This is a genomic window from Pseudomonas kulmbachensis, assembly GCF_963681935.1.
Lineage (GTDB): Bacteria > Pseudomonadota > Gammaproteobacteria > Pseudomonadales > Pseudomonadaceae > Aquipseudomonas > Aquipseudomonas kulmbachensis.
Genome location: NZ_OY817088.1, coordinates 222,756 through 335,737 on the forward strand (window position 1 = coordinate 222,756; position 112,982 = coordinate 335,737).

Below are 112,982 nucleotides of genomic sequence, written 5' to 3' on the forward strand. Positions count from 1 at the left end.
TGGACATACGCTGCCTGATAACCCGCTTCGTCATGCTCGGTCGCTGCCGCGCTGTACACCACATAGTCGATCTGACCCGTTGGCCATTGCTGCGGGCAGTGCTCGCTGAACAAGTCGCCCTCTACCCCGATGACGCCTGCAGGCAACCGGTCGATGGAGCGCCGCAGGCCATGCACTTGCCAGTTTTTATCGAGCAACTGAACAGCCAGGCGGCTCCCGATATCGCCGCATCCGACGATCAAAACAGAGGCTTGGGACATCGCAGAATTCCTAATGAAAAGTTACAAAGTGACGTAAATGGACACGACCTAAGTCGTGACTTTCGAAAAAAACAGATGCTATTGCTTTTGTTAACAAGAATTACTTGCAATAATAACCCATCATTTTGCCCTTGGTCTTACACCGCGTTGTAGGGCATTACCTCATTACTTTTCTCAGGTCCGGCTAGCATGACACGCAATCATCCCACCGCTTCGCCAACCCAGCCTTTGAGCCCAACACGCGTCTGGCGTGGGGTTGTGGCACTGATGTTCAGCTTGATGCTGGCACCTGTCGCGGCATTTGCCGACGAACCTGCCACCCCAGCCGTGCATGCTGCCACTGAAGCTGCTGCTCCGGCACCTGTTGCAACACCAGGTGCGACAGATCCTACACTGGTTGAAGGTGCAGTTGCCCCTGCCGATAACGCACCGCAAATCAGTGCCGAAGACGACAACAGCCTGGGCATGGCCCATGACCTGTCGCCTTGGGGCATGTACAAAAACGCGGACATCATCGTCAAGATCGTGATGATCGGCTTGGCTATCGCTTCGATCATTACTTGGACGATCTGGATTGCCAAAGGCTTTGAAGTCCTGGGCGCCAAGCGTCGTCTGCGCGTTGAAATCGCCAACCTGAAAAAAGCCCGTACCCTTAAGGAAGCCAGCGAATCTGCGGCCAAAGAAGGCACCCTGGCCCATTTGTTGGTCCAGGACGCGCTCGAAGAAATGCGTCTGTCGGCCAATAGCCGCGAAAAAGAAGGCATCAAGGAGCGTGTGAGCTTCCGTCTTGAGCGTCTGGTGGCGGCTTGCGGTCGCAACATGAGCAGCGGCACGGGCGTGCTCGCCACCATCGGTTCCACTGCGCCGTTCGTCGGCCTGTTCGGTACCGTGTGGGGCATCATGAACAGCTTTATCGGTATCGCTAAAACTCAAACCACCAACCTGGCCGTTGTTGCACCGGGTATTGCCGAAGCCCTGCTGGCCACGGCACTGGGTCTGGTTGCAGCGATCCCTGCGGTAGTGATTTACAACGTCTTCGCCCGCTCCATCACCGGCTACAAGGCTCAGGTGGCTGATGCGTCTGCTGAAGTGTTGCTGTTGGTTAGCCGTGACCTCGATCACTTGCCGCCCGAGCGTAGCTCGCAACCGCACATGGTGAAAGTGGGGTAATCGGCCATGGGCCTGCATTTAAAAGAAGGCGATGACGATCTCGCCGAGAACCATGAAATCAACGTCACCCCCTTTATTGACGTGATGCTGGTACTGCTGATCATCTTCATGGTGGCAGCACCGCTGGCCACTGTAGATATCAAGGTTGACCTGCCAGCGTCGAGTGCCAAACCGGCACCTCGTCCCGAGAAACCGGTATTTCTCAGTGTCAAAGCTGACCAGCGCCTGTATCTGGGTGAAGAGCCGGTTACGGTTCAAGCCCTGGGCCCGACCCTGGATGCCAGGACCCACAACAACAAAGACACGACGATCTTCTTCCAGGCTGACAAAGGCGTGGATTACGGTGACCTGATGAGCGTGATGGATGCTTTGCGCGCAGCCGGTTACTTGAAGGTGGGTCTGGTCGGACTTGAGACGGCAGCCAAGAAATGACCATAGCGCGCCAAAAGATGACGCGTTACGCAACCAGCCTGGCCGTGGTATTGGGTGTACATGCAGTGGCAGTGATTCTTGCCCTGCAATGGTCCAGCCCGCGCGCGATCGAACTTCCGCCACAGGCGATGATGGTTGATCTGGCACCACTGCCCGCACCGCCTCCACCTGCGCCGCCTAAAGTGGTGACACCACCACAACCCCCGGCGCCAGTGGAAGAGTTGCCGATACCCAAGCTGGCCGAAGCGCCTAAACCGAAGATTTCTGTACCCAAGCCGGTCAAACCCAAGCAAAAGCCTCAACCGCCCAAGCCTGTGGAGAAACAGGAACCGGTCAAAGAGAAGCCTTCAGAAGAGAAACCCAGCGACGCGACGCCGACCAAGAACACCAGCGAGAAGTCCGCCGCACCGGCCCCAGGGCCATCGGCTCAACAACTGGCGGCCAAAGCCAGTTGGGAAGGTACTTTGCTGAACCACTTGGGCAAGTACAAAAAGTACCCGCCTGCTGCGCAATCCCGTGGCAAGGAAGGCCTGAACCGTCTGCGCTTCGTGGTGGATGCTGAAGGCAAGGTGCTGTCCTACGAGTTGGTAGGGCGCTCCGGCAATGCTGATCTGGACCGGGCCACCCTGGAAATGATTCGCCGGGCACAACCATTGCCCAAGCCGCCGCCCGAGATGCTGACCAATGGCAGCATCGAGATCGTGGCACCGTTCGTTTATTCCATCGATAAACGTCGGCGATAACATCATAAAGGGCACCTCAGGGTGCCCTTTATGCATCTGCAGTATGGATAAAAAACCAGTCATTCAATGATTGGCTACTGTAGCTCTGAGGGTAATGTCTGATAACGTGCGTCTATCGATTGCAGCCGCTATGCTTGGCCCGCAACCACAGGGACGCCCGCTATGACGCTTACAGAATTACGCTACATCGTTACCCTCGCCCAAGAGCAACACTTCGGCCATGCCGCTGAGCGTTGCCACGTCAGCCAGCCGACCCTGTCGGTAGGTGTGAAAAAACTGGAAGACGAACTCGGTGTGCTGATTTTCGAGCGCAGCAAAAGCGCCGTGCGCGTGACCCCGGTGGGTGAAACCATTGTGGCCCAGGCACAGAAGGTGCTGGAGCAGGCCCAGGGCATTCGCGAGCTGGCCCAAGCTGGCAAGAACCAACTGACCGCCCCGCTCAAAGTGGGCGCGATCTACACCGTGGGCCCGTACCTGTTCCCGCACCTGATTCCACAACTGCATCGGGTCGCTCCGCAGATGCCGTTGTATATCGAAGAAAACTTCACTCACGTCCTGCGCGACAAACTGCGCAACGGTGAGCTGGACGCGATCATCATCGCCCTGCCGTTCCATGAAGCAGACGTGTTGACCTTGCCGCTGTACGACGAGCCGTTTTACGTGCTGATGCCCAGCGAACACCCCTGGACCAAGAAAGACACCATCGACGCCAGCCTGCTCAACGACAAGAGCCTGCTGTTGCTGGGCGAAGGTCACTGCTTCCGTGATCAGGTGCTTGAAGCGTGCCCGACCGTGGCCAAAGGCAATGATGGCGCCATGCACACCACGGTTGAATCCAGTTCGTTGGAAACCATCCGTCATATGGTGGCTTCAGGCCTGGGTATTTCGATCCTGCCGTTGTCGGCCGTCGACAGTCACCACTACGCTCCCGGCATTCTGGCCGTGCGTCCGTTGACCCCGCCGGTACCGTTCCGCACGGTGGCCATTGCCTGGCGCGCGAGTTTTCCGCGGCCCAAGGCGATTGAAATTCTCGCTGACTCGATCCGCCTGTGTTCGGTGGCCAAGCCGCCTGCCGCGAAGTAAGCCTGCCGATGACCGAGTTGTCGAAAGTGTCGGTCACCGCGCTCAAGGGCGTGGGCGAGGCTATGGCCGAGAAATTGGCCAAGGTCGGGCTGGAAAACGTCCAGGACGTGCTGTTCCATTTGCCGTTGCGCTATCAGGACCGTACCCGCGTGGTGCCGATTGGCGCCCTGCGCCCCGGACAGGATGCGGTGGTTGAAGGCCGGGTCATCGGTGCTGATGTGGTCATGGGCAAGCGCCGCAGCTTGCTGGTGCGGATCAACGATGGCACCGGCGGCCTGAGCCTGCGCTTCTATCACTTCAGCAATGCGCAAAAAGACAGCCTCAAGCGCGGCACCGAAGTGCGTTGCTATGGCGAGGCTCGCCCCGGTGCTTCGGGGTTGGAGATTTATCATCCCGAATACCGCGCCATCACGGGCGATGAGCCGCCACCCGTCGATACCACGCTGACACCGATTTATCCCACAACCGAAGGCCTGACCCAGCAACGTCTGCGCCAGCTCAGCCAGCAAAGCCTGGCCATGCTCGGTCCGCGTAGCCTGCCCGACTGGTTGCCACCAGAACTGGCCAAGGACTACCAATTGGCCCCGCTGGACCAAGCCATTCGCTACTTGCATCAGCCGCCCGCCGATGCAGACGTCGAAGAGCTCGCCCTGGGCCATCACTGGGCGCAGCACCGCTTGGCCTTTGAAGAACTGCTGACTCACCAACTGTCCCAGCAGCGTCTGCGTGAGAGCTTGCGTTCCCAGCAGGCGCCCGCCTTGCCCAAGGCGAAAAAGCTGCCGGTGCAGTTTCTCGCCAATTTGGGTTTTCCGCCGACTGGCGCACAGAGCCGGGTCGGCAACGAAATTGCCTACGACCTCAGCCAGCCCGAGCCCATGCTGCGCCTGATTCAGGGCGACGTAGGCTCCGGCAAGACGGTCGTCGCGGCGATGGCGGCCTTGCAGGCGCTTGAAGCGGGCTATCAGGTGGCACTGATGGCCCCCACGGAAATTCTCGCCGAACAGCACTTCATCAACTTCAAGCGCTGGCTGGAGCCTTTGGGGCTTGAAGTTGCCTGGCTGGCCGGCAAGCTCAAGGGCAAGGCCCGTGTGGCGGCGATGGAGCAAATCGCCAGCGGCGTACCTATGGTTGTCGGCACCCACGCCCTGTTTCAGGACCATGTGCAGTTCAAGAACCTCGCGCTGGTGATCATCGACGAACAACATCGCTTCGGCGTACAGCAACGTCTGGCCCTGCGCAACAAGGGCGTGGGCGGCGTCATGTGTCCGCACCAGTTGATCATGACCGCGACCCCGATCCCGCGCACCCTGGCCATGAGTGCCTACGCCGACCTCGATACCTCGATCCTCGACGAACTGCCGCCTGGCCGAACCCCGGTCAACACCGTGCTGGTAGTCGACACGCGGCGCCTCGAAGTGATCGAGCGAGTGCGTGCGGCGTGCGCGGAAGGGCGTCAGGCTTATTGGGTCTGCACCCTGATCGAGGAATCGGAAGAGATGACCTGCCAGGCCGCTGAAACCACCTACGAAGACCTTTCCAGCGCCTTGGGCGAATTGCGCGTCGGCTTGATCCACGGGCGTATGAAAGCTGCGGAAAAGGCCGCGGTCATGGCCGAGTTCAAGGCCGGTGCACTGCAATTGCTGGTGGCGACCACGGTGATTGAAGTAGGCGTCGACGTGCCCAATTCCAGCCTGATGATCATCGAAAACCCCGAGCGTCTGGGGCTGTCCCAGCTTCACCAATTGCGTGGGCGTGTCGGCCGGGGCAGCGCCGCGAGCCACTGCGTGTTGCTGTATCACCCGCCGCTGTCACAAATTGGCCGTCAGCGCCTGGGTATCATGCGCGAGACCAACGACGGTTTCGTGATTGCTGAAAAAGACCTTGAACTGCGCGGCCCCGGCGAGATGCTCGGCACCCGCCAGACCGGCCTTCTGCAGTTCAAGGTCGCCGACCTGATGCGCGATGCCGACCTGCTGCCCGCCGTGCGCGAGGCTGCCCAGGCGTTGATTGAGCGCTGGCCGAGCCACGTCAGCCCCTTGCTGGATCGCTGGCTGCGGCACGGTCAGCAATACGGTCAGGTGTAAATATCATTCAGGAAATGGCTCTGCGGCCGATCAAGTAACGGCTTATCAAATTTGAGTTGTAGAGAACGGATGCAGACCATGACTGAAGTTGCCAGCGCCCCTGCCGTTGCGAGCACGCCATCTGTTATCGGGCGCTTGCTCGGTGACTTGGCCATCGCTTACCGCGAAGTTACCGATCACCCTGGGCTTGACCCGGCGCGCAAGGTGCAGGCCGTACTGCTCGATGATTCGGTGGGCGCCCTGATGGTGCTGTATACGCAGAGCCATTTGCTTGATCTGAACCGGCTGGCCGACTTGATCGGACGCCGCATGACCGCCGTTGCGCCGGATCGCCTGCAACTTCTGCTCGACAAACATGGCCTGAGCCTGCTGCCCGGTTTGCCAGCGCTGACCAACTCACCCTGCCTGTACGAAGAGCAATTGCTGTTGCAGCCTTCGCTGCTCATCAGCGCCGGCGAACCGGGGATAATGCTGGAAATTCCCCGGGAGGACTTCAAACGCCTGCTCAGCAACGCCAGTGCCGGTCGTTTTGGTGTGCCCTTGAGCACGATCGAACTCAACCGGGATCATGCCGGTGACGACGGTGAGGCAATCACCCAGGCGGTCCAGGCATTTACCGCACGGCGTATTCAGCAACGACTTGAAGCTACCATCGAGCTGCCGCCGCTGTCAGAGAGCGTGCGCAAAATCATGCGGTTGCGCTCCGACCCTGAAGTCACCATCGACGAAGTGACCAGCGTTGTCGAAACTGACCCGGCTCTAGCGGCACAAGTCTTGAGCTGGGCGTCATCCTCGTACTACGCGTCACAGAGCAAGATCCGTTCGGTTGAAGACGCCATTGTGCGGGTGCTGGGGGTTGATCTAGTGATCAACCTGGCGCTTAGCCTGTCGTTGGGTAAAACCCTGAGCTTGCCCAAGGATCACCCGCAGTCGAGTACTCCGTACTGGCAGCAGTCGATCTACACCGCTGCGGTGATTGAAGGGCTGACCCGTGCCATGCCTCGTGAGCATCGCCCTGAAGTCGGCCTGACTTACCTGGCGGGGCTGCTGCACAACTTTGGTTATTTGCTGCTGGCCTATGTGTTTCCGCCGCATTTTTCGCTGATTTGCCGTCATCTTGAAGTTAATCCCCACGTCAGTCATAGCGTGATCGAACAGCACTTGCTGGGTATCAGCCGTGAGCAGATGGGCGCTTGGTTGATGGGTTTTTGGGAAATGCCGGACGAATTGGCGATAGCGGTGCGTTTTCAGCACGATCCGGACTACGTCGGCACAGACGCGCAATTTCCGAATCTGGTGTGCGTAGCGCTGGGGTTGCTGCGTAGTCGCGGCATTGGGCAGGGGGCTTGTACGCCATTGCCGGATGCATTGTTTGACCGCTTGGGCGTGCCTCGCGACAAGGCTGAAGCGGTGGTCGGCAAAGTGCTTGAGGCCGAGGTGTTGCTGCGTGAAATGGCGGCGAAGTTCAGCCAGAACTGATGCTTCACGTAGCAGCTGCCGAAGGAACGAGGCTGCGTCCGGCGGCACAGCCGTCGTATAACCAGGTCATGGGTTTTTATAGAAAAACCGTATGTTCAGGATTTACGATCGCTCCGCAATCGAACGCAGCCTCGTTCCTTCGGCAGCTGCTACAAATACCCGTAACGCTTAAACCTTCGGTTTTTTACGCGGCTTGAGGTACTTGGTCAGGCCCTGGAACCAGATTACCAGCGCTGGGTTGCCCTTGATCTGAATCGACTTGTCCTGAATCCCGGTCATAAACGCCAACTGCTTGTTTTTCGCTTGCAGCGTGGCGAAGCCGTAGGCGGCATCTTTGAAGGCGATAGCAAACGCAGGCTCGGGGTACATGCCGCTGTGACTGGTGATGCGCTGGTTTTTAACCTTGAAATGACGGGCCACTTTGCCGTCCAGGGTTTGCAACTGGAACACCAGATCCTTTTCAGCCAATTGTTGCTGAAATGCAGGATTCTTACGGCTGGCTTTGCCCATCAGAAAGCCCAGCATCCAGAGCAAAAAACGAAATTTCATGTACGCGGCCTCGGGGGAATAGATAAATGGCCGGCGCAGTGTAACGACTTGAGCGAAGAACGCCATAAATCTGCAGAGATAGGCGTAGATGGGATGGGTTTTGCCACTTATGGCCGCACAATCGACTCGTTCGTTATCAAGAATGGGCTGCTGGAAGGGCCAGCTTGCCCATTCTTCATCGGGTCGGTGCCTTAAGGATTAACGCTGTCCTTGAGGAACTTGCCCGGCTTGAACGCTACCGTGTTGCTGGCCTTGATGGTGACTGGCTGACCGGTTTGCGGGTTTTGCCCGGTGCGGGCACCGCGATGACGCTGAATAAAGGTGCCGAAGCCGACCAGCGTGACGCTGTCCTTGCGATGCAGGGCCTGGGTGATTTCTTCAAGCACGGCATTGAGTACGCGGTTGGCTTGTTCTTTGGTTAGGTCGGCCTTTTCAGCAATAGCGGCGGCGAGATCTGGTTTACGCATGATGAAGCCTCATTGACGGTTTTTTGTTGTTATGTCCGTGCTGCTCTCTTCGGAGCAGCTCCAAGGCGCCGCAGGCTCTAAACTGCGGCAGACCGGTGTGAGAATGGCACGCGGCCAAGCCCGACGCCAGCCTCTGCACCGGCTTTGTTGAGTCCAGGCAATGCCATATGCGACAGAGTGCGCAGTGTTTACGCCAAAAGAGCAGGCAGCTCTTTGTTCAGTGCGAGTTTTTCACGAACGGCTTCGCCGGTCAGGGCATAACCGAGCAGTCGTCCGTTGGCGTCGCGGCACAGCGCCTTGATATCAGCGCCCTGACCCTCCACGGTCCATACACCCTCATGGCCACGCGGCACGGGTGACACCACCAGTGGGCAAACCGGAGTCTTGACCGTAATCGGCATTGCCCCGTAGCTGACGGTCGTCGGGTTGCCCGCCAGAGTTTGCGCCAGTGCGCGGGCACAACTCATCAGCGGCATTACGTACAGCAGGCTCAAACCATCGACCTCTGCGCAATCGCCCAGCGCGTAGATGTTGTCGTGGGAGGTCTGGAGCTGACGGTTTACTTCGATCCCGCGATTGACCTGAATCCCGGCAGCGGCCGCCATATCAATACGCGGGCGCAAGCCGATGGCAGACACCACCACATCGCACGGGATCACACTGCCATCGGACAAATGCGCATCGAGCCCGGCGTCAGTACGCTGCAGACGGGTCAACACCGGGCCCAGGTGCAAGCGGGCGCCCAGGCTTTCAAGCCCGGCCTGGACCGCCGCCGCGGCAGCAGGATGCAACAGGGTTGGCATCACCTGCTCGCAGGGCGCGACCATATCCACCTCATAACCGCCCGCAATCAAGTCATTGGCAAATTCGCAGCCGATCAACCCGGCACCCAGAATCAGAACGCGGCGCTTGCCTGCCGCTGCTGCCCGAAATCGGGCGTAATCTTCAAGATCATTGATCGGGAAGATCGCGTCCTGCGCGTCACCCTCCACGGGTACCTGCACCGTTTGCGCGCCCCACGCCAGGATCAGGTCGCGGTACGGCACGGCTTCTTCACCGATCCACAACTGCTTGTGGCCCGGGTCGATCCCGCTGACACGGGTGTGAGGACGCACCTGGGCCTTGAGTTGCTCGGCCATCGTCTCAGGCGTTGCCATGCTCAGGCCGTCGGCCTCTTTGTTCTTGCCAAAACCGGTGGACAGCATTGGCTTGGAGTAGGAGCGCCCGTCATCGGCAGTGATCAGCAGCAGCGGGGTTTCGCTGTCCAGCTTGCGAAACTCACGGGCCAGGTTATAGCCAGCCAGCCCAGTGCCAACGATCACGACAGGTGCGTTCATTCCAATCTCCAGAGAGTGAGTCAGGGTTTTAAAAGGGTCGATCAGTTGATTTCAATCATCTCGAAATCCATTTTGCCGACGCCGCAATCCGGGCACAGCCAGTCTTCAGGCACGTCTTGCCACAGTGTGCCGGGGGCGATGCCATCATCCGGCCAGCCGTCGGCTTCGTTATAAATCAGTCCACAAACAATGCATTGCCACTTTTTCATCGGGGTACTTCCTAAAGGTTCAGGCTTGAACGAGCTCACGGACTTTTCGAGACTGCCGTGTTGCTCGTTAAATTCAGGGCGTTTTGTACTGATGACCACAGGCAGATGCAAGCACCAATGCTGCCAAAAGGCCCTCGACCGCTCATTCAAGGACCAGCGTGATAAGCTCGCCGACCTCAATGGCTGCCAATTATGACCCACCGTGCCGCACATAACTTCTCCGCTGATCTCCCCTGTCTGGCTTGAACAAGGCCATCTTGCTGCGCTGCCTGATGCACAGACCCTCGACTGGTTATTTGACGAGGGCTCTCTGACTCGGCGCCTTACTGCAGTTTCAGATAATTCCTTCAGTGTGCTTCCGCTTTTTGAAGGTTGGCAACAATTGCGCCCGGACGAGTGTGCAGCGCTTGACCTGCCCCTGGGCGTTCAGGGCTGGGTGCGCGAAGTGTATTTACGTGGTCACGGGCAGCCGTGGGTGTTCGCTCGTAGCGTGGCGGCCCAAAGCTCACTGGAGGAGGGTGGTCTGAACATGGACGAACTCGGCACCCGTTCACTGGGCGAACTGCTGTTTAGCGATCAGGCATTTGAGCGCGGCGCGCTGCAAGTGTGTCACTACCCGCGCCACTGGTTGCCGCCAGTCGATCAGGCCGACCTGCTGTGGGGCCGCCGTTCGCGCTTTGTGCGCGGGGCACTGAGCGTGCTGGTGGCCGAAGTGTTTTTACCCAAACTGTGGGCCGCCCTCAGTGCCCGGTCGGAGAACAACTGATGTACACGCGTTTGCTCAAATCACTCAATCGCCTGAACCCTCGCGCCTGGGATTTCATTCAACTGACCCGCATGGACAAACCCATCGGCATTTATCTGCTGCTGTGGCCGACCTTGTGGGCGCTGTGGGTTGCGGCCAAGGGCGTGCCCTCGTTGAGCAACCTGCTGATTTTTGTCTTCGGCGTGATCCTGACCCGAGCGGGGGGCTGCGTGATCAACGATTTTGCCGATCGCAAAGTGGATGGCCACGTCAAACGAACAGAGCAGCGGCCTATGGCCAGTGGGAAAATCAGCAGTAAAGAGGCGTTGGTGTTTTTTGCGCTGCTGATGGGAGTCAGTTTTCTGCTGGTACTGTTCACCAATGCGCCAACCATCTGGCTTTCATTCGGTGGGCTGGCACTGGCTGCGACTTACCCGTTCATGAAGCGCTTCACCTACTACCCGCAAGTGGTACTGGGCGCTGCGTTCTCGTGGGGCATACCGATGGCCTTCACCGCTGAAACCGGCAGCCTGCCGGCTGCTGCGTGGTTGCTGTATATCGCCAACCTGCTGTGGACAGTGGCCTACGACACCTACTACGCCATGACCGATCGCGACGACGACCTCAAGATCGGTGTCAAATCCACCGCCATCCTGTTTGGCGATGCCGACCGTGTAATCATCCTGAGCCTGCAAGGCCTGGCCTTGGGCTGTCTGTTGCTGGCGGGAGCGCATTTTGAACTGGGTGGCTGGTTCCGCCTTGGCCTACTGGGCGCTGCAGCGTGCTTTGCGTGGGAATTCTGGTACACCCGTAACCGCGATCCGCAACGCTGCTTCAGAGCCTTTTTGCACAACCACTGGGCAGGTTTGGCGATTTTTGTGGGGATCGTATTGGATTACGCCCTGCGCTAGCACCCTGAAAACCTTTACCTCACCGGCACCAGCCGCAACGTACTGCGCGTATTGAGCTGGATTTCGGCTTCGTCCATGTGCGGTTTGTCGTAATCGCCTTCGATGTAGGATTCGGCCTGGTCGCGGTAGTGCTTGTCGAAGGGCACGCCGCTTTGGCCTACCGGGTTGATGGTCAGCCCGTGGGACGGGTTGGCAAAGTCGATCAGGCGCCGGGTAGATGGGCCGTAGGTCACCGGCCAAGGTGCGTTGCCGAGTTTGGCGCTGAGGTTGTTCGGTACTTCGTGGCTACCGGGGGCGGCGAAGGGGCCGACGTTGAACAGCCAGTCCAGCGGTTTTTGCCTCCCCAGCGGGTGGTCGTGGGTCAGGGTGTGGGCGCGGCCCCAGCGCCATTGGGCAGGGTCGTCACCCAAGGCGGTCTTGAGTTGGGCCATGCTGGCTTGCCAGGCGATCTTGACCGTGTCGGTGCGGGTCTCTTTTTGCGTTGTATTGCGGTTATCCCACCACGGCGAATCCGGGCTGGCGGCCAGGCGCGGCAAAGCCGCATCGATCACGCGGGTGCTCAGCATGGCGTCAAAAAAGGCATCGCCCAATTTGTCGCGCATGGTTGCCTCGGTCAGGCTGAACAAGAACTGGTTGAACAATGTGGCGGCGGTTGAGTCCAGCGGGTAATCGCCCTTCCACTGCGCCAATTGTTCCACCAACTTGCGTTCGGCGGGGTCGCTGACCACTTCGCGCAGCACCGGCAACAACGGTTTGAGCACGCGTTGGCCGTAGTCGGTAGCGGTACCCAGTTGCAGCGCTTGACTGTTCTTCAGGTTCCACTTCACGCTGGTATCGCTGAGCTGGCGATTCAGTTGTTGGCCGCGATCCGCCAGGTTGTAGTAGCCGGGAATCTCGATGCCAGCAGGTGACACCGGTTGAAAGTTGGCCGATACGATATAGCCGCGTGCCGGGTTTTCTTCCTGCGGGTTGGCGCTGAACGGGTAAAAGCCGTCTTTATCGGCCTGGCCCGTGCTGCCATCGAGGATAAACGCCGGATTGACACCGGCTGGACGCTTGGGCAATTGCACCGCTGCCCACCAACCGATGTCACCCTTGGCGTTGGCCCATACCAGATTGAGCCCCGGTGCCTGAATGTAGGTGGCCGCGGTCTTGGCCTTGCTCAGGCTGTCGGCGCGGTTGAGCTGGTAGAAACCTTCGAGAATCGGGTTCTTCGTCTGCAGAAACCCCCACCACATGGCAATTGGCGTGTTGCCCGCGGTCGTGCCCAGCACGTCATTGATAATTGGCCCGTGGGGCGACTGGCGCAGGGTCAGTGTCACCGGCGCCTCGCCCTTGACCGCAATTTGTTGTTCGCTGCTGGTCATGTCGACCCACTGTCCGTGGTACCACACCTGATTCGGGTTGTCGGGGTTGGTCTTCTCGGCGATCAGGTCCAGATCATCGTTCTGGAACATGGTCAGGCTCCAGCCAAAGTCGCGGTTGTTGCCCAGGAAGGCGAACGGCACCAGCGCCTGATGGTAGCCATACAGATCGAAGTCGGGCGCCGAAAGTTGGGCCTCGTACCACACCGAGGGCGCCGAAAAGCGAATATGCGGGTCACCCGCCAGCAGTGGTTTACCACTTTGCGTGCGCTTGCCCGACACCACCCAGGCATTACTGCCTTCAAACTGCGGCAAGCCCACCTGGCTCAAGGCCTGATCGCTGAGCTGGGCCAACGCCCCCAAGGCTTTCCAGTCATTGGCTGCCAGCACCGGGGCCAATACACCTTGAGGTTGCCAATCCAGATCAAATATTTTCAGATAATCGCTGCCCAGCTGATCGCGTATATAAGTCAGCACTGGCTCGGTACGAAAGGCCGCGGCAAAGCTGTAGGCCATGTAACCGGCGACGCTGATGGTGTCTTCGGCGGTAAAGGGCCGTGGCGTGATGCCCAGCAGGTCGAACTCCACAGGTTTGGCGTGGCTGGCCTGGTATTGATTGATCCCGTCCAGATACGCCTGCAAGGCCATGAATGCCGGGGATTGCTGATCCAGTTCAGTCAGGTAGCTGGCGGCCCGTTCGCGAATGCGCAGGCTGCGAAACAGCTTGTCGGTATCGACCAGCTTGGGGCCGAGCACCTCGGCCAGCTCACCCCGCGCCAGGCGGCGCATGATTTCCATCTGAAACAGTCGGTCCTGCGCCTGTACATAGCCGAGAGCGCGGTACATGTCTGCCTGATTGCCCGCCCGTATATGCGGCACCCCGCGCTCGTCATACCGCACCGTGACCGGCCCTTGCAGCGCATCAAGCGCAACTTGCCCCTGACGAGTGGGCAGTTTGCTCTGCACGTACCAGAACCCGCCGCCTGCGATGGCGGCGACGACAAGGGCGATGACGGTAAGGCTGCGTTTCATGGAGCGTCCTTAGGGTAATAACTACAGCGAGTGTAGGGGCTGAGACTTGATTGAGAAAGTCAGTCATTCAATGCGAGCAGGTTATTTCGTACAAAATTCAGGGCTTGGTCTTACATGGTAAGACGTTGTGCAGATTAGGATGCCTGTCTATAAATTAAGTAACGTTATTTATAAGAAGTTTATCGCCTGCCTGCCCGCTTGGATATTTAATCAATTGCATGGACACCCTGCCTTTAGTCAGTTTATTGACAAGGAGTAAGTATGTCATTTGATATAAGTAATAATTCGGTTTTGCAGACCGCCTGTGTTATTGAGGCTCGATCATTTAAATATAAAGCCAAGATAGCCTCGGTGTCACCGCTTGCAAAGCGCAATGATTTTGAACTGTCAGGTAGTTGTTTTCTTGGAATAAGCCTTGAAAATAGCCACTTCTACCCACAGAAGCTGGCTGGAATTCTGGAGTGGATTTCTCGGCGATTTGCGCAGTGTACGGTGCTGGTCGGGGACAGTATTCATCGGTTGACCCTGCAATCAGTGCATAACTTGCAGCCGCCAGTGGCGATGGTTGCAGCACTGGCGTTGGGTGAGCGTTTTATGCGGGAAAACCAGCCGGTATTTGACCGTTTCAGTACGGCCACACGGTTTCGCTTTCTCACCTGTCACGGGGTTCAGGCGCAAGTTGGCTATCAGTATTTTCATCACCAGCTCCTGCAGCTCTATCGTACGGATGCTCGGTTCAATCAATCGGTAAAACGCTTTGCCGAGCACTATTTGCGCAAAAAATTCGATCTGTTGGAGCCATCAGAATGGGCGCGGCAGGTCGCGTTTTCGGCGGATTATTTTCTTGAAGAGTTTGCGATTTTTGCCTGCCTGCAACAACAGGGGCACTCGGTCATGATCTACCCAGGGTCGTTCAGCACTCTGTCGGAGATCGCCCAAGGTTTGCATCCTCTGGCGCCTGAAGAACTCAAGGCGCTGACCATCGTTTCTCTGTGTGTGAAAGGGCGTTGAATATGCGCAGCTTTAGGGCGCCAGCCCCTGCGAATCAGCTCTACAGCACGGTTTACCACAAGCGCGTGGATACCCGGCCCGTAAGCTGTACCGCTGATTTGGTGTGTGCCTGGATGACGGGCCGCCGATTGAGTTTTGCCAGCGACCAGGACCGACACCAAGCCTTTGCCGACGGTGTGTTTCTGCTCAAGATCCCTACTGAACTTGATGTTGGTGCGGCTGACCAGTTTGCTAATCAGTTCTACCGGGGCGATGCCAGTGAATATGGGCATTTCAAGTCCATTACCGCCTTCCAGTTTGGCGACGGTTTGCTGGGTTTTCATGAGCGGGTCGACCAGATTGAACAGTTTTTGCTAGAGCGCAGGTTTTGGGCCAGCCATTACCCGGCCGAGGTTGCTGATACTGGAGAGAAAATGACCGCATTGTCCCGGCAGATTCTTTGCGCAGCACTCGATTACGCAGGTATACCTGCACGGGTCTGGACCCAGGCCACGGGGAGCTGCTCCCATGGTGGTGGCGCTTATCACCTGACCTTCAACCATTATCGTGCGCAATTGGCCAAAGTGGGTTTGAGCTCCCATAAAGATGATGGTTTTTTGACGATTTTGCGTACGACCCAACCTGGGCTTGAGGTTAACCGGTCTGATAGTTGGGAAAGGGTTCCCTGTGCGCCTGATAAATTTGTCATTAACTTTGGCCTGTCAATGGAATGGTTAACCGCCCGCTGCAACTCCCCAGTGGCGGCCATTCTGCACCGTGTTGCACGGCAAACCGAAGATCGCTCCAGCTTCGGCCATTTCAGCTCCAGTAACTTTCTATCTCGAGACAGGGGCATTTTTAATTATTGTCCAATTCGGGGTTTGCAGCGCGTATGTGATGCGCGGGAACTAATCGATAACAATGATCGGGAGATCTATCAAGGCACTTTTTATTCGGGGGATATGCCTGATGATTTATCCTGACGCTCACCTGCATTGCGCCTCGCTTATTAAAGACAAACTTGTATTTGATAAAGATGGAAGTTTGCGCGACGCGATTGCACAGGGTTTGTTTTTATTGAAAGTGCCTGAGTATTTGGATCTTGAACCGGGTATCAAGCTGTGTCGCGAGTTTTATCTGCCCGCTACAGATCACACGAACTATGGAGGGTTCCGCCAGCAAACGGATATCTACTTTGACCGTGAGCACTTTCAAACCGAGCATCTGTTGGTCGACAAGTCTCGATGGGCCGGGCGTTTGCCCTGTGCTGTAGTGCAGATGGCCCAGGTAATGGATGCAGTAGGACAGGTAATTTTTCAGGCAGCGCTATGGGAACTTGGGGTAGCGGAGCATCTGTGGCATCGGATCAGTGGTGGCGCCGTGACGGGTGAGGGCACTCATTGGTTTGCCGCCAGCCATTATCGCCCCGAGCGTCGTTTGCCAGGCTGTGCCGAACATAGGGACACCGGCTTTGTGACGCTGCTCTATACCCGCCAACCGGGCTTCGAAGCCTTTATCGGTGGTCAGTGGCAGTCCATCGCACCTGTGCCAGGGTGTTTTATCGTCAACTTTGGGGCATGCCTTGAAGCGCTCAGTGGTCGTTTGCCGTTGCCTGCCCGGGCGATTGAGCACCGCGTGCGCGAGTGCCCGGCGGTGCCCAAGGGCGAAGACCGTTTTTCCTTTGCAACTTTTCTCAACCCGCCTGCCTGTGGCGATCTGTATGAGTTGCAGCCCCAGGGCGAACTGCTGCGGTTAATGAGCGTTGAAGCCTTTCTTCGCCGGTTCAACCAGTTCACCTGGCAAGACCGGCACACCACATTCGGCATCGAGTCGGTTCCGGCTCCGGATGCGGCCCATGAGTAACCCCAAGGCTCCCTTTGTCGGTGTGATTGCCCATCACCCGGGGCCGTGCCCTGTGCAGGGGCATGGCGATGCGTTCCATCACGCCACGGTGGAACTGGGGTTGCCGGCCACCGAGTACTTTCGATTTAGCGGCATTCGCAGCTGCGCCAAACAGGCGGGCGGCCTCTGCAGTTTCTGGATGGGTGGGCGCTTGGCTCTGTACCAGATCAACAATAGGCCGCTGCTCGATGACGAGTACCTCGCGGCCTCAACCGAGGCCAACCATGAACTGTTTGGCGGCTTTTTGGGCTCGCTGCATATCAGTGATCCGCGGCGAGCCCACAAGCGCCGAGTGGTAGAGCAGGCGTTGGGCAGTCAACGTTTTATCGACGGGTTGAACCCCGAGATTTTTCGATTGGCTGGCGCCTATCTGCGGCCACTTCAGAATCTGCCGTTGTGCATGGAGCAATTGGCCATGCAGTGGGTCAGCCATGTAGACAGCCACTTGCCGGGGGTACTGGATTGCAGGGTAAAAACCCTGGCCCAGTACCTTGAAGATGATCGGTTCAAGGGCGTTGTCAGCGGGTTTTTCGAGCAGGCCTCCAAGGTGATCAGCCATGACGATGCCCAAGGGTTAGAGCAGCAACCGGCGCTGATGCCGTTTGTCAAAGACCTGCTTCTCAGCAATTTTGAGTCCATTGGCGTGGCGCCTTCATCCAACCTGATCCTTGGCCACTTCGCGCTGTGGGGGCTGGCCTTCACCCGCCAGGCTATCGCGCAATTAAGCCAGGATCAGGCGCTGGAAATCGGCACCATCATCATCGCGACCTACGACACCACCGCGCTGAGCCTGCTGTGGTCGATGGCCTATATCGAAACCTCGCCGCGGGTAAAGCGCGAGATCATTTTGGCGGCCACAAACGATAGCGATCACGCCCCGCATGTGATTGATCTGGCGGTGATGGAAGCGCTGCGTCTTGGCGGCTCCAATCCCACGGCGCTGTGGCGGCGCACCATCAAGGCATGCGAGATCGAACATGGAGGGCAGCGCCTGGTGATTCCTGCAGACACCCTGCTGTGGCTCGACCGCTGGCAGGCCAATCGAGACCCGCAGGTGTTCCCTCGCCCTGAGGTTTTCGACCCAGGCAATATTTTGGTTCTGCAAAAAAGTGGTGATCAGCCCCACGCCTTCTGTACGTCGCTGCTGGCGCGCAATCGTTACGACATCAACTCGTTCAGCATGCTCAATACCCGGCGCAACCCACGCAAATGTCCGGGCCGCCTGTTCTCGGTACAAATGCAGGGCTTGTTGTTGCGTGAGCTCTATGGGCATTACGAAGTGAGCAGCACGGGTATCGACCTGAGCCTGAGGCGTTATTGCGCCATGCCCAAGCCTGCCCGGTCGGGGGTAATGACCCTGCGCCTGAAAAAAGGAGGTCACGCCGATGACCAGCACCCGTAGCGCCACCTACCGTGACAGCCTGACCCTGCCTTCGCCGCTGCATCAGGCCCATGCGCAAGCCATGTACCCGCCACTGACGCTGGAGCGTGCACGGTTTTCGGGCAGTCGGCTGGTATTCGATTCAGCCGATGGCTTTGCCCGGGGCATTGAGCAGGGTTTTTTTCTGCTGAAAATTCCTCAGGGCATGGTCTGCGCTGCAGCTGACCAATTTGCCCGGCAGTTTTACCTGCCCGATGACGGTTATCGCGAGATGGAGGTGCCGGGGCTTTATCAGGGCTACTTCGATCGCCCCCACGATCAGTGGGAGAACTTTTATATTGAGCGCGACAACTGGCACTTGCCGCCGCGAGCGGTGGCGATGCTGGGCACGCAACTGGCCTCGCTTGGCTTGAATGTGCTGCGCAACACCTTTGCTTATCTGGAGCTACCTGCGTTCGATTGGCCCCGTATATCGTCAGGCCTGACCGATAACTGTGGCCACCAGATGCTCGCGTTCAACCATTTCCGCTGCGCAAAAAATGCCCGTGGCTGCAAGTTTCACCGCGACTCGGGCTGGGTCACGGTGCTGCGCTCCACCGAGCCCGGCCTGTACGCCTGGATTGATGGGCAGGTACGCGCCATCAACCCTCTGCCCGGCTATTTCATTATCAATTTCGGCAGCTCGTTCGAGGTGCTGACCGAGTGCCTGGCAACCCCGGTCAGGGCCAATATCCACGGGGTGGCACAACTGGAGCCTCGACCGGTGGAGAGTGAGCGAACGTCCTACACACTGTTTCTGGACTCGGCCCTCGACGGCAATCTCTATCAGTACCGCAACGGTCGCGCTGTGGTTGTGCAGAGCGTTGCGCAGTTTGCCGAGCAGGAAGTGGCACGTACTTACGATCAAACCGCCAGGTTGTAGTACCGGGCAAAGTTATCCACAGGAAGATTGAGGTGCAGGTGGCATGAGCAATCAATCGGTTTCGTTGTCTTTGCCCCGTGCGCAGCTCACCGGGCACGGGCTTGAGTTCAGTGACAGCAGCCTTGGACAGGCGCTGGCATTGGGTGCGTTTTTGCTGCAAATCCCGCCTTCACTGGATGTAAACCCGGGGTTTGAGATCTGCCGCAATTTTTACCGACCCAGGCGTGATGCGCAGGATGTGCTGCGCGGTCATCGCGAAGCCCCCCACGAGCGCTCAAAGCTGGGCTATGAAGACCGACCCAATCAGGTCGAGCAGCTGCAAATCGAGAGTCACTTGTGGCGCGAGTATTTCCCGCTGCCGATTACCCGGTTGCTTGGGGCCATCAAGGTTGTGACCTTGCAGGCCTTGCGTCATCTGTTTGAAGCCAGCGGTGTGCATCAGGACCACTGGGCAACCATTACCGGAGGCACGTTGGATGAAACCAGCCTGTGTTACACCACCCTCAATCACTATCGCTCCGGGGTCAGGGGCACCCTGGGGATTGTCGAGCATACCGACAGTGGTTTTATTACGGTGATTGCGGCTGACCAGCCGGGCTTTGAAATCTATCACCAAGGTATGTGGCAAGCGGTTCCCCTTGAACCGGGTTGCTTTATCGTCAACCTGGGCGATGCCTATCAGATATTGACGGCACACCTGCGTCTGCCGGGGCATGCCGTGCTGCATCGCGTCATCGAAACCGTGCCAGTCCGTGACACACCGGATCGCTCGTCATTTACGGTGTATATGGGCCCCAACTTTGACATGAGTCTCTATCAGTACAGCGGCTCGGGCGCGCTTGAGGTGTATCAGTCGTTTCGGGCATTTTCGGTGCTTAAGGCGCAAGGAATGGGTTATGGCTTCCATGACCGAGTGTAAGTACCAGTGGCAGCGGGCCGTGCTGTCTGCGCGTCGACTGCATTTTGACCAGGCTGAGGGGCTGCAACAGGCGCTGCGCGACGGATTTTTCTTTGTGGAGCCCGCACAGGCATTCGACCTGGCACCGGGTGATCGCTTTGCCCGCCAGTTTTATTTGTCGGGTCACGGCACTTACCGAGGTTTTTGCACGCAAACCGAAACGGAACTGGGCAAACATCAGGGCTATTTTTGCCGGGACGCGGACCAGACCGAGCAGTTCTTTCTGCGCAGTAGCGACTGGCACAGGTTATTCCCCGAAGCAGTGCGCATTCAGGCGCAACGCATGAAAACCCTGGCCATCGAGGTGCTGCTGGCGGTGCTGGCATCTCTGGATATTCCCCCGGCACTTTGGCGCAAGGCCACCGGGCATTGCATGGCCAGCCAGGGCACGCATACCTTGACCTTCAACCACTTTCGCCCGCAGGTGAATGCCCGTGGTTTGAATATTCACAAGGACTCGGGTTGGGTCACTGTGCTGCGGTCGCTGGAACCAGGGCTTGAGGTGCTGCGCGATGGTTTTTGGTACCCGATTGATCCCCGCCCCGGCAGTTTTATCGTCAACTTCGGCTGTGCGATGGAGATATTGACCCGGCACACGGCCACACCGGCGGCTGCGGTCGCCCACCGCGTGGTGCAACAGCCTCACGAGCCTGGCAAGGCGGATCGCTTTTCGTACGCGCTATTTCTCGACAGCAGCCTCGACAAGCGTTTCTGCGAGGGCCTCTACAGCTACCGGCCGCAGATTGGGCTTAGGCTTGAGGCCGACTTTGAGCAATTTTTGAAAAGTATCCTTGAGCACACATACGAACCTCATTCGGCAGGGCTGTATTGAGTGGGGAAGCCTATGACTTTTTTCTCTGATCGATCTCACCGGTTGGCGTTGCTGGCATTTTCTGCCGGGATCTTTTGTATTCAGTTGGATGCGTTTGCCTTGAATCTGGCATTGCTGTCGATCGCGCAGGATTATGCCGTGCCGGTTGGCCGGCTCAAGTGGGTGGTCAGCGGCTATTTGCTGTCGGTGGGCATTTTTATGCTGGCCGCCGGGCGCCTGAGCGACGGTTTTGGTCACGGGCGCTTGTTACGCTTGGGGCTGGCGTTATTTGGCAGTGCGTCGTTGTTGTGCGCCGTGGCCCCGTCGCTGCTCTGGCTGGTGGCTGCCAGGGTGCTTCAAGGCATTGGCGCTGCGTGCATCATGCCCTCGGGGTTGGCGCTGTTGAGCCATCTGTATCCGAGTGAGCAGCGCGGGCGGGCGATTGGCCTGGCGTTGGGGCTGGGGGCAATTGCCACGGTGATCGGCCCTTTTCTTGGCGGGGCGCTGACGCAGTGGTTTGGCTGGCGGCTTATCTTCTGGATCAACCTGCCCGTGGTGCTGGTCGCACTTGCGTGCTGCTGGCGAATCGCTGAGCCGCATGTTTGTGGCGCGCGTGCGGCGGTCAACGGACCCGCGCTGTTGTTGGTGAGTCTGGGGCTGGCGGCCTTGGGCTTGCTGCTGGATGAGCTGGGCAGCCCGGCACGGGCAATGCCCCGGGCGGGGCTGGCGCTGGGGATGTTTGTGCTGTGTGCCAGCCTGTTTGTATGGGGTGAAAAGCACGCTGCCGCGCCTTTGATCGACACCAGCCTGTTGCGCAATCCGCCGTACTGGATGCTGACCCTGGCCGGTGCCGTGGTGAATACCGCTACGGTGGTGCATCTGTTTGTGGTGCCACTGTCATTGCAAGGCGTATGGAACCTGAGCCCCTTGCAGGCGGGTATGGCCTTTTTGGCGCCTGCGGCGTTGCTGGCGTGTGGCGGGCCGATTGCCGGGCGTATCCCAAGCTCTGAGGCGGTGTCGGCAATGGCGATATGCCTGGGTTTCAGCGCAATGCTGCTGGCGGGTGCGGCCCTTGCCTATGGCTGGCTGCTTTATCTGCTGCTGGTGACCTTGTGCGGCGCCTCGTTGGGGATTGCCAATGCCCTGACCTTGATTGCAACGCAGGCGGTTGTCGATGAACAGGTCGCGGGGGTGGCCAGCGGGCTGACCAAAACCATCATTACCCTGGCAGCTGGCTTTGGCGTGATACTCGCGGGGCGCAGTAATGGGCCGCTATTAAATGTCCAAGGTGTATTTATCAGCCTCGCAGGCTGCTGCCTTGTGGCCTGTTTCGCGCTGCTGATGGGGCAGCGTTATTGGACGGGAAAACAGACTGTGGATAAGTTGACTGGCCGGTAGCTCAGTGGGTAGAGCGCGCCCTTGATAAGGGTGAGGTGGAAGGTTCGAGCCCTTCCCGGCCAACCATTTAAAGCCTTTTTTCGCTCAGGGTTGCGGTTGCCACGGGCAGTAGCAGCCTACGGCCATGGTGTGGGTGGCCTTGACCGGGCGACCTTCGCTCAGGGCTTGGAGGATCGGCTCGATAAAGCTGTTGCTGGCGTTGCAGGTAGCGCCTTCACTGTAGGGACCGAAGTAGGCCAGTTGGCCGCTGCGGTCCCAGATGGCCACCGCCGGGCTGGCGCTCAGGTGCTCGGCGCCGGGCACGCTGGCCAGGGGTTTGAGCGCGCCCAGGGTGGCAGGCAACTGACCGTGGGTGCCGGGCTTTTGCACTGAATAGAACTCGACGCCTTGCGGTACGTAATGAGCCAGCAATTCACTGAGGTGTTGCTGGTTGCCGACGTTGCACGGGCAGGCCGGGTCCCAGAAGTGCACCACGCGGATGGCGCCCGGGCCGGACAGTTCGGCTGGCAGGCTCAGGACGTCCCCGGCAAACAGCGCGGTCTGATCGCTGAAGGTACGAATGTAACGGCCTTGAAACCAGTCATAAGCGAGCCACAACCCCACCGCGCAGATCAGCGTCAGCAGGCAGGCCAGCAGGGTTTTCAATGTGGGCACCGGCATGCAAAAGCTCCTTGAAGGCCGCGTAGCTTGCCATGCTTGACCTGACAGATGAATATCGATGGTCTATAAAGCCTGTTTTGCGCAGCTGCGCCCTGTCTGGAAGCCCTTATGCCTGCCCCGTTTGCCCCCGATTCCTTGCGCGCCAGCCTGCAGTCGTTGGTCGCGGGCCAGCCGTTATCGAGTGAGGGGCTGGCGTATCAGCATTTTTATGGGCTGGATTTTCCTCATCGCCCGGTTCCACTGAAACGCCAGTTGGGGCGCTTTAGTGCGGCCGGTTATGAACTGGTCAGCCAGGTGTGGTGGCCTGAGTCTGCACCGGTGGCGACGCTGTTTGTGATTCACGGTTTTTACGATCATATGGGGCTGTATCGGCACGTGATCGAGTGGGGCTTGAACCGGGGGTTTGTGGTGATTGCCTGCGACCTGCCGGGGCACGGGCTGTCGAGTGGGGAGCGGGCCAGTATTGATGATTTCGCGCAGTACCAGGCAGTGCTGCAAGGATTGTTTATCGAGGCGCAATCGCTGCAATTGCCGCAGCCTTGGCATCTGTGCGGGCAAAGCACGGGTGGCGCGATTGTGCTCGATCACCTGTTGCACTACGGGCAGCAAAGCCCGGCTCAGGGCCAGGCGATTTTGCTCTCGCCACTGGTTCGGCCACTAGGCTGGCGCTGGTCCAAACTCAGCTATTACCTGCTACGCCCTTTCGTCAAAGCGATCGCCCGCCGCTTTAGCGAGAACTCTAACGACCCGGATTTTTTGCCGTTTCTGCAGGCAGATCCACTGCAGCCGGTACGTCTGCCGACGGCGTGGGTGGGCGCGCTGGCACGCTGGATTCCGCGTATTGAAGGTGCGTCACCGAGTGCGCGTCAGCCGTTGGTGATTCAGGGGCAGGCCGACAAAACGGTGGATTGGCACCATAACCTTGAAGTGTTGAACGCCAGGTTCAATCAGCCACAGGTGCTGTTATTGCCCGAGGCGCGGCATCATCTGGCCAATGAAACAGCCGAGATTCGCGGGCAGTACTTCGCGTTTTTGGATAAGTATTTTTGAGGTTGATACAAGCATGTATAGCCGCTGCAGCAGGCAGCGATCCTGCTGTTGGGCCCTTGTCGCAGCCTGCGGCAGCGGCTACAGAGATACTTCAAGCGTGGGAGCGAGCCTGCTCGCGAAAATCATTCGCGAGCAGGCTCGCTCCCACTGGGGCTTGACCTGGAACAGAGTATCTACAGGCTTTGGCCTACCGCCAACCCGGCGCGGATCGCGGCCAGGGCTGCTTGATAATAGGTTTTGCCTTCAGGTGACTGGGCGAAGGTGACGAATTCTTCCAGCTCCGGGTCAGACAAATCGCGATACACGTAGAGCAAAGTGTTATCCAGCTCGCCCGCGATCTGGTCCATCAACCGCTGGCGCTGGCCATTCAACATGCCTTGCGCCTGGCCGCCGCCCAACAGTCCCGGGATCATCGAACTCAAACTGTCAGCGGCTACCCCGGCAATCGCCAGGCTGACTTCCGCACCTGCTTCACGGGCGGGTAGCGCGCGGGATAAATGATTAATCAGCAACTGGCGGGTGGCGCTGGCCTCCATACGTGGCAAGCCTTGGGCGTGCTTGGCCAGTTGATCGCGACGGGTGGCGAGCAGTTCAGCGGCCACAATTTTGCGGCCCAATGGCGACTGAAAAAAGCTCAGCGCAGGATCAGGATCCGGCAGGTGTTTGCGCATCTGGTCTTTGGCTCGCTGATCCATTGCAGCAGGCGCAAAACGCTGGTTGCTGTTGTTGACCAGGGCCTGATACACGGCAGGCGGCAAATTGCTGCTATAGCGTTGTTGGGCGGCGCTGAGGGCGTCATTGAAATGCGCGCGTTGTTGCGGCCAGCCAGCGACCGTAAACAGATCATCAAGGTTGTCTGCCAATGCGGGTAACGTACAAAACATCATCAACAGTAAAAACAAACGGCGCATGAGGGACTCCTGTCTGCAGGGCGCTATTGTCCGGGTGTGGCGTAGGACTTGTCGAGAATTCGTATCTCTCTAATCGGCTTAAAATGCGCAGGTCAATTATTTCGACGTTGCCAGCCAGACGGAGCTGTCAGATTCTGAGGCGGCTCGATACTATGCGCGCCATGCAAATACCCTCTGATCACCCGCTGTTGCTACGCATCGTCGACGACCTGTACGCGCAGGGATGGTCACAGCAAAATATTTTTCTGCCCGAGGCTTTGACCCTCGAACTGGCGGCTGAGTGCCATAAACGTTCTGCTGAGGGTGAATTGACCCCGGCAGCGGTTGGGCGCGGTCTGACGCAGGAGGTCCGCGAGGGTATCCGCGGGGACCATATCCAATGGCTGGAGCCGGGAGAAGCTCTGGCCTGCGACAGTTATCTGGAGCTAATGGAAAGCCTGCGAATCGCCATGAATCGCAGGCTTTTTTTGGGCCTGGAGGACTTTGAAAGTCACTTTGCACTGTACCCGCCCGGGGCTTTTTACCTGCGGCACCTGGACCGTTTTCGCGACGATGACCGGCGCATGGTGTCGGCCGTGGTGTACCTCAATCAGGGCTGGTTGCCCGAGCACGGCGGACATTTGCGCATGTACCTGGACGGAAATGTCGACTATGACGTGCTGCCGATCGGTGGTTGTCTGGTGGTGTTTCTTTCGGGTGAAATCCCTCACGAAGTGATGCCCGCCACCCGTGACCGTCTGTCGCTGACCGGCTGGTTTCGCCGTCGCGCTACCGAGATTTTTGTATGACCCACAAACTGTTGATCAGCCGCTGCCTGCTGGGCCATCGTGTGCGCTACGACGGCGGCGCCAGCGGTCCGTACGCGCAGTTGGCGCAATGGCAGGCCGAAGGCCGAGTGATAGCCTTGTGCCCGGAGGTTGCGGGCGGCTTGCCCACGCCCCGTGCAGCGGCGGAGATACCCGGCGGCCAAGGCGTTGAAGTGCTCGGCGGTATGGCGTCAGTGATCACCGCAACCGGTGAGGACGTGACCGAGGCGTTTGTGTCAGGAGCCCATCAGGCGCTGGAGCTGGTGCAGCAGCACGGTATCCGGATTGCTATTCTCAAAGCCAACAGCCCGTCTTGTGGTAATCGGCTGACCTATGACGGCAGCTTTAGCGGCGTCAAGGTCGAGGGCCAGGGCGTGACTGCGGCGTTGCTGACCCGTGCCGGCGTTCAGGTGTTCAGTGAGCTGGAGTTGGAAGAGGCGGCCAAAGCGCTGGCAGCGCTGAGTTGCGCAACGAACCCTTAACTTTGAAGGTCCTTCGGCCCTTTTCGCAGCCTTCGGCAGCGGCTACAACGGCTGTGTATTTTCACCCGGAAATGAGTTCAGGTAACATTCGTCTCCACTTTGCCCAGGGATACAACGATGACTGACAAGCCCAAACCACAGCCTTCGGTAGTTGCTGAAAGTGCCGACTCGGCACTGCACCATATCGTTGATGGTTTTTTGCACTTTCATCACGAAATCTTCCCTGAACAAGAAGCCTTTTTCAAAAAACTCGCCACGGCGCAAAACCCGCGTGCGATGTTTATCGCCTGTGCCGATTCGCGCATCGTGCCGGAGTTGATCACCCAGAGTGCACCGGGTGATTTGTTCGTGACGCGTAACGTCGGCAATGTTGTACCGCCTTACGGTCAGATGAACGGTGGCGTTTCGACGGCGATCGAGTACGCGGTGCTGGCACTTGGCGTGCAACACATCATCATTTGCGGGCATTCCGATTGTGGCGCGATGCGTGCGGTGCTTAACCCCGCCAGCCTGAAAAAAATGCCGACGGTCAAAGCCTGGCTGCACCATGTAGAAGTGGCCAAGACCATGGTGCAGGACAACTGCAATTGCGCCAATGAAGCCGAAAGCATGCACGTGCTGACCGAAGAGAACGTGATTGCCCAATTGCAGCACTTGCGCACCCACCCGTCGGTGGCGTCACGCATGGCCAACGGGCATCTGTTTATTCATGGCTGGGTGTACGACATCGAAACCAGCGAGATCAAGGCTTACGACGCCGACAAGGGGGCTTTCCTGCCGCTGGACGGCACCAGCCCGATCCCGAGCGCGACGCCTAAGGCGCGGTTTTAAACAGCATGAACTGTGGGAGCGAGCCTGCTCGCGAATGGCCTTCGCGAGCAGGCTCGCTCCCACAGCTGAAGTCTTCCTGCAACCACTGTTACAGCGCCAGGCCCACGCCCAATTGCTTGGACAGGCACGGCCAGCGCTTCCAGGCAGCGCCCGTCTGCGGGCTGGTCAGGCGCTCGCGATAGGCTTCGACCGACTCCAGGGCAAAGCTTTCGTCGTTGAGCATCTGGTCAACAGCGTGATGCACGGCCGCATCGAGTTGGTTGGCAAACGCTTCGCCGATCAACTGGTGGGCAATCAGGTTGGCCACGGTCATGTCCAGCGGGATCAGCGGCTGCTGGAAGTGTTTGATGTAGAGATCGTTAACCTCTTCAACCAGCCTGTGCGCCAGGTAAGCCTCGTCCAGCAACCCTTCCAGCCCTTCGTGGCCTGCGAGCAGCGGCAGTGGCTGAGCAAAGAACTGCTCGGCGATTTTCAGTATCGGCTTGATTTGCGACTCGATTCCGGCTTCGAGGGCGACCTCATGGGCTGCATCGAGCAAATCGGGCACCTGGTCGATATAGGCGCTGACGAAACGTGTCATCACTACATTACGGTCGACTTCAGGTAACTGAATGGCGGTGTGAAGGTGTGGCAGTTGAGCAGCCAGGTGCTTGGCGAGCAGGCCCGTTTTGGCCTCATGTTCTTGGGCACGCGAGATCTGCACGCGGATGGCGGCGGTGTTCATTGGAACTCCAGGGGAGGGGGGTGCTAAGGAAAGTACTTTAAAAGTAGCCCTCCTCAAGTCAAGGAGAGGTTTTTTTCAGGGTGAGTATTGTTATTCATTTTGTGACCGGGCAGTGAGTGCCATTTGTCGATGGGCCTTATTTCATTGTTTTCACCCCTCGCATTGCGGGGTTGGGCTCGGTGTCTATACTCGTTTTTGTAACCGTTTTTTGATGACGCCCGACTGCTTGAGCAGACGAGGCTCGGCGGTAAGAGTTCGCAGGTTTTAAAACCGCCCCCTTGTAGCGCTGCCCGTTACACAGATGCAGACCGGCGCAATAACAAGAAAAATAAAGGGGAACACCGCGATGCGACATCCACACCTATGGATGGGCCTGCTGTTGTGGTCAGTGTTCAGCCAGGCACAAGCGGCCTGGACCGTGAACATGACGCCGGGTGCGACTGAAGTCAGCCATGCGGTATTCGATCTGCACATGACCATCTTCTGGATCTGTGTGGTAATCGGCATCATCGTCTTCGGTGCCATGTTCTGGTCGATGATCGTTCATCGGCGCTCAACCGGTCAGCAAGCGGCCAAGTTCCACGAGAGCACCACGGTCGAAATTCTCTGGACCGTTATCCCCCTGATTATCCTGATCGCGATGGCCGTGCCTGCGACCAGAACCCTGATCAATATCTACGACAGCAGTGAATCGGATGTGGATATCCAGGTCACCGGCTATCAGTGGAAATGGCATTACAAATACCTGGGCCAGGACGTCGAGTTCTTCAGCAACCTGGCCACTCCCGCCGAGCAAATTCATAACCAGGCCCCCAAGGGCGAGCATTACCTGCTTGAAGTCGATGAGCCGCTGGTATTGCCGATTGGCGCCAAAGTGCGGTTTTTGGTGACCTCGGCCGATGTTATCCACTCCTGGTGGGTGCCGGCCTTTGCAGTAAAGCGTGACGCCATTCCGGGCTTTATCAACGAGGCCTGGACTCGCGTCGAGAAGCCCGGCATTTATCGTGGCCAGTGCGCTGAGCTGTGCGGCAAGGACCACGGGTTTATGCCGATTGTGGTCGATGTCAAAACCCGCGCCGATTACGACGCCTGGCTGACCGAGCGCAAGGCCCAGGCCGCGCAGCTCAAGGAGTTGACCAGCAAGGACTGGACCCTCGACGAACTGGTGGCCCGTGGCGACAAGGTCTACCACACAGCCTGCGTGGCCTGTCACCAGGCCGAAGGCCAGGGCCTGCCGCCGATGTTCCCGGCCCTCAAGGGGTCGCCGATTGCCACCGGCCCTGTCGCTGATCACCTGCACCGTGTGTTCTTCGGTAAACCGGGGACTGCCATGGCTGCTTTCGGCAAGCAATTGTCGGAAGTCGATATCGCCGCCGTTGTCACTTACGAGCGCAATGCCTGGGGCAATAACAAGGGCGACATGGTGACGCCAAAAGACGTACTGGCGCTCAAACAGGCGCAAGGCAAATGAGCCGCTCAGGAATGTGCGCGCACAACGGTCGGGGGCAACGTGCCGCTGGCTTCTTGGTCCAGCTGTTTGCAGGAGTCAGGACATGAGTGCTGTTATCGATGACCACGGGCATGCAGACGGTCAGGCACATGGCCCGGCCAAAGGCCTGATGCGCTGGGTATTGACCACCAACCACAAAGACATCGGCACCTTGTACCTGTGGTTCAGCTTCTGCATGTTCCTGCTCGGCGGCTCGTTCGCCATGGTGATTCGCGCCGAACTGTTCCAGCCCGGCTTGCAGATCGTGGCCCCGGCGTTTTTCAACCAGATGACCACCATGCATGGACTGATCATGGTCTTCGGCGCGGTGATGCCGGCGTTTGTCGGCCTGGCCAACTGGATGATCCCGCTGATGATCGGCGCGCCGGACATGGCCTTGCCGAGGATGAACAACTTCAGTTTTTGGCTGCTACCCGGAGCATTCTTGCTGCTGGTGTCGACCTTGTTCACCGCAGGTGGCGGACCGAACTTCGGCTGGACTTTCTACGCGCCGCTTTCTACGACATATGCACCCGAAAGCGTGACTTACTTTATTTTTGCCATTCATTTGATGGGTATCAGTTCGATCATGGGGGCGATCAACGTGATCGCTACCATTCTCAATTTGCGTGCCCCCGGCATGACTCTGATGAAAATGCCGCTGTTTGTCTGGACCTGGCTGATCACGGCGTTTCTGCTGATCGCGGTGATGCCGGTGCTGGCCGGGGTGGTGACCATGATGTTGATGGATATTCACTTCGGCACCAGCTTTTTCAGTGCGGCGGGGGGCGGTGACCCGGTGCTGTTCCAGCATGTGTTCTGGTTCTTCGGCCACCCCGAGGTGTACATCATGATCCTGCCGGCCTTCGGTGCCGTCAGCGCGATCATTCCGACCTTCTCGCGCAAGCCATTGTTCGGTTACACCTCGATGGTCTACGCCACGGCCAGTATCGCGTTCCTGTCGTTTATCGTGTGGGCGCACCATATGTTTGTGGTCGGGATTCCCTTGGTCGGCGAGTTGTTCTTTATGTACGCCACGCTGCTGATTGCAGTGCCGACCGGGGTCAAGGTGTTCAACTGGGCCAGCACCATGTGGCAAGGCTCGCTGACCTTTGAAACGCCGATGCTGTTCGCCGTGGCCTTTGTGATTCTGTTCACCATTGGCGGGTTCTCCGGGTTGATGCTGGCCATTGCCCCGGCGGACTTCCAGTATCACGACACCTATTTTGTGGTGGCGCATTTCCACTATGTACTGGTGCCGGGGGCGATTTTCGGGATCTTCGCGTCTACCTACTACTGGCTGCCGAAATGGACCGGCCACATGTACGACGAAACCTTGGGCAAGCTGCATTTCTGGCTGTCGTTTGTGGGCATGAACCTGACTTTTTTCCCGATGCACTTTGTGGGTCTTGCGGGCATGCCGCGCCGGATTCCGGACTACAACCTGCAATTTGCCGACTTCAACATGGTGTCGTCGATTGGTGGATTCATGTTTGGCGCTACGCAGTTTTTGTTCCTGTTTATCGTCATCAAATGCATTCGCGGCGGTCCGAAAGCACCGGCAAAACCGTGGGACGGTGCCGAAGGTCTGGAATGGAGCGTGCCCTCGCCCGCGCCGTATCACACCTTCACCACACCGCCGGAAATCAAGTGAACAGCTCACACAAAGCGCCTGTGCCCGCTTCGCGGTCGATCGCAGCCTGCGGCAGCGGCTACAGGTATGGAGGGCGCTTATGAGCAGCTCAACACCCATCAAACGCCTGGTCCTGCGCCTGTTGCTGATGGTGGTGGTGATGTTTGCCTTTGGCTTTGCCCTGGTGCCGATTTACGACGTGATGTGCAGAGCCTTTGGCATCAACGGCAAGACCGCCGGGCAGTACGAAGGAGAACAGGTGGTCGACCCGAGTCGTCAGGTTCGGGTGCAGTTCTTGTCCACCAATGCCATAGACATGGTTTGGGAGTTTTACCCCAAGGGCGATCAATTGGTGGTCAATCCAGGCTCGGTCAACGAGATGATCTTTGTGGCCTACAACCCCACCGATCACCCGATGTCGGCGCAAGCGGTGCCGAGCATTTCACCCGCTGAGGCGGCGCAGTATTTCCACAAGACCGAATGCTTTTGCTTTACCCAACAGGTGCTGCAACCGGGTGAGCGGATCGAAATGCCGATGCGCTTTATCGTCGACCGGGCCATGCCCAAGGATGTGAAACACCTGACCCTGGCTTACACGTTGTTTGATATCACTGCTCGCCATCCTCCCGTTGCCGCTATTACCGGCAAGGACGCTGACCAGCCTTCCCGATAAGGAGAAAGCCCCATGGCAACTCATGATCAGTACTACGTCCCGGCGCAAAGCAAGTGGCCGATCATTGCCTCGGTGGGCCTGCTGGTCACGGTGTATGGCCTGGGGACATGGTTCAACGATCTGAAGGCCGCGCGGCCTGAATCCCATGGTCCGCTGATCTTTTTTATCGGCGCCCTGATCGTGGCGTACATGATGTTTGGCTGGTTTGGCGCGGTGATCAAGGAGAGCCGTGCCGGGCTCTACAGCACGCAACTGGATCGCTCGTTTCGCTGGGGCATGACCTGGTTTATTTTTTCCGAGGTGATGTTCTTTCTCGCGTTTTTTGGTGCGCTGTTTTATGTCCGCCACTTTGCTGGCCCGTGGCTGGGCGGCGAAGGCAGCAAGGCGGTGGCGCACATGCTGTGGCCCGACTTTCAGTTTGCCTGGCCCTTGCTGCACACCCCCGACCCCGCCCTGTATCCACCGCCCAAGGGCACCATCAGCCCGTGGGGTTTGCCGTTGCTCAATACGGTGTTACTGGTCAGTTCCAGCGTCACCCTTACCATCGCCCACCACGCACTGAACAAAGGCCATCGCGGGGCCCTGAAGTTCTGGTTGGGGCTGACGGTGTTGCTGGGTGCAGGCTTTTTAGGGTTTCAGGCCGAGGAATATATCCATGCGTACACGGAGCTGGGGCTGACTCTGGGCTCCGGGATCTACGGCGCTACGTTCTTTATGCTCACCGGTTTTCACGGTGCCCACGTGACCATTGGCGCGCTGATTTTGCTGATCATGCTGATTCGTATCGTGCGCGGGCATTTTACGGCTGAGCACCAGTTCGGGTTTCAGGCCGCGACCTGGTATTGGCACTTTGTAGACGTGGTGTGGCTCGGCCTGTTTTTGTTTGTTTACGTGCTATGACGCGCTTTCGCCCCGGCATGGCGCCTACCCTGGTGGTGTTGGCGTTGCTGCCGTTATTAGTGTTTTTGGGTTTCTGGCAGCTTGGCCGCGGCGAGCAAAAACGTGTACTGCTCCAGAGCTACGCCGAACGGCAGGTGGCCGCGCCGGTGACAGTTGGCCAACTCCTCAACCTTGACGATCCGGCCTTTCGCCGGGTGCAACTGCGCGGGCATTTCGATGGGCAGCACAGCCTGCTGCTGGATAACCGGGTACGTGACGGCCAGGTCGGTGTCGAATTGCTGCAGCCGTTTCAGGATCAGGCCAGCGGCCAGTGGCTTTTGCTCAATCGCGGCTGGCTGCCGTGGCCGAGCCGTCGCACGCCGCCGCAGTTCAGCACCCCCGAACAGATTCTGGATGTTCAGGCCTGGGTCTACGAGTCGCCGGGCGCGCCCTTTCAACTGAGCGCTGATCCATTGGATGCGCCTTGGCCACGGCTGGTGACGGCAGTCATGCCTGCAAAGTTGTGGGTCGAGCTGGGCCGCGAAGGCTTTGCCGATGAGGTACGTATTGCTCCCGGTCCCGCTGCCTATCAGGCCGACTGGCCGCTGATTTCCACGGGCATGGGCCCGGAAAAACACACCGCCTATGCCGTGCAATGGTTCGCCATGGCGCTGGCGTTGCTCGGTCTTTATCTGTACCTCGGTTGGCACACTGCTCAGGAGAAACGCCATGGGAACGGCCATCAATCCGCCTGATACCGCGCGCACCCCGTCCCCGGCTACACGACGGCGCGGGCGGTTGCAGTTGATCCTTATCTTGCTACTCACTGTCGGTCCGATGGTGCTGGCCACGGGCATGTACAAACTCAAGTTCTGGGTGCCCGAGAGTCGCAGCTATCACGGCGAACTCATAGGCAATGGGCAAAGCCTAGCCGCCCTTGGGGTGGCGTCCGACGAGCAGCGCTGGCAACTGCTGGTGACGGCGCCCCAAGGTTGCGCTGCGGATTGCCAGCAGTTGGTGTATCTGGCGCGCCAACTGCAAATCGGCCTGGGCCGCGATGCCTCACGTGCGACCCACGGGTTGGCGGTCGCGCAGCCGGTGGACGCGGCCTATGGAGCCAAACTGCAACTCGAATACCCGCAGTTACAGCGCTACAGCCTGGACTTGCCGACTTATACACAGGGCGCAGAAGGCAACGGTGCGGCGCAACTGTGGATCGTCGACCCCCACGGCAATCTGGTGCTGCGCTACGGCCCAGGGGTTATTGGCAAGGACGTGCTCAACGACCTGCGCCATCTGCTGAAGCTGTCCAATATCGGATAGAGGGCACGGTCATGGCCAAAGCTGGATTTCGCCTCGCGTTGCTTGCCACTTTGCTGGCGTTGGTGGTGGTGCTGCTCGGCGCCTACACCCGCCTGACCCACGCGGGGCTAGGCTGCCCGGATTGGCCTGGCTGCTATGGTTTTATCAGCGTGCCGCAGACCGAGGCGCAACTGGCCCATGCCGAACTGCACTTTCCGGATACTCCGGTAGAGGCCGACAAGGGTTGGAGTGAAATGACCCATCGCTATTTCGCCGGCACCCTGGGCCTGTTGATTGTGTTGCTGGCGGCACGGGCCTGGTCGCAACGGCATCTGCCGGATCAGCCGCTCAAGCTGCCGCTGTTTATCTTGCTGGTGGTGCTGGCCCAGGCGGCTTTTGGCATGTGGACGGTGACGCTCAAACTGTGGCCGCAAGTGGTTACCGGGCATTTGCTCGGCGGTTTTGCGACCTTGAGCCTGCTGTTTTTGCTGACCCTGCGCCTGTCCGGCGTATTGCCTGCGCTGGCCGTGCCGCGGCGCTTGCAGCGTTGGGCTACGGCTGGGCTGGTGCTGGCGATCATGCAAATTGCGCTAGGTGGCTGGGTCAGCTCCAACTATGCCGCGGTGGCGTGTGTCGATGTGCCGACCTGTCACGGGCAATGGTGGCCCGAGGCTGATTTTGCCAATGGCTTTCATCTGACTCAGCACATTGGTCCCAACTACCTGGGCGGGCAACTGGACAGTGAAGCCCGCACCGCAATTCACCTCACCCACCGCCTCGGCGCGATGCTGCTGACCCTGGTATTGCTGGGCCTGGCCTGGCAGCTGCGCAAGGTCGGCATGACCCGCTTGGCCGGGTTGCTGCTGGTGGCCTTGGCGGCCCAAATCAGCCTAGGGCTTAGCAACGTACTGTTTGGCTTGCCGCTGGCGGTGGCGGTGGCACACAACGCCGGGGGCGCTGCGCTGTTGCTGACGCTGGTGCTGGTCAATTACCACGCACGAACGGCGCTGGTCAGGGTCAGGGCCCCGCGCTTTGCCCGCTGGACCTACAGCCTTAAAGGAGAGCAGCCGTGGCGACCGTGATTGGCGAACGCCCGCAGCAGGCGTTGTGGCGCGATTATCTGGAGCTGACCAAACCCAAAGTGCTGGTACTGATGCTAATTACCTCACTGGTGGGCATGTTTTTGGCAACACGCGCCGGAGTGCCCTGGACCGTGCTGATCTTCGGCAATCTGGGCATCGGCCTGTGTGCGGGGGGCGCGGCGGCGGTCAACCATGTGGTGGACCGGCGTATTGACGCGGTCATGGCGCGCACCCAGAAGCGGCCGCTGGCGCAGGGGCGAGTGTCGCCGCTTGCGGCGCTGGCATTCGCCTTGTTGCTGGCATTGGCGGGCATGGGCTTGTTACTGGCGTTTACCAACCCACTGACGGCCTGGCTGACACTGGCGTCGCTGCTCGGCTATGCGGTGATTTACACCGGCTTCCTGAAGCGGGCCACGCCGCAAAACATCGTTATCGGCGGGTTGGCCGGGGCGGCGCCGCCATTGTTGGGCTGGGTGGCGGTGACGGGGCAGGTGACTGCCGAGCCTTTGCTGCTGGTGTTGATTATCTTCGCCTGGACCCCGCCGCATTTTTGGGCGCTGGCCATACATCGCAAGGAGGAATACGCCAAGGCGGATATTCCAATGTTGCCGGTAACCCATGGTGAGCACTACACCAAGGTGCATATCCTGCTGTACACCTTGATATTGCTGGCGGTCAGCCTGCTGCCGTTTGTGATTCACATGAGCGGCTTGCTCTATCTGGCCTGTGCGCTAGGGTTGGGCGCACGCTTTCTGCATTGGGCGTGGGTGCTGTACCGTGGCACCCAGCCGCACGCGGCGATCAACACGTTCAAGTACTCTATCTATTACTTGTTCTTGCTGTTTATCGCGCTGCTTGTCGACCACTATCTAATGTTGAACCTATGACTAGAACTCAAAAAACCGTCTATATCCTCGTTGCGCTGGTGGCTTTGGTCATGGGCCTGACGTTTAACAAAATGATGTCGGGCAAAGGCCAGGGCGTTAACACGTCGCTGATTGATGCAGGAATTATTTTGCTGCCGCAAAGCCGTCAGTTGCCGGACCTGAAGATGACCAATCAGGACGGTCAGCCGGTGGTGATGAACGAGCTGAAAGACAAATGGAGCATGCTGTTTTTTGGCTACACCTTCTGCCCGGACATCTGCCCGACCACCTTGGCGCAACTGCGCCAGATCAAAAGCGAGCTGCCTAAAGAGGTGCAGGACAAACTGCAAATCGTACTGGTCAGCGTCGACCCCAATCGCGACACCCCGCAACAGCTCAAGCAATACCTGGGCTACTTCGATCCGCAGTTTGTGGGTCTGACGCCGGGTTCTATCGATGAGCTGCAAACGTTGGCGAACGCGGTGAGCATCCCGTTTATCCCGGCGGATACCAGTAAACCGAATTACACGGTGGATCACAGCGGCAACCTGGCGTTGATCGGGCCGGACGGTACTCAGCGAGGTTTTATTCGCGCACCGTTTAGCACACCAAAGATGGTTGCCCAGTTGCCGGGGTTGGTTGAGAGGAAGTAAGGGGGCTGGATTTTGTAGCAGTTGCCGAAGGAACGAGGCTGCGTCCGGCGGCGCAGCCGTCGTAAAATCAGTACACGCGATCATTCAATTGAACCACGCACTCTGATTTTACGATCGCTTCGCAATCGAACGCAGCCTCGTTCCTTCGGCAGCTGCTACAGAACAGGCTTAGAACGCCGGAACGATGGCGCCTTTGTACTTCTCAAGAATGAACGCTTTTACTTCCGGGGTGTGCAGCGCTGCAACCAGCTTTTGCATGTCAGCCGAATCTTTATCGTCCGGGCGAGCTACCAGAATGTTCACGTAAGGCGAGTCGCTGCCTTCGATGACCAGTGCGTCTTTTTCCGGGTTCAGCTTGGCTTCCAGCGCATAGTTGGTGTTGATCAGCGCCAGATCAACCTGGGTCAGCACGCGCGGAATAGTGGCTGCTTCCAGCTCGCGGAACTTCAGGTTTTTCGGGTTGGCAGTGATGTCCTTGATCGTGGACAGGATGTTGCTCGAGTCCTTGAGCTTGATCAGGCCTGCCTTGTCCAGCAGCAGCAACGCGCGGCCGCCGTTGGTGGCGTCATTGGGGATCACGACGGTGCTGCCGTCCTTGATCTCATCAAGCTTTTTGTACTTGCTCGAATAAGCGCCCAGCGGCTCCAGGTGAACAGCGGCAACGCTGACCAGGTGGGTGCCCTTGGCCTTGTTGAACTCATCCAGGTACGGCTGGTGCTGGAAGAAGTTGGCGTCCAGACGCTTTTCGGCGACTTGTACGTTGGGCTGGATGTAGTCGGTGAAGACCTTGACCTTGAGGTTGACGCCCTCTTTGGCCAGTGCAGGTTTCACGAACTCCAGAATTTCGGCATGCGGCACCGGGGATGCGGCTACCGACAGATCGCCAGCGTGGGCCGAGAACGCAGCAACAGCTGCGACAGCAGCAAATAACTTCTTCATTCAGCAACTCCTTGTGAATACCTGAGGTCAGGTATCTGCCAGCCGCGGGCTGGCGGTTACGTTTATAAACTCGGGTCGCACTTACTTGCGGGAAAAGTGCACCACCAGCCTGTCGCCAACGGTCTGCAGAATTTGCACCAGAATCAGCAACAGCACCACTGTGACGATCATCACGTCCGGTTGGAAACGCTGGTAGCCGAACCGGATGGCCAAATCGCCCAGGCCGCCAGCGCCGACCACGCCCGCCATTGCGGTGTAGCCCACCAGCGTAATCGCGGTCACCGTAATCGCTGCAAATATGCCGGGGCGCGCTTCTGGCAACAAGGCGTTGGTAATAATTTGACGCGTATTGGCGCCCATTGCCTGGGTGGCTTCGATGATGCCGCGATCCACTTCACGAAAGGCGGTTTCAACAAGGCGTGCAAAGAATGGCGTGGCGCCCACCACCAGCGGCGGGATAGCCCCTGCAACACCCAATGATGTGCCGGTAATCATCACGGTGAAGGGGATCATGACGACCAACAGGATGATGAACGGCAGCGAACGCAGAATGTTCACCACAAACGACAGCGCGGCATACAGATTTTTTTGTTCAAGCAACTGGCGTGGGCTGCACAGAAACAGCAGGATGCCCAGCGGCAGGCCAAGCAACACGGTGAACAGCAGGGAACCGCTGAGCATGACCATGGTGTCGCCGGTGGCCAGCCAGATTTCGTACCAGTCGATATTGGCGAAAAAGCCCAAGAAAGTTTCCATTAGCGCAGCACCTCCATATGAACGTCAGCGGCAATGAAGCGGGCAAACGCCGCTTCCATGTCGCCACCGGTGATGGCGAGGGTCAGTTGCCCATAAGGGGTGTCTTTGATGCGGTCAATGCGACCGGCCAGGATGCTGTAGTCCACACCCGTTTCGCGGGCAATTGTGCCCAGCAAGGGTGCGTAGGTAGCTTCGCCCTGGAAGGTCAGGCGTACGATGCGGCCAGGGACGTGGGCGAAATCGTCGCGCTGCTCGCTCTCGTCGATTTGCTCGTCTTCTTGCACAAAACGCCGGGTGGTCGGGTGCTTGGGGTGCAGGAACACCTCGGCCACCGGGCCTTGCTCGACGATAACGCCAGCATCCATCACCGCCACTACGTCACACACGCGACGGATCACATCCATCTCGTGGGTGATCAGCACAATGGTCAGTTTCAGTTCGCGGTTGATCTCTGCCAGCAACTGCAAAACCGAGGCGGTGGTTTGTGGGTCGAGGGCACTGGTGGCCTCGTCGCACAGCAACACCTTGGGTTTGGTGGCCAGGGCACGGGCAATGCCCACACGTTGTTTTTGGCCGCCCGAGAGTTGCGCCGGGTATTTCTTGGCGTGATCGGACAAACCTACGCGTTCAAGCAGTTCGGCAACGCGCTGGTCGATGGCACTGCGGGACAATTCACCGGCCAGTGTCAGCGGCATCGCTACGTTATCGGCCACGGTTTTGGAGGCCAGCAGGTTGAAATGCTGGAAAATCATGCCGACTTGCTGACGGAAACGGCGCAGGCCGTTGGAATCCATCGCGGTCACGTCTTCGTTGTCGACGATGATCTGGCCGCCGCTCGGGGTTTCGAGGCGGTTGATCAGGCGCAGCAATGTACTTTTACCCGCGCCGGAGTGGCCGATCAGGCCGAACACCTGGCCGCTCTCGATACGCAAGCTGGTGGAGTGCAACGCGGGGATGTCCTTACCGGCAACCCGGTAAGTTTTATGAACGTTATGAAACTCAATCACGTAGCGAACCTTGTGGGCGCGTAAATAGAAGTTCAGCGGTAAGCCGGGCACGCATCTTATCGTGTCGGCATATGCTTGACTTAGCATTTATTAATGGCCAAACCTCTGATTTTGGAATAAGAAATCAGAGGTCAGAAAATGCCAATCGCCGCGTGTGCCAGTGTTGTGCAAGGGCACAAAACTCTGGGTTGGCACAGGCGGCGATTTTTTGTTTCAAGGCTTGCGCGGTGTCAGCACCAATTGCGCAGGCACATGGCGAATGATCTGACGCTCAAGGCTCAGGTCAAACCCGGGGTCGAGCTTTTTAACCCGCTTGCTGATCAGCGTTGCCAGCCAGGGGTAATCAGCCGTACGCGGAACCTGCAAGCTGACGGCACACTGGTAATTGACGATATCTTGTGCGATCAAATCCAGTTGATGGCGAAGTTTTTCAATATCGTCGATGTTCAGCGCTACGGTAGTACTTTCGGCTGCCGGGTCGATGACCTTGGCCGCAGGTCGGGCTTCGGCAGCCTTGAGCGCGGCTTCGGCCTTGTCCAGTTCGGCTTTACGGGCCTGGGTGATGGCGCTGTTGACGCCGCCAGTCAGTGCAGGTGCCTTGGGCATCAGGGCTCGAGCACGGCTCAGGGCAGTGGCTGCGGCGTTGACATCACCTTTTTGCAGAACGATCTGGCTGCGCTGCAAGTAGGCTTCGGCCAGCTGGCGCTGGTACTGCACCAGTTGTGGATCGTCCGGCGTTTGGGCCTGCAAGGCGCTCAGTTGGTCCTCAGCAGTCGCAAGTTCGCTGCTGGCCAGGTTTTTCTCCAGCTGTGCGATGGCCACAGCGCGTGCGTCGGCGGCAGTAGTGTCGGCCGACGGCGTGCTTTGGCAGGCGCCCAGCAGCAAGGAAAATGCGGCCAGGAGCAAGTAACGGGAGTTGAACAGCTTCATTCCTGCGGCTCTCTAAGTGCGCAAAAAACAAGCAAGTCTACACCCCTCGACGGGGCAGAACAAAACTCAGCAAAAACAGTGCGGCGGCACACACCACAATCGATGGTCCCGCTGGCGTGTCCTTGAACCATGACAGTGCAAGGCCACCACATACCGCCAGTACTCCAAGGGCGCTGGCACCCAGTGCCATTTGCTCCGGAGAACGGGCATGACGTTGAGCTGCTGCTGCCGGAATAATCAGCAAGGAAGTGATCAGCAGTACGCCGACGATTTTCATCGCCACGGCAATCACCACTGCAATAAGCAGCATCAGGGTCAAGCGTAATGCTGCGACGGGCAAGCCTTCAACCATCGCCAATTCTTCATGCACAGTGATTGCCAGTAACGGGCGCCACAGCGCAACCAGCAAGGTCAGCACGGCAGCGCTGCCGCCCAGAATCCACATCAGATCGGTTGGGCTGATGGCCAGTAGGTCACCAAACAGATATGCCATCAGATCGATCCTAACTTCATGCATGAAGCTTAGTACGACCAGCCCGAGGGACAAGGTGCTGGGTGCGAGAATTCCGAGCAGTGTGTCGGAAGCAAGCGATTGGCGCTGTTGAAGCGTGACTAGCAGCACCGCTAGCAACAGGCATCCCACGGTCACGGCAATGGTCGGGCTGATATCCAGCAAGAAGCCCATTGCCACGCCCAGCAGGGCCGCGTGTGACAGCGTGTCGCCGAAATAAGCCATGCGCCGCCACACCACGAATGAACCCAGAGGGCCTGCAACAAGTGCCAAAGCCAGGCCTGCCAGCAGGGCGTAAAGCAGAAAATCAGCCATGCTTGCAGCCTTCTCCATGAACGTGGGCGGATGCCGCCGGGGTGCCTTCGCTGACCACCGAGCCATGTAAATCATGGGCGTGGTCGTGATGGTGGTGATAAATCGCCAGGCTTTGCGCGTTTTTGCCAAACAGCTCAACAAAGGCCGGGTCGCCGCTTACCTGCTCCGGATGACCCGAGCAGCAGACGTGGCGGTTGAGGCACACCACCTGATCGGTGGTGCTCATGACCAGATGCAGATCGTGCGAGACCATCAGCACGCCGCAGCCGTGACGGTCGCGCAGGCGGGTGATCAGGGCGTACAACTCTGATTGGCCCGCTACGTCCACGCCTTGTACCGGTTCGTCGAGCACCAGCAGTTCGGGCTTGCGCAACAGGGCACGGGCCAGCAGCACGCGTTGCATTTCACCGCCTGAAACGCTCTGTACCGGACTGTCGATGACCTTTTCGGCCCCAACCTCTTTGAGTGCGGCCAGTGCCTGAGCGCGATCCACCCCCGGCACCAGGCGCAAAAAACGCAGTACGGACAGTGGCAATGTAGGATCGACGTGCAGTTTTTGCGGCATATACCCGACGCGCAGCTTTGGTTTGCGCCAAACACTGCCGCTGGTGGGTTTGAGCAGGCCGAGCACGGCCTTGACCAGCGTGGTTTTACCCGCGCCGTTGGGGCCGATCAGGGTCACGATCTGGCCCGGCTCAACGCTCAGCTCAATGTTGTCGAGTACGTTTTGCCCGGCATAGGTCACGGTCACGTGTTGCAGGCGAATCAGTGCAGCGCTCATCAGGCCTCCCGGCAACCCGAACACAAACCAACCACTTCGACGGTCTGGCCTTCGACAGTAAAGCCGACATCGCGCGCGCTCTGGATAATCGCGTCACTGATGGTTTTTTGTTCAAGTTCAATGGCCGCATGGCAGCTGCGGCAAATCAGGAATTGGCCTTGATGCGGATGTTCGGGGTGGCTGCAGCCGACAAAGGCATTGAGCGACGAAATGCGGTGTACAAGGCCGTTATCTAACAGGAAGTCCAATGCCCGATAAACGGTCGGCGGCGCAGCGCGGCGCCCATCCTGCTCGCTGAGTACCGCCAGGATGTCGTAGGCGCCCAGCGGCTTGTGGCTCTGCCACACCAGCTCCAGCACTCGTCGACGCAATGCGGTCAGGCGCAGGCCCTTTTGTGCGCACAGGACATCTGCCTCAGTAAGCGCACTGTGGACACAATGAGAATGGTCATGTGGACGACTGGCAAGCGGTGTTATAGGCATGGGCGGCGACGATTTTTGAGAGAGACGTTATTATGTTACCTGTTTCAGCCACCATGAGTGCTCATCGTGCCCCGTCTTTTTTCCTTATTTCTTGCTCTAAGTGCCAGTTTGCTTGTGATTAACCCGGCTCAGGCTGAGGTCAATGTGCTGACCAGCATCAAACCGCTACAGCTGATTGCTGCTGCCGTACAGGACGGCGTCGGGCACCCGGAGGTGCTTTTGCCGCCTAACGCCTCGCCGCATAACTATGCGTTGCGCCCATCCGACGTACGGCGTGTGCAGTCGGCTGATCTTTTGTACTGGATCGGCCCGGACATGGAAGGCTTTTTGCCCCGGGTGATCAAGACCCGCACCCTGCCATCGGTAACGGTACAAGCCCTGCCGGGATTGAAGTTGCGTCATTTCACCGAAGATAGCCACTCGCACGAAGAAGATGCGGCTGAACACGATCACGATCATCGTCCCGGTACGCTGGATGCTCACCTGTGGCTGGCCCCGGACAACGCGCGGGTGATCGCTGCCAAAATGGCGGCGGACCTGAGCGAAAAAGATCCGGCCAATGCGGCGAAATATCAGAGCAACCTCAAGGCTTTCAATGAGCGTCTGGATGCATTGAATGCGCGCCTTAAAGCGCGCTTGGCGGGCATTGCCGACAAACCGTTCTTCGTCTTCCATGAAGGCTACGACTACTTTGAAAGCGCCTACGGCCTTAAACACGCGGGTACGTTCAGTGTGGCTTCGGAAGTGCAGCCGGGTGCTCAGCACGTAGCGGCCATGCGCAAGCGCTTGCAGGAAGTGGGCAAGACCTGTGTGTTCAGTGACCCGCCGCTGCGTCCGCGCCTGGCGGATACTCTGACTGCGGGCTTGCCGGTCAAGTTGGCGGAACTGGATGCGTTGGGTGGCTACACCCCGGCGACAGCGCAGGGTTATGAGCAGTTGCTGGAAAAGCTGGGCAATGACCTGGCGGGGTGCCTGGAGAGTTTGTAAGGCTGAGTTGACGCTAAGCACGTAGCAGCTGCCGTAGGAACGAGGCTGCGTTCGATTGCGAAGCAATCGTAAAATCAGGATGCGCGTTTCAACTGAATGATCGCTTGTGCTGATTTTACGACGGCTACGCCGCCGGACGCAGCCTCGTTCCTTCGGCAGCTGCTACGAAAATACTTACAACGCGAATGGCAGATGGAGGGTAACTTTCTGACGCAATGCCAGGCGCGTTTCAAATTCGCCCGGATCGTGAATCAGCACGTCCTGACCGGCAAAAGTCTGGGCGGCGATCAGGCGTGACAACCAGAACCGCACGCAGGCAATACGCAGCATGGTTGGCCACAGCTCGGCCTCACTGGCAGTGAACGGGCGCAGAGCAGCATAGGCGCCAAGCAGTGCGCGCGCGCGCGGGCCATCAATTTGACCTTCTTCGTCAGCGCACCAGTCATTCAGGGCAATCGCCACGTCGTACAGCATCGGCCCAGAGCAGGCGTTGTAAAAGTCGATCAGCCCCGTCAGATGCGTGCCTTCGAACATCGCGTTATCGCGAAACAAATCGCCGTGCAGATTGGCCCGGGGAAGCGCCAGAATCTGTGCCTTGTGCTCAGTGATTTCCTGGAGCGCCTTTTGCAGCAGTTCAGCCGAGTCAGGCGTCAGGTCGGCCATCAACGCTGGCCCTTCAGCCAGCATCCAGTCCAGACCGCGGTCAGTCTTGCGCTCCAGCACATTGTTGCGGGTGGCGGTATGCAAGTGGCCGAGCAACTCCCCGACTTGAGCGCAGTGCTGGGCGTTGGCTTCACGAATGTGCTTGCCCGCGAGGCGCGGCTGCAGCAGCGCCGGCTTGCCCTTGAGTTCACGCAGGGCTTGCCCGTCAACGGTGCGCAGGGCGAAAGGCACCGGCAAATCGGCCTCATGCAGCACATCCAGCAACTCGATAAAGAACGGCATCTCTTTGACCGGACCGCGCTCAACCAGGGTCAGGACAAACTCACCCTGCTCCAGGCTGATGAAGTAGTTGGTATTTTCGCTACCCGCGGCAATCCCCTGGAAATCGAGCAGGCGGCCGAGTTCGTAAGGCGCAAGGAAGGTTTCCAACTCGCTGCGAGTCAGTGGGGTGAATACAGACATGATTTAAATTGCCAGTACGGGCGCCGTGCGAGGCGGCGCCAATTAAAGTTAAGACGCTACTTCCATTCGAAGATTTTCCACGAAGGAATCAGCATATCCGGCTGGTCGGAACGGATGTAATTGGCATCAGTACCATCAGCGCGTACCAAAAAGTACGGTTTGCCCCCTTTTGGGGTGACCTTGATGGCGTACAGAAAACCGTTTTGACGGTATTCCTGAATGGTTTTATCGCCTTCCGTGCGAATGGTTACATCTGGATCGGCGGTGACTGCTTCATCTGCTGCGAAGGTTACCAGCGGAGTGAATGCAAACAAACCGGTCAGCAACAGGCGATTGAGTGTGCGCATGATAACCTTGTCCCTTTGTCGTCATTGGTCCGGACATTCTAGCGCCGGACTCGCCGAAAAGGTTGATCCTGCTCATGAGCCAAGCTCCCCTCGTCCTGGTGGACGGTTCTTCATATCTGTACCGCGCTTTTCACGCGCTGCCGCCGCTGACTACGTCCAAGGGCCTGCCCACCGGCGCCGTAAAGGGCGTGTTGAACATGCTCAAAAGCCTGCGCAAGCAGTATCCGGACAGTCCGTTTGCGGTGGTTTTTGATGCCAAGGGCGGGACATTTCGCGATGACATGTACGCCGAATACAAGGCCAATCGCCCGAGCATGCCCGATGACATGCGGGTGCAAATCGAGCCATTGCACGCCAGCGTGATCGCGCTGGGTTTCCCTTTACTGTGCGTTGAAGGCGTTGAGGCGGACGATGTAATCGGTACTCTGGCCCGCAGCAGCGCCGCGGCAGACCGACCGGTGGTCATCTCGACCGGCGACAAGGACATGGCGCAACTGGTCGATGGGCACATCACCCTGGTCAACACCATGACCGGCAGCGTGATGGACATTGAGGGCGTTAAAGAGAAGTTTGGCGTCTCGCCCGAGCAGATCATCGACTATCTCGCGCTGATGGGCGATTCGTCCGACAACATTCCTGGGGTGCCGGGTATTGGTCCAAAAACCGCTTCTGGTTTGCTGGTAGGCGTAGGCGGGGGGCTGGTCGACCTGTACGAAAAACTCGATATCGTGCCGACCCTGCCCATCCGTGGCGCGAAAAATCTGCCCGCCAAGCTTGAAGAGCACCGGGAAATGGCATTTTTGTCGTACCAGTTGGCCACGATCAAGATCGATGTGCCGCTGGACGTCGGCCTGGAAGACTTGCATCTCAAGGCCCCCGACTGCGAAAAACTGATTGAGCTATACACCGAACTGGAATTCAAAAGCTGGATTGCCGAGGTTGAGCGCGAGGCCAAGCGTGCCGGCCAGGTTATTGTTCATGAAGCGCCTGAAGCCCCGGCCGAAGCGCAACAGCAGTACGAAACCATCCTTGATCAGGTTCGTTTCGATGTGTGGCTGAAAAAGCTCAACGACGCCAAGTTGATTGCCTTTGATACCGAAACCACTGGCCTTGATGCGCAGAAGGCGCAGCTGGTGGGGCTGTCGTTCGCGGTCAAACCCGGCGAAGCGGCCTACATTCCGTTGACCCACTCCTATATGGGCGTGCCCGAGCAGCTGGATCGCGACACTGTTTTGCGTGCTCTCAAGCCGTTGCTGGAAGACCCGAGTAAAGCCAAGGTCGGACAACACGCCAAGTACGACATGAATATTCTGGCCAACTGCGCCATCGGTGGCGATCAGGCGTGCGGGATCATGGTGCAGGGCGTTGCCTTTGACACCATGCTTGAGTCCTATGTACTCGACTCCACGGGCAGCCGTCACGACATGGACAGCCTGGCCCTCAAGTACCTGGGGCACACCACCACCAGCTTCCAGGACATCGCAGGCAAAGGCGCCAAGCAACTGACCTTTGACCAGATTTCGCTGGAACAGGCCGGGCCGTACGCAGCTGAAGACGCCGACGTGACCCTGCGTTTGCACCATGTACTGCACGAAAAGCTGGCTGCAATTCCAAGCCTGAACACCGTGTTGACTGATATTGAAATGCCGCTGGTGCCGGTACTGGCGCGTATTGAGCGTCAGGGTGCACTGGTGGATGCCAATCTGCTGGGCATTCAGAGCGTTGAGCTGGGTGACAAGCTGGTTGCGCTTGAGCGTGAGGCTTTCGCTATCGCGGGTGAGGAATTCAATCTGAGTTCGCCTAAGCAATTGGGTGTGATTCTGTATGAAAAACTCGGTCTGCCGATTATCAGCAAAACTGCCAAAGGCCAGCCTTCGACCGCCGAAGCGGTGTTGGCCGAACTGGCTGAGCAGGACTTTCCGCTGCCCAAGGTACTGATGCAGTACCGCTCGATGAGCAAGCTGAAAAGCACTTACACCGATCGCCTACCTGAGCAAATCAATCCGCGTACGGGGCGAATTCATACGTCCTACCACCAGGCGGTCACGGCCACCGGTCGTTTGTCCTCCAGTGATCCAAACCTGCAGAACATTCCGATTCGTACCGCAGAAGGTCGGCGGATTCGTCAGGCGTTTGTAGCCCCTAAAGGCTACAAACTGCTGGCGGCGGACTACTCGCAAATCGAATTGCGGATCATGGCGCACCTGGCCAAGGACGAAGGCCTGCTGCACGCCTTCCGCAACAATCTGGACGTGCACAGCGCCACGGCCGCCGAGGTATTCGGGGTTGAGTTGGCTGATGTGACCACCGACCAGCGTCGCAGCGCCAAGGCGATCAACTTCGGTCTGATCTACGGCATGAGTGCCTTTGGCCTGGCCAAGCAGATCGGTGTCGACCGCAAACAGTCTCAGGCCTATATCGACCGCTATTTTGCGCGCTACCCGGGGGTGCTGGACTACATGGAGCGGACTCGCACCCAGGCCGCCGAGCAAGGCTATGTCGAGACCATTTTCGGTCGACGCCTGTACCTGCCGGAAATCAACGCGAAAAACCCGGCACTGCGCAAAGGTGCCGAGCGCACGGCAATCAACGCCCCGATGCAGGGCACTGCGGCCGATATCATCAAGAAAGCCATGGTGGCTGTGGATAACTGGCTGAGTGCGTCTGGCCTGGATGCCCGCGTCATCCTGCAGGTACACGATGAATTGGTGCTCGAAGTACGCGAAGACCTGGTGGATCAGGTGCGCGATGAAGTACGTGTACACATGAGTGATGCAGCCAAGCTCGATGTGCCGCTGGTGGTCGAAGTGGGTGTGGGCAACAACTGGGATGAGGCGCACTAAAGGGGCTGCACGCAGTTTCTTTCTGTGGGCGCGGGCTTGCTCGCGATGGTATCGCCGCGGTTTATCAGATACACCGCGGCGCTTGCATCGCGAGCAAGCCCGCTCCCACATAAGATTTGAGGGCTTAATTCAAAGAGTTTTTAAGCCTTCGGAACTAAATCTGCCAATCACCATCAGATTTATTGAATGGCTGCTGAAGCCCTTCAATGCTCCTAATGTTGTGTTAAGTGTTGGCAGATATCTGGACCCCGCCCTAGCGGTCCAGTACTTGAACCCCGAACTTCCTTCCCCCATGCGAAGTCCGGGGTTTTTTTTGCCTGCGATTTCTTACTCGCCGGCCTCAACCAGTTCTTCGCCTTTGTTCGGCAGCTCCATCCAGCGTGCCAGCACGGTGTACGCTTCTTCCAGGCCCATGCGCTTAGGGGTGGAGAACAATTGGATGGTGACGGCATCACCCCATTGCTTGCGAATGTCCGACTGGATTTTGAGCAGCGTATTTTTTGCAGCGCCGTACGTCAGTTTGTCTGCTTTGGTCAGCAAAATGTGCATCGGCATGCCGCTCGACACGGTCCAGTCGAGCATCAACAGGTCGAAATCGGTCATTGGATGACGGATATCCATCATCAAAATCACGCCTCGCAGGCTTTCACGGCTGCCGAAATAGGCTTCCAGGTGACGCTGCCAGTGCAGCTTCAGCGGGATTGGCACCTTGGCGTAGCCGTAACCCGGCAGGTCGACCAGGCGACGTTCTTCGTCCAGCTGGAAGAAGTTCAGCAGTTGCGTACGCCCAGGCGTTTTCGACGTACGCGCCAGGCTGGCGTGGGTCAAAGTGTTGAGTGCACTGGACTTGCCGGCGTTGGAGCGCCCGGCAAACGCGACTTCGTAGCCTTCGTCGTCGGGGCATTGATCGACTTTGGCAGCGCTGAGCATGAAGGTAGCCTGTTGGCACAGACCGAGAATGGGGTTCTTGAGTTGCATGGGATTTCCGATGTGAGCGGCGTCAGGAATGGACGCGGCGAGCGTGTCGTTTCCGTTTCAGTGACGCCAGTATATAATGCCGCAGATTTTGTGTGCGCTTTGTCCCAGCGTAGGATGAAGAACACGGGAGCGAAAAACCTAGGTTGCGCATTAGAACGCAGCAGGCTCCCAACCCTGAAAAGGTCGTTTTATGACGAAATGGCTGCTAGTGCCGGTGTCTTGATGCCACGTTACAGCATTCAGGCTACACAGGATCCGGAAGCCGTGTACAACCGCGTTTGTATTGTTTGCCATGCTGGTCAGCTTAAGGCCAAGGTTTGAGCACGGTATGGAAGCGCTGGTGCAACACGTGACCCAGGGTTTCAAGGCGATGCCGCCGCGTGGTTTGTGCATGGACTGCAGTGTCGAGAATTACCGATCCGTCCTACAGTGGATGAACGAGTAAGCCCGGCCCATAACTCTTTAACCCTTAGCCGTAGTTGGATTAGCTGATGAACAAATTACTAGTGAGTCTGCTGTTGACCTTGGGCGTCACCGGTATTGCCCAGGCTGCAGGCACCGCTCTTGTAGGCGATGCTGCTGCAGGTCAGGCAAAAACCGCTGTATGTGGCGCTTGTCACGGTCCAGACGGCAATAGCATGGCCCCAAACTTTCCAAAACTTGCCGGGCAGGGTGATCGCTACCTGCTCAAGCAGTTGCATGAAATCAAGGACGGCAAGCGCCAGGTGCTGGAAATGACCGGCCTGCTGGCGAACCTGAACGATCAGGACCTTGCCGACATCGCTGCTTACTACTCAAGCCAAAAAAACTCGGTTGGCGCAGCTGACCCGGCACTGGTTGCCCAGGGTGAAGCCTTGTTCCGTGGCGGTAACCTTGAGAAAGGCATGCCAGCCTGCACCGGTTGCCACTCGCCGGACGGTCAAGGCAACGCAGCAGCCGGCTTCCCGCATTTGGGCGGTCAGCATGCAAGCTATATCGAGAAGCAGCTGACTGATTTCCGCGAAGGCGATCGCACCAACGATGGTGATTCGATGATCATGCGCGGCATCGCTGCCAAGATGAGCAACAAGGACATCAAGGCGCTGGCCAGCTACATTCAAGGTCTGCACTAAGGCTGTAACGGTCGCGGGGCCAGGTGTTGATACGTCTGGCCACGTTAACGATCGTTTAATCCTTGAATGGGAACCTCAAAGGGCAGCTTCGGCTGCCCTTTTTCATGGCATCTACCGTTACACTATCGAACTCAAGCCATAGCGGACCTGTCTGAATACAGGTCACGTTGATGCGACCTTATCTGCCCAGGAGTAAAGCATGCGTAATCTGATTCTCAGCGCCGCTCTCGTCAGTGCCAGCCTGTTTGGCATGACCGCTCAAGCTGCCGAACCGCTTGAAGCGGGTAAACAATATGTAGAGCTGAGCAGCGCCGTCCCGGTTGCCGTGCCTGGCAAGATCGAAGTTGTCGAACTGTTCTGGTATGGCTGCCCGCATTGCTTTGCATTCGAACCAACCATCAACCCTTGGGCTGAAAAACTCCCGGCAGATGTGAATTTCGTGCGTATCCCTGCCATGTTTGGCGGGATCTGGAATGTTCACGGCCAGCTGTTCATCACCCTTGAAGCCATGGGCGTTGAAAACAAGGTCCACAAAGCTGTGTTCCAGGCCATTCATGACGGCAAGAAACTGGCTACCCCAGAAGAAATGGGTGAGTTCCTGGCCGGCGTTGGCGTCGATAAAGACAAATTCCTGAGCACCTACAACTCGTTCGCCGTCAAAGGCAAGGTTGAAGACGCCAAGAAGAAGGCTCAGGCCTATCAGATCTCCGGCGTACCGACCATGGTGGTCAATGGTAAGTACCGCTTCGACCTGGGCACTGCCGGTGGTCCTGAAGGCGCATTGAATGTTGCCGATCAGTTGATCGCCAAAGAGCGTGCTGCGAACGCTAAAAACTAAGCGGCGCCCTCTCCTATGCGCCGCTGGAAAGGCGAACGAATCGTTGGTCTGCATGAGCCGCAGGTCAACGAGGATCATCTGGCAGCCTGCGGGATGCCGGATGATCGGCGTTTGCGACTGCTCAGTTTCAATATCCAGGTCGGTAACAGTACTCAAGGCTACCGACATTACCTGACCCGCAGTTGGCAGCATGTACTGCCACACAAAGGGCGGGCCGGGAATCTGGAGCGCATTGGCGACTTGTTGGGCGACTTCGATCTGGTTGCCCTGCAAGAGGCCGACGGTGGCAGCCACCGCTCCGGCTACATCAATCAGGTCAAGTACCTGGCCCAACAGGGCGAATTCCCCTACTGGTATCAACAGCTCAATCGCAACCTCGGTCGTCTGGCCCAGCACAGCAATGGCCTGCTGAGCCGACTGCGTCCAACCATGATTGAAGATCACCCCTTGCCCGGCCCTGCGGGTCGTGGCGCGATTCTGGTGCGTTTTGGTGATGGCCCTGATGCGCTGGTGGTCGTGATAATGCATCTGGCGCTCGGAACCAAAACCCGTACCCGACAGCTGGCTTATATTCGCGAGCTGATTGGTGGCTATCAGCATCAGGTGCTGATGGGCGATATGAACACCCATGCCAACGACCTGTTGCAAACCTCACCTTTGCGCGACCTCGGGTTGCTGGCGCCGCAAATGGAGGCCACCTTCCCCAGTTGGCGTCCGCAACGTTGTCTTGATCATATTTTGCTCAGTCCCAGCCTGACCCTTGAGCGTGTGCAAGTGCTGAATCAACCTATCTCGGACCATCTGCCCGTGGCGGTTGATATCCGTTTGCCTGGCTCTGTCGGGGTCGATTCACAGCTCGCGTTGCGCCCGACTGACAGTGAGCCCCGGGCATGAGTGATGAGGCTTCGCGCTGGAAAGAGAAATACCTGAAAAGCGTCGAGCAGCAAGACAAGCTGGAGCGGCGCTGGAATGCTCGTCTCGACTTGCTGCGCCGTGGTTTGGTGCGCAGCACCTTGGCGGCTGAAGGCACCGATCGCACCGTCGACCAGTGCATGAAAGAAATGCGTGAAGCGGTGCGCACCAATGAAATGGACGCTGCCTTGGCCGCTTTGCTGCCACGCCTTGAAAAAGCCGTGCTCGACTCCGAGCAGCGGCGCGAAACCCGGGTTGAGCAGGTCAGCGTTGCGCTCAATACCCTGGTGACGCAACTGCAAGCGTTAGCGCTGCCTCGCGAAGTCAGCAAGCCGCTCAAGGCCTTTGCCAAACAGCTCGATCACCGGGTAACCCACGCCCGTGAGCTACCACTGCTACTGGACGAACTCAGCCGTTTGCAGGGGCAGGCACTGGCGCCGCAGCTCAATGGCGCAGAAGCACCCAAGCCGGGCTTGCTGCAGCGCCTGTTCGGGGCGCAAGAAGCCGATAAGGCGGCGAGCGAGCCAATTACGGTGTCGGTTGCCGAGCCCCATGCGGCGAAAGCTCCTGCCACGCCGGTTGCCGTCAAACCGCTGGCAGCGCCCATTGCGCAGCCTGAACCGCTGTTGACGCCAACGGCTGCAAGCGAGGATCAGGCTTCAGTACTTCACGAGCCAGAAGAGCTGGTTCCTGAGGTGCCGGATGAACAGGCATCCAGCGGCGCGCTTGAATCATTAGTGGCGCTGGTCGAGCAGCCACCGGATGAAGCGGCTGACAGCCCGCAGGCTGAGTCGGTTGAGGTCGATGCCGTCCATGCACTGCCTGAAAGCCCGGAACCCTCCTACAGCAGCGTCGCGCTGCATATTGAATCGACATTACTCGGACTGTTGAGCGGCCTGTCGCTGCCCGAGCACCACCGCCCCCAAGCCGAGGCGATGCGTAAGCGTCTTGAAAAAGGGCTTAACTGGTACGAATTACTGCCGATCCTCGACGATCTTGCGGTCTTGATGCTGGCGATTACTGATAGTGGTCAACATGAGTTCGAGACGTATCTCAAACAGCTCAACGGGCGTCTTGAGTCGTTTCAGAACAACCTTCAGGCCGCCAGTGAGGGGCATGCCGAAGGACGCTCTGCCGCAGACGACTTGCATACCCAACTGCGCGAACACGTCGATGGTTTGCAAAACAGTGTGCAGGACGCCGTGGACCTCAACAGTCTCAAGCACCTCCTAGAAAACCGCCTCGAAGGGTTGCTGGGCACGATGGACCATCACCAGCAGCAGCGCACTATTCGCGAACAGGAAGTTTCAGCACATCTGCAAGGGTTGGCCGAGCGTATCGCGCATATGGAGCAGCAGGCCCAAGGCTATCGTGAACACCTTGAAGAGCAGCGCCAGAAAGCATTGATCGACCCCCTCACCGGCTTACCTAACCGGGCGGCCTGGGGGGAACGTCTGCAATATGAAGTCGAACAGTGGCAAACCCACGGCAACCCCCTGCTGATTGCCATGCTCGACCTCGATCACTTCAAGCGCATCAATGATGGCTACGGTCATCTGGCAGGCGACAAGGTACTCAAGATCATTGCCGCCCAGTTGCGCAAGCACCTGCGTCCAGCTGATTTTGTTGCGCGTTTTGGTGGCGAGGAATTTGTCTTGTTGATCCCTGGTACAACGCCTGAGGCGGGCTTGCAGCAGCTTGAAAAACTGCGCGCGGCGATCGAGGCGTGTCCGTTCCACTTCAAGGGCGAGCCCGTGACCGTTACCACCTCTATCGGTGTATCGGCGTTCAGGGTGGGTGATCGCAGCGATCATGTGCTCAAACGGGCAGATGAAGCGTTATATCGAGCCAAGAATCGTGGCCGCAATTGCGTAGCCACCGAGTTCCTGTAAATCCCGAGCCATCGAAATTCCGAATTTCTGTAGCCGCTGTCGAGCTCCGCGAGGCTGCGATCAATAGCCAGGTAATCGCAGCCTCGCGGAGCTCGACAGCGGCTACATTAAAGAGGTGAGGAACCTCTCCTTTAGCCCCATACAGCTGCGGGACAAGGCCGGTGAGGTATGCTTGTCGATTAATTGTTTAGTTGTGTTGTCATCGCCCATGAAATTTTCAGCTCTGCTCTTGTCCCTTGCCCTGCTGGCTGGTTGCAGCACCGGCTTGCGCATGGATACCAGTCATCCTTCGGTCAATCACGACAGCCGCGTGCAGTTCGTGGTGCTTCATTACACCTCAACCTCCCTGGAACGCTCGCTGGAGTTGCTAACCAGTGGGCCTGTCAGCAGTCACTACCTGGTGGGCGATACACCACCGACGATTTACCGGCTGGTCGATGAAAACCAGCGCGCCTGGCACGCGGGCGAAAGCCAGTGGAAAGGTCGCACATGGCTCAACTCCACCTCCATCGGTATTGAAATCGTCAACAAGGGCTTTCGCGATACGCCACAAGGACGCGTCTGGTATCCCTACACCGAAGGTCAGATCCAGTCTGTCATCGCGTTACTTAAAGACATCACCACCCGCTACAAGATCGCCCCGCACAACATCGTTGGCCACAGCGATATAGCGCCACTGCGCAAGCTCGATCCGGGCCCGCTGTTTCCCTGGAAGCGTCTGGCCGATGCAGGCTTTGGCATGTGGCCTAACGCTCAGGCAGTCGCTCAGGAGCAGGCGTTGTTTGCCTACGCGTTGCCGAGCATTACCTGGTTCCAGCAGCAACTGGCGCAGTTGGGCTATGAGACCCCGCAAACCGGGGAGCTGGATGTTGCAACGCGCCACGTGCTGGCGGCATTCCAGATGCACTTCAGGCCCTCACGCTTCGATGGCACGCCCGATGCTGAAAGTGCGGCTATCTTGAAAGTCCTGAACACGCAAAAACAATAACGCTCCTGTTATAGCAGCGGGAGCGCCATGTAAAACTGCGTTCCCTGGCCGGGGCGCGAGTACACCCCGATGCGTCCACCGTGCAGTTGCACGATCTCTTTGCACAACGCCAGCCCAAGGCCAGCACCGCCCTTTTTGCGCCCCACTTGCACAAAGGGCTCGAAAATACGTCCTTGCTGGCTATAGGCGATGCCTTCGCCATTGTCTTCGACGCTCATGATTACCCGCTCGCCATGACGGCGGGCCTGCAGCCGGATTTGGCCGCCGTTGGCGGTATGGCGCAAGGCGTTATCCAGCAGGTTGTCCAGCACTCGTTCCAGTTGGGCCTCATCGGCATTGAGGGCAGGCAGAGGCTGTTGCAGGTCGATGATCAACTCGATATTTCTGGCGGCTGCAGGCGCTGCCAATCGGGCGCGGGCGTGTTCGAGCATGTCCTGAATATTACAGGGAGCGAGTTTGAGTTTTTGCATGCCGTTTTGATAACGGGAGAAGTTCAGCAGGTCGTTGATCAACTGCATCAGGCGCTGCATTTCTTCGTTGACGGTATTGAGCAAGTCGGTTTCACGGGACTGTGGATCGAACCGCGCGCGCTCCAAAAACAGGCCGAACGCCATATGCATGCCGGTCACTGGGGTACGCAACTCGTGGGAGGCGCGCAGTACGAACTCGCTGCGCACGCGCTCAAAGGCGCGTTGCTCGGTCACGTCATGCAGCACCATTACAGCACCGAGAATCGGTCCTTTAGGCTGGCTGACCGGGGTCAGGCTGTAGGTCAGCAGGCGATTTTCGCCCTCGATGTCGACACTCAAGTCTTCCGGCAACCGCTCGAGGCTGCCACCGCGCAGCACGGTCTGCAGTTGCTGGTCGAGCTCCTGGCGTTTCAGCGCTTCGCCCAGTGGCTGGCCAAGACGGCTTTCATCCCAGCCCAGTTGTCGTTGTGCCACCGGGTTCAAATGCTCAAGCCGACCCTGCTGATCGATCATCAACAACCCGTCATCAATGCTGTCGAGCACCGCCTGAAGGCGTTGCTGACCCGCCAGCAGTTCGTCGACATTGGTTGCCTGATGCTGGCGCAAAGCCTCGGCCATGATGCCAAAGCGCCGTGTCAGCAGGTTCATTTCAGTGGCGGAAGAGAGCGGCAGCACCACCTCGAAGTTGCCTTTGCCAATGTTATCGGCGGCTTTGGCCAGCGCCTCGATAGGTGCACCAAAACGCCTGGCAATACCGTGGGCGGTAATAAAGCCGATGATCAACACGGCAATGCCGACCATGCCCAGCAAAGAGGCAATGATCACGGCTCGATCACGGGCCGAAGCCTGTGCCGCGTAGATATCGTCGAGTGCACGGCGATGCTCGGCAATCAGGCCGTTGCGCAATTGATTGAATCGGCTCGAAAGTTCCTGGTCACTGCTCAGATTGAGCTGGGCGTCGTCAGCCTGGTTGAGCGCCAGCAAAAAGCTTTCGTAGTCCACTCGGGCCTTGGCAAAACCGCTTTGCAAATGGTTTTTGCGCTCGTGCTCAATGCCTTCATCGAGCAGTTTCAGATACTCCTGGGTCGATGCCTGCAACGCTTTCTGGTCTGGCTGGTTGTGCAACATCAGGACCAGTTGGTCACCCAGGGACTGACGCAGCTTGAGGCCCAGATCCAGGGTGATGAAGTTATTGCGGATCAATGCTTCCTGGCTTTTGGCCATTTGCATCACGCTGACGACACCGAGCAGCAGTCCTAGCAGCGCCACTGTAATCAGCGCCGAAATGCTCAGGAACAGACGTGTACGCAGCTTGATCGCAAGTCTCATTGGATGCTCACAGGTTGTACTGTTTACGTTTGCGGTACAGCGTCGAGGCGTCAATGCCCAGGGTCTTTGCCGCCTGATCCAGGGTTTCGCTGGTGGCCAGAACGGCGCCGATATGGGCTTTTTCCAACTGATCCAGGCTCAGTGCCGCTCCAATACGCGGGGCATTGGGCGTGGTTTGCTCAGCCATGCCCAAGTGGCTGACTTCGACCACTTCCTGAGGGCAAATAATACTCGCACGCTCGACCACGTTGCGCAGCTCGCGAATATTGCCTGGCCAACGGTAATTGGCCAGCGCCAGCCGGGCTTCTTCGCTAAAGCCTCGGGCAGGGCGTGCGTATTCCTTGACGAAGCGGGCGAGAAAACGATCCGCCAGGGTCAGGATGTCTTCACTGCGTTCGCGCAGCGGTGGCAGGTGCAGGGTGATTACGTTCAGGCGGTAGAGCAAGTCCTCACGAAAACGGCCATCGCGCACCATGTCTTCAAGGTTGAGGTTGGTGGCGGCCAGAATCCGCACATCGGCACGGCGAGTCACGGGGTCGCCGACACGCTCGTATTCCTTGTCCTGAATAAAACGCAGCAGTTTTGGCTGAAGTGCCAGTGGGAAGTCGCCGATTTCATCCAGGAACAATGTCCCGCCATCAGCCTGACTGACCCGGCCTAGCGTGCTTTCGCTGGCCCCGGTAAATGCTCCGCGGGTGTGGCCGAACAGTTCGCTTTCCATAAGCTCTGCCGTCAATGACGGACAGTTAATAGTGACGCAGGACTTCTTGGCCCGCTTACTCCAGCCATGAATCGCCCGGGCCAGCTCGCCTTTACCGGTGCCGGATTCCCCGAGGATCAGAATATTGGCATCGGTCCCGGCAACCTGGCGGGCGGTTTCCAGCACCGCCATCATGGCCGGGCTGTGGGAATCCAGACCGTCCTTGGGTTTGCGCACCTCGCCTTCCAGGGCTTCAAGGCGGGCAGACAACTGGCGCATTTCCAATTGCTTGGCTGTCGCCAGGCGTAATTGGTCTGGGCTGCACGGTTTGACCAGATAGTCTGCAGCACCGGCCTGAATCGCATCAACGGCGGTATCGACGGCCGAGTGGGCGGTGACAATCACCACACGCATCCACGGTGCTTGAATGCGCATCTGGGCCAGCACATCCAGGCCGTTGTCCTCGCCCAAGCGCAGATCCAGAAAACACAGGTCGAACACCTGGCGTTGCAGCAGCGACTCGGCCTGCGCCGCGCTGTTGGCGGTGGCCACGGTGTAACCCTCATCTTCGAGGCAATAACGGAATGTACGCAGGATGGCGGACTCGTCGTCGACCAGCAGAATGCGGCCCTGTTGCTCGTTGGCTGATTCCATTTCCTACGTTCCTCTATGAGTGATCTTGGTTAGTGTCGGAATAATCGGGCAAGTTGCATGATTTTTCAGGATTGATGCAGAGGCTAGCACTGAAGGCTGGGTGCTGCATGGAGCAACTGGCTGATTTCAAAGCTATTTAGGTTGAACTCCAGGAAGAAAAAATTCCCCTTTGGAGCCGCAGGCTCGCTCCTACAGGTGGCTTGACCTTGAGCAGAGTATCTATAGGCCTTCGTGCCTGCCAGGTCGTGCAAAACGCACGACCTGAGTCGCGTATATCGTGCAAGATGCGCGCAGAGTGCTTTTTGAAATGATAGTAAGTAGCTGATTTATAAGCATTTTATATTAGTTTAAGAGCTGGCATGCGACCTGCAATCTCCTGTGTATAAAAGTCGCCAAAGCTGGCGACGTCACTACAAAGACCACGGGGTGGCAGGAGTTGGAGCATGAATCATCAAGATTTCGCCAGCATGCGCATTTCGTCATTGCATCTGCAACAAGGCCTGTTCGCCAGCCTCGCGTTGTCGGTGACATTAATTGGTGGTCAGCAATGGGGCCGTTGGCAGTCAGAGCCGCAACCTGTTGCGATAGTTCAGCACTCGGTCCCAATCCAGCAGCATTTCAAGGCATTGGGTCCTGCGGCTCAATCCATTGGCCACTATGAACTGGCGGCCTCTGATGAAACACAAACAGCCCATTCGCAACCTGCACCGGAACGTTGGGTGTTTTAAGCGTTCACAACCTTGAGGCCCTGGTTGGGGCGTTGAGACACACCTTTGGCATCATTCTGTTTTGCACAGTAATAAGGAGAATCACCATGTTGAGTTGGGCAGTTACCTTCCTGATTATCGCCATCATCGCTGCTGTTCTGGGCTTCGGTGGTATTGCGGGTACCGCTACCGGTATCGCCAAGATCCTGTTTGTGGTGTTCCTGGTGATGTTTGTGGTGTCCTTTATCTTTGGTCGTCGCGGTCGAGGCTAGAGATGTTCGCCCCTTCATTTAAAGCAATGGTCGCTGCCCTGTTAAAGGGCGGCGGCAGCGGATCATGAAACCGGTTACATGCTTTGACTTTACCAAGGGTTTACCTTGGTTTTTTGTGCCTGTAGAAACTCTTCTGTCATACGTAATGTCTTATCAGGGTTCATTTTTTAAAAAATAAATGTGGCCTGAACCGTCCTTCGAAACGTCGACCGTATATCGACAAAGAGAAAAATAGCCCGTCCTTATATCTGAATTGTGTTGTCGGATATTTCTTGGATATATGCGGCTTTATGCCACCCCCGCCTTCGTCAAAAAGACCTTGAAACAGCCGGTCTACGGCGCTTATGTCGTCTATTCTGTGGAATCGCAAAAGAGGCGATTTGAGGTCTTGTCGGACAAAACCCATGCCGATTCGGCATAGGGTAGGCGTTTACGGCATTAGACGGCCACCTCATGCATGGGAATAGTTGCGCCTTTTTTCGCCTGCCAAAGAGCCTTTCTGGCTCGGTTTGGGCGACCTTCTACGGGGGTGGAGGTTTCAGATTTTTGCGCTTTGCGGCGCTCTAGTCTGAGCCTCTGCCCGAGTCCACTTGAAGTAAGGGTAATGACATGAAGAAGGCAAAACTTAGCCTCGCCTGGCAGATCCTGATTGGTCTGGTCCTCGGGATTGCAATCGGCGCGCTGCTTAACCATTTCAGTGCTGAAAAGGCCTGGTGGATCAGTAACGTTCTGCAACCTGCCGGCGATATCTTTATCCGTCTGATCAAGATGATCGTAATCCCAATCGTGATTTCTTCACTGGTTGTCGGGATTGCAGGCGTGGGAGATGCGAAGAAACTCGGTCGCATCGGTCTTAAAACCATTCTTTACTTCGAGGTGGTTACCACCATCGCGATTTTGGTCGGCCTGGTGCTGGCCAACGTGTTCCAACCCGGTGCCGGGATCGACATGAGCACCCTGGGCACGGTCGATATCTCCAAATATGCAGCCACTGCTGCTGAAGTAACGCATGAACATGCGTTTATCGAGACCATCCTCAACCTGATCCCCTCGAACATCTTCGCGGCCATGGCTCGCGGTGAGATGCTGCCGATCATCTTCTTCTCGGTGCTTTTCGGTCTCGGCTTGTCGAGCCTGAACGCCGAACTGCGCGACCCTCTGGTGAAAACCTTCCAGGGCGTGTCCGAGTCGATGTTCAAAGTCACGCACATGATCATGAACTACGCGCCAATCGGTGTGTTCGCGCTGATCGCTGTGACGGTTGCCAACTTCGGTTTCGCCTCCCTGGTGCCATTGGCCAAGCTGGTGGTACTGGTTTACGCCGCCATCCTGTTCTTCGCCTTCGCAGTACTGGGCCTGATCGCCAAGCTGTTCGGTTTCTCCGTGATCAAGCTGATGCGCATCTTCAAGGATGAGCTGGTTCTGGCTTACTCCACTGCCAGCTCCGAAACCGTGCTGCCGCGTGTGATCGAGAAGATGGAAGCCTACGGCGCACCCAAGGCGATTTGCAGCTTTGTGGTTCCGACCGGCTACTCGTTCAACCTTGACGGTTCGACGCTGTACCAAAGTATCGCGGCGATCTTTATCGCTCAGCTGTACGGCATCGACCTGTCGATCAGCCAGCAATTGCTGCTGGTACTGACCCTGATGGTCACCTCCAAAGGCATCGCCGGTGTACCGGGCGTGTCTTTCGTGGTGCTGCTGGCCACCCTGGGCAGCGTGGGTATCCCGCTGGAAGGCCTGGCCTTTATCGCCGGTGTTGACCGCGTGATGGACATGGCTCGTACTGCCCTGAACGTGATTGGTAACGCCTTGGCGGTACTTGTGATCTCGCGTTGGGAAGGCATGTACGACGACGCCAAGGGCGAGCGCTACTGGAACTCGCTGCCGCACTGGCGCAGCAAAGAGGCACTGCCAAAAGGCGAGTAATCGCCACGCGGTAGCTGCACTCCCACAAACCCCGGACTTGTCCGGGGTTTGTTGTTTCTGGGGCTTGGCCGCTATCATTCGCCCATCTTCCAGGAGTTTTCTCGATGCTCAACGGCCTATGGCTCAGCTTTTTCGTCGTCGCGATGGTGTCGGCGCTCGCCCAATGGCTGGTGGGGGGCAATGCCGGGATCTTCTCCGCGATCGTGGAAAGCATCTTCGCCATGGCCAAGTTGTCGGTCGAAGTGATGGTTCTGTTGTTCGGCACCCTGACCTTGTGGCTGGGTTTTCTGCGTATTGCTGAAAAAGCCGGCATCGTCGATTGGCTGGGCAGGGCGCTGGGGCCGCTGTTCAAGCGCCTGATGCCGGAAGTTCCGGCCGGTCACCCGGCGCTGGGGTTTATCACGCTTAACTTTGCTGCCAATGGCCTGGGTTTGGACAATGCGGCTACGCCCATTGGTCTGAAGGCCATGCGGGCGCTGCAAGAGCTCAATCCAAGCCCGACCAGCGCGAGCAATGCGCAAATCCTGTTTCTGGTGCTCAACGCGTCGTCCCTGACTCTATTGCCGGTCACTATCTTTATGTACCGCGCCCAGCAAGGGGCTCCGGACCCGACGCTGGTGTTCCTGCCGATTCTGCTGGCGACCAGCGCCTCGACCCTGGTCGGGCTGCTTTCGGTCGCTGTCGTGCAGCGCTTGCGGTTGTGGGACCCGGTGGTGCTGGCGTATCTGGTGCCGGGCGCGTTGATCCTGGGTGGCTTCATGGCGTTGCTGGCGACCCTGTCGGCCACGGCGTTGGCCAGTTTGTCCTCGATCCTTGGCAACTTGACCCTGTTCGGGCTGATCATGCTGTTTCTGGTGATTGGTGCGTTGCGCAAGGTCAAGGTTTACGAAGCGTTTGTCGAAGGTGCCAAAGAAGGCTTCGACGTGGCCAAGAACCTGCTGCCGTATCTGGTTGCGATGCTTTGTGCGGTGGGCGTATTGCGCGCTTCCGGGGCACTGGACTTTGGCCTCGACGGTATTCGCCATGTGGTCGAGTGGCTGGGCTGGGACACCCGTTTTGTCGACGCATTGCCTACGGCGATGGTCAAGCCGTTCTCGGGCAGTGCTGCGCGGGCGCTGCTGATCGAAACCATGCAAACCCAGGGTGTGGACAGCTTCCCGGCGTTGGTGGCGGCCACGGTGCAGGGCAGCACTGAAACCACGTTCTATGTCCTGGCGGTGTACTTTGGCGCCGTAGGCATCCAGCGCGCGCGGCATGCGGTGGGCTGCGCCTTGCTGGCCGAGTTTGCGGGTGTGGTGGCTGCGATTTTGGTGTGCTACTGGTTCTTTGGCTGATCCGTAGCAGTTGACGAGCGGAGCGAGGCTACGTTCGGCGGCGAAGCCGTCGCAAAATCAGACACTGCGGTGTGCCAGTTGAATCCAGTTCTCAGGGTTTACGACGGCTTCGCCGCCGGACGCAGCCTCGTTCCTTCGGCAGCTGCTACGGTTGTTGAGTTGAGGGGGGTTTACGCCACACACTCACCAGCCAGGGCTGCTGGTCGCGGGGCAGGCCCGCCGGGCGATAGTAGTGCTCCAGTTCAGCAAAACCGGCAGCCGTCAGCATTGCTCGCCAGTTTTCAAGATCGTGATATGCCCCATAGCGTTCACCGTTCCAGCCTTCGCGGTTGTCGCCTCGAGGGTTGGAACTGAGCAGTACGCCGCCGGGTTTCAGGCTGGCGTGCAGCGTGCCCAGGACTTGCCCCAACTCCTGGGTTGGGACGTGGAACAACGAGGCGTTGGCGAAAATGCCGTCGAAGCGTTCGGCAGGCAAGTCGAGCTTGAGAAAGTCCTGGTGCCACACTTCGCAGCCGCTGTCTTCGCGGGCCATTTGGGTGAAGCGCTCAGTGCCATCCAGCCCGACTGCGACATGCCCCAGACGGGTAAAGGTCTGCAAGTCGCGCCCCGGCCCGCAGCCAAAATCCAGAATTGAAAACGGCGCTGTACCCTGGATATGGCGCAGCAGGGCGTCGATATTCTGGCTCACGTCGTGGTCGCGGGTGCCTTCACGGAAGCCTTCAGCGCTCTGTTGATAGTGGCCAAGGGTGGTGGCAGCAATCTGTTCGAGGGTCTTTGGGTCAAGGGTCATCGCAGGCTCAGTCGGCGGCATTCAGACCGCCGACTATACCTCAGCGTTTGTTCAGTGCCAGGGCCAGGCGGTCGCCGCCGAGTTGAATCACGGCCACCAGAATCACCAGCAATACGATCACTGTTAGCATCACTTGTGAATCAAAGCGCTGATAGCCGTAGCGGTACGCGATGTCGCCCAAACCGCCTGCGCCAATCGCACCGGCCATGGCCGAAGAGTTGATCATCGTTACCAGGGTGATGGTGAAACCGCCGACGATACCGGGTAAGGCTTCAGGCAACAGCACGTGCCAGATGATGTGATGACGCTTACAGCCCATAGCCTGGGCGGCTTCGATCAATCCGTGATCGACCTCACGCAGGCTGACTTCGGCAATTCGGGCAAAAAACGGGGTTGCCGCGATGGTTAGCGGTACGACCGCCGCCCATACGCCGTAGGTAGTACCCACAATCAGGCGAGTAAACGGGATTAGCGCTACCATCAAAATCAGAAATGGGATTGAGCGAAAAAGATTCACGAACGCACCCAATGCCTTGTTCAGCGTCGGAGCCTCATAAATGCCACCCTTGCCGCTGGTGACCAGAATCACCGCCAGCGGAATGCCCAGAATCAGCGCGATCAGCGATGACACGCCGACCATCAGGAAGGTGTCGATCACCCCCTGCCACAAACGGTCAAATCCCATAGCCTACTACCTCGACGTGTTGTGCCCATTGTTTGGCGCGCTTGCGTAGCTCGTCCGCGCCGAGTGAGGTGCTGGTCACGCTGAGCAGCAGTTGGCCCAGGGCATGCCCCTGAATGTGTTCGACCCCGCCGTGCAGCAACCGCACCTGGCCACCGAGGGCGCTGAACAATGCACCAAGATCGGGCTCCTGACCTCCGGTAAAGCGCAGTCGCAGGATCACGCTTGATTGCGCAGACAGGGGCTGCGCGGTGATACGGCCCTGCAAGGCTTCTGGCAGGGTGTCTTGCAAGGGGGCGAGCAGGGTCTTGCTGACCTCATGCTGCGGGTCGCCGAACACTTGCCACACCTGCCCTTGCTCGACCACCCGACCTTGTTCAAGCACCACCACGCGGTGGCAAATATCGCGGATCACGGCCATTTCGTGGGTGATCAGAATGATGGTCAGGCCCAGGCGCTGATTGATCTCGCGCAGCAAGCCGAGAATCGACTGCGTGGTTTCCGGGTCCAGGGCCGAAGTGGCTTCGTCGCAGAGCAAAATCGCTGGGTCGTGAACCAGCGCACGGGCAATGCCGACGCGCTGTTTTTGCCCGCCCGACAGTTGCGCCGGGTAGGCCGTGTGCTTGTCTTGCAGGCCTACCAGTTCCAGCAGTTCCCGGACTTTTTGTTCGCGTTGCAGCTTGGGGACGCCCGCCACCTTTAGCGGCAGTTCGACGTTTTGCCACACGGTCTTGGCCGACATCAGGTTGAAGTGCTGGAAGATCATGCCGATCTTGCGGCGCAGGGCGACCAGCTTGTCTTCGTTAAAGCCAGCGATATCGACCTGATCAATCAGAATCCGGCCACTGCTGGGTTGCTCCAGGCGGTTGATGGTGCGAATCAGCGACGATTTACCGGCGCCGCTGCGGCCAATAATGCCGAAGATTTCCCCGCGTTGAATCGCCAGATCGATACCTTTGAGGGCCTCAACCGGGCCCTGGCGGCCGTCATAGGTTTTGCCGATACCGATAAAACGCACATGGGCGTGGCTCAGCTCGGGGTGCAGCTCGGTATGGTTCGCACTGGGCTGCGGCTGTTCGAGTCGTTCGCGAGCAATAGCCACATTCATGATCAGCCTCCCCAGCCTGGCTGGTACAGGGTGCCGTAGGTTTTATCCAGCGAGGCCTTGACCACGGGGGAATGCTGGTAGATGTCGATGAACTTGGCCAGACGCGGGTCGTCCTTGTTCTTGGGCTGGATCACGAACTGAATCACGTACTCGGGGTGATCGATGCCATCGAACAGCAACGCTGACTCGGCGTCGAAGGTTTTGGACAGGCGAATGTAGGCCGGATAGCCCTGCACCAGGTCGGCATCATCGTAGGCACGCACCAGTTGCACGGCTTCTACCTGCAGGATTTTGATCTTCTTCGGGTTGGCGATGATGTCTTCTTCGGTGGCCTTGTAACCAACCCCAGGTTTGAGGGTGATCAGCCCGGCCTTGGCCAGCAGTTGCAGGCCGCGGCCGCTGTTGATCGGATCGTTGGCAATGGCGACGGTGGCGCCTTCAGGCAGGGCGTCGAGGCTTTTGTACTTTTTCGAATACAGGCCCACGTTGTTGATGATGCCTTTGGCGTAGGGCACCAGATCAAACCCGGCGGCGGTCTTGGCGTTTTCCAAAAACGGAATGTGCTGGAAGTAGTTCACGTCGATATCGCCACTGGCCAGGCTGACATTGGGCGCGATCCAGTCGGTGAACTCCACCAGCTCGACCTTGAGCCCTTGCTTGTCAGCCTCGGCCACAGCGGTTTCCAGCGGGATTGCAAAGGCGGCGGTAGTGCCTACCTTGAGCGGTTTTTCGGCGGCGTGGGCAATACCGCTCAACAGCCCGAGGGCCAGAACCAGTGCGTGCTTTTTGTTCATAAGAGGTGTCCTGTCAACGTGTCGGATTTTGTATCTCTGTGGGAGCGGGCTTGCTCGCGATTCAGGCAACGCGGTGCTTCAGGCAAACCGCAGTGATGCCATCGCGAGCAAGCCCGCTCCCACAAATACAAATAAAGAAGGGTTATGGGTTGTGTCTGAAGGCCGCACCGGTATGGCGCTCGGGCAAATGCGCAGCGCCGTCGGTAAACAGTTTTTGTCGCAGGCTGCCGGTGTCATAAGCCGTCTTGTAGGAACCCCTGCGTTGCAGCTCGGGCACCACCAGATCGATAAAGTCGACGTAGCTCTCAGGGGTGACGATGCGGGTCAGGTTGAAGCCGTCGAGGCCGGTTTCAGCGATCCATGACTCCAGCTCATCGGCGACGTGTTCCGGCGAGCCCACCAAGGTGATGTAACGTCCGCCCAGCGCGTGCTGTTCGAGCAATTTGCGGCGGGTCCAGTCGTTGTTTTGCAGCACTTTGGTTGCCGACTGAATCGCGTTGTTTTTCACGTACTGGATCGGTTCGTCCAGTTCGTAATCAGCAAAATCGATGCCTGTGGAACTGGAGAAATGCGCCACTCCGGCTTCGGCGCTGGCATAGCTCAGGTACTCGTCACGCTTGGCCAGTGCCTGGGCCTCGGTCGGTGCAACGATCACGTTCAGGCCCATAAACAGCTTGATATCGTCCGGGTTGCGGCCTGCCGCCACGGCGCTGGCGCGAACCTTGTCGACCTGCACTTTGGTCGCCGCCTTGGTCTGGCCGCTGATAAACACGCACTCGGCATGGCGCCCGGCAAACACCAGGCCGCGATCCGAGCTGCCCGCCTGAAACAGCACCGGGGTGCGCTGGGGCGACGGCTCGCAGAGGTGATAGCCCTCCACCTGATAGAACTCCCCGGCATGCTTGATCTTGTGCACTTTGTCGGGCTGGGCGTAGATGCGCTGCACCGGGTCATTGAGCACCGCGCCGTTTTCCCAGCTGCCTTCCCAGAGCTTGTACAACACCTGCAGGTACTCATCGGCCTGATCGTAACGACGGTCGTGTTCGACCTGCTCGGTCAGGCCCATGGCCTTGGCTGCGCTGTCGAGGTAGCCGGTGACGATGTTCCAGCCCACGCGGCCACGGGTCAGGTGATCGAGGGTCGACATGCGGCGTGCGAACAAATACGGCGCTTCGTAAGTAAGGTTTGCAGTTAGGCCAAAGCCGAGGTTTTTGGTGACAGCCGCCATGGCCGAAACCAGTAGCAACGGGTCGTTGACCGGTAGTTGGATCGCCTCTTTTAGCGGAACATCGACCGATTGCTGATAAACGTCATACACGCCCACGATGTCGGCGATAAACAGCCCATCAAACAGTCCGCGCTCCAGCAACTGCGCCAGTTCTGTCCAGTACTCCAGGGTATTGAAGGTGGTCGAGTTGTCCCGTGGGTGCGTCCACAGCCCGTGGTTGATATGGCCAATGCAGTTCATGTTGAAGGCATTGATGAGGATTTTCTTTTTGCTCATCAGATGGTCCCCCGCAATGGCGGGTTGGCATCGTTGAGGTAGTAATTACCTACCGCGTGGTACTTCCAGCGTACCGGGTCATGCAGCGTATGGACGCGTGCGTTGCGCCAGTGGCGGTCAAGTCCGTGTTCGGCCAGGGTGGCCTGGCTGCCGGCCAGTTCAAACAGGGTGCTGCCCGCGGCCAGCGAGATTTCGGTGCTGATGGCTCGCGCCTCGGCAACGGCAATCGATGCGGCGGCCACCGTGCTGGCCGTGGGGTTGCTCTGGGCACTGTCGAGAAATTCCCCCGCGCGCTCCAGCAAGGCTTCGGCGGCATGCAAACGCACACTCAAGTGGCCGAAGCTTTTCAGGGTCAGTGGGTCTTCACTGGCAATATCGCTGGTGGCGTCGATCCAGGGCCGGGTTTTGGTGCGCACAAAATGCAGTGCATCTTCAAAGGCGGCGCGGGCGATACCGGTGTCGATGGCTGCGTGCAGAATCTGCGCCAGCGGGCCAACCGGGGTCGGGCGCTCAAATGCGCTTTGAAACGGGATCACGTCCTGGGCTGCGACCAGAACGTTGTCGAACACCACCGAGCCGCTGCCCGTGGTGCGCTGGCCAAAGCCGCTCCAGTCGTCGATCACGCTCAGGCCGTCGCTGTCACGGTGTACAAACGCCAGATGCTGGATGCCGTCGTCGTCCACAACCGATGTAGGAATACGCTGCGCATACAGTGCGCCGGTGGCGTAGAACTTGCGGCCGGTGATGCGATAGCCGTGTTCGGCCCTGGCCAAGTGGGTGGTGCGATCATGGGCGGTTTTGGTGCCGATTTCAGCCAGGGCATTGCCGAAACGTTGCCCGGCCAGGACTTCGGCATAAAGGCGCTGTTTTTGCTCGTGGCTGCCATTCACCCGCAGGACTTCGAGAGCATAGAAGTGGTTTTGCGGGATTTGCCCAAGCGAGGCGTCAGCTGCGGCGATCAGTGCCACCACCTGCGCCAGCGTAACGTTGGAAACGCCCGCGCCGCCGTAGGCCTTGGGCACGGTGATGCCCCACAGGCCAGTGTGGGAAAACAGTTCAAGCTCATCAAAGGGCAGGCGGCGTTCGCGGTCGCGCAGGGCGCTGTCGCGCTTGAAATGCGCCGCCAGTTCGCGGGCCACGCGCAAGGCCTCGGCATCGCTGTGGATAACCGGGACCTGTTTGGAAATCAGTGACATGGGTATCTCCAGGGTCAGATCCAGGAATGCCGGGCAGGTAGGGTGCCGTTGAGGCGAAAAGCGCCGATGGCGTGGTATTTCCAACGCACCGGGTCGTGCAGGGTATGCACCCGGGCATTGCGCCAGTGACGATCGAGGTTGAATTCAGCGAGACTGGCGCGGCTACCGGCCAGTTCGAAGAGCTTTTCGCTGGCCAGCAATGACAGCTCGGTGGTCACTACCTTGGCTTCGGCCACGGCAATCGAGGCACGTGCAGCGGCAGGAGCATCGATCGGCGCGGCACTGACTTCATCGAGTACCCGGCCGGCTTTGCGCAGCAACGCTTCGGCGGCGTGCAGTTCAATGTGCAACTTGCCGATGTCGGCGATCACATAGGGGTCATCGCTGTTGCGTTCGACCTTGGCGTCGATCCATGGGCGCGAGCGTTCGCGTACAAAGCTGATAGTGTCGGCAATGGCACCGCGAGCGATGCCCAGGTCGATGGCCGCCTGGATCAACTGCGACACGGCGCCTTGAATATGCGGGGTTTCGCCCAGGCGCCAGTTGTCGACCACCAGCTCGGCTTCGACCCGCACGTTGTTGAGCAATACGGTACCGCTGGCGGTGGTGCGCTGGCCAAAGCCGGACCAGTCATCGACGACGCGCAAGCCTGGAGTACCGCGACGAACAAAGGCAATGATCTGCTTGCCATCATCGTTGAGGGCCTTTACCGCGATCCAGTGGGCAAATAAGGCACCGGTTGAGTAAAACTTCTGACCGCTAATAACGAAATCGTCGCCATCTGCGGTGATGCGAGCCTTCAATTCGAGGGTGTTTTTGTTGCCGCGCTCCGGCCCGGCATTACCGATGCGCCAGCCTTGCAGCACGCTGGCGAACAACTGCTCTTTTTGCGGTTGGGTCGCGGTGGCCGAAATCAGACTGAGAATGCCTACCTGATTCTGCGGAATCTGCCCCAGCGCCGGGTCGGCTGCCGAGATGATCGCGAACACTTCAGCCAGGGTCACGAACGACACCTGTGGCCCGCCAAATTCACGAGCAATCGAGATACTGCCCAGGCCGCTACGGGTGAACTCTTCTATAAGCGACCACGGCAGTTTACGTTGCCGGTCGCGCTTGGCTGCGTGCTCTCGGGCGTTGGCAGCCAGTGTACGGGCGGCTTCAAGGGCTTCGTTGTCGGTGCGCAGAACATGCGCTGCCAGCAACAGAGGCGCGACATCCAGGTCACTCTGCAGGTGTGCATTGGCCAAATTGGACATTAGTACCGCTCCTTGGCTGCACTCAATGCCCTGGCGTTATGCACAAGGGTGATTGTGTTACGGACCATACCTACCTCACGTTTCATGGGAGCGCCGCTTGAGCGGCGCGGATAAAAGCTGAGAGTCCGGTGGTCCGGTTCATATACCCTAATCGAGTATAAAAATTAAAAGAACTAACTTTTAGGAATATGAATAGATGTTTTTTCAGTCCTGCACGGGTCAGCTACGCCAGTTGGGTCGGGGTTCCGCAGCGCGCAGCACCTCCCGTGGGGCGGGGTTAATATAGAGTTTTGGGGCGCCCACCTTGAGCATTCGTGCGGGAGCCCAGCGCGAATTGTTACCCACACGGTCAATCACGCAGTAGGTGACTTCCAGTTTGGGGTCTTCGCCGGCTTCCTGAATGATGTACGGGGGGACGAACACGCAGACGGGTTTGTCGACATCCGCCTTGCGCAATATGGGTAGGTCCAGGCGCACGTCGCCCCAGAGCAGAGTGATTGCGTCTTCACAGGCCATGTTGCGGTAAGGCTCGATAATCACCGGTACGCCGCGTTTCATCTGGCTGGGGTTAACCCCGTAGCGCTGAATCGGCTCGGGGATCATGAGTGGGGCAAGTCCCTGATTTTCTTCACCGATGGCCTCTCCACCAGGGCAGTCAAGTTTGACAAGGACTTTAAGTTGCGCTGACAGTGCCGGGCTGCTGCCGATATGCATGACCCGATAATAAAGGCGCGCCACACCATTTTGAATAAAACTCTGTGGCACTCTTAATAAAACGGGTTGGCCGACATCGAGCTTGACAAGTTGCTGTGATGTTACATAGCAGCCGTCCCAGAACAACTCAACAAGATCGCCTTCTTCCATGTTTTTGTAGGGGGCTATTGTAATAAGCAAGTGTTCGGCGGCTCGCGCGCAGATAGTAGGCTTGCCGGGGTTCGGAAGTGCAGGGGCCGTCAGTTTGTTGATGCATGAGGTAAAGGGCATATATAAAGATTCCTTTCCAGTGTGTAAGGGTACGGCACAGGTCTGCACAGACGGTTTTCGCAGGCAGAGGCGAGTGCCAAAGGAGCCCGTGATGGCTTTGGTGCAGTGGCCTGACGCTGATGTCACAGAGGCTGTGCGATGAATGATTACTTTGGATGCGGGCCAGAGCGGTTTTATTAGATAAGAGGCTATGGCTATAAGTGTCAAGGCAGAATGGAACGAATGTAATTGTCGTTGGGTTATTCGGAAATATCCTACTGGCTGGATGCTTTTATATAAGTGTTTAGAGAATGTTAGTGTCGTGGTTGTGAGCAAGTAGTCTGTAAAGTTATATGAGGTATGTGCGGTTTATCTCAATAGTTAAGTTACAGGTGTCAGGGACGGAAACTGAAGCGTTTTCTTGCGGTTTGATTAATGTTTTAAACGTGTTTGAACGGGCAGGTCATATCACTCGTTCAATCAGGAAGGGCCAGTGCCATGACGGGTTGGTGGTTTTTTACCATTAATTTCACAGGTCATTTGCATAATCAGTGCGTGCGAGGCAGTAGGTTTGCCCGGTTTGTGATATTTAGACGTTGCCAAATTTCTCGGAAGATCATTCAAATGGCCCAAGACCCTCAGTTGACCCCGCCCGTCTCTGGACTCTCTCGCTTCAGACTGCGCTGGTATTACTGGTTTTTGCTGCTTGGCGTGTTGCTCTATGGATTAACGGTGGCCATGCATTGGGATGACCGCGGCGAGTTGTGGGTGCTGGAGCGGTTTGAGAACTCGTCCGAGCAAAACGAAAGTGTGTGGTTGCCCAACTATACGGCGGTGATTGATGCCAAGGTGTTGCCGGGGATGGAGAAGGACGAAGCTTCGGATCTGGCCTATAACCCTCTGAGCAAAACGCTGTTTTCGGTGATGGGTAAAAACCCGCTTCTGGTGGAATTGACCCTCGACGGCGAAGTACTGCGCAAAATCCCGCTGGTGGGCTGGAGCAACCCGGAAGGCCTGACGGTGATGGAGAACGGTCTGCTGGCGATTGTTGACGAGCGTGAGCACATGTTGAGCATCATCAACATCGATGCCGACACTAAAACCCTGAATATCGCCGACTTCCCCAAGTACGATCTGGGCCCTTCGAAGAACCAGAACAAGGCCTTCGAGGCGATTGCCTGGGACCCCCGTCGCCAGCAACTGTTGCTTGGCGAAGAGCGCCCGCCGCAGCTGTTTGTCTGGAAAAGTGACGGCAGCCAGAAACTCACTGGCAGCAAGCAGAAAGTGCCAAGCGATGAGCTGGACATGCGCAACCTGTCTGCCTTGAGTATCGACCCGCGCACCGGTCATACGCTGGTACTGTCGGCAGATTCGCATATGCTCCTGGAACTCGATGAGCTGGGTGAGCAGGTCAGCTTCATCACCTTGCTCGGCGGTTTCAATGGCCTGAAAAACACCATTCCGCGGGCCGAAGGGGTCGCGATTGATGAGAACGGCACGCTGTATATGGTGAGCGAGCCGAACCTGTTTTATCGCTTCGAGAAGAAGGCCCAGTAAACAAACCCGCCGATTAAGGTTGAATTCATGCAGTCGTGGTATCTCATTCGCCTGATCTGTTTAGAGTTCGACCCATGCGCCGTGTCAACCGTTCTACCGCTCTTGTTCTCTGTATAACGCTGGTGGCTCTAGTGGCCGCCGGCTTTGGCGCACAACACTTGCGCCTGTTTGAGCGCAGCTGGTTTCAGCTAAGCCAGCTGTGGCAAACCGCCGACCCCAACGCGATCAACCTGGGCGAGTACCGTGCCGTGGTGCAAGGCAAGGTGATTGAGGGGCTTGAAGACAACGTGTCGGCACTGACCTACGATCCGCTGCGCAAAACCCTGTTCACAGTGACCAACAAACACGCCGAACTGGTTGAGTTGTCCCTAGATGGCCGAGTCCTGCGGCGTATTGCACTGGTCGGGTTTGGCGATGCCGAAGCGGTCGAGTTTATTGGCGAGAACACCTACGTCATTACCGATGAGCACCAGCAACGGTTGATCAAAGTAAAGGTTGATGACAATACGCAGGTGCTGGATGCCCGCGATGCGCAGCAACTGACGCTGGGACTCAATCGATCAGGTAACAAGGGCTTTGAAGGCCTGGCCTACGACTCGGTCGGCAAGCGTCTGTTTGTGGCCAAAGAGCGCGATCCGATGCTGATCTACGAGGTCCGGGGTTTTCCTCAGGACAATCCGCAGCAACCCTATGCCACCCATGTGGTGACTAACCCGCGACGTGATGCGCGAATATTTGTACGGGATTTGTCGAGCCTGCAGTTCGACGAACGCACCGGGCATTTACTGGCGCTGTCGGATGAATCGAAGTTATTGCTCGAACTGGATCTGGAAGGGCGGCCGATCAGCACGCTGTCGCTGAAAAAGGGCAAACATGGTTTGACCCGGTCAGTGCCACAAGCAGAAGGCATCACCATGGACGACGAGGGTACGGTGTACGTGGTGAGTGAGCCGAATCTGTTCTACGTGTTCAAAAAGCCGTAGCTATGCAGCCTTGTAGATTCTCTGTTCTAGGTCAAGCCGAGCCTGCTCTCGAATGATCTTCGCGAGCAGGCTCGCTCCCACGCTTTAAGTATCTCTGTAGCCGCTGCCGCAGGCTGCGATCGAGCCCGAAGGGGTCGCTCTTTTGAAGAGCGAAGGCCCTGCGGCCCTTATCGCAGCCTGCGGCAGCGGCTACAGGATTTGCGGTTACTTGCTGAGGGTTTTCACGCCTTCAGGGGTGCCCAGCAACAGCAGGTCTGCCGGGCGGGCAGCGAACAGGCCGTTGGTCACGACGCCGACAATGGCGTTGATCTGACGCTCCAGCTCAACCGGGTTGGTGATCTGCATGTTGAACACGTCGATGATGATATTGCCGTTGTCTGTCACCACGCCTTCGCGGTAAACCGGGTCGCCGCCGAGCTTGACCAGCTCGCGGGCTACGTGGCTGCGGGCCATCGGGATTACTTCAACTGGCAGCGGGAACGCGCCCAGTACCGGCACCAGCTTGCTGGCATCGGCGATGCAGATAAAGGTCTTGGCCACGGCCGCAACGATCTTTTCGCGGGTCAGGGCTGCGCCACCGCCTTTGATCAGGTTCAGGTTTTCGTCGCTTTCATCGGCGCCATCAACGTAGAACTCCAGGTCGCTGACCGTGTTTAGTTCATACACCGGAATACCGTGGCCCTTGAGGCGAGCGGCAGTAGCTTCGGAGCTGGCTACTGCGCCGTCGAATGCGCCTTTGTGTTGAGCCAGCGCGTCGATAAAGCAGTTGGCCGTGGAGCCGGTGCCGACCCCAACGATGCTCTTGTCATCCAGTTTTGGAAGGATGAAGTCGACAGCAGCCTGGGCTACTGCCTGTTTGAGTTGATCCTGGGTCATGCGGGCTCCGGGGCGGGAAGGGTAAAAGGGCATAAGTATAACCCAAGCACTTAAAACCTTTGGATTCGTATGGTCGCCCGCGCAAACGCTGGGTTAGACTCGTTGGTCCCTGCCCACCCGCCCAGTGAAGCTTTCCGATGCTCGAACAGTACGTTAAGAAGATCCTCACCTCGCGCGTTTATGACGTTGCCGTAGAAACCCCATTGCAAGCTGCCAACCAGCTGACCCTGCGCCTTGGCAACCAGATTTTGCTCAAGCGCGAAGACTTGCAGCCGGTGTACTCGTTCAAGATTCGTGGCGCTTACAACAAGCTAATGCACCTGACGGACGCCGAACGTGCTTGCGGTGTGGTGACGGCTTCTGCTGGCAACCACGCCCAAGGCCTGGCGCTTGCGGCCAAGGTACTGGGTGTCAAAGCCACCATCGTCATGCCTAAAACCACCCCCGAGATCAAGATTGAAGGTGTGCGCTCCCGTGGCGGTATTGTGGTTCTGCATGGCGACTCGTTCCCCGAGGCACTGGCCTATTCGCTCAAGTTGGTCGAACAGGAAGGCTACGTTTACGTTCACCCCTACGATGACCCGCACACCATTGCCGGGCAGGGCACCGTGGCGATGGAAATTCTGCGCCAGCACCCGGCGCCGCTGGATGCGATTTTCGTCCCGGTGGGCGGTGGCGGGCTGATTGCCGGTATTGCGGCGTACGTGAAGTACCTGCGTCCGGACATCAAGATCATTGGCGTCGAGCCCGATGATTCAAACTGCCTGCAAGCCGCGATGGCGGCAGGTGAGCGCGTGGTGCTGCCAACGGTGGGAATTTTTGCCGACGGCGTGGCGGTGGGGCAGATTGGTCAGCACACCTTCGATATCTGCAAAGACTATGTAGATGAAGTTATCACCGTCAGTACCGACGAAATCTGCGCAGCCATCAAGGATATCTTCGACGATACCCGCTCGATCACCGAACCTGCTGGTGCATTGGGCGTGGCCGGGATCAAGAAGTACGTTGAGCAGCGCGGCGTTCGCGGCCAGACCCTGGTGGCAATCGACTCAGGCGCCAACGTCAACTTCGACCGCTTGCGCCATGTGGCTGAGCGCGCCGAGTTGGGCGAAGGTCGCGAAGCCATCATTGCAGTGACCATTCCCGAAGAGCCAGGCAGCTTCAAGGCGTTTTGCGAAGCGATCGGCAAGCGCCAGATCACGGAATTCAACTACCGCTACCACACCGGCAGCGAGGCCCACATTTTTGTCGGCGTGCAGACCCACCCCGAAAACGATCCGCGCAGCGCACTGCTGGCCAGCCTGACTGAACAGGGCTTTCCGGTGGTCGACCTGACCGAAAACGAACTGGCCAAGTTGCACATTCGGCACATGGTGGGTGGGCGTGCGGCCAAGGTCAGCGATGAATTGCTGTTCCGCTTCGAGTTCCCGGAGCGCCCGGGTGCGCTGTTCAACTTCCTGAACAAGCTGGGTGGGCGCTGGAATATTTCGATGTTCCATTACCGTAATCACGGTGCGGCTGATGGTCGGGTAATGGCCGGTCTGCAAGTCCCTGCCGACGAACGCCATCTGGTGCCTGCGGCGCTGGCTGAAATCGGTTACCCGTATTGGGATGAGAGCGATAACCTGGCCTATCAACTGTTTCTTGGCTGATAGCCGCTACGCTGATTGAACGGCTCAAGGGATTAATCAAATGGAAACGTTCACCGCGTTAAAACTGCTGCATGGCGTGTCGACACTGCTGTTGTTTGTCAGCGCCATTGCCTTGCTGGTCTTGGTGATTCGGCGTTGGCGGGCAGGCGATAAAAACCTGTCGGGCGGTGTGGTGCAGCGGCCCTGGAGCTTTGTTTGGGGGCTGATGGGGCTGTGCTTGTTGGCATTGCCGGTCAGTGGCTGGTTTCTGGTGCACCTGGCCGGTTGGCCGTTGAGCCAATTATGGTTGCTGATGGGCAGCTGCTTGTATCTGCTGGGTAGCTTGAGCTGGTTGTGGCTGGTGGTGCGCCTCAATCGCCTGCGGTTGGGGCGAATGGCAAGGTATCCGTGGTTTACGCTGGTGCTGGCGATTTTTTGTGCAGTCTGCTTTATCGCCATTGCGGGGTTGATGGGCGCGAAGCCGGTTTAAGCACAATTGCTTGTGTGGGAGCGGCGGTGCGACGATTCGACTTGCTCGCGATGGCATCACTGCGGTCTTGCAGAAAAAACGCGGCGATCTTATCGCGAGCAAGCCCGCTCCCACAGGTTGTGTGTCAGTCGCGTAGCGAGATGATTTCCCAGCCGCGCTTGATGGCTTCAGCCCGCAAGTTTGGATCAGGATCTACCGCCACCGGATGGTCAACCTGTTCCAGCAACGGCAAGTCGTTCATCGAATCGCTGTAGAAGTAGCTGTCTGCAAGGCTGTAGCCGTTTTCTGCGATCCAGCGGTTCAGGCGTGTCACTTTGCCTTCACGGAAGCACGGCACGTCGGTGCTGCGGCCGGTATAGCGGCCATCGACGATTTCACACTCGGTGGCAATCAGATGTTCCACGCCAAGTTTTTTGGCAATGGGTGCAGTAACCACACGGTTGGTGGCGGTGATGATCACCAGTGTGTCACCCGCATCACGGTGCTTGGCCAGCAGGGCCAGAGCCTTGGGTAGCATCAGTGGCTCAATGCAGTCGCGCATGAATTCGCGATGCCACTGATCCAGTTGCGCCATGTCATGGCGGCCAAAAATTTCCATGCTGAAGTTAAGGTACGCGGCGTTGTCGAGCTTGCCGGCCAGGTAATCCTGGTAGAACTCGTCGTTGCGCGCCTTGTAGGCATCGCCATCGAGAATGCCCCGTTGGCACAGGTAATCGCCCCAGGCGTGATCGCTGTCACCGCCCAGAAGGGTGTTGTCCAAGTCGAATAAAGCCAGACGCATTGAGGTTACCCGTTGAGTTGTCTGAGGAAAGGCCACAAGAATACGGTCTTTTAATAAGAGTGCACATAAGGTAGGAAGGCGCGTTGCTGCTTTCACAACCTTTGTGGAACAATGCGGCGACATGCGTTTGCGAGGTTGTTGCCGTGATCGACCCCGATGGTTTCCGCCCTAATGTCGGGATTATTCTGACAAATGACGCTGGTCAGGTACTTTGGGCTCGCCGTATCAATCAAGACGCCTGGCAGTTTCCACAGGGAGGTATCAACCCTGATGAGACGCCGGAAGACGCCTTGTACCGTGAGCTGAACGAAGAAGTTGGCCTTGAACGCGAAGATGTAGAAATACTCGCCTGCACGCGAGGCTGGTTGCGTTATCGTTTGCCGCAACGACTGGTGCGTACCCACAGCCAACCGCTGTGCATCGGTCAGAAGCAAAAGTGGTTTTTGCTGCGCCTGGTCTCTAACGAGCAGCGGGTGCGGATGGATTTGACCGGTAAACCGGAGTTCGATGGCTGGCGTTGGGTCAGTTATTGGTACCCGTTGGGCCAGGTGGTGACATTCAAGCGCGAGGTCTACCGTCGCGCTCTCAAAGAGCTTGCCCCGCGCCTTTTAACGCGCGCCTGACACGGAGTTCGACCCCGAGCCATGCTCAATACGCTGCGCAAGATCGTCCAGGAAGTTAACTCCGCCAAGGATCTCAAGGCGGCGTTGGGGATTATTGTGTTGCGCGTCAAAGAAGCCATGAGCAGCCAGGTCTGCTCGGTCTATTTGCTTGATCCAGAGACCAACCGTTTTGTCCTGATGGCCACCGAGGGCTTGAACAAGCGCTCGATCGGTAAAGTCAGCATGGCGCCCAACGAAGGCCTTGTGGGCCTTGTGGGCACCCGTGAAGAGCCTCTGAACCTCGAAAACGCCGCCGATCACCCGCGCTATCGCTACTTTGCCGAAACCGGAGAGGAGCGCTATGCCTCTTTCCTGGGGGCGCCGATCATCCACCACCGCCGTGTGGTCGGGGTTCTGGTCATCCAGCAAAAGGAACGCCGTCAGTTCGACGAAGGTGAAGAAGCCTTTCTGGTAACCATGAGCGCCCAGCTGGCCGGGGTTATTGCCCATGCCGAAGCCACAGGTTCGATTCGTGGTCTGGGGCGCCAAGGCAAGGGTATCCAGGAAGCCAAGTTCGTCGGTGTGCCGGGTTCTCCAGGCGCGGCGGTGGGTACTGCGGTGGTCATGCTGCCACCGGCGGATCTGGACGTGGTGCCCGACAAGGCCATCACCGATATCCCGGCCGAAATTGCGCTGTTCAAGACCGCTCTCGAAGGCGTACGCAACGACATGCGTGCGGTTTCTAAAAAACTCGCTACGCAGTTGCGTCCCGAAGAGCAGGCGCTGTTCGACGTGTACCTGATGATGCTCGACGATGCGTCGCTGGGCAGCGAAGTCAAAAATGTGATCAAGACCGGGCAGTGGGCTCAGGGTGCCCTGCGCCAGGTGGTGACCGATCACGTCAACCGTTTTGAATTGATGGACGACGACTACCTGCGTGAGCGGGCGTCGGATGTACGCGACCTCGGTCGCCGCCTGCTGGCCTATTTGCAGCATGACCGCCAGCAAAGCATGGTCTACCCCGACAACACCATTCTGGTCAGCGAAGAACTGACCGCCACCATGCTCGGCGAAGTACCCGAGGGCAAACTGATAGGTCTGGTGTCAGTACTGGGTTCGGGCAACTCCCACGTGGCGATTCTGGCCCGGGCCATGGGTATTCCGACGGTAATGGGCTTGGTTGACCTGCCGTACTCGAAGGTCGACGGCATCCAGATGATCGTCGACGGCTACCACGGCGAGGTCTACACCAACCCCAGCGAAGTGCTGCGCAAGCAATACGCCGAGGTTGTCGAAGAAGAACGCCAGCTGTCCGAAGGGCTCGATGCCCTGCGTGAGCTGCCGTGCATCACCCCGGACGGGCATCGCATGCCGTTGTGGGTCAACACCGGCCTGCTGGCCGATGTAGCGCGTGCGCAACAGCGTGGGGCCGAAGGCGTGGGTCTGTACCGCACCGAAGTGCCGTTCATGATCAACCAGCGCTTTCCAAGCGAAAAGGAGCAGCTAGCGATTTATCGCGAGCAACTTTCCGCCTTCCATCCGCAACCGGTGACCATGCGCAGCCTGGACATTGGCGGCGACAAGTCACTGTCGTATTTCCCGATCAAGGAAGAGAACCCGTTCCTTGGCTGGCGCGGGATTCGCGTCACCCTCGACCACCCCGAAATCTTTCTGGTTCAGGCCCGGGCCATGCTCAAGGCTAGTGAAGGCCTGAACAATCTGCGTATTTTGCTGCCGATGATCTCTGGCACCCACGAACTTGAAGAGGCCCTGCACCTGTTGCACCGTGCCTGGGGTGAAGTGCGTGACGAAGGCACCGATGTGCCGATGCCGCCGATTGGCGTAATGATCGAAATCCCGGCGGCGGTGTACCAGACCAAAGAACTGGCGCGCCAGGTGGACTTCCTGTCGGTGGGCTCCAACGACCTGACCCAGTACCTGTTGGCCGTGGACCGCAATAACCCGCGGGTGGCCGATTTGTACGACTACCTGCACCCGGCGGTGCTGCAAGCCCTGCAATCTGTGGTACGCGACGCCCATGCGGAAGGCAAACCGGCGAGTATCTGTGGTGAAATGGCCGGTGATCCGGCGGCGGCGATCCTGCTGATGGCGATGGGTTTTGACAGCCTGTCGATGAACGCCACCAACTTGCCGAAAGTGAAATGGATGTTGCGCCAGGTCAGCCTGAGCCGCGCCAAGGAACTGCTGGCCGAAGTGATGACCATCGACAACCCGCAGGTCATTCGCAGCACCATACAGCTGGCCCTGAAGAACATGGGCCTGACCCGCATGATGAATCCGGCGGCGATCAAGCCGTATTGAGGCGAGAGCTGTGTAGATACTCTGTTCCAGGTCAAGCCCCCAGTGGGAGCGAGCCTGCTCGCGAATGATCTTCGCGAGCAGGCTCGCTCCCACGCGTGAAGTACCTCGACAGCGGTTACACAGGTTTTTCGCCTTCAAGCTTGTACTTGTACCTCGCCCAAACGCCCTCCAAGCGGCCCGAAGCTGTGTTCTACCATCAACCTTGAGCCGTCAGCATTGACGATCAACGCCGTGCTGGCGCGGGTGCCGTAACTGGGGCTGGCGATAAACACACTCGACAGCAAACTCTCCGTGGCCAGCCCCACGCCTGTATCGGGCAGCTCGCTGAACGGTGCGGTTTGCGTATCCTTGAGCAAGGCCAGCAGTGCCTGCGGTTGCGGATCGTCGAGCACTTCGGCCAGCGCCGCCTTGGCCTTCAGCAGTTTGGGCCAGGGAGTGTCCAGCCCGGCATTCGACAAACCATAAATCCCCGCACTCAACGGTTGTGGCGCCAAGTCTCTGGAGTTGAAATGCCAGAGTTGATCACGGGTTCCCAGCAGAAGATTAAACCCGGCATAGTCGACTGAACGTCGGCCAACGTGTGCGAAATACTCGGAAATTGGCAGGTTTGAGGTCAAAAAGTCCGCCACCAGCTCGCCACGTGAGCGTCGTGAAGGCGGCTTGTGCGGTTCACGGATATTGGTCAGGGCGGCAAAGCGCCCATCGGCACCAACCCCCAGCCAGGTTCCGCCAGCTTCAAGGTCGCGGCCAGCGTACACCTGTGGCGCATCGGTCCACTGTGCAAGGGATTTGGCGGGGCGCGCATAAAACTCATCGCGGTTGGCCGCAACGACCAAAGGCTGTGCGTGGCCGGGGCGCCAAGCGAAGACAATCAGACACATGGGCAGTCCTTAATGTTTTTTTAACCACACTACTTATAGATTGCTCAGGCGGCTCGCGCCATACCGTGCAGCGCAGTGGAGCCCAAGCCCTTGCTCCGTTACCATGCGGGTCAAATTTGGGGGGCGAGTAATGGAATTTCTGCTCTATCTGGTGTTGGGAGGCTTTGCGGGCGTACTGGCCGGGCTGTTCGGGGTCGGTGGCGGAATTATCATCGTGCCGGTGCTGGTGTTCAGTTTCACCCTGCAGGGTTTTAACAGTGAGGTGCTGACCCATTTGGCCGTCGGCACGTCATTGGCCACGATCATTTTTACCTCGATCAACTCGATCCGTGAGCACCACCGCAAAGGCGCCGTACGCTGGCCGCTGTTTGTCTGGATGACACTGGGCATCCTGATCGGCGCGGGTATCGGTGCAATCACGGCAGAAGCCATTGCCGGTCCCCACCTGCAGAAAATCATCGGCGTGTTCGCCCTGGTGATCGCCGTACAAATGGCCCTGGGGTTGCAACCCAAGGCCAGCGGCACGGTGCCGGGCAAAGTGGGCCTGACGATCGCTGGCACAGTGATTGGCTGGGCTTCGGCAATTTTCGGTATCGGTGGCGGCTCATTGACCGTGCCGTTCCTCAGTTGGCGCAGCGTGCCGATGCAGCAAGCCGTAGCGACTTCGGCGGCCTGCGGTTTGCCGATTGCGCTGGTGGGTGCATTAAGTTTCATGATCATTGGCTGGCATAACCCCGACCTGCCCGCGCATAGTCTCGGTTTTATCTACTTGCCGGCGCTGCTCGGGATTGCCCTGACCAGTATGTTTTTCGCCCGTTTTGGTGCGCGACTGTCTCACAAGCTTTCGCCACGCCTGCTGAAACGGCTGTTTGCCGCACTGTTGTTCTGTGTCGGTTTGAGTTTCCTGATCTAACAAGGAGTCGCAATGCTGCCTTACCCGCAGATTGACCCGGTGGCACTGGCCATCGGACCGCTGAAAATCCATTGGTACGGTTTGATGTACCTGATCGGCATTGGTGCCGCTTGGCTGATCCTGTCGCGCCGCCTCAACCGTTTCGACCCGACCTGGACCAAAGAGAAACTCTCTGACCTGGTGTTTTGGGTGGCCATGGGCGTGATTGTCGGTGGTCGTTTGGGTTACGTGCTGTTCTACGACCTGAGCGCCTACATCGCCAACCCGCTGCTGATTTTCGAAGTGTGGAAAGGCGGCATGGCGTTCCACGGCGGGTTGATTGGCGTAATGCTGGCTGTCTGGTGGTTCGGCAAACGCAATGGCAAGTCGTTCTTCCAGATCATGGACTTTATCGCCCCTGTGGTGCCGATTGGTCTGGGGGCAGGGCGCATCGGCAACTTCATCAATGCCGAATTGTGGGGCAAGGCCAGTGATGTGCCGTGGGCGATGATCTTTCCCACCGACCCGCAGCAGTTGGCGCGCCATCCGTCGCAGCTTTACCAGTTTGCGCTGGAAGGTGTGGCACTGTTCCTGATTCTTTGGCTGTATTCGCGCAAACCTCGGCCAACCATGGCGGTGTCCGGGATGTTCGCCCTGTTCTACGGCATCTTCCGCTTTATCGTTGAATTCGTCCGCGTGCCGGATGCCCAGCTAGGCTATCTGGCGTTCGGCTGGGTGACGATGGGGCAAATTCTCTGTATCCCGATGATTGTGGGCGGCCTGCTCCTGATCTGGTGGGCTTACCACCGCGATTCAGCGGCTAACAAAGCTGCGCTTTAAATTCGAATCGCAGGGCGCACGCCGCCCTGCATTCAAACGGTAGGAAAACCATGAAGCAATATCTCGACCTCGTTGCCAACGTCATTAAAAACGGCACCCTGCAAGCCAACCGTACCGGTGTGAAGACCATCAGTCTGCCCGGCGCCATGTTGCGCTATGACCTCAAGGAAGGTTTTCCGGCCATCACGACCCGGCGCATGGCGTTCAAATCTGCCATCGGCGAGATGTGCGGTTTCTTGCGCCCGGTAAACAGCGCAGCAGATTTCCGCGCGCTGGGTTGTAAGGTGTGGGATCAGAACGCCAACGAAAACGCCCAGTGGCTGGCCAACCCGTTCCGTCAGGGTGAAGACGACCTTGGCGAAATCTACGGCGTGCAATGGCGCAAATGGCCTGCTTACAAGCAAATCGAGCGCAGCAACCAGGCTGCCATCGAGTTGTGCCTGAGCCAAGGCTACCGTCAGATCGCCGAAGGTGAAGAAGACGGTCAGGCTTATGTGGTGCTCTACAAGGCCATCGATCAGGTGCGTCAGTGTGTCGACACCATCATCAACGACCCGGGCAGCCGACGTATTCTGTTCCACGGCTGGAACTGCGCCCAGCTCGACGAAATGGCCCTGCCGCCGTGCCATCTGCTGTACCAGTTCCACCCGAATGTGGAGACGAAAGAAATCTCCCTGACCCTCTACATCCGCTCCAACGATTTGGGCCTAGGCACACCGTTCAACCTGACCGAAGGCGCTGCACTGCTGAGCTTGATCGGTCGCCTGACCGGGTACACGCCGCGTTGGTTTACCTACTTTATCGGCGATGCCCATGTGTATGAAAACCACCTGGACATGCTCAACGAGCAACTGACCCGCGAACCGTTCCCGATGCCAAAACTGGTGATCTCGGACCGCGTACCGGAATTCGCCAAGACGGGCGTGTACCAGCCAGAGTGGCTGGGCCTGATTGAGCCGAGTGACTTCAGCCTCGAAGGCTACCAGCACCACGCGCCGATGACCGCGCCGATGGCGGTGTAAAACCCCCGATATCCCCCTGTGGGAGCGAGCCTGCTCGCGAAGCCCTCAAGCGCTTCGCGAGCAGGCTCGCTCCCACAAGGGGGGCGCTTTAATGCCCGTGGCTTCTGCCCACATGGCTTGGCTCGCCTTCCGGCGCGCTGACCGATCCGCTGACTTCCAGCTGCTGCAAAATCCCGCAGTGTTCTCCGTTCGGCCCTTCGCCACAGCGTTGGCGCAGCTCGAGCAGTTGTGTCTGCAAGACCAGCAAGCTGTCGACCCGTGCCTTGACGTGATGAATATGTTCGTCGATCAGCGCATTTACGCTTTCGCACTGGTCCTGCGGGCTGTCGCGCAGATTGAGCAGGCTGCGGATCTCTTCGAGGGTCATGTCCAGGCTGCGGCAATTGCGGATAAACGTTAGCCGCTCAACGTGGGCCTGGGTGTACAAACGGTAATTACCCTCGCTGCGTGCAGGCTCCGGCAGCAACCCTTCGCGCTCGTAATAACGGATGGTTTCGACCTGACAGTCGGTCAATTTCGCCAACTCACCAATTTTCATCGCACTTATCTCCGAAAGGTTGCTTGACCCTATAGTGGCTACAGGGTCTTTACTTGGCAATAGGCACCTTTCCCGGACGCAACCTGATGAGCGACTCCATTCACACCCCGCACAAGCCCCACCACGATCACGATCACGATCACGATCACGAACATGATCATGGCGAGAAGCACGACCACGACAGTCATGCCCATAGCTGCTGTTCAGCAGCGGCGGGCCCCAGCGTGATCAAGCTCGGCTCTGCTCCCACTGCGGGTGCGCGCCTGAGCAGTTTTCGCATCGAAGCGATGGACTGCCCCACCGAGCAGACCCTGATCCAGAACAAGCTGGGCAAGCTGGCGGGTGTGCAGCAACTGGAGTTCAACCTGATCAACCGGGTATTGGGCGTGACCCATGACCTGCCGTCGACCGCGCCGATTATCGCGGCGATAAAATCCCTGGGCATGCAGGCCGATCCCATTGAATCGGGAACAGATGCAGCCCCGGCTGCGCCGCCCGTCAAAAAACACTGGTGGCCGCTGGCCGTAGCCGGGGTGGGTGCGTTGGCCGCCGAAGTGCTGCATTTCACCGATGCCGCGCCTACGTGGGTGATCGCGCTGGTGGCACTGGTATCGATCCTCAGCGGCGGTCTGACCACCTACAAAAAGGGCTGGATTGCCCTGAAAAACCTTAACCTGAACATCAATGCGCTGATGAGCATCGCCGTGACCGGCGCGGTGCTGATCGGTCAGTGGCCCGAAGCGGCCATGGTGATGTTCCTGTTTACCGTGGCCGAGTTGATCGAAGCCAAATCTCTCGACCGCGCCCGCAATGCCATCAGCGGGCTGATGCAAATGGCGCCAGACAAGGCCACCGTGCAACAGGCGGATGGCAGTTGGGTCGAGCTTGAAGTCAAAGATATCGCCCTGGGCACCTTGGTAAGGGTGCGGCCTGGTGAGCGCATTGGCCTGGACGGTGAGGTGGTGTCCGGCAACTCGACCATCGATCAGGCGCCGATCACCGGCGAAAGCCTGCCTATCGAGAAGACCGTAGGCGATAAAGTTTTCGCGGGCACCATCAACCAGTCCGGTGCCCTGGAGTACCGGGTGACAGCGGCGGCCAACAACTCGACGCTGGCGCGAATCATCCACGCTGTGGAGCAAGCCCAGGGTGCACGGGCACCGACCCAGCGCTTCGTCGACAGCTTCGCGAAAATCTATACCCCGCTGGTGTTCGTTTTCGCCATGGCAGTGGCTGTGATCCCGCCCTTGTTCATGGGCGGCGTGTGGTTCGACTGGATCTATCGCGCACTGGTGTTGTTGGTGGTGGCGTGCCCGTGTGCGCTGGTGATTTCGACCCCGGTAACCATCGTCAGCGGCCTGGCCGCAGCGGCCCGCAAGGGGATTCTGGTCAAGGGTGGGGTGTATCTCGAGAGTGGCCACAAACTCGATTTTCTGGCGCTGGACAAGACCGGCACCATCACCCACGGCAAGCCGGTGCAAACCGACTATCTGCCGCTTGATCCGCTGTTTGCCGACAGTGCGGTGTTGCTGGCTGCAAGCCTGGCCAGCCGCTCCGACCACCCTGTGTCACTGGCCGTGGCCAATGCGGCTGTGGATAAAAAACTGGCATTGAGCGCTGTGGATAACTTCGCCGCCCTGGCAGGTCGTGGTGTGCGCGGGGAAATCGACGGTAAGCTCTATCATTTGGGCAATCACCGTCTGGTTGAAGAGCTGGGCCTGTGCTCGCCCGAGCTGGAAGCGAAGCTTTTTGCGCTGGAAGAACAAGGTAAAACCGTCATCTTGTTGTGTGACAGTTCTGGTCCGATGGCGTTGTTCGCGGTGGCAGATACCGTCAAGGAAACCAGCCGCGAAGCGATTCGCGAGCTGCATGAGCTGGGCATCAAAACCCTGATGCTGACCGGCGACAACCCGCACACCGCCCGCGCTATTGCCGCACAGGTCGGGATCGACGAAGCGCAAGGAAACTTGTTGCCGGAGGACAAGCTCAAGGCGATTGAGGCGCTGTACGCCAAAGGGCATCACGTTGGCATGGTGGGTGACGGGATCAACGACGCTCCGGCCCTGGCTCGCGCCGAGATTGGTTTTGCGATGGCCGCGGCGGGCACAGATACCGCGATAGAGACTGCAGATGTAGCCCTGATGGACGATGATCTGCGCAAAATTCCGGCATTCATTCGCCTGTCACGTCAAACTTCCAGCATCCTTAAACAAAACATCGCCCTGGCATTGGTCATTAAAGCGATCTTTCTTGCGGTAACCTTCCTTGGGTTGGCCACCATGTGGATGGCCGTATTTGCCGACATGGGCGTCAGCCTGTTGGTGGTGTTCAACGGTTTGCGCCTGCTGCGCAAATAGACCAAGAGAGGCCGCTGTGCTGAGTGCCGAGCTGAAAGCGTTTTACCGGGTGGCCCAACTGGGCAGCATTACTCAGGCCGCAAAAAAGCTCGGGCTTAGCCAGCCGACCGTGACCACGCAGATCCGTAACCTCGAAAGCCAGTACGCCGTGGAGCTGTTTTATCGCGGCGGACGGCGCCTGACCCTGAGCGATGAGGGCGTGCGCCTGCTGCCGATGGTCAAGGCGCTGCTGCAGCAAGAAGCCGATATTGAGTTCTTTTTGCGCAATAGCGGCCAAGGCACTGGCACATTGCGCATTGCCGCCACGGCGCCGTATTACATCCTTGATCTGGTTAAAGCCTTTCGCGAGCGCTTGCCGCAGATCGACGTGTCGGTGGATATCGGCAACTCCCAGCAGGTGCTTGAGGCGCTGGACGAGTATCGGGTCGACATTGCCGCTTCGTCGCAGTTGCTGGAAGACCCGCGCCTGATTCGCCGCGTACTGGGTGCCGATCCGCTGGTGCTGGCGGTGCATCGTAATCACCCGCTGGCCAATCTCGACCATGTGCCATTGAGCGCGTTGGCCGGGCATTGTCTGTTGATGCGCGAACAGGGCTCGACCACACGCCAGTTGACCGAAGAACTGCTTGCCAGTGCTGGCGTCAGTTTTGGTCCGCTGTTGGAAATCGGCAGCCGGGAATCGATTCGTGAGGCGGTGTTGCGCAATATCGGCATCAGTATCATCGCCCGCCAGGAAGTCCCCCACGACCCGCAACTGCGAGTGCTGACCCTGGAAAGTGCGCCGGTTATCCACGAGTACCTGTACTGCCTCAAAGAGCGCAAGGCCGCGCGTTTGCCAGCAGCATTTCTGGGGCTGGCGCAGGAAATGGCTCCGGCCTGAGACTTTGGGTTTTTGAACAGGCGCAAGCCCTTCGGGCTTGATCGCAGCCTTCGGCAGCGGCTACAGAGTGTGGATCACCCAAATTCACCAATACCACTATCGGCAGCTTTGGCCTTGCTGCCACATCTTGTACGCATTGCGTCTCTAGGATGAGCCCCATCTGCTTGATGAGGTGCACCCATGAACCGCTCGAACGCAACCGCTTTGACCCAACCCGGCGTACCGATGAAGGTGCGCAATGTGAGCAAGCGCTTTGGCGCTTTTACCGCGCTGGACAACGTCTCGCTGGAAGTGGCCGCCGGTGAGCTGGTGTGCCTGCTCGGGCCCTCCGGTTGCGGCAAAACCACGTTGCTGCGTTGCATCGCCGGGCTTGAGCGCCAGGACAACGGCGCCTTGTATCTGGGTGAGCGCGATGTGTCTGAGCTTGCACCTCAAGCCCGCGACTACGGAATTCTGTTCCAGTCCTACGCCCTGTTTCCCAATCTGACTGTTGAAGCCAATATCGCCTACGGCCTGGCGGGCAGCAATCGCGATGTGGTGCGCAAACGCGTTGGCGACATGCTGGAGCTGGTGGGCTTGACCGGCAGTGAAAAGAAATTCCCGGGCCAGCTTTCCGGTGGCCAGCAGCAGCGTGTTGCACTGGCCCGAGCCTTGGCGCCAGCGCCCTCCTTGCTGTTGCTCGATGAGCCGATGTCGGCCCTCGATGCCCGGGTTCGCGAGCACCTGTGTACCGAACTGCGCCAATTGCAGCGCAGCCTGGGTATCACCACATTGATGGTGACCCACAATCAGGACGAAGCCATGCTGATGGCCGACCGCATCGCCGTGATGAACAACGGCAAGGTCGAGCAATACGCTACCCCGCAAGAAATCTACGATAAACCCGCCACCCCGTTTGTCGCCGAGTTTGTCGGCCAGGGTAACTGGCTGCCGTTCCAGCGCAACAGCGCCAGTCACGCCCAGGTAGGCGGGATGAGCATGCGCTTGGCAGACGATGCCGGACGTGCCGCCTCGGGCCGCCTGTTCTGCCGCCCCGAAGCCATCAGCGTGAACCCGGTTCTGCATCAGGAAAATCTGTTCCCGGCTCGGGTGCGGGAAATCACCTTTCTCGGTAATCGCTGCCGCATGAGTTTTGAACTCAACCATTTGCCGGGCCACGCGCTGACAGCTGAAGTCGGCAGTCAGGACCTGCCGCGGCTCGGCGCCCCGGACATCTTTGTCGCCCTGCCGCCGGGCAGCTTGCAGGTGTTTGCCTAAGATGGCCGCTGAAATGGCCCTGCCATTGCCCGGTAAAATGCCGCGCAAAGCTTCCAGAGCGGAACTCGGTGACCGCATTTTCGTGGTTGGCGGCAAACTCCTGTTATTGCTGCTGTTGAGCGTTGCGGTGCTGATGCCGTTGCTGGCGATCTTCTGGCGCGGTTTCAGTGCCGAAGACGGTCAGGGTGGCGGTTGGGTTGCTGCGCGGGAACTGGTCACCAGCGACAACTTCCACTGGCTGCTGGGTAATAGCCTTAAGGTTTCTCTTAGCGTGGCGGCGATTGTGGTACCGCTGGCGTACCTGTTTGCCTACGCCCTGCAACGCACCATGATCCCCGGCAAGCGTATCTGGCGCGGGCTGTCACTGCTGCCGCTGATGGCGCCGTCGATGTTGCCGGGTATCGCACTGGTGTACCTGTTCGGCAACCAGGGCATGTTGCGCGGGCTGATTTCGGACAATATCTACGGTTTCTGGGGCATTGTTCTCGGCGAAGCGATTTATACCTTCCCTCATGCCTTGATGATTTTGCTGTCGGCCCTGTCGCTGGCCGATGCACGCCTGTTTGATGCAGCTTCGAGCATGGGCGCCGGGCCCTTCAAGGCGTTTCGCAGCATCACCTGGCCGGGCACCAAGCAAGCGGTATTCGCTGCGTTCTGTCTGGTGTTCACCCTGACCATCACCGACTTCGGCGTGCCCGTGGTGGTGGGGGGCGACTATCAAGTGCTGGCGCTGGAAGCCTACAAGGCCGTAGTCGGTCAGCAGCAATTCGGTCGCGGCGCCTTGATCGGCATGGTCCTGCTGCTGCCTGCACTGTTCAGCTTCGGCGTCGATGCCTGGTTGCGCCGCCAGCATGGTGATTCCATGAGCGGCCGTGCCCAGGTGTTCAAACCGGTGCCGTCTAAAGTGCGTGACCGCTGCTATCTGGCCATTGTGCTGTTGATTTGCGCCACCTTGCTGCTGGTATTCGGGATGGCGGTGTACTCATCGTTGGTCAAATTCTGGCCGTACAACCTGTCGTTGTCGCTTGCTCATTACCAGTTCAACGACACCGCAGGCGGTGGCTGGCTGGCCTATCGCAACAGCGTGACGATGGCGCTGTGTACCGCCTTGATCGGTAGCGCGGTGATCTTCACCGGTGCCTACCTGATGGAAAAGACCAGAAGCCAGAAAGGCCTCAACCTGGCCCTGCGCATGCTCAGTTTCGTGCCGATGGCCGTACCCGGTTTGGTACTGGGGCTGGGCTATGTGTTCTTTTTCAACCTGCCCGGCAACCCGCTGCACGTGCTCTACGGCACCATGACCCTGCTGGTGGTGTGCACCATTGCTCACTATTTGACCACCGCCCAAATGACCGCCACCACCGCACTGCGTCAGCTCGACGGCGAATTTGAAGCCGCCGCACTGTCGCTGAAAGCGCCGCTTTATCGCCATTACTGGCGCGTCACCGTACCGATCTGCCTACCGGCGTTGCTGGACATCATCCGTTACCTGTTCGTCTCGGCGATGACCACCGTGTCGGCGGCAATCTTCCTCTACAGCCCCGACACCATCCTTGCTGCGGTGGCGGTGCTGAACATGGACGACGCCGGCAACGTTGGCGGTGCGGCGGCCATGTCGACCCTGATCCTGTTCACCTCGGCGGGTGTGTCCCTGCTCCTGGCCTGGGCTTCGCGAGGTTTGTTGCGCCGCTCCCAGGCCTGGCGCCAGGGCGCTCCTGCTCAATAACCCGTGCCCACACAACCCTGCCCCTACAACGAATAAAGGAACCGCACCATGTTCAAGCCGCTTGCTCTTGCCGCTGCTGTCCTCACCGCGTTTAGCTTTAATGCATTTGCTGCCAAAACCGAGTTGACTGTGTACACGGCCCTGGAAGCCGAACAGCTCAAGACCTACAAGCAAGCCTTTGAAAAGGCCAACCCGGACGTAGAGATCAAGTGGGTGCGCGACTCCACGGGCATCATCACCGCCAAGCTGTTGGCTGAAAAAGCCCGTCCACAAGCCGATGCGGTATGGGGTTTGGCCGCTTCCAGCCTAGCGATTCTGGATCAGCAAGGCATGCTGCAAAGCTATGCGCCCAAGGATCTGGCCAAGATCGGCGCCAATTACCGCGATGCAGCCAATCCGCCCGCCTGGGTGGGGATGGACGTGTGGGCCGCGACCATCTGCTTCAATACCATCGAAGCCGAAAAGCAGGGCCTGACCAAGCCGGTGAGCTGGCAAGACCTGACCAAGCCCGAGTACAAGGGCAAGATCGTGATGCCCAACCCGGCCTCGTCCGGTACTGGTTTTCTGGACGTAAGCGCATGGCTGCAGACCTTCGGCGAGAAGCAGGGCTGGCAATTTATGGACGACCTGCACCAGAACATCGGCCAGTATGTTCACTCTGGTTCCAAGCCTTGCAAACTGGCGGCTGCGGGCGAATTCCCGATTGGTATTTCGTTTGAATACCCGGCTGTGCAGCTCAAGCGCCAGGGCGCACCGTTGGACATCGTGTTGCCAAAAGAAGGCCTGGGTTGGGAAATCGAAGCGACTGCGCTAATCAAGGGTTCGCCGCACGAAGAAGCGGCGAAAAAACTCGCTGACTTCTCCGCAAGCCCGGCGGCGATGGAGCTTTATAAAGAGAACTTCGCCGTCCTCGCCCAGCCTGGCATCGCCAAACCGCAGACCGAACTGCCAGCGGATTACGAGCAGCGTCTGATCAAGAACGACTTTGCCTGGGCTTCGAAAAATCGCGACAGCATCCTGACCGAATGGCGCAAGCGCTATGACGGCAAGTCCGAGAAAGTGGCGCAGTAATTCTCGACGCTACGAATAAATCTGTGGGAGCGGGCTTGCTCGCGAAGCAACTGACGCGGTGCATCTGTTACACCGCAGCGATTCAAGGGCGAGCAGGCTCGCTCCCACAGGAGAGTAAGGTTGCCCTTCAGGACATCATTATGACTCAACCCATCCTTATCGTCGGTGCCGGCATCCTCGGCCTGTCCCACGCCTACGCCGCCGCAAAACGCGGGCTCAAGGTGCACGTCTTCGAGCGCACCGCCACGCCCTTGGGCGCCTCGGTGCGCAACTTTGGCCAAGCGCTGGTCACCGGCCAGCCACCGGGCGTGATGCTCGATCTGGCCCAGGCCAGCCGCAGCATTTGGGCTGACTGGGCGCAGCGCGCAGGCTTTGATCTCAAGCGCAATGGCTCGTACCTGTTCGCTCGCACCGAAGCCGAAGAGCACTTGCTCGAAGCCTTCTGCCAAGGCCGGGCGCAGGAATTTGGCTATCGCGCCGAACTGCTGCGCGGGGCGGCAATGGATACGCTGTATGGCGGCCAATTCAGCCATCACCGCGCTGCCTTGCACGGCTTGGACGATCAGCAGGTTTACTCGCGGGAAGCTATCCCGGCGCTGATCGCTTGTCTGCAACGAGATTTGGGCGTCGAGTTTCATTTTTCGACCCTGGTGCGCGAGGTCGAGCCCGGCCAGGTCCACACGACGTCGGGCAGTTTCAAAGGCTCACAGGTGATTGTGTGCTCGGGGCATGATTACCTGACTTTGCTGGCTGAGCCACTGGCCAAACTTGACCCGCAGGTTTGCCGTCTGCAAATGCTGCGCGTGCGGCCCACGGTCGATTTGAAGCTGCGGCACGCGCTGCTGACCGGGCTGAGTTGTGTGCACTACGGGGCTTTTGCTGACTTGCCAGAAGCGGCGGCAGTACTGTCCGAAATTCAGCGCAACCACCCGAATCTGGATGAGCACGGTATTCACCTGCTGATCAGTCCCACGCCTTACGGTGATTTGATCGTCGGCGATTCTCACGATTACAGTCGTGATCCGTCGCCTTTCAATGGCGAACAGGTCGATAACTGGATGCTACAGCTATGCGAAGAAACCCTTGGCTGTGAAGTCCAAGTGGTCGAGCGCTGGCAGGGCGTCTATGGTGCAAAGGGGGCCAAACCCTTCACCTGGCTGGAGGTGGCGCCCGGCTTGAATGCGGCGCTGATGCACACCGGCGTGGGCATGAGCGTGGGCCCGGCGATGGCCGAGGGCAATATCGCCCGGATGCTGGAGGAGATGTGATGACACGCGCACAGCAAGTGGTTGAAGAGGTTTTTGGTTTGTATCAGCAATACGGCACTGACGATTACATCGGCGAGCCGGTGTCGCAAATTGAGCATATGTCCCAGGCCGCGCAGTTGGCGCTGAATGAGGGCTGTGACGACGAGGTGGTGTTGGCGGCGTTCTTTCACGATATTGGCCACTTCTGCGTCAATGATGCAAAGAACATGGATGGCTATGGGGTGGTCAGCCATGAGCGGGTAGGCGCCAGTTATTTGCTCCGCGCCGGGTTCAGCGAGCGGCTGGTCAAACTGGTGGAATACCACGTACAGGCCAAGCGCTACCTGACCTTGCGTCAGCCGGGGTATTACGATTTGCTGAGTGAAGCCAGCATTCGAACGCTGGGGTATCAGGGCGGGGTGATGAGCGAGGTTGAGGCGGATGCGTTCGAGCAAGACCCGCTGTGCCAGCTCAGCCTGCGCATGCGCATGTGGGACGAGCAGGCCAAGGAGGAGCATGTGCCGCTGATGGACCTGCAAATTCTCAAGGACAAGGCTGTGCGCCTGTTAGAGGCTTAAGCACCGATTCTTGTGGGAGCGGGCTTGCTCGCGATGCAGGCGACGCGGTGTAACTGTTACACCACGGAGATCCGATCGCGAGCAAGCCCGCTCCCACAAAAAAGGTCAGATCTGCTGGGCCAACACCTCGATCTGCTCCTGGCGCTCAGCCTGACTCAACTTCGGATGCGGGTTGAGCGACGACCATTGCGGGTGCGCCCGGGCCTTGTTCAGGGCTTCAGGCAATTTGCCTTCGCGCCAGGTCTTGTCCTGCGGGGTGGCGACCTTGATGCTGTCCACCGCCGCATGCCCTCGCGCATTCAACGCATGCAGCAATTGCCGTTGGCGCAAGGCCAGCAGGCGCAGCACGCTGTCGTCCACGGTCAGTTCGCGCTGGCCCTTGAGCTTGCCCAACAAGCGACTGCCGTAGCTGCGTGCGGTTTGCAGTGCGCCACCGGCAATGGCCCCGGCCAGTGCGGCGGCGCCCAAGGTCAGGCCGCCGACCATCAAGTCCACACCCGCCCCGGCCGCCGCGCCTGCGGCAATCCCGCCTCCTAGCCGTACACCCAAGTGCTTGAGGGTTTCAGGGTTGAACAAGTCATCGCCCCAGCGTCCGTCGAGCAACGGCAAGTCGCTGGCGGCGGCGTCGCTGTTACGAAAACCATATAACTTGAGCATCGCTTCTACGCAGCGCTGCTCGCGTTGGCGGATGACTTCGCGCAGTTGTTGGGTCGCTTGCTGCTCGGCGATTTTTTCGCTGGCCACACTGCGTCGGCACGCAGCGCAGTCGATCAACAGTTCGGCGATCAAGCGCAGTGCACTGTGCTTGCGGGCTTCGCGCTGGGCCTCTTGATCGGTGATTAGTCGCTGCAGTGCCCCCCGTGAATGCTCCAGCAGCAGTGCCAGGCTTTCGTACAAACGGCGCTCGCCATCTTCGGGTGGGGCCACGCTGTCAAACCGTACCAGCGCATGCAAGCCGAGGCGGGCCAGAGCTTCGCGCCACTCGGGCTCGCGGTGCTGCGGGCTGCTGACAAAGTTGAGCACCGGCAGCAGCGGCTTGCCGCAACTGGCCAGCACACTGAGTTCGTCGCGGTACTTGGCCAGTACCGGTTCGCGGGCGTCGATCACATACAGCCCGGCATCCGAGGCCAGCAATTGGCGCAGCACCTTGGCTTCTTGCTCAAAGCGCTGGCGCGCCTCGCTGCCTTCGAGAAAGCGGGCCACCCGCGCTGGGCCATCAAGACGCTCGCCGGGGTGGTCGAGGCGCTCAAGATAATCGAGCAGGGCAATGGCATCTTCCAGCCCCGGTGTGTCGTACAGCTCCAGCAGTGGTTCGCCGTCTACCGACAGCCGCGCCCCTTCGACATGGCGCGTGGTGCTGGGGCGATGGGACACCTCGCCAAAGCCGACATCACGGGTCAGAGTACGCAGCAACGAGGTTTTACCGACATTGGTGTGGCCGACTACGGCCAGCGTCAGTGGTTTAGTCATGACCTGTCTCCAGCCAGTTCAACGGCGCGCTGGCGGCGAACGGTAGCCCGAGCTTTTCCAGCGCTGCGTGCCAATCACCCAGGCGGTCGGCATCCAGTGCCTGGCCGGGTGGGGCTTGTAGCAGCCAAATGCGGGTTTCGCGGGCACTGCGCGCCAGCTCGCCGATCAGCGCCAAGCTGCCGCGATCCGGCGAACGGCGCGGGTCGCAAGCGATGGCGAGCCTGGCCGGTGGGAAGCGGGTCATTTGCTCCAGCAGTTTTTGCCGGGATTCGCGGCTGTCGAGAATGCCCGCGTCCTTGACCGTGGCGGGCAACTTGGGTGGCCACGGGTGCTGGTCATCCAGCTCAATGGCCACAAGCAATGCGCCATCGGTGTGCAAATCGCTATGGCCCGCCTGCACGGTGTGCAATTGCTCGGGGGCTATGTCGTTGACGCCCAGACGTTCGCTGCTGGGCATCAGGCGCTCGCGCAGCTGGCTGTAGCCAGGCAGGTTAAGGTCCAGTTGCAGGGCGTTGCGCCCGCTTTTCCAGCGCCACAGGCACAAAGCTGCCAGTACCAGACGCGGGATCACGCCATAGATCAGCACCACGCCTACCAACCAGACGGCCCACGCCTGACGCACCAGTTCGTTGTTATAGAGGCGGGTGTCGTTGCTGATGCGGATCATCTCCACGGTCGGTACGCCAAAACCCAGCCAGTTGGGCAGGGCGCCGAGGGCACGGGTGGCGGCGACAAACACGTCGGCACCCAGGATCGTGGTTTCCCAGATAAAGCCATAGCGGCGGGTGGCCATCAGCAACAGCATCATCACCAGCGCGCTGAGCATCGCCAGCAGCCACAGGCCATTGACCAGCGTGCCGAGTGCCCAGCGATTGAGTTTGCGCCGTTGCAGCAACAGCAATAAAGCCGGGGCCAATTGTGCGGCCTTGGCGTCACGGGCGAGCTTTTCGCTGAGCCACAACCATAGGCGGCCGAGGCTGGCACCGTGTTCACCGGCAAACAGCAGGCCCGTTGCCCAACTCAGCAGCAGGATGAGGTTGAGCCCGAGCAAGCTGCCCAGTGCCCAGAACACGTTGACCGGGGTTTGCCCGTCGCCCAAGGCAGCAAACGCAAGACCGGCGCCACTGATCACCGCCAGCACGGCCAATACCAGCAGCGCCAGTCGGGCACCTTGCAGCCAGTGCTGCATGGCACTGAGCAAACCGTCACGCTCGGCCAGCCACAGAGCGCGGTTTTGCAGGCGAGTGGACAAGTCACCGGCTGTGGTGCGAGCACGGCGATTGGCTTCAAGGTCGTCCAGCGGGCCTGCGTGTTCTTCGCGCAGGCGCACGGTTTCGGTCAACCAGAGGCGTTGTAATGGGGAAAGTTGAGTCACGCGACATTCCATTCAAGTGAGCCAAGAGCATAACCGCTGTTACGTCGGACGGGGTACTGCCGGCTCGGGTTGCTCTGGTATCCTCGCCGGCATGAAAAAATCACTCCCCCTTAGCCTGATCGCGGCACTCGCTGAAAACCGCGTGATCGGCGTCGACAACAGCATGCCGTGGCATTTGCCTGCGGATTTCAAATATTTCAAGGCCACCACCTTGGGCAAGCCGATCATCATGGGTCGTAAAACCTGGGATTCGTTGGGCCGCCCGTTGCCGGGTCGTTTGAACCTGGTGGTCAGCCGTCAGACCGGTTTGCAGCTCGAAGGTGCCGAGGTGTTTGCATCGCTGGACGCTGCGGTTGAGCGCGCCGAGACGTGGGCAGCCGAGCAGGGCGTCAGTGAAGTGATGTTGATTGGCGGTGCGCAGCTGTACACCCAGGGGCTGGCGGATGCCGACCGTTTGTACCTGACGCGGGTGGGCCTGAGCCCGGAAGGCGATGCCTTGTTCCCTGAGTTTGATCAGGCGCAGTGGAAGTTGGTATCAGAAGAGCTGCACGGGGCGGCGGACGACAAACCGGCGTTCAGCTTTGAAGTGTGGGAAAGGGCTTAAAGGCAAGCCATTACTCTGTGGGAGCGGGCTTGCTCGCGATTGCATCACTGCGTTGGTACAGACAAACCGCGTTGCCTGAATCGCGAGCAATCCCGCTCCCACATGAGTGGGCGCGGGGTCAGTCAGGTATTAAGCGTGCGCCAGATCACCGTGATCGTCTTCAGCCAAAATGGCCTTGTCGGTCTGGTTCAGAATCTGACTGGTCACCGTACCGGCCACCATTGAACCGCTGACGTTCAGCGCCGTACGGCCCATGTCGATCAACGGCTCGACCGAAATCAGCAACGCCACCAGCGACACTGGCAAGCCCATCGCAGGCAACACGATCAGTGCAGCGAAGGTTGCACCACCGCCCACACCCGCCACGCCCACCGAGCTCAAGGTCACAATCGCTACCAGCGATGCGATCCACATCGGGTCCAGCGGGTTGATGCCCACGGTCGGGGCAACCATCACCGCCAGCATTGCCGGGTACAAACCGGCACAGCCGTTCTGGCCAATGGTGGCCCCAAACGAGGCCGCAAAGCTGGCAATGGAAGACGGAATCCCCAGACGGCGGGTTTGTGCTTCGATGCTCAGCGGAATGCTGGCGGCGCTGGAGCGGCTGGTGAAGGCAAAGGTCAGTACCGGCCAAACCTTGCGGAAAAAGCGCAGCGGGTTAACCCCGGAAACCGACACGATCACACCGTGAATCACGAACATCAGCGCCAGGCCGATGTAGGACACCACCACAAAACTACCGAGCTTGATGATGTCTTGCAGGTTGGACATGGCAACCACTTTGGTCATCAGGGCCAGTACACCGTATGGGGTCAGCTTCATGACCAGACGCACCAGACGCATTACCCAGGCTTGCAGGGTGTCGATGGCGCTGAGGATCTTGCCGCCTTTTTCCGGCTCGTCCTTGAACAGTTGCAGTGCGGCTATACCCAGGAATGCAGCGAAAATCACCACGCTGATGATCGACGTTGGCTTGGCTCGGGCCAAATCGGCAAACGGGTTTTGCGGGATAAACGACAGCAGCAGTTGCGGCACATTCAGGTCTGAAACCTTACCCGCGTAGTCGCTCTGGATCACTTGCAAGCGGCTCATTTCCGCTGCGCCCGCGACCAGGCCATCGGCGGTCAGGCCAAACAGGTTGGTCAGGCCGATACCTACCAGTGCCGCGATCATGGTGGTGAACAGCAGCGTGCCGATGGTCAGGAAGCTGATCTTGCCCAGGGACGAGGCATTATGCAGACGGGCTACAGCGCTGAGGATCGAGGCGAATACCAACGGGATCACGATCATTTGCAACAGTTGCACGTAGCCGCTGCCGACCAGATCGAACCAGCCGATCGAGGTTTTCAGGGTCGGGCTGTCTGCGCCGTAGGTCATGTGCAGGCACAGGCCGAAGACCACGCCGAGAACCAGTGCCAGCAAGACTTTTTTCGCCAGGCTCCACGCGGTATGGCGGGTCAGCGACAAGCCGAACAGCAACGCGAGGAACACCAGCAGATTGAGGATCAGCGGGAAATTCATGAAAGCTCCGAGGGACGACTTGTACCAGTCTTGGGATGTAACAATTTCGAACCGGAAATGCTAACAGGTTGATATATCTACAAATATACCGATGTGGAATGACTACCTTGGATTTTGGAATAAGGCGCGTGGCGCATTCAAGACGCTGGCGGTCGCGCCCAGATTAAAACTGTCACACAGGTTTGTTAGCTTCGATGCCTTTGACGTGGAGCATAGCTGATGAAACTGACCGCCAAGTTGATCGCTGCAACCCTGTGCCTGGGCCTTACGGGCCAAGCGTTGGCCACAGAATTGAAACACTGGCCCGCTGACCAGGCCAAGCAGCTGGAGGCCATGATCGCCGCCAATGCGAACAAGGGCAACTTTGCGGTCTTTGACATGGACAACACCAGCTATCGCAACGATCTGGAAGAGGCCTTGCTGCCTTATATGGAAAACAAGGGCCTGATCACCCGCGACAGCCTCGACCCGTCACTCAAGCTGATCCCATTCAAAGACACTGCCGAGCACAAGGAAAGCCTGTTCAGTTACTACTATCGCCTGTGCGAAGTCGACGACATGGTCTGCTATCCGTGGGTGGCCCAGGTGTTTTCCGGTTTTACCCTGCAAGAGCTCAAGGGCTATGTGGACGAGTTGATGGCGTCGGGCAAGCCAGTACCGGTCACTTACTTCGAGGGTGATGCGGTCAAGACCTCCGAGATTCAGCCGCCCAAGGTGTTTACCGGTCAGGTCGAGCTGTTCAACAAGCTGATGGAGAACGGCATCGAGGTCTACGTGATGACCGCTGCCTCGGAAGAATTGGTGCGCATGGTCGCGGCCGATCCCAAGTACGGCTACAACGTCAAACCGCAGAACGTGATTGGCGTGAGCACATTGCTCAAAGACCGTAAAACCGGTGAACTGACCACGGCGCGCAAACAGATAAGCGCCGGTACTTACAATGAAAAAGCCAACCTGGGGCTGGAACTGACGCCGTATCTATGGACCCCGGCGACTTGGATGGCGGGCAAGCAGGCGGCGATCCTGACCTATATCGATCAGTGGAAAAAACCGGTGCTGGTGGGTGGCGATACACCGTCCAGTGATGGCTACATGCTGTTCCACGGTGTAGACGTGGCCAAGGGCGGGGTGCACCTGTGGATCAACCGCAAGGACAAATACATGGCGCAGTTGGAAGGCATGATGGCCAAGAACGCGGCGGCGCAGGCCAAGGAAGGTTTGCCGGTGACGGCGGACAAGAATTGGGTGATCGTCAAGCCTGATCAGATCCAGTAATTCCTGTGGGAGCGGGCTTGCTCGCGATGCAGGCGGCGCGGTCTGCCTGCATGACCACGGCGATGCCATCGCGGGCAAGCCCGCTCCCACAAGGGCAGTTATGTTGCCCATAAAAAATCCCGGCACATGGCCGGGATTTTTTTGCTCAGCGTATTGGCTTATGGCACCAATTTGTCCAGCAGTGCTTTATCACGCACCGCGCCCTTGTCGGCGCTGGTGGCCAGCAAGGCGTAGGCCTTGAGGGCGGTGGTGACTTTGCGCGGACGCACTTCTACCGGTTTCCAGCCTTTCTTGTCTTGCGCGGCACGGCGAGCGGCCATCTCTTCGTCGCTGATCAACAGGTTGATCGAGCGGTTAGGAATGTCGATCAGCACTTTGTCGCCGTCCTGCACCAGACCAATCGCGCCGCCAGCAGCCGCTTCCGGCGAAGCATGGCCGATGGACAGGCCCGAGGTACCACCCGAGAAGCGACCATCGGTGAGCAAGGCGCAAGCTTTGCCCAGGCCTTTGGATTTCAGGTAGGAAGTCGGGTAGAGCATCTCTTGCATGCCCGGACCGCCTTTCGGGCCTTCGTAACGGATGATCACGATGTCACCGGCTTTCACTTCGTCAGCCAGAATGCCGCGTACGGCGCTGTCCTGGCTTTCGAAAATCTTGGCATTACCTTCAAACACGTGGATCGATTCGTCGACACCAGCGGTTTTGACTACGCAGCCATCCAGCGCGATGTTGCCGTACAGCACGGCCAGGCCGCCTTCTTGCGAGTAGGCATGCTCAACGCTACGGATGCAGCCGTGTTCACGGTCGTCGTCCAGGGTTTCCCAGCGGGTCGACTGGCTGAACGCGGTTTGCGTCGGGATACCGGCCGGACCGGCCTTGAAAAAGGTGTGCACGGCTTCGTCGTCAGTCTGGGTGATGTCCCATTTGGCGATGCCTTCGGCCAGGGTTTTGCTGTGTACGGTCGGCAGGTCGGTGTGCAACAAGCCTCCACGGGCCAGCGAGCCGAGGATGGAGAAAATGCCGCCAGCGCGGTGCACGTCTTCCATGTGGTACTTCTGAATGTTCGGCGCCACTTTGCACAGCTGCGGCACGTGGCGGGACAGACGGTCGATGTCTTTAAGGTCGAAGTCGATTTCGGCCTCTTGGGCCGCGGCCAGCAAGTGCAGGATGGTGTTGGTCGAACCGCCCATGGCGATGTCCAGCGTCATGGCGTTTTCGAACGCCTTGAAGTTGGCGATATTGCGCGGCAATACCGACTCGTCGTTCTCGACGTAGTACTGGCGGCACAGGTCGACAATGGTGCGGCCGGCTTGCAGGAACAACTGCTCGCGGTCGCTGTGGGTCGCCAGTGCTGAGCCGTTACCCGGCAGGGCCAGGCCCAGGGCTTCGGTCAGGCAGTTCATCGAGTTGGCGGTGAACATGCCGGAGCACGAACCGCAGGTCGGGCAAGCGCTGCGCTCGTACTCGGCAACCTTCTCGTCAGAAGCGCTGGAGTCGGCGGCGATGACCATGGCGTCTACCAGGTCCAGGCCGTGGCTGGCGAGCTTGGTTTTGCCCGCTTCCATTGGCCCGCCCGAAACGAAAATCACCGGGATGTTGAGGCGCAACGAGGCCATCAGCATGCCTGGGGTGATCTTGTCGCAGTTGGAGATGCACACAATGGCGTCGGCGCAGTGGGCGTTGACCATGTACTCCACGGAGTCGGCGATGATCTCGCGGCTCGGCAGCGAATACAGCATGCCGTCATGGCCCATGGCGATGCCGTCGTCTACGGCAATGGTGTTGAATTCCTTGGCAACGCCGCCAGCGCGTTCGATCTCGCGGGCAACCAGCTGGCCCATGTCTTTCAGATGGACGTGGCCGGGTACGAACTGGGTAAAGGAGTTGGCAATGGCGATGATCGGCTTCTTGAAGTCGGCATCTTTCATCCCCGTGGCGCGCCACAAAGCGCGGGCACCGGCCATGTTGCGGCCGTGGGTGGAGGTTTTCGAACGATAGTCAGGCATGGAGCAACTCCGGGCGGCTAATCAGGTAACAAACAGGGAAGTGAGCTTCTAATGACTGACGGATCACACAGAAAATGACTACGTAACCGCTAGCTGCCGTTAACGCTGCGGGATCGCCGCGCGCCTGGGCCTGAGCTCATAAACCCGCCGGGGATGATTGGCGATGAATACGTCGATTCTACACGGCTGGCGGGCGGAGGGAATGGGCCTGTAGGTTGCTCCAGGGTTGTTTGCAGTAATGGGTATCTAGGCGTTCAAGGCTTTCAAGTTATAAAGTGCAGGAATGATTCTTGAATGGGCTCTGTGAATGCTAACCCTCAATCGTACTGTCAAAACATATCTGGCCATCGGCCTGGCGCAGGGGCTAGTGCTGTGGCTGACGACTTCCATGGGCGATACCGGGGTGAGGTATGCGCTGATAACGGCGGTGCTGGTGGGCGGTATCAACCTGTTGCTGCTGGGTGAGAACATCCGCCAACGCGGCGTTGCATGGTTGGTGCTTGGGCTCACGGCAGTGATGGCGGCGATCAGTGGCTGGGTGTTTTTGGACGGCGATGAGTATTGGCGCGCCGGTAGTTGGCTGGTGGGTAGCTGGAGCTTCTTTGGCGTAGTGATTACCTACGTGTGCACGGTGTTTATCCTGAGCTGGCCGACCCGCGAAGGGCGCTTCCCGCGCTACGAAGATCTGTTTCGCCATGCTTGGGATACCGTATTTATCGTCTTGCTGGGCGTGCTGTTGAACGCAGTGTTTTGGGCGTTGCTGTTGCTGTGGGGCGGGTTGTTCAAGATGCTCGGGATAGTGGCGCTGAACAAGCTGTTTTCAACCGACGGGTTTATATGCGTCAGCTTGGCGATGGTGTTTGCCCTGGGCGTGCATATGGGCCGTGAAAAGGATCGGGTCATCGGTCTGTTGCGCGGGATTTTGCTGGCGCTGTGCCGCTTCCTGCTGCCGTTGAGTGCGCTGATTGTCATTGTGTTCAGCTTTGCCTTGCCCTTTACCGGGCTGGAACCGATCTGGGACACCGGTTATTCGACGCCGATCATGCTGTGGCTGGTGGCGGTCAATCTGTTTTTGCTCAATGGGGTGTTTCAGGACGGGACCCAGGGCAGCGGTTATCCGACCTGGCTGGTACGGGTGATTGACCTGTGCCTGCTGTGTTTGCCGGTGCTGGTGGTATTGGCGGGGTATTCAACCTGGCTGCGCATTGAGCAGTACGGCCTGACGCCGTCGCGGGTTCTGGCCATGCTGCTGGTGTTGGTGATTTTTGTTCACAGTATGGCGGCGCTTTGGGCGGTGCTTGTTCCGCAGCCGGTCTGGCTGGGCAGGTTGCGCCTCAGCAACCCGCTGATTGCGTTGCTGTGTGTGGCGCTGTTGCTGGCGATTCATACGCCGTGGTTCAGTCCGTTACAACTGAGTGCGAACAATCAGGTACAGCGCGTGCTCAGCGGCAAGACGCCGGTAGACACCTTTGATGCAGACACATTGCGCAATCGTCTGGGGCCACAAGGTAAGCAGGCGTACGAGGCTTTATTGGCGCAAGTCGAGCAGGGGCTGGTGTTGACCGAGCCTGGACGAGAAGTGTTGTTGAGGCGTCTCAAGGAAGTGAGCACGGGCAACGGTCCTCGAGAGTCAGACCGGCTGCTGGAATGGATCGGTCCCAAGGTCGAGGGCAGCGAGCAGTTTGACGCGCAGGAAATTGGTGGGCCGTCTTGCTGGGCTCCGGGTTGCGCGCTATGGGCCGTGGATCTGGATCAGGACGGGCAGGTTGAGGTGCTGCAATTGCCCAAGAACAAATGGTCTGAGCCTCTGAGCTTTTACACGCGCGACACACAAGGTAAATGGCGGCGAGCCGGTACCTATGCTGGCGATGAAAGCGCGTTAGCGCTGATTGAGCAAATACGCCAGGGCAACGTGAAAGTGGTGAAGCCACGTTATCAATCGCTGCAGATTGGCGGGGTGGAGCTGAGCCCGAAGCTGGAGAAACCTCAAAAGCCCTGAATACTCTGTAGCCGCTGCCGAGGAACGAAGGCTGCGTTCGGCGGCGCAGCAGTCGTGAAATCAGAATATGCGGTTTAGCAGCTAGACCGTGGGCTCAGATTTTACGATCGCTTCGCAATCGAACGCAGCCTCGTTCCTACGGCAGCTGCTACGCGGCGATGTCCGTCTTAGCTGTTAGGCAGCAAACGGCAAGTGATGCTCTTGATGTAGCGGGTTTCAGCGATTGCTGGGTGAACCGGATGATCCGGGCCCTGGCCGCCGCGCTCCAGCAACTGCATGTTGCGGTCCAGATGACGGGCGCTGGTCAGCAGGATGTTTTGCAGGTCGTCTTCGGGCAAGTGCATGGAGCACGAAGCGCTGACCAGAATCCCGTCCTTGTTCAGCAGGCGCATGGCTTGCTCATTCAGGCGACGGTAAGCGCCTTCGCCGTTTTTCAGGTCTTTTTTGCGTTTGATGAAGGCCGGAGGATCGGCCACGATCACGTCGAAACGCTCTTCGTTGGCTTTAAGTTCCTTGAGGGCTTCAAACACGTCGCCTTCCATGCAGGTAACTTTCTCGGCAAAGCCGTTCAGCGCAGCGTTACGCTCAACACCATCGAGGGCAAAGGAGGAGGCGTCGACGCAGAACACTTCGCTGGCACCAAATGCTGCGGCTTGAATGCCCCAGCCACCGATGTAGCTGTACAAGTCCAGTACGCGCTTGCCCTGAACGTACGGGGCCAGGCGTGCTCGGTTCATGCGGTGGTCGTAGAACCAGCCGGTTTTCTGCCCGCCAATAACTGGCGCTTCGAACTTCACGCCGTTCTCTTCCAGCGATACCCACTCCGGCACCAGGCCAAAGACGGTTTCGACATAACGCTCAAGGCCTTCGGCATCACGGGCAGCCGAATCGTTCTTGAACAAGATGCCGCTTGGCTTGATGACTTGCACCAGTGCCGCGATCACGTCGTCTTTATGCTGTTCCATGGTGGCCGAGGCCAGCTGAACCACCAGAATGTCGCCGAAACGATCAACCACCAGGCCCGGCAGCAGGTCGGAATCGCCGAATACCAAGCGGTAGTAAGGCTTGTCGAACAGGCGTTCGCGCAGGGACAGGGCCACATTCAGGCGGTGAACCAGCAGCGATTTATCCAGTGGCAGCTTGATGTCGCGCGACAGCAAACGGGCGCAGATCAGGTTGTTGGGGCTCATGGCAACGATGCCCAGCGGCTTGCCGCCGGCGGTTTCGAGTACCGCTTGGTCGCCGGCCTTAAAACCGTTAAGCGGTGTGGCGGCTACATCGATTTCGTTGCTGTAGACCCACAAGTGGCCGGCGCGCAGGCGTCGATCGGCATTGGCTTTAAGGCGCAGGCTTGGCAGGGACATGACGTCGCTCCGGGTATTGAAAAGGGCGCGATTATAGCCCTAGACATAACCTTGAGGCTTGGCTGATTCACCGCATTGCGTCGGATCACGGACCCAGCGGCTCGGATATTTCCGCTAGAATCGCCAGCTATCCCAGAGTACGGAGCCTCCATGCCTGAATTACCTGAAGTCGAAACCACCCGCCGTGGCATCGCCCCGCACCTTGAAGGGCAGCGGGTCAGTCGGGTAATTGTGCGCGAGCGGCGCCTGCGCTGGCCGATCCCCGAAGACCTTGATGTGCGCCTGTCCGGGCAACGTATTGTGCTGGTCGAACGGCGTGCCAAGTATTTGCTGATCAACGCCGAAGTCGGCACGCTAATCAGTCATTTGGGCATGTCGGGCAATTTGCGGTTGGTGGAGGCCGGATTGCCCGCCGCCAAGCACGAGCACGTGGATATCGAGCTGGAGTCCGGGCTGGCCTTGCGCTACACCGACCCGCGCCGCTTTGGAGCCATGCTCTGGAGCTTGGACCCGCTGAACCACGAATTGCTGGTGCGTTTGGGGCCTGAACCACTGACGGACCTGTTTGACGGTGATCGGCTGTTCCAGCTGTCACGCAAACGCTCGATGGCTGTAAAACCGTACATCATGGACAACGCCGTGGTGGTGGGGGTAGGCAATATTTATGCGACCGAAGCGTTGTTTGCTGCCGGGATCGACCCACGTCGCGAGGCCAAGAGCATTTCGCGGGCACGCTATTTAAAGCTGGCGATCGAGATCAAGCGGATTTTGGCTGCCGCCATCGAACGTGGTGGAACCACCTTGCGCGACTTTATTGGCGGTGACGGCCAGCCCGGTTACTTCCAGCAGGAACTGTTCGTATACGGGCGTGGTTATGAGCCGTGCAAGGTCTGTGGCACGGAGCTGCGTGACGTCAAGTTGGGCCAGCGCGCCAGCGTGTTCTGCCCGCGTTGCCAGACGTAGCCGTGACGATGCACTTGTAGATACTCTGTTCCAGGTCTGCCCCAGTGGGAGCGAGCCTGCTTGAAGTATCTCTGTAGCCGCTGTCGAGGGACGAAGGCTGCGATTAGCCACCTCGATATGACAGGTATATCGAGGGCTCAGGTTTACGACTGCCGCGCAGTCGACCGCAGCCTTCGTGCCTCGTCAGCGGCTACAGGAGGTGCAAGCACGAATCAGGCCTTACCGGTAATTGCCCGGTACTTTTCCATCAGCTGTTCTTCGGTTTCCGGGTGGGCTTCATCCAGAGGGATGCAGTCGACCGGGCAAACCTGCTGGCATTGCGGTTCGTCGTAGTGGCCTACGCACTGGGTGCACAGGTTCGGGTCGATCACGTAGATCTCTTCGCCCTGGGAAATGGCGGCGTTCGGACACTCGGGTTCGCAGACGTCGCAGTTAATGCAATCGTCGGTGATGATCAGGGACATGGGTACTCCGGCCGGGGCGGTTGGCCCGGGCAACTGAAATCGAATGCGCCAATTGTGCCGCATTGGCGCCCGCAGTGCACGCGGGCGCCGCTTCAGTGGTTATTTCTTGCGAAAACGCTCGGTCAGGGCCTCGGCCACAACCGGGTGTACAAATTTGTTGATATCGCCGCCCAAGGCTGCGATTTCACGCACCAGCGTCGACGATATAAACGAATAGCGCTCTGATGGCGTGAGGAACAGACTTTCGACATCAGGGGCCAGTTGGCGATTCATGTTCGCCAGCTGGAACTCGTATTCGAAGTCCGACACGGCACGCAGGCCACGCAGAAACACATTGGCATTCTGTTCTTTGGCAAAGTGCGCGAGCAGCGTCGAGAAACCGACCACCTCAACATTGGGCAGGTGTTTGGTGACTTCACGAGCCAGCTCCACACGCTGTTCCAAAGGAAATAGCGGGTTTTTCTTGGTGCTGGCAGCGACAGCAATGATCACATGATCGAACAGGCGCGAGGCGCGTTCGACCAGATCGCCATGGCCCTTGGTAATAGGGTCGAATGTACCTGGGTACAACACTCGGTTCATCGCGTCGTCCTGGCGGGAATCCGTTGGGGAATCGGATGGTATCGCAGCATTCCCGGTCGGCCAAGTCGCCATTCGAAGAAGAAAGCACTATAGACGCGACGAATTAACTGCTTTTTCATGAATTTTTCAGGCGCTCGACCAATTGTGTCGCGAGTTTTGCCGTCAGTCCGTACACCGACAATTGTGGGTTGGCACCAATGCTGGTGGGGAATAACGAGCCGTCGTGGATCGATACGTTACGCAATTGATGATGGCGTCCGAGGCTGTCGGTGACGGCCATTTGAGAATTTTCGCCCATTGCACACCCACCCATTACATGGGCACTGGCCAAGCGTGTTCGATACAACTCAAGGCTCAAACTGTCTATCAGTTCACGGGTTGCGCTCAGGCTTTTCATGTAACGCGCATCGCAGTGCAGCGGCATGACCGCGCTGGCGCCCGCTGCAAACTGGATTTCGGCCATGCTCTGAAAAGCGCGTTTGAGTCCCTCCCAGCCATAGTCGGTGAGGTTGTAATCGAGCACCGGGCTGTCATCGCTGCGCAATTGCACATTGCCGCCGGGGCTTTCGGGATGAAACCCGTCGCGCATCAGCGCCAGCATCATGTGGGTATTAGGCAGTTGGGCCATCTGGTCGGTACTGCTTTGGCCAAAACCGGAAAACAAGGTTGCGGCTAATGCCGGGTGCAACGGTGGTACTTCGAGTTTGTAGCCCATGGGCCCTGTGGTGCCGTCTTTCCATTGAAAGTGATCGGAGTAAATCGACTGTGGCGCACCGTAAAAAGGATTAATGGCGGTAGGGAATTGCGCAGCAGAGAAGTTGACCAGATGCAGAAACGTCCGTTTGCCCAGTCGCTTGTGCGGGTCGGGCGCGTCGGAGCGCATCAGCAGGCCAGGCGTGTTGATGCCACCACCGGCCAGCACGTAATGCCGCGCCTTGACCGTTATCTTGCGGCCCGTAGGGGTTACGCAGCGGCTGTCCATGGCCTGGCATTCCAGGCCGGTAACGTGATCGCCACTGATCGATAACCGCCAGGCGCGGGCCAGATAGAGCAGCTCACCGCCTTTTTCCAGGGTTGCGGGAATGGTGGTGACCAGCATCGATTGCTTGGCGTTGGTCGGGCAGCCCATGCCGCAGTAGCCCAGGTTCCAGCAGCCGCGCACATTGCGCGGGATCACATGCCAGCTGTAGCCGAGCTTTTCGCAGCCGTTGCGGATCACTTCGTTGTTGGCATTGGGCGGGACTTGCCAGGGCGCAACACCCAAGCGCCGTTCCATCTGTTCGAACCAAGGGGCCATCTGCGCTTCGCTGTGGCCCACGACCGCGTGTTCACGGGCCCAGTGCTCCAGGGTCGGCGCCGGAGTGCGAAAACTTGAGGTCCAGTTGACCAGTGTGGTGCCACCCACCGCCCGGCCTTGCAGAATGCTGATGGCGCCGTCCTTGCTCATGCGTCCGACGCCTTCCTGGTACAGGCTGGCGTAGGCCTCGTCTTCGAGCAGTTTGAAATCGCTGCTGGTTTTAAGCGGCCCTTCTTCTATCAGCAAAACCTTGTAGCCCGCTGCGCTGAGAATTTCAGCCGTGGTGCCGCCGCCCGCGCCACTACCGACAATGGCGACGTCTGCCTCCAGTGTGAGGTCGTTCTCCAGCTGCGAGCCATCATAGGTTTTCCAGCCTCGGGCCAGGCCTTCGCGGAACGGATCGGTTACGGGCATAAAGGAGTGCTCTGGAGTGAAATTATTATTGTTGAAAAGCTCTGTTTTTGTAGCCGCTGCCGCAGGCTGCGATAAGGGCCGCAGGACCTTTGTACTAACTTGAATGCGCGGGGTCGCTAGGCGGCCCATTGCAGCCTGCGGCAGCGGCTACAAGGCTCTGCTCAGATTTTTGGCGGGCCGGGATAGCCGCAGACGGCCCATGATTGCGGGCATTCGTACCAACTCATCATGACCAGTTGCACCAGCGAACCATGGCCCATTTTCAACAGGTTCAGACTGCTGTTTTGCCAGCGCTGCAGAAAGTGCTGAATGTGTTCCGGGCTGGCGTTTTCCCATCGGCCCCAAACCCCGGTCAACGGACCGCGTGTCACGGGCATGGCCAATACGTCGAACAGTTGTTGGGTAAGGCCGAGCAGCGCAGGCGACAAGTGATTGAGGTTGTTGTCCAGTTTGTTCAGCGTGGCCTTCGCCGCGTCGGGCATTGATGCTGCGACCACGCTGCCAGCGAGCATGACCGGGATCAGTGCCCGCAAAAAAGCCAGGTCACTGCTGCGCAACACAGAAAACCCGCGAGCGCTGGCGCTGGCTGAGCAGCCGCTGAGGCTGGCAGTCAGCCCGGCAGTGGCCAGTAATGCACTGGCGCACACGCTGACCTTCAAGACCCCGCGACGTGATAGCAGGGCGCTTTCGATACTGAAATCGGGCATGGCCAAGGCTCCGCTAGCGGATAAACAGTTTTTGGATCAGCCGCACCCATTGACGGTCGTAGGGCGGGTAGATCATCAGTGAGCTGTTCAGGCGCTGTTTGACCAATACCCCTTTGGCTTTGCTGAAGGTCAAGAAGCCTTCGTGGCCGTGGTAATGGCCCATGCCCGAGGGCCCGACGCCACCAAAGGGCAGGTCGTCGATGGCCACGTGCAGCAGCGTTTCGTTGATGCTCACACCGCCTGAGTGGGTGTGCTGGATGACGCGCTGTTGCTCGGCCTTGTTGTAGCCAAAATAATAAAGCGCCAAGGGGCGAGGTCGAGTGTTGATGTAGGCCAGCGCTTGTTCGAGATTGGTGTAGGCCACAACGGGCAACAGCGGACCGAATATTTCGTCCTGCATGACCTGCATGTCGTCGTTCACATCCAGCACCAAGGTGTGGGGCATGCGCCGTCCCTGGCCCTGTTCGTACAGCGGGATCAGGCGTGCGCCCTTGAGCGTCGCGTCGGCCTGCAGTCGTTCAAGACGCGCCAGCTGGCGTTCATTGATGATTGCGGTGTAGTCCGGGTTGTCGATAAGCGTCGGATAAAAGTTGTGCACAGCCTGGCGGTAGGCGTCGACAAAACCGTCGACCCGGTCGTGCGGCACCAACACGTAATCAGGTGCGATACAGGTTTGCCCGGCGTTCAGGGTTTTACCCCAGGCAATGCGCTGTGCGGCATCTTTGAGTGGTACATCGGCCGACACGATGGCAGGGGATTTACCACCCAGTTCCAGGGTCACGGGCGTCAGGTTTTCAGATGCGGCGCGCATTACCTGCTTGCCCACATGGGTGGAGCCGGTGAACAACAAGTGGTCAAACGCCAGGCCGGAAAACGCCACGGCGACATCGGCTTCGCCCAGGATCACGGCCACCATGTCTTCGGGGAAGATGCGCCCCAGCAAATCCTTGAGCCAGCGCCCTGTGGCCGGGGTGAACTCGCTGAGTTTGAGCATGACCCGGTTCCCGGCGGCGAGCGCGCCGACCAAAGGGCCTATCGCCAGATACAGCGGGTAGTTCCACGGCACGATAATCCCGATCACGCCGAGCGGTTGATACATGACCTTGGCGCTGGCGGGCGCAAACATCATGCCCACGCTACGTGACGTGGGTTTGATCCAGCGTTTGAGGTGTCGCAAGGTGTAATCGATGCTGTGCAGGCAAGGCATCAGTTCGGCAAACAGGGTTTCGTCGGGACTGCGGTGGCTGAAATCCTGACTGATGGCATCGATCAGGATTTCACGCTCGGCGCTTAACATCTGGCGCAGGCTTTTTAGCCATTGCTGGCGCTGGGCAAGTGGCGGGAATGGATGAGAAGTGTAGGCCAGGCGCTGTTTGTCGAGCAGGGCCTGGAGATCTCCCTGCAGGGCTGAGGTGTCGTGAACGTGAGTACTGTCGACAGACATGGTTGCTCCAGGCGGTTTTTTTATCGGTTTTTATCGTTGGAGAGCAGTAATGTTTTTAGAGCCTATGCTCTAAGTTGTCAATCGAAGGGCCTGACAGCCGTGTTGTTTATCGATTCAAGGTTAGGCCGTAAGATGCCTTTCGTTTTTAATTTAAGCCCAAGCCTATGGCCATACGACTAAAAACCAGCCAGCGCATCGCCAATAGCAGCCTGGAGCTTTTTAACCAGCTGGGCGAACGCAGTGTGAGCACCAACCACATTGCGGCTCATATGGAGATTTCGCCGGGCAATTTGTATTACCACTTCCCGAACAAGCAGGCGATTATCTCGGTCTTGTTCAGTGAGTACGAAGCGCTGGTATCGGGTTTTTTACACCCACCCGAAGGGCGTTTGCCGAGCGTGGCCGACAAGCGTCATTACCTGCAGCAACTGCTGGATGCGATGTGGCGCTACCGTTTTTTGTACCGCGACATTGAGCATTTATTGCACAGTGACTCGGAGCTGGCCATCCGCTATCGACGTTTTTCACAGCACTGCCTGGCGCAGGCGCAGGCGATCTATGCCGGGTTTGTCGAGGCCGAAATATTGCGCATGACCCCCCAGCAAATCGAATCCCTGAGCTTGAATGCGTGGATTATTCTCACCTCGTGGGTCGGTTTTTTGTGCACTACCCGTGAGAACAGTGATCAGCTCAGCGAGCAGGCGATCAAGCGTGGGGTGTATCAACTGCTGGTGCTGGAGTCGGGTTTTGTCACCGACCAGGCCCGTGAAGCGGTCGATGAGCTGATCAAGGAATATTACGTGCCTCTGGAACATGCGCTGTACGCTCAATAACTGCATTTCACCCCCTCACAGGAGTTCACTATGCCCGTTGCGCAACTGATCAGCCCGCAAGCCCTGAATGAACGTCAGGCGCTGCCCGGTCTGGTTATTCTGGATTGTCGCTTTGCCCTTGAAGACCCTGACTATGGCCGTTGCAGCTATGCCGAAGGGCATATTGCCGGCGCGCAGTTTGCCGATCTTGACCGTGACCTGAGCGGGCCAGTGATTAAAGGCGTGACTGGCCGTCATCCGCTGCCCGATCCGCAGACCTTGCTTGAGCGACTGCGCAGCTGGGGTGTGAATACCGATAGCGATGTGGTGTTGTACGACGATGGCCCGGGCGCTTATGCCGCTCGGGCATGGTGGTTACTGACCTGGCTGGGCAAGCGTGACGGCGTGTTTATTCTGGATGGTGGGCTCAAGGCCTGGCATGGCGCGGGTTTCCCTTTGAGTCTGGATGCGGCACCGACCTTGCGTGGCACGCTGATGGGTAAACCCGACAGTCATATGTTGCTGAGTGCCGAACAATTGCAAAAACGCCTGACCAAACCGGAGTTGACCTTGATCGACGCCCGCGCTCAACCGCGCTTTCGTGGCGAGGTCGAGCCGATTGATCCGGTCGCCGGGCATATTCCGGGTGCGCAATGTGCGGCATTCAGCGAAAACCTCGACAGCAGCGGGCGCTTTCTGCCTGCCGAGCAGCTCAGGCAGCGTTTCGCCGAAAAGCTCGCGGGCCGTTCGCCCGAGGAGTTGGTGGCTTATTGCGGCTCTGGGGTGACGGCGTGCCACAACCTGTTTGCATTGGGGTTGGCGGGCTATCCATTGGGCAGGCTCTATGCCGGCTCCTGGAGTGAGTGGATCAACGATCCTGCGCGGGGCATTGCTACAGGGGATTGAGCCGTTGCCCCTACACCCTATTGGCGCTGGCCAGTCGATACGCCCCGGGGCCAACGCCGTACACCTTCTTGAATTGCCGACTCAGGTGGCTCTGGTCGGCAAACCCCAATTGCGTCGCGACCTGCAGCGGCAAGCAACCCTGTTGCAGCAAGGCCCGTGCATGGGCAATGCGTTGTTGCATCAGCCAAGTGTGCGGCGGCATGCCAGTGGCCCGTTGAAACACTCGGGCAAAGTGGAACGGTGACAGATTGACCGCCGCCGCGAGTTCTTCCAGTGATGGCGGCTGCGCCAGTCGGGCGTGGAGCAGTTCCTTGGCCTGGCGCACGGCGCGATGCTCGATCCCCGGCTTTGCCGGTAGCGGTAGGCGGGCATGACGGTTGAGCAAGGCAAGCATCATCTGGCGCCATACGGTTTGCTGGTGCAGCGCGGTTTCTGGCCCTTCGAGCAACTGATGCAACTGGAACAACCCGTGGAACAGGTCGCAGTCATACAGCAGTGTGTCGCTGAAGGTTGGCAAGTGCGTCGTGGGCAGCTCCAGTTCGTCAAGTAACTGGTGCAGTTGCGCGTTGTCCGGGTAAAACGCCCGGTAGCGCCACCCAGCATCGTGGCCTTTGTGGCCATTGTGCACTTCGTCCGGATTGATCAGAACCAGCGTGCCGGTGGCGGCCAGGTGCTCGGCGCCCCGATAGCGATACCGCTGGGCACCCGCGATGATCATGCCAATCACAAAACCATCATGAACGTGAGGTACGAAGCGGTGTTCGATGTAGCGTGCCGTGAGCAACTCGACGCCGCTCAGGGGCGGCGCTTGCCAGAAATGGATCGATTCACCCTGCGCGCCGTCCATTACGCAGACTCATGCCCAAGGGCGGCCAGCCATTGCGGAATGCGGCGTTCAAGGTAGTACGCGGGCTTGCCTGGCGAGCCCTCCAGAAACCCGACATGCCCACCCTTGGAGTGCAATTCCAGTTGGGTGCAGGCCGACAGCTCGCTGGCCTCGGGGATACTGTGCCTGAACACGAACGGATCGTCTTCGGACTGGATAATCAGCGTTGGGGTCTGGATGGCGCCCAGGAAGTAACGACTGGAGGCGCGGCGGTAGTAGTCATCGACATTGAGGTAGCCGTTAAGGGGGGCGGTCACGCGGTCATCGAATTCCCAGAAAGTGCGCATTTTGCTCAATGCTTTCACCGAGCCCAACTGGGCCAGTCTGGCCAGGCCCTCGTGTTGGGAATCGAGCTGGAACCGGCGTTTCTTGTCTTTGACGTAGGCCAGCATCTCGCGCATGAAGTGCGCTTGATAGACCCTGGAAAATCCCAGGCCAATTCGGTCGGCACACTGGTCAAGCCGGAACGGCACCGATACGGCGACGGCACCTTGCAGGCCGCTGTCGGGACCGCTTTCGCCCAGATACTTGAGCAGCACATTGCCCCCAAGCGAATAGCCTGCGGCATACAACGGTGCCAGTGGATGGCTGGCGCGAAGATGTGCCACGGCCTCGGCCAGATCTTCGCTGGCACCTGAGTGGTAGCTGCGGGTCAACAGGTTG

General features: G+C 58.6%; 107 protein-coding genes, 1 tRNA gene and 1 pseudogene (2 of these 109 cut by a window edge). 64 read left to right on the forward strand and 45 right to left on the reverse strand.

The genetic code is table 11. The features are described 5' to 3' along the window. Positions 1-260: the 5' portion of an SDR family oxidoreductase gene (locus U5A05_RS01125; protein ID WP_321835290.1), read on the reverse strand. 598 nt of this gene lie to the left of the window's left edge; only the first 260 of its 858 coding nucleotides appear in the window; it begins with the start codon at positions 258-260; its stop codon lies off the left edge, out of view. 189 nt (positions 261-449) lie between these two features. On the opposite strand from U5A05_RS01125, the gene exbB reads away from it, so the two are divergent. The 6 genes from exbB (at position 450) to U5A05_RS01155 (ending at position 7,251) form a co-directional block, all read left to right on the forward strand. Then, positions 450-1,430 (forward strand): tonB-system energizer ExbB, encoded by a 981-nt coding sequence (exbB, locus tag U5A05_RS01130; protein WP_321835292.1) that lies wholly within the window; start codon positions 450-452, stop codon positions 1,428-1,430. A gap of 6 nt (positions 1,431-1,436) precedes the next feature. Then, complete coding sequence (gene exbD / locus U5A05_RS01135; RefSeq protein WP_261740462.1) at positions 1,437-1,862, forward strand: TonB system transport protein ExbD; 426 nt, start codon at positions 1,437-1,439, stop codon at positions 1,860-1,862. Next, on the forward strand, positions 1,859-2,605 hold the full coding sequence (locus U5A05_RS01140; RefSeq protein WP_261740463.1) for a TonB family protein: 747 nt from the start codon (positions 1,859-1,861) through the stop codon (positions 2,603-2,605). The genes exbD and U5A05_RS01140 overlap by 4 nt, the downstream gene beginning before the upstream one ends. 162 nt (positions 2,606-2,767) lie before the next feature. Next, the gene (locus U5A05_RS01145; RefSeq protein ID WP_321835293.1) at positions 2,768-3,688 is read left to right on the forward strand and encodes a hydrogen peroxide-inducible genes activator; all 921 of its coding nucleotides are present in this window, start codon (positions 2,768-2,770) and stop codon (positions 3,686-3,688) included. A gap of 8 nt (positions 3,689-3,696) precedes the next feature. Continuing rightward, positions 3,697-5,772: an ATP-dependent DNA helicase RecG gene (recG, locus tag U5A05_RS01150; protein ID WP_261742529.1), complete on the forward strand. Its 2,076-nt coding sequence runs from the start codon at positions 3,697-3,699 to the stop codon at positions 5,770-5,772. A gap of 78 nt (positions 5,773-5,850) precedes the next feature. Further along, the gene (locus tag U5A05_RS01155) at positions 5,851-7,251 is read left to right on the forward strand and encodes an aminoacyl-tRNA deacylase and HDOD domain-containing protein (RefSeq protein ID WP_321835295.1); all 1,401 of its coding nucleotides are present in this window, start codon (positions 5,851-5,853) and stop codon (positions 7,249-7,251) included. 168 nt (positions 7,252-7,419) lie between these two features. Here U5A05_RS01155 and U5A05_RS01160 read toward each other — a convergent pair whose 3' ends face one another. The 4 genes from U5A05_RS01160 to U5A05_RS01175 all read right to left on the reverse strand — a co-directional run bounded on the left by U5A05_RS01160 (position 7,420) and on the right by U5A05_RS01175 (position 9,813). Beyond that, entirely contained in the window at positions 7,420-7,800 is a 381-nt protein-coding gene (locus tag U5A05_RS01160; RefSeq protein ID WP_261740466.1) for a helicase, read from the reverse strand. Between the two features lie 191 nt (positions 7,801-7,991). Further along, positions 7,992-8,267, reverse strand: a complete 276-nt coding sequence (locus U5A05_RS01165) for an HU family DNA-binding protein (protein WP_016782719.1) — start codon at positions 8,265-8,267, stop codon at positions 7,992-7,994. Positions 8,268-8,455: 188 nt separating this feature from the next. Continuing rightward, the gene (locus U5A05_RS01170; protein WP_321835296.1) at positions 8,456-9,604 is read right to left on the reverse strand and encodes an NAD(P)/FAD-dependent oxidoreductase; all 1,149 of its coding nucleotides are present in this window, start codon (positions 9,602-9,604) and stop codon (positions 8,456-8,458) included. 41 nt (positions 9,605-9,645) lie between these two features. After that, entirely contained in the window at positions 9,646-9,813 is a 168-nt protein-coding gene (locus U5A05_RS01175) for a rubredoxin (RefSeq protein ID WP_003437744.1), read from the reverse strand. Between the two features lie 202 nt (positions 9,814-10,015). Between U5A05_RS01175 and U5A05_RS01180 the strand changes: the two genes are divergently transcribed. Both U5A05_RS01180 and ubiA read left to right on the forward strand, forming a co-directional pair. Further along, positions 10,016-10,579 carry a chorismate--pyruvate lyase family protein gene (locus tag U5A05_RS01180; protein ID WP_395246951.1) on the forward strand — a complete coding sequence of 188 codons (564 nt, stop codon included), beginning with the start codon at positions 10,016-10,018 and terminating at the stop codon, positions 10,577-10,579. Then, the gene (gene ubiA / locus U5A05_RS01185; RefSeq protein ID WP_261740467.1) at positions 10,579-11,469 is read left to right on the forward strand and encodes a 4-hydroxybenzoate octaprenyltransferase; all 891 of its coding nucleotides are present in this window, start codon (positions 10,579-10,581) and stop codon (positions 11,467-11,469) included. Before U5A05_RS01180 ends, ubiA begins: the two co-directional genes overlap by 1 nt. 14 nt (positions 11,470-11,483) lie before the next feature. Here the strand turns inward: ubiA and U5A05_RS01190 are convergent, their stop codons facing one another. Next, positions 11,484-13,865, reverse strand: a complete 2,382-nt coding sequence (locus U5A05_RS01190; protein ID WP_321835298.1) for a penicillin acylase family protein — start codon at positions 13,863-13,865, stop codon at positions 11,484-11,486. Positions 13,866-14,126: 261 nt separating this feature from the next. Between U5A05_RS01190 and U5A05_RS01195 the strand changes: the two genes are divergently transcribed. The 9 genes from U5A05_RS01195 to U5A05_RS01235 all read left to right on the forward strand — a co-directional run bounded on the left by U5A05_RS01195 (position 14,127) and on the right by U5A05_RS01235 (position 22,293). Beyond that, positions 14,127-14,876: a tRNA-dependent cyclodipeptide synthase gene (locus U5A05_RS01195; RefSeq protein ID WP_321835300.1), complete on the forward strand. Its 750-nt coding sequence runs from the start codon at positions 14,127-14,129 to the stop codon at positions 14,874-14,876. Positions 14,877-15,004: 128 nt separating this feature from the next. Next, positions 15,005-15,838: a 2OG-Fe(II) oxygenase family protein gene (locus U5A05_RS01200; protein ID WP_321835302.1), complete on the forward strand. Its 834-nt coding sequence runs from the start codon at positions 15,005-15,007 to the stop codon at positions 15,836-15,838. Then, a complete protein-coding gene (locus U5A05_RS01205) occupies positions 15,825-16,718 on the forward strand; it encodes a 2OG-Fe(II) oxygenase family protein (RefSeq protein ID WP_321835304.1) in 894 nt (297 codons plus the stop codon). The genes U5A05_RS01200 and U5A05_RS01205 overlap by 14 nt, the downstream gene beginning before the upstream one ends. Further along, positions 16,711-18,159: a cytochrome P450 gene (locus tag U5A05_RS01210; RefSeq protein ID WP_321835306.1), complete on the forward strand. Its 1,449-nt coding sequence runs from the start codon at positions 16,711-16,713 to the stop codon at positions 18,157-18,159. The genes U5A05_RS01205 and U5A05_RS01210 overlap by 8 nt, the downstream gene beginning before the upstream one ends. Next, positions 18,143-19,060 carry a 2OG-Fe(II) oxygenase family protein gene (locus tag U5A05_RS01215; protein ID WP_321835307.1) on the forward strand — a complete coding sequence of 306 codons (918 nt, stop codon included), beginning with the start codon at positions 18,143-18,145 and terminating at the stop codon, positions 19,058-19,060. The genes U5A05_RS01210 and U5A05_RS01215 overlap by 17 nt, the downstream gene beginning before the upstream one ends. Before the next feature lie 43 nt (positions 19,061-19,103). Then, a complete protein-coding gene (locus U5A05_RS01220; RefSeq protein ID WP_321835309.1) occupies positions 19,104-19,979 on the forward strand; it encodes a 2OG-Fe(II) oxygenase family protein in 876 nt (291 codons plus the stop codon). Next, a complete protein-coding gene (locus U5A05_RS01225; protein WP_321835311.1) occupies positions 19,957-20,850 on the forward strand; it encodes a 2OG-Fe(II) oxygenase family protein in 894 nt (297 codons plus the stop codon). The genes U5A05_RS01220 and U5A05_RS01225 overlap by 23 nt, the downstream gene beginning before the upstream one ends. A gap of 12 nt (positions 20,851-20,862) precedes the next feature. Further along, positions 20,863-22,227: an MFS transporter gene (locus tag U5A05_RS01230; RefSeq protein ID WP_321835312.1), complete on the forward strand. Its 1,365-nt coding sequence runs from the start codon at positions 20,863-20,865 to the stop codon at positions 22,225-22,227. Further along, positions 22,218-22,293 (forward strand) — tRNA-Ile (locus U5A05_RS01235). The genes U5A05_RS01230 and U5A05_RS01235 overlap by 10 nt, the downstream gene beginning before the upstream one ends. A gap of 18 nt (positions 22,294-22,311) precedes the next feature. On the opposite strand, the gene U5A05_RS01240 is transcribed toward U5A05_RS01235, so the two are convergent. Continuing rightward, complete coding sequence (locus tag U5A05_RS01240; RefSeq protein WP_321835313.1) at positions 22,312-22,887, reverse strand: DUF6436 domain-containing protein; 576 nt, start codon at positions 22,885-22,887, stop codon at positions 22,312-22,314. Positions 22,888-22,995: 108 nt separating this feature from the next. Here U5A05_RS01240 and bipL point away from each other — a divergent pair, with 108 nt between their 5' ends. Next, positions 22,996-23,937: a phospholipase BipL gene (gene bipL, locus U5A05_RS01245; protein WP_261740478.1), complete on the forward strand. Its 942-nt coding sequence runs from the start codon at positions 22,996-22,998 to the stop codon at positions 23,935-23,937. Positions 23,938-24,110: 173 nt separating this feature from the next. On the opposite strand, the gene U5A05_RS01250 is transcribed toward bipL, so the two are convergent. After that, positions 24,111-24,848, reverse strand: a complete 738-nt coding sequence (locus tag U5A05_RS01250) for a DUF2059 domain-containing protein (RefSeq protein ID WP_261740479.1) — start codon at positions 24,846-24,848, stop codon at positions 24,111-24,113. 152 nt (positions 24,849-25,000) lie between these two features. Between U5A05_RS01250 and U5A05_RS01255 the strand changes: the two genes are divergently transcribed. From U5A05_RS01255 to U5A05_RS01265, 3 genes are all read left to right on the forward strand, one after another. Beyond that, positions 25,001-25,636, forward strand: coding sequence for a 2OG-Fe(II) oxygenase (locus U5A05_RS01255; protein ID WP_261740480.1), 636 nt, complete (start codon positions 25,001-25,003; stop codon positions 25,634-25,636). Then, positions 25,633-26,136, forward strand: coding sequence for a 2-thiouracil desulfurase family protein (locus tag U5A05_RS01260; protein WP_261740481.1), 504 nt, complete (start codon positions 25,633-25,635; stop codon positions 26,134-26,136). Before U5A05_RS01255 ends, U5A05_RS01260 begins: the two co-directional genes overlap by 4 nt. 117 nt (positions 26,137-26,253) lie before the next feature. Continuing rightward, the gene (locus U5A05_RS01265; RefSeq protein WP_261740482.1) at positions 26,254-26,967 is read left to right on the forward strand and encodes a carbonic anhydrase; all 714 of its coding nucleotides are present in this window, start codon (positions 26,254-26,256) and stop codon (positions 26,965-26,967) included. Between the two features lie 88 nt (positions 26,968-27,055). On the opposite strand, the gene U5A05_RS01270 is transcribed toward U5A05_RS01265, so the two are convergent. Then, positions 27,056-27,691 (reverse strand): hypothetical protein, encoded by a 636-nt coding sequence (locus U5A05_RS01270; protein ID WP_321835316.1) that lies wholly within the window; start codon positions 27,689-27,691, stop codon positions 27,056-27,058. 346 nt (positions 27,692-28,037) lie between these two features. Here U5A05_RS01270 and coxB point away from each other — a divergent pair, with 346 nt between their 5' ends. From coxB to U5A05_RS01315, 9 genes are all read left to right on the forward strand, one after another. Further along, positions 28,038-29,162, forward strand: a complete 1,125-nt coding sequence (coxB, locus tag U5A05_RS01275; protein WP_321835318.1) for a cytochrome c oxidase subunit II — start codon at positions 28,038-28,040, stop codon at positions 29,160-29,162. A gap of 82 nt (positions 29,163-29,244) precedes the next feature. After that, complete coding sequence (ctaD, locus tag U5A05_RS01280) at positions 29,245-30,834, forward strand: cytochrome c oxidase subunit I (protein ID WP_261740485.1); 1,590 nt, start codon at positions 29,245-29,247, stop codon at positions 30,832-30,834. A gap of 79 nt (positions 30,835-30,913) precedes the next feature. Continuing rightward, the gene (locus tag U5A05_RS01285) at positions 30,914-31,486 is read left to right on the forward strand and encodes a cytochrome c oxidase assembly protein (RefSeq protein ID WP_261740486.1); all 573 of its coding nucleotides are present in this window, start codon (positions 30,914-30,916) and stop codon (positions 31,484-31,486) included. Between the two features lie 12 nt (positions 31,487-31,498). Further along, the gene (locus U5A05_RS01290) at positions 31,499-32,386 is read left to right on the forward strand and encodes a cytochrome c oxidase subunit 3 (protein ID WP_261740487.1); all 888 of its coding nucleotides are present in this window, start codon (positions 31,499-31,501) and stop codon (positions 32,384-32,386) included. After that, a complete protein-coding gene (locus tag U5A05_RS01295; protein ID WP_321835319.1) occupies positions 32,383-33,120 on the forward strand; it encodes an SURF1 family protein in 738 nt (245 codons plus the stop codon). The genes U5A05_RS01290 and U5A05_RS01295 overlap by 4 nt, the downstream gene beginning before the upstream one ends. After that, complete coding sequence (locus tag U5A05_RS01300) at positions 33,095-33,688, forward strand: hypothetical protein (protein WP_261740489.1); 594 nt, start codon at positions 33,095-33,097, stop codon at positions 33,686-33,688. Before U5A05_RS01295 ends, U5A05_RS01300 begins: the two co-directional genes overlap by 26 nt. 11 nt (positions 33,689-33,699) lie before the next feature. Beyond that, complete coding sequence (locus U5A05_RS01305) at positions 33,700-34,749, forward strand: COX15/CtaA family protein (protein WP_261740490.1); 1,050 nt, start codon at positions 33,700-33,702, stop codon at positions 34,747-34,749. Then, positions 34,737-35,636 (forward strand): heme o synthase, encoded by a 900-nt coding sequence (gene cyoE, locus U5A05_RS01310; RefSeq protein WP_321835320.1) that lies wholly within the window; start codon positions 34,737-34,739, stop codon positions 35,634-35,636. Before U5A05_RS01305 ends, cyoE begins: the two co-directional genes overlap by 13 nt. Further along, entirely contained in the window at positions 35,633-36,268 is a 636-nt protein-coding gene (locus U5A05_RS01315; RefSeq protein WP_321835321.1) for an SCO family protein, read from the forward strand. The genes cyoE and U5A05_RS01315 overlap by 4 nt, the downstream gene beginning before the upstream one ends. 168 nt (positions 36,269-36,436) lie before the next feature. Here U5A05_RS01315 and U5A05_RS01320 read toward each other — a convergent pair whose 3' ends face one another. From U5A05_RS01320 to U5A05_RS01350, 7 genes are all read right to left on the reverse strand, one after another. Further along, positions 36,437-37,207 carry a MetQ/NlpA family ABC transporter substrate-binding protein gene (locus tag U5A05_RS01320; RefSeq protein WP_261740493.1) on the reverse strand — a complete coding sequence of 257 codons (771 nt, stop codon included), beginning with the start codon at positions 37,205-37,207 and terminating at the stop codon, positions 36,437-36,439. 81 nt (positions 37,208-37,288) lie between these two features. Continuing rightward, complete coding sequence (locus U5A05_RS01325) at positions 37,289-37,963, reverse strand: methionine ABC transporter permease (protein ID WP_261740494.1); 675 nt, start codon at positions 37,961-37,963, stop codon at positions 37,289-37,291. Further along, positions 37,963-38,970 carry a methionine ABC transporter ATP-binding protein gene (locus tag U5A05_RS01330; protein WP_261742532.1) on the reverse strand — a complete coding sequence of 336 codons (1,008 nt, stop codon included), beginning with the start codon at positions 38,968-38,970 and terminating at the stop codon, positions 37,963-37,965. The genes U5A05_RS01325 and U5A05_RS01330 overlap by 1 nt, the downstream gene beginning before the upstream one ends. A gap of 213 nt (positions 38,971-39,183) precedes the next feature. Then, positions 39,184-39,900 (reverse strand): PA5502 family lipoprotein, encoded by a 717-nt coding sequence (locus U5A05_RS01335; RefSeq protein WP_261740495.1) that lies wholly within the window; start codon positions 39,898-39,900, stop codon positions 39,184-39,186. Positions 39,901-39,937: 37 nt separating this feature from the next. Continuing rightward, on the reverse strand, positions 39,938-40,726 hold the full coding sequence (gene znuB, locus U5A05_RS01340) for a zinc ABC transporter permease subunit ZnuB (RefSeq protein ID WP_261740496.1): 789 nt from the start codon (positions 40,724-40,726) through the stop codon (positions 39,938-39,940). Further along, the gene (gene znuC / locus U5A05_RS01345; protein ID WP_321835323.1) at positions 40,719-41,507 is read right to left on the reverse strand and encodes a zinc ABC transporter ATP-binding protein ZnuC; all 789 of its coding nucleotides are present in this window, start codon (positions 41,505-41,507) and stop codon (positions 40,719-40,721) included. Before znuC ends, znuB begins: the two co-directional genes overlap by 8 nt. Further along, positions 41,507-41,989 (reverse strand): Fur family transcriptional regulator, encoded by a 483-nt coding sequence (locus U5A05_RS01350; RefSeq protein ID WP_261740498.1) that lies wholly within the window; start codon positions 41,987-41,989, stop codon positions 41,507-41,509. Before U5A05_RS01350 ends, znuC begins: the two co-directional genes overlap by 1 nt. 66 nt (positions 41,990-42,055) lie before the next feature. Between U5A05_RS01350 and znuA the strand changes: the two genes are divergently transcribed. Next, positions 42,056-42,976: a zinc ABC transporter substrate-binding protein ZnuA gene (gene znuA / locus U5A05_RS01355; RefSeq protein ID WP_321835325.1), complete on the forward strand. Its 921-nt coding sequence runs from the start codon at positions 42,056-42,058 to the stop codon at positions 42,974-42,976. Positions 42,977-43,150: 174 nt separating this feature from the next. Here the strand turns inward: znuA and U5A05_RS01360 are convergent, their stop codons facing one another. Both U5A05_RS01360 and U5A05_RS01365 read right to left on the reverse strand, forming a co-directional pair. Continuing rightward, positions 43,151-44,101, reverse strand: a complete 951-nt coding sequence (locus U5A05_RS01360; protein ID WP_261740500.1) for a homoserine kinase — start codon at positions 44,099-44,101, stop codon at positions 43,151-43,153. Positions 44,102-44,157: 56 nt separating this feature from the next. After that, on the reverse strand, positions 44,158-44,448 hold the full coding sequence (locus tag U5A05_RS01365) for a DUF2782 domain-containing protein (RefSeq protein WP_019828138.1): 291 nt from the start codon (positions 44,446-44,448) through the stop codon (positions 44,158-44,160). Positions 44,449-44,522: 74 nt separating this feature from the next. Here U5A05_RS01365 and polA point away from each other — a divergent pair, with 74 nt between their 5' ends. Beyond that, entirely contained in the window at positions 44,523-47,291 is a 2,769-nt protein-coding gene (gene polA / locus U5A05_RS01370) for a DNA polymerase I (RefSeq protein ID WP_321835329.1), read from the forward strand. A gap of 327 nt (positions 47,292-47,618) precedes the next feature. Here polA and yihA read toward each other — a convergent pair whose 3' ends face one another. Next, complete coding sequence (gene yihA, locus U5A05_RS01375; RefSeq protein ID WP_261740502.1) at positions 47,619-48,269, reverse strand: ribosome biogenesis GTP-binding protein YihA/YsxC; 651 nt, start codon at positions 48,267-48,269, stop codon at positions 47,619-47,621. A 190-nt stretch (positions 48,270-48,459) separates the two neighbouring features. Between yihA and U5A05_RS01380 the strand changes: the two are divergent. The 6 genes and pseudogenes from U5A05_RS01380 (at position 48,460) to U5A05_RS01405 (ending at position 54,011) form a co-directional block, all read left to right on the forward strand. After that, positions 48,460-48,714, forward strand: a pseudogene (locus tag U5A05_RS01380) (c-type cytochrome). Between the two features lie 46 nt (positions 48,715-48,760). Then, positions 48,761-49,381, forward strand: a complete 621-nt coding sequence (locus U5A05_RS01385) for a c-type cytochrome (RefSeq protein ID WP_261740503.1) — start codon at positions 48,761-48,763, stop codon at positions 49,379-49,381. 199 nt (positions 49,382-49,580) lie between these two features. After that, a complete protein-coding gene (locus U5A05_RS01390) occupies positions 49,581-50,219 on the forward strand; it encodes a thiol:disulfide interchange protein DsbA/DsbL (RefSeq protein WP_261740504.1) in 639 nt (212 codons plus the stop codon). Positions 50,220-50,234: 15 nt separating this feature from the next. Further along, entirely contained in the window at positions 50,235-51,113 is an 879-nt protein-coding gene (locus U5A05_RS01395) for an endonuclease/exonuclease/phosphatase family protein (protein ID WP_321835333.1), read from the forward strand. Next, positions 51,110-53,023 (forward strand): diguanylate cyclase, encoded by a 1,914-nt coding sequence (locus U5A05_RS01400; protein WP_321835335.1) that lies wholly within the window; start codon positions 51,110-51,112, stop codon positions 53,021-53,023. The genes U5A05_RS01395 and U5A05_RS01400 overlap by 4 nt, the downstream gene beginning before the upstream one ends. Before the next feature lie 208 nt (positions 53,024-53,231). Next, complete coding sequence (locus U5A05_RS01405) at positions 53,232-54,011, forward strand: N-acetylmuramoyl-L-alanine amidase (RefSeq protein ID WP_321835337.1); 780 nt, start codon at positions 53,232-53,234, stop codon at positions 54,009-54,011. A gap of 8 nt (positions 54,012-54,019) precedes the next feature. Here the strand turns inward: U5A05_RS01405 and U5A05_RS01410 are convergent, their stop codons facing one another. Then, positions 54,020-55,810, reverse strand: a complete 1,791-nt coding sequence (locus U5A05_RS01410) for an ATP-binding protein (protein WP_321835339.1) — start codon at positions 55,808-55,810, stop codon at positions 54,020-54,022. Positions 55,811-55,817: 7 nt separating this feature from the next. Continuing rightward, entirely contained in the window at positions 55,818-57,164 is a 1,347-nt protein-coding gene (gene algB / locus U5A05_RS01415; RefSeq protein ID WP_321835342.1) for a sigma-54-dependent response regulator transcription factor AlgB, read from the reverse strand. 443 nt (positions 57,165-57,607) lie between these two features. Here algB and U5A05_RS01420 point away from each other — a divergent pair, with 443 nt between their 5' ends. The 4 genes from U5A05_RS01420 (at position 57,608) to U5A05_RS01435 (ending at position 61,406) form a co-directional block, all read left to right on the forward strand. Continuing rightward, on the forward strand, positions 57,608-57,892 hold the full coding sequence (locus U5A05_RS01420; RefSeq protein WP_261740510.1) for a hypothetical protein: 285 nt from the start codon (positions 57,608-57,610) through the stop codon (positions 57,890-57,892). Positions 57,893-57,978: 86 nt separating this feature from the next. After that, positions 57,979-58,143, forward strand: coding sequence for a DUF1328 domain-containing protein (locus U5A05_RS01425; protein WP_261740511.1), 165 nt, complete (start codon positions 57,979-57,981; stop codon positions 58,141-58,143). Positions 58,144-58,752: 609 nt separating this feature from the next. Beyond that, positions 58,753-60,072: a glutamate/aspartate:proton symporter GltP gene (gltP, locus tag U5A05_RS01430; RefSeq protein WP_321835345.1), complete on the forward strand. Its 1,320-nt coding sequence runs from the start codon at positions 58,753-58,755 to the stop codon at positions 60,070-60,072. A 104-nt stretch (positions 60,073-60,176) separates the two neighbouring features. Then, positions 60,177-61,406, forward strand: a complete 1,230-nt coding sequence (locus tag U5A05_RS01435) for a nucleoside recognition domain-containing protein (RefSeq protein ID WP_261740512.1) — start codon at positions 60,177-60,179, stop codon at positions 61,404-61,406. Between the two features lie 145 nt (positions 61,407-61,551). Here U5A05_RS01435 and U5A05_RS01440 read toward each other — a convergent pair whose 3' ends face one another. The 8 genes from U5A05_RS01440 to U5A05_RS01475 form a co-directional block, all read right to left on the reverse strand. Further along, positions 61,552-62,196: a methyltransferase domain-containing protein gene (locus tag U5A05_RS01440; RefSeq protein WP_321835348.1), complete on the reverse strand. Its 645-nt coding sequence runs from the start codon at positions 62,194-62,196 to the stop codon at positions 61,552-61,554. 40 nt (positions 62,197-62,236) lie between these two features. Continuing rightward, a complete protein-coding gene (locus U5A05_RS01445) occupies positions 62,237-62,881 on the reverse strand; it encodes a methionine ABC transporter permease (protein WP_261740514.1) in 645 nt (214 codons plus the stop codon). Continuing rightward, on the reverse strand, positions 62,871-63,986 hold the full coding sequence (locus U5A05_RS01450; RefSeq protein WP_321835352.1) for a methionine ABC transporter ATP-binding protein: 1,116 nt from the start codon (positions 63,984-63,986) through the stop codon (positions 62,871-62,873). Before U5A05_RS01450 ends, U5A05_RS01445 begins: the two co-directional genes overlap by 11 nt. Positions 63,987-63,988: 2 nt before the next feature. Continuing rightward, complete coding sequence (locus U5A05_RS01455) at positions 63,989-64,780, reverse strand: MetQ/NlpA family ABC transporter substrate-binding protein (RefSeq protein ID WP_261740516.1); 792 nt, start codon at positions 64,778-64,780, stop codon at positions 63,989-63,991. A 142-nt stretch (positions 64,781-64,922) separates the two neighbouring features. Next, positions 64,923-66,284 carry an LLM class flavin-dependent oxidoreductase gene (locus U5A05_RS01460; protein WP_321835355.1) on the reverse strand — a complete coding sequence of 454 codons (1,362 nt, stop codon included), beginning with the start codon at positions 66,282-66,284 and terminating at the stop codon, positions 64,923-64,925. Further along, on the reverse strand, positions 66,284-67,480 hold the full coding sequence (locus U5A05_RS01465) for an SfnB family sulfur acquisition oxidoreductase (protein WP_321835356.1): 1,197 nt from the start codon (positions 67,478-67,480) through the stop codon (positions 66,284-66,286). Before U5A05_RS01465 ends, U5A05_RS01460 begins: the two co-directional genes overlap by 1 nt. A gap of 14 nt (positions 67,481-67,494) precedes the next feature. Further along, a complete protein-coding gene (locus U5A05_RS01470; protein ID WP_321835358.1) occupies positions 67,495-68,736 on the reverse strand; it encodes an SfnB family sulfur acquisition oxidoreductase in 1,242 nt (413 codons plus the stop codon). Positions 68,737-68,955: 219 nt separating this feature from the next. Further along, positions 68,956-69,720: a hypothetical protein gene (locus U5A05_RS01475; protein WP_261740520.1), complete on the reverse strand. Its 765-nt coding sequence runs from the start codon at positions 69,718-69,720 to the stop codon at positions 68,956-68,958. A 603-nt stretch (positions 69,721-70,323) separates the two neighbouring features. Here U5A05_RS01475 and U5A05_RS01480 point away from each other — a divergent pair. Both U5A05_RS01480 and U5A05_RS01485 read left to right on the forward strand, forming a co-directional pair. After that, positions 70,324-71,256: an SdiA-regulated domain-containing protein gene (locus U5A05_RS01480; RefSeq protein ID WP_321835361.1), complete on the forward strand. Its 933-nt coding sequence runs from the start codon at positions 70,324-70,326 to the stop codon at positions 71,254-71,256. A 74-nt stretch (positions 71,257-71,330) separates the two neighbouring features. After that, positions 71,331-72,239, forward strand: a complete 909-nt coding sequence (locus U5A05_RS01485; protein WP_261740522.1) for an SdiA-regulated domain-containing protein — start codon at positions 71,331-71,333, stop codon at positions 72,237-72,239. Between the two features lie 204 nt (positions 72,240-72,443). Here U5A05_RS01485 and rpiA read toward each other — a convergent pair whose 3' ends face one another. Then, positions 72,444-73,115 (reverse strand): ribose-5-phosphate isomerase RpiA, encoded by a 672-nt coding sequence (gene rpiA, locus U5A05_RS01490; RefSeq protein ID WP_048361307.1) that lies wholly within the window; start codon positions 73,113-73,115, stop codon positions 72,444-72,446. Positions 73,116-73,252: 137 nt separating this feature from the next. Here rpiA and ilvA point away from each other — a divergent pair, with 137 nt between their 5' ends. Together ilvA and U5A05_RS01500 are read left to right on the forward strand one after the other, a co-directional pair. Next, on the forward strand, positions 73,253-74,767 hold the full coding sequence (ilvA, locus tag U5A05_RS01495; RefSeq protein WP_321835365.1) for a threonine ammonia-lyase, biosynthetic: 1,515 nt from the start codon (positions 73,253-73,255) through the stop codon (positions 74,765-74,767). A gap of 40 nt (positions 74,768-74,807) precedes the next feature. Beyond that, a complete protein-coding gene (locus tag U5A05_RS01500) occupies positions 74,808-75,236 on the forward strand; it encodes a DUF2269 domain-containing protein (protein WP_261740525.1) in 429 nt (142 codons plus the stop codon). 124 nt (positions 75,237-75,360) lie between these two features. Here the strand turns inward: U5A05_RS01500 and U5A05_RS01505 are convergent, their stop codons facing one another. Further along, complete coding sequence (locus U5A05_RS01505; protein WP_261740526.1) at positions 75,361-76,017, reverse strand: histidinol-phosphatase; 657 nt, start codon at positions 76,015-76,017, stop codon at positions 75,361-75,363. A gap of 143 nt (positions 76,018-76,160) precedes the next feature. On the opposite strand from U5A05_RS01505, the gene U5A05_RS01510 reads away from it, so the two are divergent. Together U5A05_RS01510 and ptsP are read left to right on the forward strand one after the other, a co-directional pair. Next, entirely contained in the window at positions 76,161-76,640 is a 480-nt protein-coding gene (locus U5A05_RS01510; protein WP_019828104.1) for an RNA pyrophosphohydrolase, read from the forward strand. A 21-nt stretch (positions 76,641-76,661) separates the two neighbouring features. After that, entirely contained in the window at positions 76,662-78,941 is a 2,280-nt protein-coding gene (ptsP, locus tag U5A05_RS01515; protein ID WP_321835372.1) for a phosphoenolpyruvate--protein phosphotransferase, read from the forward strand. A gap of 134 nt (positions 78,942-79,075) precedes the next feature. On the opposite strand, the gene U5A05_RS01520 is transcribed toward ptsP, so the two are convergent. After that, the gene (locus U5A05_RS01520; protein WP_261740528.1) at positions 79,076-79,822 is read right to left on the reverse strand and encodes an NRDE family protein; all 747 of its coding nucleotides are present in this window, start codon (positions 79,820-79,822) and stop codon (positions 79,076-79,078) included. 130 nt (positions 79,823-79,952) lie between these two features. Here U5A05_RS01520 and U5A05_RS01525 point away from each other — a divergent pair, with 130 nt between their 5' ends. Genes U5A05_RS01525 through U5A05_RS01535 form a run of 3 tightly spaced genes read left to right on the forward strand, consistent with a single transcriptional unit; the run spans position 79,953 to position 82,576 of the window. Next, positions 79,953-80,735: a sulfite exporter TauE/SafE family protein gene (locus U5A05_RS01525; protein WP_321835374.1), complete on the forward strand. Its 783-nt coding sequence runs from the start codon at positions 79,953-79,955 to the stop codon at positions 80,733-80,735. A gap of 12 nt (positions 80,736-80,747) precedes the next feature. Beyond that, positions 80,748-81,554, forward strand: a complete 807-nt coding sequence (gene lgt, locus U5A05_RS01530; RefSeq protein ID WP_261740530.1) for a prolipoprotein diacylglyceryl transferase — start codon at positions 80,748-80,750, stop codon at positions 81,552-81,554. Between the two features lie 50 nt (positions 81,555-81,604). After that, complete coding sequence (locus U5A05_RS01535; protein WP_048361300.1) at positions 81,605-82,576, forward strand: thymidylate synthase; 972 nt, start codon at positions 81,605-81,607, stop codon at positions 82,574-82,576. 88 nt (positions 82,577-82,664) lie between these two features. Here U5A05_RS01535 and cadR read toward each other — a convergent pair whose 3' ends face one another. After that, the gene (cadR, locus tag U5A05_RS01540) at positions 82,665-83,114 is read right to left on the reverse strand and encodes a Cd(II)/Pb(II)-responsive transcriptional regulator (protein ID WP_261740531.1); all 450 of its coding nucleotides are present in this window, start codon (positions 83,112-83,114) and stop codon (positions 82,665-82,667) included. Between the two features lie 86 nt (positions 83,115-83,200). On the opposite strand from cadR, the gene U5A05_RS01545 reads away from it, so the two are divergent. The 7 genes from U5A05_RS01545 to U5A05_RS01575 all read left to right on the forward strand — a co-directional run bounded on the left by U5A05_RS01545 (position 83,201) and on the right by U5A05_RS01575 (position 92,230). Next, complete coding sequence (locus U5A05_RS01545) at positions 83,201-85,471, forward strand: heavy metal translocating P-type ATPase (RefSeq protein ID WP_261740532.1); 2,271 nt, start codon at positions 83,201-83,203, stop codon at positions 85,469-85,471. A gap of 16 nt (positions 85,472-85,487) precedes the next feature. Then, positions 85,488-86,351, forward strand: a complete 864-nt coding sequence (locus tag U5A05_RS01550) for a LysR family transcriptional regulator (protein ID WP_261740533.1) — start codon at positions 85,488-85,490, stop codon at positions 86,349-86,351. 180 nt (positions 86,352-86,531) lie between these two features. Continuing rightward, positions 86,532-87,608, forward strand: coding sequence for a putative 2-aminoethylphosphonate ABC transporter ATP-binding protein (locus tag U5A05_RS01555; RefSeq protein WP_261740534.1), 1,077 nt, complete (start codon positions 86,532-86,534; stop codon positions 87,606-87,608). Position 87,609: 1 nt separating this feature from the next. Continuing rightward, entirely contained in the window at positions 87,610-89,334 is a 1,725-nt protein-coding gene (locus tag U5A05_RS01560; RefSeq protein WP_261740535.1) for a putative 2-aminoethylphosphonate ABC transporter permease subunit, read from the forward strand. A 48-nt stretch (positions 89,335-89,382) separates the two neighbouring features. Then, positions 89,383-90,405 carry a putative 2-aminoethylphosphonate ABC transporter substrate-binding protein gene (locus U5A05_RS01565; protein ID WP_261740536.1) on the forward strand — a complete coding sequence of 341 codons (1,023 nt, stop codon included), beginning with the start codon at positions 89,383-89,385 and terminating at the stop codon, positions 90,403-90,405. A gap of 140 nt (positions 90,406-90,545) precedes the next feature. Further along, a complete protein-coding gene (locus U5A05_RS01570; RefSeq protein WP_261740537.1) occupies positions 90,546-91,673 on the forward strand; it encodes a TIGR03364 family FAD-dependent oxidoreductase in 1,128 nt (375 codons plus the stop codon). Next, positions 91,673-92,230 carry a phosphonate degradation HD-domain oxygenase gene (locus U5A05_RS01575; RefSeq protein ID WP_321835381.1) on the forward strand — a complete coding sequence of 186 codons (558 nt, stop codon included), beginning with the start codon at positions 91,673-91,675 and terminating at the stop codon, positions 92,228-92,230. Before U5A05_RS01570 ends, U5A05_RS01575 begins: the two co-directional genes overlap by 1 nt. Before the next feature lie 105 nt (positions 92,231-92,335). Here U5A05_RS01575 and U5A05_RS01580 read toward each other — a convergent pair whose 3' ends face one another. Further along, a complete protein-coding gene (locus U5A05_RS01580) occupies positions 92,336-93,700 on the reverse strand; it encodes a GTPase/DUF3482 domain-containing protein (RefSeq protein ID WP_261740539.1) in 1,365 nt (454 codons plus the stop codon). Next, the gene (locus tag U5A05_RS01585; protein ID WP_321835384.1) at positions 93,693-95,075 is read right to left on the reverse strand and encodes a DUF2868 domain-containing protein; all 1,383 of its coding nucleotides are present in this window, start codon (positions 95,073-95,075) and stop codon (positions 93,693-93,695) included. The genes U5A05_RS01580 and U5A05_RS01585 overlap by 8 nt, the downstream gene beginning before the upstream one ends. 91 nt (positions 95,076-95,166) lie before the next feature. Between U5A05_RS01585 and U5A05_RS01590 the strand changes: the two genes are divergently transcribed. Then, positions 95,167-95,679 (forward strand): dihydrofolate reductase, encoded by a 513-nt coding sequence (locus U5A05_RS01590; protein WP_321835386.1) that lies wholly within the window; start codon positions 95,167-95,169, stop codon positions 95,677-95,679. A gap of 129 nt (positions 95,680-95,808) precedes the next feature. Here the strand turns inward: U5A05_RS01590 and U5A05_RS01595 are convergent, their stop codons facing one another. Further along, positions 95,809-97,200 (reverse strand): L-cystine transporter, encoded by a 1,392-nt coding sequence (locus U5A05_RS01595; RefSeq protein WP_261740542.1) that lies wholly within the window; start codon positions 97,198-97,200, stop codon positions 95,809-95,811. Between the two features lie 219 nt (positions 97,201-97,419). On the opposite strand from U5A05_RS01595, the gene U5A05_RS01600 reads away from it, so the two are divergent. Beyond that, on the forward strand, positions 97,420-98,475 hold the full coding sequence (locus U5A05_RS01600) for an HAD family hydrolase (protein ID WP_321835388.1): 1,056 nt from the start codon (positions 97,420-97,422) through the stop codon (positions 98,473-98,475). Between the two features lie 158 nt (positions 98,476-98,633). On the opposite strand, the gene ilvD is transcribed toward U5A05_RS01600, so the two are convergent. Beyond that, entirely contained in the window at positions 98,634-100,481 is a 1,848-nt protein-coding gene (ilvD, locus tag U5A05_RS01605; protein ID WP_261740544.1) for a dihydroxy-acid dehydratase, read from the reverse strand. A gap of 307 nt (positions 100,482-100,788) precedes the next feature. Here ilvD and U5A05_RS01610 point away from each other — a divergent pair, with 307 nt between their 5' ends. Then, positions 100,789-102,480, forward strand: coding sequence for a DUF4153 domain-containing protein (locus U5A05_RS01610; protein ID WP_321835390.1), 1,692 nt, complete (start codon positions 100,789-100,791; stop codon positions 102,478-102,480). A 167-nt stretch (positions 102,481-102,647) separates the two neighbouring features. Here the strand turns inward: U5A05_RS01610 and U5A05_RS01615 are convergent, their stop codons facing one another. Beyond that, positions 102,648-103,844 (reverse strand): class I SAM-dependent rRNA methyltransferase, encoded by a 1,197-nt coding sequence (locus tag U5A05_RS01615; protein WP_261740546.1) that lies wholly within the window; start codon positions 103,842-103,844, stop codon positions 102,648-102,650. Between the two features lie 150 nt (positions 103,845-103,994). Between U5A05_RS01615 and mutM the strand changes: the two genes are divergently transcribed. After that, positions 103,995-104,807: a bifunctional DNA-formamidopyrimidine glycosylase/DNA-(apurinic or apyrimidinic site) lyase gene (gene mutM, locus U5A05_RS01620; protein WP_321835391.1), complete on the forward strand. Its 813-nt coding sequence runs from the start codon at positions 103,995-103,997 to the stop codon at positions 104,805-104,807. Between the two features lie 212 nt (positions 104,808-105,019). On the opposite strand, the gene U5A05_RS01625 is transcribed toward mutM, so the two are convergent. The 5 genes from U5A05_RS01625 to U5A05_RS01645 all read right to left on the reverse strand — a co-directional run bounded on the left by U5A05_RS01625 (position 105,020) and on the right by U5A05_RS01645 (position 109,715). Next, complete coding sequence (locus U5A05_RS01625) at positions 105,020-105,271, reverse strand: YfhL family 4Fe-4S dicluster ferredoxin (RefSeq protein ID WP_016782613.1); 252 nt, start codon at positions 105,269-105,271, stop codon at positions 105,020-105,022. 99 nt (positions 105,272-105,370) lie between these two features. Next, positions 105,371-105,853, reverse strand: coding sequence for a pantetheine-phosphate adenylyltransferase (coaD, locus tag U5A05_RS01630; protein WP_048361282.1), 483 nt, complete (start codon positions 105,851-105,853; stop codon positions 105,371-105,373). A gap of 115 nt (positions 105,854-105,968) precedes the next feature. After that, positions 105,969-107,564 (reverse strand): GMC family oxidoreductase, encoded by a 1,596-nt coding sequence (locus tag U5A05_RS01635; RefSeq protein ID WP_321835392.1) that lies wholly within the window; start codon positions 107,562-107,564, stop codon positions 105,969-105,971. 161 nt (positions 107,565-107,725) lie between these two features. Beyond that, a complete protein-coding gene (locus U5A05_RS01640; RefSeq protein ID WP_261740549.1) occupies positions 107,726-108,271 on the reverse strand; it encodes a twin-arginine translocation pathway signal protein in 546 nt (181 codons plus the stop codon). A gap of 13 nt (positions 108,272-108,284) precedes the next feature. Continuing rightward, positions 108,285-109,715: a coniferyl aldehyde dehydrogenase gene (locus U5A05_RS01645; RefSeq protein ID WP_321835394.1), complete on the reverse strand. Its 1,431-nt coding sequence runs from the start codon at positions 109,713-109,715 to the stop codon at positions 108,285-108,287. A gap of 164 nt (positions 109,716-109,879) precedes the next feature. On the opposite strand from U5A05_RS01645, the gene U5A05_RS01650 reads away from it, so the two are divergent. Next, complete coding sequence (locus U5A05_RS01650) at positions 109,880-110,548, forward strand: TetR/AcrR family transcriptional regulator (RefSeq protein ID WP_321835396.1); 669 nt, start codon at positions 109,880-109,882, stop codon at positions 110,546-110,548. Between the two features lie 30 nt (positions 110,549-110,578). Continuing rightward, complete coding sequence (locus U5A05_RS01655) at positions 110,579-111,433, forward strand: sulfurtransferase (protein ID WP_321835398.1); 855 nt, start codon at positions 110,579-110,581, stop codon at positions 111,431-111,433. Between the two features lie 10 nt (positions 111,434-111,443). Here U5A05_RS01655 and U5A05_RS01660 read toward each other — a convergent pair whose 3' ends face one another. Then, the gene (locus U5A05_RS01660; RefSeq protein ID WP_261740553.1) at positions 111,444-112,280 is read right to left on the reverse strand and encodes an AraC family transcriptional regulator; all 837 of its coding nucleotides are present in this window, start codon (positions 112,278-112,280) and stop codon (positions 111,444-111,446) included. Next, a protein-coding gene (locus U5A05_RS01665) for a hydrolase (protein ID WP_321835399.1) crosses the window boundary here: on the reverse strand, positions 112,280-112,982 show its 3' portion. The gene runs 341 nt beyond the window's last position; the window shows 703 of its 1,044 coding nt (coding positions 342-1,044); its start codon lies off the right edge, out of view; the stop codon is at positions 112,280-112,282. Before U5A05_RS01665 ends, U5A05_RS01660 begins: the two co-directional genes overlap by 1 nt.

Bases quoted from the DNA above. Each gene is read 5' to 3' on its own strand.
- exbB (WP_321835292.1), top strand. From the start codon at position 450: ATGACACGCAATCATCCCACCGCTTCGCCAACCCAGCCTTTGAGCCCA.
- exbD (WP_261740462.1), top strand. From the start codon at position 1,437: ATGGGCCTGCATTTAAAAGAAGGCGATGACGATCTCGCCGAGAACCAT.
- U5A05_RS01140 (WP_261740463.1), top strand. From the start codon at position 1,859: ATGACCATAGCGCGCCAAAAGATGACGCGTTACGCAACCAGCCTGGCC.
- U5A05_RS01145 (WP_321835293.1), top strand. From the start codon at position 2,768: ATGACGCTTACAGAATTACGCTACATCGTTACCCTCGCCCAAGAGCAA.
- recG (WP_261742529.1), top strand. From the start codon at position 3,697: ATGACCGAGTTGTCGAAAGTGTCGGTCACCGCGCTCAAGGGCGTGGGC.
- U5A05_RS01155 (WP_321835295.1), top strand. From the start codon at position 5,851: ATGACTGAAGTTGCCAGCGCCCCTGCCGTTGCGAGCACGCCATCTGTT.
- U5A05_RS01160 (WP_261740466.1), bottom strand. From the start codon at position 7,800: ATGAAATTTCGTTTTTTGCTCTGGATGCTGGGCTTTCTGATGGGCAAA.
- U5A05_RS01165 (WP_016782719.1), bottom strand. From the start codon at position 8,267: ATGCGTAAACCAGATCTCGCCGCCGCTATTGCTGAAAAGGCCGACCTA.
- U5A05_RS01170 (WP_321835296.1), bottom strand. From the start codon at position 9,604: ATGAACGCACCTGTCGTGATCGTTGGCACTGGGCTGGCTGGCTATAAC.
- U5A05_RS01175 (WP_003437744.1), bottom strand. From the start codon at position 9,813: ATGAAAAAGTGGCAATGCATTGTTTGTGGACTGATTTATAACGAAGCC.
- ubiA (WP_261740467.1), top strand. From the start codon at position 10,579: ATGTACACGCGTTTGCTCAAATCACTCAATCGCCTGAACCCTCGCGCC.
- U5A05_RS01190 (WP_321835298.1), bottom strand. From the start codon at position 13,865: ATGAAACGCAGCCTTACCGTCATCGCCCTTGTCGTCGCCGCCATCGCA.
- U5A05_RS01195 (WP_321835300.1), top strand. From the start codon at position 14,127: ATGTCATTTGATATAAGTAATAATTCGGTTTTGCAGACCGCCTGTGTT.
- U5A05_RS01205 (WP_321835304.1), top strand. From the start codon at position 15,825: ATGATTTATCCTGACGCTCACCTGCATTGCGCCTCGCTTATTAAAGAC.
- U5A05_RS01210 (WP_321835306.1), top strand. From the start codon at position 16,711: ATGAGTAACCCCAAGGCTCCCTTTGTCGGTGTGATTGCCCATCACCCG.
- U5A05_RS01215 (WP_321835307.1), top strand. From the start codon at position 18,143: ATGACCAGCACCCGTAGCGCCACCTACCGTGACAGCCTGACCCTGCCT.
- U5A05_RS01220 (WP_321835309.1), top strand. From the start codon at position 19,104: ATGAGCAATCAATCGGTTTCGTTGTCTTTGCCCCGTGCGCAGCTCACC.
- U5A05_RS01225 (WP_321835311.1), top strand. From the start codon at position 19,957: ATGGCTTCCATGACCGAGTGTAAGTACCAGTGGCAGCGGGCCGTGCTG.
- U5A05_RS01230 (WP_321835312.1), top strand. From the start codon at position 20,863: ATGACTTTTTTCTCTGATCGATCTCACCGGTTGGCGTTGCTGGCATTT.
- U5A05_RS01240 (WP_321835313.1), bottom strand. From the start codon at position 22,887: ATGCCGGTGCCCACATTGAAAACCCTGCTGGCCTGCCTGCTGACGCTG.
- bipL (WP_261740478.1), top strand. From the start codon at position 22,996: ATGCCTGCCCCGTTTGCCCCCGATTCCTTGCGCGCCAGCCTGCAGTCG.
- U5A05_RS01250 (WP_261740479.1), bottom strand. From the start codon at position 24,848: ATGCGCCGTTTGTTTTTACTGTTGATGATGTTTTGTACGTTACCCGCA.
- U5A05_RS01255 (WP_261740480.1), top strand. From the start codon at position 25,001: ATGCGCGCCATGCAAATACCCTCTGATCACCCGCTGTTGCTACGCATC.
- U5A05_RS01260 (WP_261740481.1), top strand. From the start codon at position 25,633: ATGACCCACAAACTGTTGATCAGCCGCTGCCTGCTGGGCCATCGTGTG.
- U5A05_RS01265 (WP_261740482.1), top strand. From the start codon at position 26,254: ATGACTGACAAGCCCAAACCACAGCCTTCGGTAGTTGCTGAAAGTGCC.
- U5A05_RS01270 (WP_321835316.1), bottom strand. From the start codon at position 27,691: ATGAACACCGCCGCCATCCGCGTGCAGATCTCGCGTGCCCAAGAACAT.
- coxB (WP_321835318.1), top strand. From the start codon at position 28,038: ATGCGACATCCACACCTATGGATGGGCCTGCTGTTGTGGTCAGTGTTC.
- ctaD (WP_261740485.1), top strand. From the start codon at position 29,245: ATGAGTGCTGTTATCGATGACCACGGGCATGCAGACGGTCAGGCACAT.
- U5A05_RS01285 (WP_261740486.1), top strand. From the start codon at position 30,914: ATGAGCAGCTCAACACCCATCAAACGCCTGGTCCTGCGCCTGTTGCTG.
- U5A05_RS01290 (WP_261740487.1), top strand. From the start codon at position 31,499: ATGGCAACTCATGATCAGTACTACGTCCCGGCGCAAAGCAAGTGGCCG.
- U5A05_RS01295 (WP_321835319.1), top strand. From the start codon at position 32,383: ATGACGCGCTTTCGCCCCGGCATGGCGCCTACCCTGGTGGTGTTGGCG.
- U5A05_RS01300 (WP_261740489.1), top strand. From the start codon at position 33,095: ATGGGAACGGCCATCAATCCGCCTGATACCGCGCGCACCCCGTCCCCG.
- U5A05_RS01305 (WP_261740490.1), top strand. From the start codon at position 33,700: ATGGCCAAAGCTGGATTTCGCCTCGCGTTGCTTGCCACTTTGCTGGCG.
- U5A05_RS01315 (WP_321835321.1), top strand. From the start codon at position 35,633: ATGACTAGAACTCAAAAAACCGTCTATATCCTCGTTGCGCTGGTGGCT.
- U5A05_RS01320 (WP_261740493.1), bottom strand. From the start codon at position 37,207: ATGAAGAAGTTATTTGCTGCTGTCGCAGCTGTTGCTGCGTTCTCGGCC.
- U5A05_RS01325 (WP_261740494.1), bottom strand. From the start codon at position 37,963: ATGGAAACTTTCTTGGGCTTTTTCGCCAATATCGACTGGTACGAAATC.
- U5A05_RS01335 (WP_261740495.1), bottom strand. From the start codon at position 39,900: ATGAAGCTGTTCAACTCCCGTTACTTGCTCCTGGCCGCATTTTCCTTG.
- znuB (WP_261740496.1), bottom strand. From the start codon at position 40,726: ATGGCTGATTTTCTGCTTTACGCCCTGCTGGCAGGCCTGGCTTTGGCA.
- znuC (WP_321835323.1), bottom strand. From the start codon at position 41,507: ATGAGCGCTGCACTGATTCGCCTGCAACACGTGACCGTGACCTATGCC.
- U5A05_RS01350 (WP_261740498.1), bottom strand. From the start codon at position 41,989: ATGCCTATAACACCGCTTGCCAGTCGTCCACATGACCATTCTCATTGT.
- U5A05_RS01360 (WP_261740500.1), bottom strand. From the start codon at position 44,101: ATGTCTGTATTCACCCCACTGACTCGCAGCGAGTTGGAAACCTTCCTT.
- U5A05_RS01365 (WP_019828138.1), bottom strand. From the start codon at position 44,448: ATGCGCACACTCAATCGCCTGTTGCTGACCGGTTTGTTTGCATTCACT.
- polA (WP_321835329.1), top strand. From the start codon at position 44,523: ATGAGCCAAGCTCCCCTCGTCCTGGTGGACGGTTCTTCATATCTGTAC.
- yihA (WP_261740502.1), bottom strand. From the start codon at position 48,269: ATGCAACTCAAGAACCCCATTCTCGGTCTGTGCCAACAGGCTACCTTC.
- U5A05_RS01385 (WP_261740503.1), top strand. From the start codon at position 48,761: ATGAACAAATTACTAGTGAGTCTGCTGTTGACCTTGGGCGTCACCGGT.
- U5A05_RS01390 (WP_261740504.1), top strand. From the start codon at position 49,581: ATGCGTAATCTGATTCTCAGCGCCGCTCTCGTCAGTGCCAGCCTGTTT.
- U5A05_RS01395 (WP_321835333.1), top strand. From the start codon at position 50,235: ATGCGCCGCTGGAAAGGCGAACGAATCGTTGGTCTGCATGAGCCGCAG.
- U5A05_RS01400 (WP_321835335.1), top strand. From the start codon at position 51,110: ATGAGTGATGAGGCTTCGCGCTGGAAAGAGAAATACCTGAAAAGCGTC.
- U5A05_RS01405 (WP_321835337.1), top strand. From the start codon at position 53,232: ATGAAATTTTCAGCTCTGCTCTTGTCCCTTGCCCTGCTGGCTGGTTGC.
- U5A05_RS01410 (WP_321835339.1), bottom strand. From the start codon at position 55,810: ATGAGACTTGCGATCAAGCTGCGTACACGTCTGTTCCTGAGCATTTCG.
- algB (WP_321835342.1), bottom strand. From the start codon at position 57,164: ATGGAATCAGCCAACGAGCAACAGGGCCGCATTCTGCTGGTCGACGAC.
- U5A05_RS01420 (WP_261740510.1), top strand. From the start codon at position 57,608: ATGAATCATCAAGATTTCGCCAGCATGCGCATTTCGTCATTGCATCTG.
- U5A05_RS01425 (WP_261740511.1), top strand. From the start codon at position 57,979: ATGTTGAGTTGGGCAGTTACCTTCCTGATTATCGCCATCATCGCTGCT.
- gltP (WP_321835345.1), top strand. From the start codon at position 58,753: ATGAAGAAGGCAAAACTTAGCCTCGCCTGGCAGATCCTGATTGGTCTG.
- U5A05_RS01435 (WP_261740512.1), top strand. From the start codon at position 60,177: ATGCTCAACGGCCTATGGCTCAGCTTTTTCGTCGTCGCGATGGTGTCG.
- U5A05_RS01440 (WP_321835348.1), bottom strand. From the start codon at position 62,196: ATGACCCTTGACCCAAAGACCCTCGAACAGATTGCTGCCACCACCCTT.
- U5A05_RS01445 (WP_261740514.1), bottom strand. From the start codon at position 62,881: ATGGGATTTGACCGTTTGTGGCAGGGGGTGATCGACACCTTCCTGATG.
- U5A05_RS01450 (WP_321835352.1), bottom strand. From the start codon at position 63,986: ATGAATGTGGCTATTGCTCGCGAACGACTCGAACAGCCGCAGCCCAGT.
- U5A05_RS01455 (WP_261740516.1), bottom strand. From the start codon at position 64,780: ATGAACAAAAAGCACGCACTGGTTCTGGCCCTCGGGCTGTTGAGCGGT.
- U5A05_RS01460 (WP_321835355.1), bottom strand. From the start codon at position 66,284: ATGAGCAAAAAGAAAATCCTCATCAATGCCTTCAACATGAACTGCATT.
- U5A05_RS01465 (WP_321835356.1), bottom strand. From the start codon at position 67,480: ATGTCACTGATTTCCAAACAGGTCCCGGTTATCCACAGCGATGCCGAG.
- U5A05_RS01470 (WP_321835358.1), bottom strand. From the start codon at position 68,736: ATGTCCAATTTGGCCAATGCACACCTGCAGAGTGACCTGGATGTCGCG.
- U5A05_RS01475 (WP_261740520.1), bottom strand. From the start codon at position 69,720: ATGCCCTTTACCTCATGCATCAACAAACTGACGGCCCCTGCACTTCCG.
- U5A05_RS01480 (WP_321835361.1), top strand. From the start codon at position 70,324: ATGGCCCAAGACCCTCAGTTGACCCCGCCCGTCTCTGGACTCTCTCGC.
- U5A05_RS01485 (WP_261740522.1), top strand. From the start codon at position 71,331: ATGCGCCGTGTCAACCGTTCTACCGCTCTTGTTCTCTGTATAACGCTG.
- rpiA (WP_048361307.1), bottom strand. From the start codon at position 73,115: ATGACCCAGGATCAACTCAAACAGGCAGTAGCCCAGGCTGCTGTCGAC.
- ilvA (WP_321835365.1), top strand. From the start codon at position 73,253: ATGCTCGAACAGTACGTTAAGAAGATCCTCACCTCGCGCGTTTATGAC.
- U5A05_RS01500 (WP_261740525.1), top strand. From the start codon at position 74,808: ATGGAAACGTTCACCGCGTTAAAACTGCTGCATGGCGTGTCGACACTG.
- U5A05_RS01505 (WP_261740526.1), bottom strand. From the start codon at position 76,017: ATGCGTCTGGCTTTATTCGACTTGGACAACACCCTTCTGGGCGGTGAC.
- ptsP (WP_321835372.1), top strand. From the start codon at position 76,662: ATGCTCAATACGCTGCGCAAGATCGTCCAGGAAGTTAACTCCGCCAAG.
- U5A05_RS01520 (WP_261740528.1), bottom strand. From the start codon at position 79,822: ATGTGTCTGATTGTCTTCGCTTGGCGCCCCGGCCACGCACAGCCTTTG.
- U5A05_RS01525 (WP_321835374.1), top strand. From the start codon at position 79,953: ATGGAATTTCTGCTCTATCTGGTGTTGGGAGGCTTTGCGGGCGTACTG.
- lgt (WP_261740530.1), top strand. From the start codon at position 80,748: ATGCTGCCTTACCCGCAGATTGACCCGGTGGCACTGGCCATCGGACCG.
- U5A05_RS01535 (WP_048361300.1), top strand. From the start codon at position 81,605: ATGAAGCAATATCTCGACCTCGTTGCCAACGTCATTAAAAACGGCACC.
- cadR (WP_261740531.1), bottom strand. From the start codon at position 83,114: ATGAAAATTGGTGAGTTGGCGAAATTGACCGACTGTCAGGTCGAAACC.
- U5A05_RS01545 (WP_261740532.1), top strand. From the start codon at position 83,201: ATGAGCGACTCCATTCACACCCCGCACAAGCCCCACCACGATCACGAT.
- U5A05_RS01555 (WP_261740534.1), top strand. From the start codon at position 86,532: ATGAACCGCTCGAACGCAACCGCTTTGACCCAACCCGGCGTACCGATG.
- U5A05_RS01560 (WP_261740535.1), top strand. From the start codon at position 87,610: ATGGCCGCTGAAATGGCCCTGCCATTGCCCGGTAAAATGCCGCGCAAA.
- U5A05_RS01565 (WP_261740536.1), top strand. From the start codon at position 89,383: ATGTTCAAGCCGCTTGCTCTTGCCGCTGCTGTCCTCACCGCGTTTAGC.
- U5A05_RS01570 (WP_261740537.1), top strand. From the start codon at position 90,546: ATGACTCAACCCATCCTTATCGTCGGTGCCGGCATCCTCGGCCTGTCC.
- U5A05_RS01575 (WP_321835381.1), top strand. From the start codon at position 91,673: ATGACACGCGCACAGCAAGTGGTTGAAGAGGTTTTTGGTTTGTATCAG.
- U5A05_RS01580 (WP_261740539.1), bottom strand. From the start codon at position 93,700: ATGACTAAACCACTGACGCTGGCCGTAGTCGGCCACACCAATGTCGGT.
- U5A05_RS01590 (WP_321835386.1), top strand. From the start codon at position 95,167: ATGAAAAAATCACTCCCCCTTAGCCTGATCGCGGCACTCGCTGAAAAC.
- U5A05_RS01595 (WP_261740542.1), bottom strand. From the start codon at position 97,200: ATGAATTTCCCGCTGATCCTCAATCTGCTGGTGTTCCTCGCGTTGCTG.
- U5A05_RS01600 (WP_321835388.1), top strand. From the start codon at position 97,420: ATGAAACTGACCGCCAAGTTGATCGCTGCAACCCTGTGCCTGGGCCTT.
- ilvD (WP_261740544.1), bottom strand. From the start codon at position 100,481: ATGCCTGACTATCGTTCGAAAACCTCCACCCACGGCCGCAACATGGCC.
- U5A05_RS01610 (WP_321835390.1), top strand. From the start codon at position 100,789: ATGCTAACCCTCAATCGTACTGTCAAAACATATCTGGCCATCGGCCTG.
- U5A05_RS01615 (WP_261740546.1), bottom strand. From the start codon at position 103,844: ATGTCCCTGCCAAGCCTGCGCCTTAAAGCCAATGCCGATCGACGCCTG.
- mutM (WP_321835391.1), top strand. From the start codon at position 103,995: ATGCCTGAATTACCTGAAGTCGAAACCACCCGCCGTGGCATCGCCCCG.
- U5A05_RS01625 (WP_016782613.1), bottom strand. From the start codon at position 105,271: ATGTCCCTGATCATCACCGACGATTGCATTAACTGCGACGTCTGCGAA.
- coaD (WP_048361282.1), bottom strand. From the start codon at position 105,853: ATGAACCGAGTGTTGTACCCAGGTACATTCGACCCTATTACCAAGGGC.
- U5A05_RS01635 (WP_321835392.1), bottom strand. From the start codon at position 107,564: ATGCCCGTAACCGATCCGTTCCGCGAAGGCCTGGCCCGAGGCTGGAAA.
- U5A05_RS01640 (WP_261740549.1), bottom strand. From the start codon at position 108,271: ATGCCCGATTTCAGTATCGAAAGCGCCCTGCTATCACGTCGCGGGGTC.
- U5A05_RS01645 (WP_321835394.1), bottom strand. From the start codon at position 109,715: ATGTCTGTCGACAGTACTCACGTTCACGACACCTCAGCCCTGCAGGGA.
- U5A05_RS01650 (WP_321835396.1), top strand. From the start codon at position 109,880: ATGGCCATACGACTAAAAACCAGCCAGCGCATCGCCAATAGCAGCCTG.
- U5A05_RS01655 (WP_321835398.1), top strand. From the start codon at position 110,579: ATGCCCGTTGCGCAACTGATCAGCCCGCAAGCCCTGAATGAACGTCAG.
- U5A05_RS01660 (WP_261740553.1), bottom strand. From the start codon at position 112,280: ATGGACGGCGCGCAGGGTGAATCGATCCATTTCTGGCAAGCGCCGCCC.